The sequence below is a fragment of the Pseudoduganella sp. UC29_106 genome, assembly GCF_044055365.1.
GTDB lineage: Bacteria > Pseudomonadota > Gammaproteobacteria > Burkholderiales > Burkholderiaceae_D > Rugamonas.
Map to the genome: position 1 here is coordinate 4765560 of NZ_CP171977.1, position 112437 is coordinate 4877996.

At 60.4% G+C, this 112437-nt stretch carries 105 protein-coding genes, 2 tRNA genes and 11 pseudogenes (2 of these 118 running past the window's edge); 55 read left to right on the top strand and 63 right to left on the bottom strand.

Going from position 1 to position 112437, the window contains the following annotated elements:
* Together ACHMW6_RS23850 and ACHMW6_RS23855 are read left to right on the top strand one after the other, a co-directional pair.
* On the top strand, window positions 1–371 hold the 3' portion of the coding sequence (locus tag ACHMW6_RS23850) for a TonB-dependent receptor plug domain-containing protein (RefSeq protein ID WP_395400482.1). The gene continues 253 nt to the left of window position 1, outside the view; 371 of the gene's 624 nt are visible here — the last part of the coding sequence; its start codon lies off the left edge, out of view; the stop codon is at window positions 369–371.
* Complete coding sequence (locus ACHMW6_RS23855) at window positions 301–1194, top strand: hypothetical protein (protein WP_395400484.1); 894 nt, start codon at window positions 301–303, stop codon at window positions 1192–1194. The genes ACHMW6_RS23850 and ACHMW6_RS23855 overlap by 71 nt, the downstream gene beginning before the upstream one ends.
* On the opposite strand, the gene ACHMW6_RS23860 is transcribed toward ACHMW6_RS23855, so the two are convergent.
* Window positions 1169–1525, bottom strand: coding sequence for a hypothetical protein (locus tag ACHMW6_RS23860; RefSeq protein ID WP_395400486.1), 357 nt, complete (start codon window positions 1523–1525; stop codon window positions 1169–1171). The genes ACHMW6_RS23855 and ACHMW6_RS23860 overlap by 26 nt on opposite strands.
* Here ACHMW6_RS23860 and ACHMW6_RS23865 point away from each other — a divergent pair.
* On the top strand, window positions 1482–2693 hold the full coding sequence (locus tag ACHMW6_RS23865; protein WP_395400488.1) for a TonB-dependent receptor domain-containing protein: 1212 nt from the start codon (window positions 1482–1484) through the stop codon (window positions 2691–2693). The genes ACHMW6_RS23860 and ACHMW6_RS23865 overlap by 44 nt on opposite strands.
* Before the next feature lie 76 nt (window positions 2694–2769).
* Here ACHMW6_RS23865 and ACHMW6_RS23870 read toward each other — a convergent pair whose 3' ends face one another.
* The 4 genes from ACHMW6_RS23870 to ACHMW6_RS23885 form a co-directional block, all read right to left on the bottom strand.
* Window positions 2770–2970, bottom strand: a complete 201-nt coding sequence (locus ACHMW6_RS23870) for a hypothetical protein (protein ID WP_395400490.1) — start codon at window positions 2968–2970, stop codon at window positions 2770–2772.
* A 67-nt stretch (window positions 2971–3037) separates the two neighbouring features.
* A tRNA-Asn gene (locus ACHMW6_RS23875) sits at window positions 3038–3113 on the bottom strand.
* 66 nt (window positions 3114–3179) lie between these two features.
* Entirely contained in the window at window positions 3180–5129 is a 1950-nt protein-coding gene (locus ACHMW6_RS23880; RefSeq protein ID WP_395400492.1) for a DUF6351 family protein, read from the bottom strand.
* Between the two features lie 38 nt (window positions 5130–5167).
* Window positions 5168–5908: a hypothetical protein gene (locus ACHMW6_RS23885; protein WP_395400494.1), complete on the bottom strand. Its 741-nt coding sequence runs from the start codon at window positions 5906–5908 to the stop codon at window positions 5168–5170.
* A gap of 135 nt (window positions 5909–6043) precedes the next feature.
* Here ACHMW6_RS23885 and ACHMW6_RS23890 point away from each other — a divergent pair, with 135 nt between their 5' ends.
* Window positions 6044–6391, top strand: a complete 348-nt coding sequence (locus ACHMW6_RS23890) for a hypothetical protein (RefSeq protein ID WP_395400496.1) — start codon at window positions 6044–6046, stop codon at window positions 6389–6391.
* Window positions 6392–6394: 3 nt separating this feature from the next.
* Here ACHMW6_RS23890 and ACHMW6_RS23895 read toward each other — a convergent pair whose 3' ends face one another.
* A complete protein-coding gene (locus tag ACHMW6_RS23895; RefSeq protein WP_395400498.1) occupies window positions 6395–8779 on the bottom strand; it encodes an EAL domain-containing protein in 2385 nt (794 codons plus the stop codon).
* A 338-nt stretch (window positions 8780–9117) separates the two neighbouring features.
* Here ACHMW6_RS23895 and ACHMW6_RS23900 point away from each other — a divergent pair, with 338 nt between their 5' ends.
* From ACHMW6_RS23900 to ACHMW6_RS23910, 3 genes are all read left to right on the top strand, one after another.
* Window positions 9118–9591 (top strand): putative molybdenum carrier protein, encoded by a 474-nt coding sequence (locus tag ACHMW6_RS23900; RefSeq protein ID WP_395400500.1) that lies wholly within the window; start codon window positions 9118–9120, stop codon window positions 9589–9591.
* Window positions 9592–9668: 77 nt separating this feature from the next.
* Window positions 9669–9881 (top strand): hypothetical protein, encoded by a 213-nt coding sequence (locus tag ACHMW6_RS23905; protein ID WP_395400502.1) that lies wholly within the window; start codon window positions 9669–9671, stop codon window positions 9879–9881.
* A gap of 590 nt (window positions 9882–10471) precedes the next feature.
* Complete coding sequence (locus ACHMW6_RS23910) at window positions 10472–11473, top strand: IS110 family transposase (protein ID WP_395400504.1); 1002 nt, start codon at window positions 10472–10474, stop codon at window positions 11471–11473.
* 23 nt (window positions 11474–11496) lie between these two features.
* On the opposite strand, the gene ACHMW6_RS23915 is transcribed toward ACHMW6_RS23910, so the two are convergent.
* On the bottom strand, window positions 11497–12693 hold the full coding sequence (locus tag ACHMW6_RS23915; RefSeq protein WP_395398832.1) for an IS256 family transposase: 1197 nt from the start codon (window positions 12691–12693) through the stop codon (window positions 11497–11499).
* 651 nt (window positions 12694–13344) lie between these two features.
* On the opposite strand from ACHMW6_RS23915, the gene ACHMW6_RS23920 reads away from it, so the two are divergent.
* Window positions 13345–13656, top strand: coding sequence for a hypothetical protein (locus ACHMW6_RS23920; RefSeq protein ID WP_395400506.1), 312 nt, complete (start codon window positions 13345–13347; stop codon window positions 13654–13656).
* 79 nt (window positions 13657–13735) lie between these two features.
* Here the strand turns inward: ACHMW6_RS23920 and ACHMW6_RS23925 are convergent, their stop codons facing one another.
* Entirely contained in the window at window positions 13736–14122 is a 387-nt protein-coding gene (locus ACHMW6_RS23925; RefSeq protein ID WP_395400508.1) for a bacteriohemerythrin, read from the bottom strand.
* 1207 nt (window positions 14123–15329) lie between these two features.
* Here ACHMW6_RS23925 and ACHMW6_RS23930 point away from each other — a divergent pair.
* The 3 genes from ACHMW6_RS23930 to ACHMW6_RS23940 all read left to right on the top strand — a co-directional run bounded on the left by ACHMW6_RS23930 (window position 15330) and on the right by ACHMW6_RS23940 (window position 16907).
* Window positions 15330–15872, top strand: a complete 543-nt coding sequence (locus ACHMW6_RS23930) for a demethoxyubiquinone hydroxylase family protein (RefSeq protein ID WP_395400510.1) — start codon at window positions 15330–15332, stop codon at window positions 15870–15872.
* A gap of 72 nt (window positions 15873–15944) precedes the next feature.
* Window positions 15945–16169, top strand: coding sequence for a DUF6429 family protein (locus ACHMW6_RS23935; RefSeq protein ID WP_395400512.1), 225 nt, complete (start codon window positions 15945–15947; stop codon window positions 16167–16169).
* Between the two features lie 357 nt (window positions 16170–16526).
* Entirely contained in the window at window positions 16527–16907 is a 381-nt protein-coding gene (locus ACHMW6_RS23940) for a hypothetical protein (RefSeq protein ID WP_395400514.1), read from the top strand.
* Window positions 16908–16967: 60 nt separating this feature from the next.
* Here the strand turns inward: ACHMW6_RS23940 and ACHMW6_RS23945 are convergent, their stop codons facing one another.
* On the bottom strand, window positions 16968–17435 hold the full coding sequence (locus ACHMW6_RS23945) for a hypothetical protein (protein ID WP_395400516.1): 468 nt from the start codon (window positions 17433–17435) through the stop codon (window positions 16968–16970).
* A 409-nt stretch (window positions 17436–17844) separates the two neighbouring features.
* Here ACHMW6_RS23945 and ACHMW6_RS23950 point away from each other — a divergent pair, with 409 nt between their 5' ends.
* From ACHMW6_RS23950 to ACHMW6_RS23970, 5 genes are all read left to right on the top strand, one after another.
* Complete coding sequence (locus ACHMW6_RS23950) at window positions 17845–19218, top strand: ATP-binding protein (protein ID WP_395400518.1); 1374 nt, start codon at window positions 17845–17847, stop codon at window positions 19216–19218.
* Between the two features lie 64 nt (window positions 19219–19282).
* Complete coding sequence (locus tag ACHMW6_RS23955; protein WP_395400520.1) at window positions 19283–19696, top strand: hypothetical protein; 414 nt, start codon at window positions 19283–19285, stop codon at window positions 19694–19696.
* Window positions 19693–20037 carry an RAD55 family ATPase gene (locus ACHMW6_RS23960; protein ID WP_395400522.1) on the top strand — a complete coding sequence of 115 codons (345 nt, stop codon included), beginning with the start codon at window positions 19693–19695 and terminating at the stop codon, window positions 20035–20037. The genes ACHMW6_RS23955 and ACHMW6_RS23960 overlap by 4 nt, the downstream gene beginning before the upstream one ends.
* Window positions 19974–21026, top strand: coding sequence for an RAD55 family ATPase (locus ACHMW6_RS23965; protein ID WP_395400524.1), 1053 nt, complete (start codon window positions 19974–19976; stop codon window positions 21024–21026). Before ACHMW6_RS23960 ends, ACHMW6_RS23965 begins: the two co-directional genes overlap by 64 nt.
* The gene (locus tag ACHMW6_RS23970; RefSeq protein ID WP_395400526.1) at window positions 20959–21141 is read left to right on the top strand and encodes an ATPase domain-containing protein; all 183 of its coding nucleotides are present in this window, start codon (window positions 20959–20961) and stop codon (window positions 21139–21141) included. Before ACHMW6_RS23965 ends, ACHMW6_RS23970 begins: the two co-directional genes overlap by 68 nt.
* A gap of 571 nt (window positions 21142–21712) precedes the next feature.
* On the opposite strand, the pseudogene ACHMW6_RS23975 reads toward ACHMW6_RS23970, so the two are convergent.
* A pseudogene (locus ACHMW6_RS23975) lies at window positions 21713–22039 on the bottom strand (tyrosine-type recombinase/integrase); the annotation flags it as partial.
* A gap of 71 nt (window positions 22040–22110) precedes the next feature.
* Between ACHMW6_RS23975 and tnpA (ACHMW6_RS23980) the strand changes: the two are divergent.
* The 3 genes and pseudogenes from tnpA (ACHMW6_RS23980) to ACHMW6_RS23990 all read left to right on the top strand — a co-directional run.
* Window positions 22111–22497, top strand: a complete 387-nt coding sequence (gene tnpA, locus ACHMW6_RS23980) for an IS66-like element accessory protein TnpA (RefSeq protein ID WP_395400528.1) — start codon at window positions 22111–22113, stop codon at window positions 22495–22497.
* Window positions 22494–22841: an IS66 family insertion sequence element accessory protein TnpB gene (gene tnpB, locus ACHMW6_RS23985; protein WP_395400530.1), complete on the top strand. Its 348-nt coding sequence runs from the start codon at window positions 22494–22496 to the stop codon at window positions 22839–22841. Before tnpA (ACHMW6_RS23980) ends, tnpB (ACHMW6_RS23985) begins: the two co-directional genes overlap by 4 nt.
* A 30-nt stretch (window positions 22842–22871) precedes the next feature.
* Window positions 22872–23441, top strand: a pseudogene (locus tag ACHMW6_RS23990) (IS66 family transposase zinc-finger binding domain-containing protein); the annotation flags it as partial.
* 80 nt (window positions 23442–23521) lie between these two features.
* Here ACHMW6_RS23990 and tnpC read toward each other — a convergent pair.
* The 4 genes and pseudogenes from tnpC to ACHMW6_RS24010 all read right to left on the bottom strand — a co-directional run.
* Window positions 23522–25063, bottom strand: a complete 1542-nt coding sequence (tnpC, locus tag ACHMW6_RS23995) for an IS66 family transposase (RefSeq protein ID WP_395400532.1) — start codon at window positions 25061–25063, stop codon at window positions 23522–23524.
* 30 nt (window positions 25064–25093) lie between these two features.
* Window positions 25094–25441 carry an IS66 family insertion sequence element accessory protein TnpB gene (gene tnpB / locus ACHMW6_RS24000; RefSeq protein WP_395400534.1) on the bottom strand — a complete coding sequence of 116 codons (348 nt, stop codon included), beginning with the start codon at window positions 25439–25441 and terminating at the stop codon, window positions 25094–25096.
* A complete protein-coding gene (tnpA, locus tag ACHMW6_RS24005) occupies window positions 25438–25824 on the bottom strand; it encodes an IS66-like element accessory protein TnpA (RefSeq protein ID WP_395400528.1) in 387 nt (128 codons plus the stop codon). Before tnpA (ACHMW6_RS24005) ends, tnpB (ACHMW6_RS24000) begins: the two co-directional genes overlap by 4 nt.
* Window positions 25825–25921: 97 nt before the next feature.
* Window positions 25922–26245 (bottom strand): annotated as a pseudogene (locus ACHMW6_RS24010) (integrase); the annotation flags it as partial.
* Window positions 26246–26416: 171 nt separating this feature from the next.
* On the opposite strand from ACHMW6_RS24010, the gene ACHMW6_RS24015 reads away from it, so the two are divergent.
* The 5 genes and pseudogenes from ACHMW6_RS24015 (at window position 26417) to ACHMW6_RS24035 (ending at window position 30218) form a co-directional block, all read left to right on the top strand.
* Entirely contained in the window at window positions 26417–26737 is a 321-nt protein-coding gene (locus ACHMW6_RS24015; protein WP_395400536.1) for a DUF6678 family protein, read from the top strand.
* 49 nt (window positions 26738–26786) lie between these two features.
* A complete protein-coding gene (locus ACHMW6_RS24020) occupies window positions 26787–27113 on the top strand; it encodes a hypothetical protein (protein WP_395400538.1) in 327 nt (108 codons plus the stop codon).
* Window positions 27114–27748: 635 nt separating this feature from the next.
* Window positions 27749–27961, top strand: a complete 213-nt coding sequence (locus tag ACHMW6_RS24025) for a hypothetical protein (protein ID WP_395400540.1) — start codon at window positions 27749–27751, stop codon at window positions 27959–27961.
* A gap of 489 nt (window positions 27962–28450) precedes the next feature.
* Window positions 28451–29609, top strand: a pseudogene (locus ACHMW6_RS24030) (IS30 family transposase).
* An 81-nt stretch (window positions 29610–29690) separates the two neighbouring features.
* Window positions 29691–30218, top strand: coding sequence for a DUF3806 domain-containing protein (locus ACHMW6_RS24035; RefSeq protein ID WP_395400542.1), 528 nt, complete (start codon window positions 29691–29693; stop codon window positions 30216–30218).
* Here ACHMW6_RS24035 and ACHMW6_RS24040 read toward each other — a convergent pair.
* A pseudogene (locus ACHMW6_RS24040) lies at window positions 30194–31269 on the bottom strand (IS30 family transposase). The gene ACHMW6_RS24035 and the pseudogene ACHMW6_RS24040 sit on opposite strands and share 25 nt — an antisense overlap.
* 103 nt (window positions 31270–31372) lie before the next feature.
* Here ACHMW6_RS24040 and istA point away from each other — a divergent pair.
* Both istA and istB read left to right on the top strand, forming a co-directional pair.
* Window positions 31373–32986: an IS21 family transposase gene (gene istA / locus ACHMW6_RS24045; protein ID WP_395400544.1), complete on the top strand. Its 1614-nt coding sequence runs from the start codon at window positions 31373–31375 to the stop codon at window positions 32984–32986.
* A 2-nt stretch (window positions 32987–32988) separates the two neighbouring features.
* Entirely contained in the window at window positions 32989–33765 is a 777-nt protein-coding gene (gene istB, locus ACHMW6_RS24050) for an IS21-like element helper ATPase IstB (RefSeq protein ID WP_395408548.1), read from the top strand.
* On the opposite strand, the gene ACHMW6_RS24055 is transcribed toward istB, so the two are convergent.
* Entirely contained in the window at window positions 33752–34006 is a 255-nt protein-coding gene (locus ACHMW6_RS24055) for a hypothetical protein (protein ID WP_395400546.1), read from the bottom strand. The genes istB and ACHMW6_RS24055 overlap by 14 nt on opposite strands.
* Window positions 34007–34844: 838 nt before the next feature.
* Between ACHMW6_RS24055 and ACHMW6_RS24060 the strand changes: the two genes are divergently transcribed.
* The 15 genes from ACHMW6_RS24060 to ACHMW6_RS24130 all read left to right on the top strand — a co-directional run bounded on the left by ACHMW6_RS24060 (window position 34845) and on the right by ACHMW6_RS24130 (window position 45687).
* Complete coding sequence (locus ACHMW6_RS24060; RefSeq protein ID WP_395400548.1) at window positions 34845–34970, top strand: hypothetical protein; 126 nt, start codon at window positions 34845–34847, stop codon at window positions 34968–34970.
* A gap of 25 nt (window positions 34971–34995) precedes the next feature.
* On the top strand, window positions 34996–35541 hold the full coding sequence (locus ACHMW6_RS24065) for a hypothetical protein (protein WP_395400550.1): 546 nt from the start codon (window positions 34996–34998) through the stop codon (window positions 35539–35541).
* Window positions 35542–36162: 621 nt separating this feature from the next.
* A complete protein-coding gene (locus ACHMW6_RS24070) occupies window positions 36163–36531 on the top strand; it encodes a hypothetical protein (protein ID WP_395400552.1) in 369 nt (122 codons plus the stop codon).
* 4 nt (window positions 36532–36535) lie between these two features.
* The gene (locus tag ACHMW6_RS24075) at window positions 36536–36910 is read left to right on the top strand and encodes a hypothetical protein (RefSeq protein ID WP_395400554.1); all 375 of its coding nucleotides are present in this window, start codon (window positions 36536–36538) and stop codon (window positions 36908–36910) included.
* 185 nt (window positions 36911–37095) lie between these two features.
* Window positions 37096–37386, top strand: coding sequence for an H-NS family nucleoid-associated regulatory protein (locus tag ACHMW6_RS24080; protein WP_395400556.1), 291 nt, complete (start codon window positions 37096–37098; stop codon window positions 37384–37386).
* 312 nt (window positions 37387–37698) lie between these two features.
* The gene (locus tag ACHMW6_RS24085; protein WP_395400558.1) at window positions 37699–38856 is read left to right on the top strand and encodes a serine hydrolase domain-containing protein; all 1158 of its coding nucleotides are present in this window, start codon (window positions 37699–37701) and stop codon (window positions 38854–38856) included.
* Between the two features lie 184 nt (window positions 38857–39040).
* Entirely contained in the window at window positions 39041–39880 is an 840-nt protein-coding gene (locus ACHMW6_RS24090; protein WP_395400560.1) for a hypothetical protein, read from the top strand.
* 225 nt (window positions 39881–40105) lie between these two features.
* Window positions 40106–40801: a hypothetical protein gene (locus ACHMW6_RS24095; protein ID WP_395400562.1), complete on the top strand. Its 696-nt coding sequence runs from the start codon at window positions 40106–40108 to the stop codon at window positions 40799–40801.
* Between the two features lie 129 nt (window positions 40802–40930).
* Window positions 40931–41521 (top strand): hypothetical protein, encoded by a 591-nt coding sequence (locus ACHMW6_RS24100; RefSeq protein WP_395400564.1) that lies wholly within the window; start codon window positions 40931–40933, stop codon window positions 41519–41521.
* Between the two features lie 32 nt (window positions 41522–41553).
* Window positions 41554–41757, top strand: coding sequence for a hypothetical protein (locus tag ACHMW6_RS24105; RefSeq protein ID WP_395400566.1), 204 nt, complete (start codon window positions 41554–41556; stop codon window positions 41755–41757).
* A gap of 42 nt (window positions 41758–41799) precedes the next feature.
* On the top strand, window positions 41800–42204 hold the full coding sequence (locus ACHMW6_RS24110; protein ID WP_395400568.1) for a lysozyme inhibitor LprI family protein: 405 nt from the start codon (window positions 41800–41802) through the stop codon (window positions 42202–42204).
* A 109-nt stretch (window positions 42205–42313) separates the two neighbouring features.
* Complete coding sequence (locus ACHMW6_RS24115; protein WP_395400570.1) at window positions 42314–42682, top strand: hypothetical protein; 369 nt, start codon at window positions 42314–42316, stop codon at window positions 42680–42682.
* 80 nt (window positions 42683–42762) lie between these two features.
* Complete coding sequence (locus tag ACHMW6_RS24120) at window positions 42763–43188, top strand: hypothetical protein (protein WP_395400572.1); 426 nt, start codon at window positions 42763–42765, stop codon at window positions 43186–43188.
* A gap of 986 nt (window positions 43189–44174) precedes the next feature.
* Window positions 44175–44453 carry a hypothetical protein gene (locus tag ACHMW6_RS24125; protein ID WP_395400574.1) on the top strand — a complete coding sequence of 93 codons (279 nt, stop codon included), beginning with the start codon at window positions 44175–44177 and terminating at the stop codon, window positions 44451–44453.
* 514 nt (window positions 44454–44967) lie between these two features.
* Entirely contained in the window at window positions 44968–45687 is a 720-nt protein-coding gene (locus ACHMW6_RS24130) for a hypothetical protein (RefSeq protein WP_395400576.1), read from the top strand.
* A 150-nt stretch (window positions 45688–45837) separates the two neighbouring features.
* Here ACHMW6_RS24130 and ACHMW6_RS24135 read toward each other — a convergent pair.
* Together ACHMW6_RS24135 and ACHMW6_RS24140 are read right to left on the bottom strand one after the other, a co-directional pair.
* Window positions 45838–45913, bottom strand: a tRNA-Asn gene (locus tag ACHMW6_RS24135).
* 102 nt (window positions 45914–46015) lie between these two features.
* A pseudogene (locus ACHMW6_RS24140) lies at window positions 46016–47216 on the bottom strand (amino acid aminotransferase).
* A gap of 110 nt (window positions 47217–47326) precedes the next feature.
* On the opposite strand from ACHMW6_RS24140, the pseudogene uvrB reads away from it, so the two are divergent.
* The 3 genes and pseudogenes from uvrB (at window position 47327) to ACHMW6_RS24155 (ending at window position 50627) form a co-directional block, all read left to right on the top strand.
* Window positions 47327–49400: pseudogene (uvrB, locus tag ACHMW6_RS24145) on the top strand (excinuclease ABC subunit UvrB).
* Complete coding sequence (locus ACHMW6_RS24150; RefSeq protein WP_395400578.1) at window positions 49348–50121, top strand: RNA polymerase sigma factor; 774 nt, start codon at window positions 49348–49350, stop codon at window positions 50119–50121. The pseudogene uvrB and the gene ACHMW6_RS24150 overlap by 53 nt, the downstream one beginning before the upstream one ends.
* Window positions 50118–50627, top strand: coding sequence for a DUF4142 domain-containing protein (locus ACHMW6_RS24155; protein ID WP_395400580.1), 510 nt, complete (start codon window positions 50118–50120; stop codon window positions 50625–50627). Before ACHMW6_RS24150 ends, ACHMW6_RS24155 begins: the two co-directional genes overlap by 4 nt.
* Before the next feature lie 86 nt (window positions 50628–50713).
* Here the strand turns inward: ACHMW6_RS24155 and ACHMW6_RS24160 are convergent, their stop codons facing one another.
* The 3 genes from ACHMW6_RS24160 to ACHMW6_RS24170 all read right to left on the bottom strand — a co-directional run bounded on the left by ACHMW6_RS24160 (window position 50714) and on the right by ACHMW6_RS24170 (window position 52860).
* Window positions 50714–51373, bottom strand: a complete 660-nt coding sequence (locus tag ACHMW6_RS24160) for a peroxiredoxin (protein WP_395400582.1) — start codon at window positions 51371–51373, stop codon at window positions 50714–50716.
* Window positions 51374–51462: 89 nt separating this feature from the next.
* Window positions 51463–51903 carry a hypothetical protein gene (locus tag ACHMW6_RS24165; RefSeq protein WP_395400584.1) on the bottom strand — a complete coding sequence of 147 codons (441 nt, stop codon included), beginning with the start codon at window positions 51901–51903 and terminating at the stop codon, window positions 51463–51465.
* A 63-nt stretch (window positions 51904–51966) separates the two neighbouring features.
* Window positions 51967–52860: a LysR substrate-binding domain-containing protein gene (locus ACHMW6_RS24170; protein ID WP_395400586.1), complete on the bottom strand. Its 894-nt coding sequence runs from the start codon at window positions 52858–52860 to the stop codon at window positions 51967–51969.
* 142 nt (window positions 52861–53002) lie between these two features.
* Here ACHMW6_RS24170 and ACHMW6_RS24175 point away from each other — a divergent pair, with 142 nt between their 5' ends.
* Both ACHMW6_RS24175 and ACHMW6_RS24180 read left to right on the top strand, forming a co-directional pair.
* On the top strand, window positions 53003–53683 hold the full coding sequence (locus ACHMW6_RS24175) for a hydrolase (protein ID WP_395408699.1): 681 nt from the start codon (window positions 53003–53005) through the stop codon (window positions 53681–53683).
* A 129-nt stretch (window positions 53684–53812) separates the two neighbouring features.
* Window positions 53813–54145, top strand: coding sequence for a c-type cytochrome (locus ACHMW6_RS24180; RefSeq protein ID WP_395400588.1), 333 nt, complete (start codon window positions 53813–53815; stop codon window positions 54143–54145).
* Here ACHMW6_RS24180 and ACHMW6_RS24185 read toward each other — a convergent pair.
* The 22 genes and pseudogenes from ACHMW6_RS24185 to ndk form a co-directional block, all read right to left on the bottom strand.
* Entirely contained in the window at window positions 54130–54594 is a 465-nt protein-coding gene (locus ACHMW6_RS24185; RefSeq protein ID WP_395400590.1) for a hypothetical protein, read from the bottom strand. The genes ACHMW6_RS24180 and ACHMW6_RS24185 overlap by 16 nt on opposite strands.
* 17 nt (window positions 54595–54611) lie before the next feature.
* Entirely contained in the window at window positions 54612–54893 is a 282-nt protein-coding gene (locus tag ACHMW6_RS24190; RefSeq protein ID WP_395400592.1) for a hypothetical protein, read from the bottom strand.
* Window positions 54890–55318 (bottom strand): hypothetical protein, encoded by a 429-nt coding sequence (locus ACHMW6_RS24195; RefSeq protein ID WP_395400594.1) that lies wholly within the window; start codon window positions 55316–55318, stop codon window positions 54890–54892. Before ACHMW6_RS24195 ends, ACHMW6_RS24190 begins: the two co-directional genes overlap by 4 nt.
* Complete coding sequence (locus ACHMW6_RS24200; protein ID WP_395400596.1) at window positions 55261–56172, bottom strand: hypothetical protein; 912 nt, start codon at window positions 56170–56172, stop codon at window positions 55261–55263. Before ACHMW6_RS24200 ends, ACHMW6_RS24195 begins: the two co-directional genes overlap by 58 nt.
* A gap of 67 nt (window positions 56173–56239) precedes the next feature.
* A complete protein-coding gene (locus ACHMW6_RS24205; RefSeq protein ID WP_395400598.1) occupies window positions 56240–56836 on the bottom strand; it encodes a MarC family protein in 597 nt (198 codons plus the stop codon).
* Window positions 56837–56856: 20 nt separating this feature from the next.
* Window positions 56857–57813 carry a hypothetical protein gene (locus ACHMW6_RS24210; RefSeq protein WP_395400600.1) on the bottom strand — a complete coding sequence of 319 codons (957 nt, stop codon included), beginning with the start codon at window positions 57811–57813 and terminating at the stop codon, window positions 56857–56859.
* A 108-nt stretch (window positions 57814–57921) separates the two neighbouring features.
* Window positions 57922–58467 (bottom strand): phosphoribosyltransferase, encoded by a 546-nt coding sequence (locus tag ACHMW6_RS24215; protein WP_395400601.1) that lies wholly within the window; start codon window positions 58465–58467, stop codon window positions 57922–57924.
* Window positions 58468–58587: 120 nt separating this feature from the next.
* Window positions 58588–59899: pseudogene (locus ACHMW6_RS24220) on the bottom strand (adenylosuccinate synthase).
* Between the two features lie 5 nt (window positions 59900–59904).
* On the bottom strand, window positions 59905–61065 hold the full coding sequence (locus ACHMW6_RS24225; protein ID WP_395400603.1) for an ATP phosphoribosyltransferase regulatory subunit: 1161 nt from the start codon (window positions 61063–61065) through the stop codon (window positions 59905–59907).
* A gap of 202 nt (window positions 61066–61267) precedes the next feature.
* Window positions 61268–62143, bottom strand: a complete 876-nt coding sequence (gene hflC, locus ACHMW6_RS24230; RefSeq protein ID WP_395400605.1) for a protease modulator HflC — start codon at window positions 62141–62143, stop codon at window positions 61268–61270.
* Window positions 62143–63433: pseudogene (gene hflK / locus ACHMW6_RS24235) on the bottom strand (FtsH protease activity modulator HflK). Before hflK ends, hflC begins: the two are co-directional and overlap by 1 nt.
* Window positions 63434–63440: 7 nt before the next feature.
* Entirely contained in the window at window positions 63441–64586 is a 1146-nt protein-coding gene (gene hflX, locus ACHMW6_RS24240; protein WP_395400607.1) for a GTPase HflX, read from the bottom strand.
* A 10-nt stretch (window positions 64587–64596) separates the two neighbouring features.
* Window positions 64597–64842, bottom strand: coding sequence for an RNA chaperone Hfq (gene hfq, locus ACHMW6_RS24245; RefSeq protein WP_395400609.1), 246 nt, complete (start codon window positions 64840–64842; stop codon window positions 64597–64599).
* Window positions 64843–64962: 120 nt separating this feature from the next.
* Window positions 64963–66305, bottom strand: a pseudogene (gene der / locus ACHMW6_RS24250) (ribosome biogenesis GTPase Der).
* Between the two features lie 9 nt (window positions 66306–66314).
* On the bottom strand, window positions 66315–67472 hold the full coding sequence (bamB, locus tag ACHMW6_RS24255; protein ID WP_395400611.1) for an outer membrane protein assembly factor BamB: 1158 nt from the start codon (window positions 67470–67472) through the stop codon (window positions 66315–66317).
* 3 nt (window positions 67473–67475) lie between these two features.
* On the bottom strand, window positions 67476–68120 hold the full coding sequence (locus tag ACHMW6_RS24260; protein ID WP_395400613.1) for a YfgM family protein: 645 nt from the start codon (window positions 68118–68120) through the stop codon (window positions 67476–67478).
* Window positions 68121–68146: 26 nt separating this feature from the next.
* Complete coding sequence (gene hisS / locus ACHMW6_RS24265) at window positions 68147–69496, bottom strand: histidine--tRNA ligase (RefSeq protein ID WP_395400615.1); 1350 nt, start codon at window positions 69494–69496, stop codon at window positions 68147–68149.
* Window positions 69497–69503: 7 nt separating this feature from the next.
* The gene (gene ispG, locus ACHMW6_RS24270) at window positions 69504–70763 is read right to left on the bottom strand and encodes a flavodoxin-dependent (E)-4-hydroxy-3-methylbut-2-enyl-diphosphate synthase (protein ID WP_395400617.1); all 1260 of its coding nucleotides are present in this window, start codon (window positions 70761–70763) and stop codon (window positions 69504–69506) included.
* A gap of 12 nt (window positions 70764–70775) precedes the next feature.
* Window positions 70776–71858: a helix-turn-helix domain-containing protein gene (locus tag ACHMW6_RS24275; protein WP_395400619.1), complete on the bottom strand. Its 1083-nt coding sequence runs from the start codon at window positions 71856–71858 to the stop codon at window positions 70776–70778.
* A gap of 13 nt (window positions 71859–71871) precedes the next feature.
* Entirely contained in the window at window positions 71872–72693 is an 822-nt protein-coding gene (gene pilW / locus ACHMW6_RS24280) for a type IV pilus biogenesis/stability protein PilW (protein ID WP_395400621.1), read from the bottom strand.
* Window positions 72693–73868 carry a 23S rRNA (adenine(2503)-C(2))-methyltransferase RlmN gene (gene rlmN, locus ACHMW6_RS24285; protein WP_395400623.1) on the bottom strand — a complete coding sequence of 392 codons (1176 nt, stop codon included), beginning with the start codon at window positions 73866–73868 and terminating at the stop codon, window positions 72693–72695. Before rlmN ends, pilW begins: the two co-directional genes overlap by 1 nt.
* Before the next feature lie 92 nt (window positions 73869–73960).
* Complete coding sequence (ndk, locus tag ACHMW6_RS24290) at window positions 73961–74386, bottom strand: nucleoside-diphosphate kinase (protein ID WP_395400625.1); 426 nt, start codon at window positions 74384–74386, stop codon at window positions 73961–73963.
* Window positions 74387–74594: 208 nt separating this feature from the next.
* On the opposite strand from ndk, the gene ACHMW6_RS24295 reads away from it, so the two are divergent.
* Window positions 74595–75281, top strand: coding sequence for a Bax inhibitor-1/YccA family protein (locus tag ACHMW6_RS24295; RefSeq protein WP_395400627.1), 687 nt, complete (start codon window positions 74595–74597; stop codon window positions 75279–75281).
* A gap of 46 nt (window positions 75282–75327) precedes the next feature.
* Here ACHMW6_RS24295 and pbpC read toward each other — a convergent pair whose 3' ends face one another.
* From pbpC to ACHMW6_RS24310, 3 genes are read right to left on the bottom strand one after another with little or no spacing between them, the layout of a single operon-like run.
* Window positions 75328–77409 carry a penicillin-binding protein 1C gene (gene pbpC / locus ACHMW6_RS24300; protein ID WP_395400629.1) on the bottom strand — a complete coding sequence of 694 codons (2082 nt, stop codon included), beginning with the start codon at window positions 77407–77409 and terminating at the stop codon, window positions 75328–75330.
* Window positions 77406–82001 carry an alpha-2-macroglobulin family protein gene (locus ACHMW6_RS24305; RefSeq protein WP_395400631.1) on the bottom strand — a complete coding sequence of 1532 codons (4596 nt, stop codon included), beginning with the start codon at window positions 81999–82001 and terminating at the stop codon, window positions 77406–77408. Before ACHMW6_RS24305 ends, pbpC begins: the two co-directional genes overlap by 4 nt.
* Window positions 81890–83245 (bottom strand): hypothetical protein, encoded by a 1356-nt coding sequence (locus tag ACHMW6_RS24310; RefSeq protein WP_395400633.1) that lies wholly within the window; start codon window positions 83243–83245, stop codon window positions 81890–81892. The genes ACHMW6_RS24305 and ACHMW6_RS24310 overlap by 112 nt, the downstream gene beginning before the upstream one ends.
* A gap of 112 nt (window positions 83246–83357) precedes the next feature.
* Between ACHMW6_RS24310 and ACHMW6_RS24315 the strand changes: the two genes are divergently transcribed.
* Window positions 83358–84326, top strand: coding sequence for an alpha/beta hydrolase family esterase (locus ACHMW6_RS24315; protein WP_395400635.1), 969 nt, complete (start codon window positions 83358–83360; stop codon window positions 84324–84326).
* Here ACHMW6_RS24315 and rlmD read toward each other — a convergent pair whose 3' ends face one another.
* The 7 genes from rlmD to ACHMW6_RS24350 form a co-directional block, all read right to left on the bottom strand.
* The gene (gene rlmD, locus ACHMW6_RS24320; RefSeq protein WP_395400637.1) at window positions 84327–85667 is read right to left on the bottom strand and encodes a 23S rRNA (uracil(1939)-C(5))-methyltransferase RlmD; all 1341 of its coding nucleotides are present in this window, start codon (window positions 85665–85667) and stop codon (window positions 84327–84329) included.
* A gap of 176 nt (window positions 85668–85843) precedes the next feature.
* Complete coding sequence (gene rpoS, locus ACHMW6_RS24325) at window positions 85844–86857, bottom strand: RNA polymerase sigma factor RpoS (RefSeq protein WP_395400639.1); 1014 nt, start codon at window positions 86855–86857, stop codon at window positions 85844–85846.
* A 9-nt stretch (window positions 86858–86866) separates the two neighbouring features.
* Window positions 86867–87763: a peptidoglycan DD-metalloendopeptidase family protein gene (locus ACHMW6_RS24330; protein WP_395400641.1), complete on the bottom strand. Its 897-nt coding sequence runs from the start codon at window positions 87761–87763 to the stop codon at window positions 86867–86869.
* 17 nt (window positions 87764–87780) lie between these two features.
* Window positions 87781–88653 carry a protein-L-isoaspartate(D-aspartate) O-methyltransferase gene (locus tag ACHMW6_RS24335; protein WP_395400643.1) on the bottom strand — a complete coding sequence of 291 codons (873 nt, stop codon included), beginning with the start codon at window positions 88651–88653 and terminating at the stop codon, window positions 87781–87783.
* Window positions 88650–89387, bottom strand: coding sequence for a 5'/3'-nucleotidase SurE (gene surE, locus ACHMW6_RS24340; RefSeq protein ID WP_395400645.1), 738 nt, complete (start codon window positions 89385–89387; stop codon window positions 88650–88652). The genes ACHMW6_RS24335 and surE overlap by 4 nt, the downstream gene beginning before the upstream one ends.
* Window positions 89388–89444: 57 nt before the next feature.
* A complete protein-coding gene (locus ACHMW6_RS24345; RefSeq protein WP_395400647.1) occupies window positions 89445–90614 on the bottom strand; it encodes a KGGVGR-motif variant AAA ATPase in 1170 nt (389 codons plus the stop codon).
* Between the two features lie 8 nt (window positions 90615–90622).
* Window positions 90623–91228, bottom strand: coding sequence for a toll/interleukin-1 receptor domain-containing protein (locus tag ACHMW6_RS24350; RefSeq protein ID WP_395400649.1), 606 nt, complete (start codon window positions 91226–91228; stop codon window positions 90623–90625).
* Between the two features lie 121 nt (window positions 91229–91349).
* On the opposite strand from ACHMW6_RS24350, the gene ACHMW6_RS24355 reads away from it, so the two are divergent.
* Together ACHMW6_RS24355 and ACHMW6_RS24360 are read left to right on the top strand one after the other, a co-directional pair.
* Window positions 91350–92330 carry an NADPH:quinone oxidoreductase family protein gene (locus ACHMW6_RS24355; RefSeq protein WP_395400651.1) on the top strand — a complete coding sequence of 327 codons (981 nt, stop codon included), beginning with the start codon at window positions 91350–91352 and terminating at the stop codon, window positions 92328–92330.
* Between the two features lie 133 nt (window positions 92331–92463).
* Window positions 92464–93240, top strand: coding sequence for an alpha/beta fold hydrolase (locus tag ACHMW6_RS24360; protein ID WP_395400653.1), 777 nt, complete (start codon window positions 92464–92466; stop codon window positions 93238–93240).
* A gap of 64 nt (window positions 93241–93304) precedes the next feature.
* Here the strand turns inward: ACHMW6_RS24360 and ACHMW6_RS24365 are convergent, their stop codons facing one another.
* Entirely contained in the window at window positions 93305–95305 is a 2001-nt protein-coding gene (locus ACHMW6_RS24365; protein WP_395400655.1) for an ATP-dependent DNA helicase, read from the bottom strand.
* 40 nt (window positions 95306–95345) lie between these two features.
* Window positions 95346–95546 (bottom strand): YdcH family protein, encoded by a 201-nt coding sequence (locus ACHMW6_RS24370; protein ID WP_395400657.1) that lies wholly within the window; start codon window positions 95544–95546, stop codon window positions 95346–95348.
* Window positions 95547–95654: 108 nt separating this feature from the next.
* Between ACHMW6_RS24370 and ACHMW6_RS24375 the strand changes: the two genes are divergently transcribed.
* A complete protein-coding gene (locus ACHMW6_RS24375) occupies window positions 95655–96461 on the top strand; it encodes a PP2C family protein-serine/threonine phosphatase (protein WP_395400659.1) in 807 nt (268 codons plus the stop codon).
* 103 nt (window positions 96462–96564) lie between these two features.
* Here ACHMW6_RS24375 and ACHMW6_RS24380 read toward each other — a convergent pair whose 3' ends face one another.
* The 6 genes from ACHMW6_RS24380 to ACHMW6_RS24405 all read right to left on the bottom strand — a co-directional run bounded on the left by ACHMW6_RS24380 (window position 96565) and on the right by ACHMW6_RS24405 (window position 104529).
* The gene (locus ACHMW6_RS24380) at window positions 96565–97242 is read right to left on the bottom strand and encodes a hypothetical protein (RefSeq protein ID WP_395400661.1); all 678 of its coding nucleotides are present in this window, start codon (window positions 97240–97242) and stop codon (window positions 96565–96567) included.
* A 13-nt stretch (window positions 97243–97255) separates the two neighbouring features.
* Window positions 97256–98353 carry a cell division protein ZapE gene (gene zapE / locus ACHMW6_RS24385; RefSeq protein WP_395400663.1) on the bottom strand — a complete coding sequence of 366 codons (1098 nt, stop codon included), beginning with the start codon at window positions 98351–98353 and terminating at the stop codon, window positions 97256–97258.
* Between the two features lie 74 nt (window positions 98354–98427).
* Window positions 98428–99858 carry a dihydrolipoyl dehydrogenase gene (lpdA, locus tag ACHMW6_RS24390; RefSeq protein ID WP_395400665.1) on the bottom strand — a complete coding sequence of 477 codons (1431 nt, stop codon included), beginning with the start codon at window positions 99856–99858 and terminating at the stop codon, window positions 98428–98430.
* A 4-nt stretch (window positions 99859–99862) separates the two neighbouring features.
* Window positions 99863–100195: a PspC domain-containing protein gene (locus ACHMW6_RS24395; protein ID WP_395400667.1), complete on the bottom strand. Its 333-nt coding sequence runs from the start codon at window positions 100193–100195 to the stop codon at window positions 99863–99865.
* Window positions 100196–100300: 105 nt separating this feature from the next.
* Entirely contained in the window at window positions 100301–101551 is a 1251-nt protein-coding gene (odhB, locus tag ACHMW6_RS24400) for a 2-oxoglutarate dehydrogenase complex dihydrolipoyllysine-residue succinyltransferase (protein ID WP_395400669.1), read from the bottom strand.
* Window positions 101552–101673: 122 nt separating this feature from the next.
* On the bottom strand, window positions 101674–104529 hold the full coding sequence (locus tag ACHMW6_RS24405; RefSeq protein WP_395400671.1) for a 2-oxoglutarate dehydrogenase E1 component: 2856 nt from the start codon (window positions 104527–104529) through the stop codon (window positions 101674–101676).
* A 254-nt stretch (window positions 104530–104783) separates the two neighbouring features.
* Between ACHMW6_RS24405 and ACHMW6_RS24410 the strand changes: the two genes are divergently transcribed.
* Both ACHMW6_RS24410 and ACHMW6_RS24415 read left to right on the top strand, forming a co-directional pair.
* Window positions 104784–106055: a leucine-rich repeat-containing protein kinase family protein gene (locus ACHMW6_RS24410; RefSeq protein WP_395400673.1), complete on the top strand. Its 1272-nt coding sequence runs from the start codon at window positions 104784–104786 to the stop codon at window positions 106053–106055.
* Between the two features lie 18 nt (window positions 106056–106073).
* Window positions 106074–106463 carry a BlaI/MecI/CopY family transcriptional regulator gene (locus tag ACHMW6_RS24415; RefSeq protein WP_395400675.1) on the top strand — a complete coding sequence of 130 codons (390 nt, stop codon included), beginning with the start codon at window positions 106074–106076 and terminating at the stop codon, window positions 106461–106463.
* Window positions 106464–106523: 60 nt separating this feature from the next.
* Here the strand turns inward: ACHMW6_RS24415 and ACHMW6_RS24420 are convergent, their stop codons facing one another.
* Window positions 106524–109853 (bottom strand): PDZ domain-containing protein, encoded by a 3330-nt coding sequence (locus ACHMW6_RS24420; protein WP_395400677.1) that lies wholly within the window; start codon window positions 109851–109853, stop codon window positions 106524–106526.
* Window positions 109854–110082: 229 nt separating this feature from the next.
* Here ACHMW6_RS24420 and ACHMW6_RS24425 point away from each other — a divergent pair.
* Together ACHMW6_RS24425 and ACHMW6_RS24430 are read left to right on the top strand one after the other, a co-directional pair.
* Window positions 110083–110577 (top strand): annotated as a pseudogene (locus ACHMW6_RS24425) (PAS domain S-box protein); the annotation flags it as partial.
* Window positions 110578–110653: 76 nt separating this feature from the next.
* Window positions 110654–112060, top strand: a complete 1407-nt coding sequence (locus tag ACHMW6_RS24430; RefSeq protein ID WP_395400679.1) for a putative bifunctional diguanylate cyclase/phosphodiesterase — start codon at window positions 110654–110656, stop codon at window positions 112058–112060.
* Between the two features lie 121 nt (window positions 112061–112181).
* On the opposite strand, the gene gltA is transcribed toward ACHMW6_RS24430, so the two are convergent.
* A protein-coding gene (gltA, locus tag ACHMW6_RS24435) for a citrate synthase (RefSeq protein WP_395400681.1) crosses the window boundary here: on the bottom strand, window positions 112182–112437 show its end. It continues 1049 nt past the right edge of the window; the window shows 256 of its 1305 coding nt (coding positions 1050–1305); its start codon lies beyond the right edge, outside the window; the stop codon is at window positions 112182–112184.

Here is a 112437-nt window from a genome sequence, read left to right on the forward strand (position 1 = left end):
CGGCCACCGTCCAGGAACTGATGAAACTGATCCCGGCAATGGGCAGCGACGGCAATTTCGACACCACCGACGGCGGCTTCGCCCGCGGCGCTTCCACGGCATCGCTGCGCGGCCTGACCTCCACTTCCACCCTCGTCCTGCTGAACGGCCGCCGCATGACCCCGGGCGCCTACGCCGACCCGAACGACGGCAACTCCACGATGTACGATCTGAACAGCATTCCCGTTTCAGCCATCGACCGCGTGGAAGTCGCTGAAGGAAGGCGCGTCCGCCATTTACGGTTCCGACGCCATCGCCGGCGTGATCAACTTCATTACCAAGTCCAGCTACAAGGGCGTGGAAATTGCCGCCCGCTTCGGCGCCAACGATGATGGCGAGTTCGCGCGCAAAGGCGTGAGCGTTCTGTGGGGCAAAGGCGATGTGGAAGAAGATGGCTACAGCCTGTTCGCCACCCTGGACGTTGCCAAGCGCGAGCGCACCGCCCTGCGCGATGCCAAGGATGTGGAATTCGAGCTGTACCAGAAACTGAACGGCCGCTTCGCCACGCCATACGGCAGCACCGTTTCCGCCTCGCCGGTGTTCTACCGTGAAAGCGGCAACGGCACGAAAAACTTTGGCGTGACCCAGACCACCCGCGACCAGCGCCTGCGCATCACCCTGAACTGCGATCCGTCGCAGCAGCTGACCGGCAGCCGTGCCATGGGACTGTCCGCCGCGTCCGTATTCATCGACCGCAAGTTCTGTAACTACGACCTGCCTTCCACGCTGGAAGCGCAGAGCGCCGGCAAGGATTACAACTTCCTGTCGCATGGCGAACTGAAGCTGGGCGGCGACTTCCGCGCCTATTCCGAAATCTCGTTCAACCGCAGCGAGCGCGAATATACCGGCGCACCGCGTACGCTGGGCCAGACCTCGGTCACCAACTTCACCTCTACCGGCGTCGCCGATCCCTTCCAGGTGATCCTGCCGATCGGCCATCCGGACAACCCGTTCACCGATGCCCGCGCGTCGGTCGGCTACCGCTTCGAGAACCTGCGGGCGGCACGAAGAACGTCAACGATAACCTGCGCGCCCTGGCTGGCATCCGCGGCAACCTGGGTGGCTGGGACGTCGACAGCGCCCTGCTGTGGAACGAAGCGCGCCGCAAGGACACCACCAACGGCCAGCTCTACCTGCCGACCCTGCGCAAGCTGAACAGCGGCACCACGCTGGCCCAGCTGGCAGCCGACCCGACGCTGGGCCGCGACGTCACCTCGAATAACAAGGCATCGATCACCCAGCTGGATTTCAAGGCCAACCGCCAGTTCGGCCAGTTGCCGGGCGGCGCCATGGGCGTTGCCCTCGGCGGCGAAGTGCGCCAGGAGAAATCGACCTGGTGCCGGATGAGCTGGTCGCCAGCGGCAACATCCTGGGCCTGGCCAACACCATCCTGCACGGCCAGCGCACGGTGAAGTCCGCCTTCGCCGAATTCGAGCGCCCCCGTGCTGAAGACGGTCGAGCTGTCCGCCGCCGGCCGCGCCGACAAGTACACCGGCCTCGACACCAACTACGTGCCGCAGCTGGGCGCGAAGTGGACGCCGGTCGAATCCTTCGCCGTTCGTGCGTCCTACAGCCGCGGCTTCCGCGCTCCGGCACTGAACCAGACCACGCCGGGCGGCGCGCAGTTCTTCCTGTCCAACCTGTACGATCCGAAGCGTTGCCAGACCGACGAGGAAACCCCGAAGCCGGGTGCGACCGAGCAGGATTGCAACAAGTCCGCAGCCGGCACCGGCGGCGCCAATCCGGACCTGAAGCCTGAGAAATCCCGCAGCTACTCCTTCGGCTTCGTGCTCGCGCCCGCATCCAACATCGGCGTAACGGTCGACTGGTACCGCATCCGCAAGGAAGGCGAAGTGATCCTGGGCTCGGCCTTCGACGCGCTGAAGAACGAAGACAAGAACCCGGGCAACGTGGTGCGCGACACCAATCCGGACAACTTCGTGACCGATGCGAACGGCAACAAGATCCCGGGCACCGGCCCGCTGCTGATGGTGCGTGAGCCATGGCTGAACCAGGGCGCCACTGAAACCAGCGGCATCGACCTGGACGCAAGCTTCCGCAACAAGCTGGGTGCTTACGGCGCGCTGACCACCAAGCTGTCGGCCACCTATGTGATCAGCTACAAGATCGCGCAGAACGCAGGCGACATCGAGCACAACACGGTTGGCCACGATCCGGGCCTGTGGGACTGGAACCTGTCCAACAACACCCGCATTCCACGCTTCAAGTTCAACATCGCTTCCAGCTGGAGCTTCGGCGACCACGCTGTGAACGCGTCGGTGAACTACGTGGGTCCGATCTCGCTGATGCGCGGTTATAACGCCGATGTGAAGTACGATCAGCCGTTCTGTCACTATGGCAAGCGCCAATCCACGGACGCGGAAGCGAACCGCGACACCACCGTGCCGCTGTACGAGGACTACTTCCCTGAGTGCGAAGTGAAGAGCTGGACCACGGTGGGCCTGGGCTACACCTACACCGGCTTCAGGAACGTTACGCTGAACCTGAACATCCGCAACCTGTTCGACAAAGCCGCCCCGTACTACCCAGGCGCCGGCGTCAACAGCGCAGCCACCCCGCAGAGCGGTTATCTGCAGGGCCTGCACAACAACCAGGGGCGCTACTTCACCCTGAACGCACGCTACGTGTTCTAAGCGTCACTTTTCCAGCGGGCGCCCGGCCCGCTGGCGGCCGCATCCTGTCCGCATTGCCGGGGTAGGACGCGCCTGTTCAGGCCAACGCTTCCTTGGCCGCTTCCTCTGGCGTCAAGCCCTCGTAGAACAGGTCCGTGAACCATTCCACCTGCTCTTCGATATGCTCCTGCGCCTCTTCCTGCGTGGCGCCGCCTTTTACCAGCCAGCCTTCCACTTCGATGCACCACTGGATGAGTTCCAGGGTTTCCGGATCGAGTTCTTCCTTCTTCTTTGCCATAGCAAACCTCTTCAATACGCACAAAGCAAAAAAGCCCAACCGGGGATGGCTGGGCTTTTTCTAATTCTGGCTCCCCGACCTGGACTCGAACCAGGGACCTGCGGATTAACAGTCCGTCGCTCTACCGACTGAGCTATCGGGGAAAGGAGGCCGAATTATATACAGGGTTTCGGGATCTGCAAACCCCTTTTTTCGACTTGTCTATTTTATCAGTTTCCAGGCCTGCCCTGGTCGCGCTGGCTGTAATCGCATACGCCTTGAGGGAATATTCTTTCCAGCCAGGCCCGCTGTACGGGCGTGAAACCGGCCTTGTAGGTGCCGTCCGCCAGCGCGACGGACACCGGCTTCAGCGCGCACTTGAACATATCGCCGCGGATCGAGTCCCCTGCCACGATGCGGGGGCTGCTGTAGATCGGAAAAGCGCGCGTGCAGGCGCCCGCAGGCCTCGCGTTCAGCACGCCATCCCACACATCCGCGCCGGACGCGATCACCGCGCCAGTGGCAGCGAAGCACCTGTCCACGAAGCCTGCAGCCCCCGCCGCCCCGCCCGCCCCGCCCGTCACACTCTGCCCGCCAATCCCGCCCGGCGCCGCCAGCACCTGATCCAGCACGCCCAGCGCCTCCATAACCGCATCAGCCAGCTTCGCCTCATCCGCCGTAAACCAGATCACCTGCCGCGCCGCCTCGCCAGGCGCCAGCCGCGCGCGCACCGAAAACGACTGCCGCGCATTATGCATATTCAGCTCCGGCTCCAGATAAGGACGCAAGTCAATCATCGGAATGCCCAGCCGCTGCCCGGTGAACACATGCCCCGACAAATACGCCCTGCGCATCGCCTCCACACTACCCTGCCGCCGTGGCGCCGGCGCGCCTTCCGGCGAGCGGCAGGAAGCGCTGCGCCGCATATTCCGCGCATCGAAAGGATCTGCCTTATCATCCCACGCCACGAATTCCGCCTGTTCCTTCCAACTCCCCACGCAGGCATTAATACGCAAAAATTCGTCCGCATCAATCCGCCCATCAACCAACGCCGACAGGCCGTACTGCACGCCCACATTATCAAGCGGGATCGGCGCGAAGCCGGCGCCGTCCGTGCCATAGATATCGGCCAGGTCATTCCAGTGCGTCCACTTCACCTTGGTGAACACGCTTTCCGGATAACCGTAGAACCTTACTGCCTTGTCGAAACGCGAATCTTTGTAGAAGGGATTCAACACATTGGGCATCGCCATGCGCCAGCCGCTGATGCACTCGGTCGAGCCGGGCGCGTTCGTGAGCGGATTCCGCGCCGTATCGCTCGCGTTCATGCCCTCGATCCAGGCCTGCCTGCTCCATTGCGCCCACGGCGAGGACGGATCGCGCGCCACCTCCTCGCGGAAGTATTGTCCGAGCAAGGGACAGTCGGAGATTGGGATGGTCTGCGTGACCATGTCCGGATATGACTGAATTGGGATGCCCGCATCGAGCAGCCCAGGACGGTTCTGCGCGAACATGTACTGCTGCACCGCACCGCCCGAGCCGCCAATGCCGACCGTGTACAGCGGCTTGCCATACTTGTCGATGAAATGCTGCTTGGTCTGCGCGGCAGTTTCCTCGGCCAGGCGCATATTGTAGTGAACGCCCGTCTCGTTGCCGGACGATGTGACCACGGCATAGCCCTGCCCCAGCAGGCGCGGCATCAAGCGCCGCTCGGCGCTGCCCAGCGCTTCGTTGAACCACATGGCCGTGCCCTGCTGATGTCCAATGCCGACGCCGCCGCGCAGCCAGTACACGAGCTTCTTGTTCCATGCCGCCGGCTCCAGCATGGCGATCGTGTACAGGAAGCGGTTGATGGTGCCGACTTCCACTTTCACCACGAACGGCACGGTCGCGCCGTTCCATGTGGTCGTCTTCATGTCCGGCGGCGGGCTGGCCGGGTCGTAGGCTTTGAAGGTAGTGCCGTTGTAGTAGAACAGCCTGGACTGCGTCGCGATGGCGCAGTTGCGGCTGTAGCCGATGGTCTTGTGGTCGCCGTCGAATACCGGATGGCCGACTCCATCCTGATTATCGACCTGAGGCTGTCCCAGCCCGGATTCCTGCGTCCTGCAAACAAAAGGTTGCTGCTGCGCGTACACCGGGCCGCAAATCAGGGCGGCCGCCAACAAGACCCATGGTTTCATCGCATGTCCCTCCCGCCACCAGTGTAGCCTGAAACGGCTCAGGTACCGGTGCCGTGGCTAGGATAGCCGAACAGCTTGAAGATTTTTTTGCGAACACGCCACAACACGGCGACGGAGATGATGCCAGCCACCCCACCCACAACCTCAAGAACCCGCTTCCACACAATTTCGCCTGCCTCACCCGCCTTTTCCCGCGCCAGATTGCCCGGGCTGACGACCACCTTCACGGTGACCGACTTGGCCGTCTTCGGCACGGGCGCACCGCTGCAGTCCGGCGTGCCGAACAGCTCCACGTTGGCGCCGACGGTGAAGGTGCCGAGCTTGCTCGGCTTCAGCGCAAAGCGCACTTCGGAGCCAGTCGGCGTGATCTTTTCACAGACGCTTTCCCTGGGCTCGACCTCCAGGCCCAGCGCAAACGGTTTGACCCGCGCGGTCTCTCCCCTGGATTCCAGCGCCAAAGTCTGGGTGTTCATGCCCGGCTGCACCCGCGGCGCCAGACGCTCGTCCCCGATCCACACGCGCAGCTCGCCCGGCGGGCCGGGCATCGGCAGGGTTTCATTGGCCGAGACAGTCACGCTGTACTTTTCCAGTTCGAGCGTCCGCGTGGCCGGTTTGCCCGGCTTGCCACCGCCGGCCTGTGTGAAGACGTCGATGCGCGCCTCAGCGCGCCGCTCCGCCACCGGCCCCTCCGGCTGTGCCGGCCGCGGCGACGGCGCGATTGACCGCCGCTCGCACCCGGCGAGCAAGACCAGCAGCAAAAGCACGCAGCGCAGCTTCATTACGCCTCCCAGATCCACTTTTCACTATAGCGGCCCAGCGTTCGTGCAAAAACGCATTTCTGCGCCGCTGATGCAGATCAAAGCCGTCGCCTGCGGACGGGCTAAATTGAAGCCATCACACTCGCCGGAGCGGCTATGGAGCCCAGCTCGCTTGACAAGATGCGCGTCCAGCAGGAGCATGAACTCGAAGCGCGCACGCGCGTGCTGGAGGTCAAGGTGAGCGTGCAGGAACAAAAGATGGAAGACGGATTCGTTTTGCTGCGCACCGAAATGAACGACGGATTCGCCTTGGTGCGCGCTGAGATGGCCAAAGGCTTCGCGGAGCAGGCGCTTGCGCGGGCCGAGCTGGAACTGCGGCTAAACGCGAGGATCCAGGAAACAGCGGACCGGCTGGAGCGAAAAATTGACGCGCTGTACCGATTACAGGTGACGACGATTGTGCTGATCATCGGTCTGGCCGCAAAAGTATTCTGGCCGCAATAGCCCTTACTCAAACTGCCTGGCGCCACTGCAGACCAGATCCTGCAACACCTCCCGCGGCAGCGCGGGACTGAAGTAAAAGCCCTGCACCTCGTCGCAACTGAGATCGCGCAGGAAAGCGAGCTGTTCCGCGGTTTCAACGCCTTCCGCGATCACCTTGAGCTTCAGGTTATGGCCCAGCGCAACAATGGCGCGAGTAATGACCGCATCGCCTTCGCCGATTTCACGCAGGAAGGACCTGTCAATCTTGATATGGTCCACGGGGAATTTCTGCAGATGGCTCAGGCTCGAATAACCTGTGCCGAAATCGTCGATGGACAAGCGCACACCCAGCGCTTTCAGCTGCGTCAGGGCTTCCCCCGCCTCAGTTGGATTGTCCATCAGCTGGCTCTCGGTCACTTCCAGTTCCAGCATGTGCGGCGGCACCCCGTGACGTTGCAAGGTGTCCGCCAGGCGTGCTGCGAAGTGGCGATGCCGAAGCTGACGCGCCGAGAGATTTACGGAAATCACGAAATCCTGCATCCCTACCGCTTTCAGCGTCTTGAGCGCCCCGCACGCCTCGTTCAGTACCCACTCGCCGAGCGGCACAATCAAGCCCGTCTCCTCCGCAATCGGGATGAACTGGTCAGGCGAAATCATGCGCTTCTCAGGATGATTCCAGCGTACCAGCGCCTCGGCGCCAACTACCAGCGCGGTCCGCATATCGATCTTGGGCTGGTAGGCCAGCACGAGCTGATTGTGCTGGATCGCGTTGCTGAGACTAGCCTCCAGCTGCAGACGCTGGCGCACCGCCTGGTTCAGGGCCGGCGAATAAAACTGGCAATTGTTCTTGCCCAAGGTCTTGGCGTGATACATGGCCGCGTCGGCAGCCCGCATGATGCGATCAACATTGTCCCCATCCCGCGGGAACAGGCTGACGCCTATACTCGCGCTGGTCAGGATTTCATGTCCAGCAGCGACGACCGGCGCGCCAATGCTGCTGCGTATCCGAGCCACCAGATCGGCCACGTGTTCGCAGCTCGGTTGCTCCGTGATCACAACCACGAATTCATCGCCGCCCACTCTTGCCACCGTATCGTCGCCGCGCATGTTTTCGCGCACGCGACGCGAGATTTCTAGCAGCACCGCGTCGCCGGCGTCGTGGCCAAAACTGTCGTTGACGTGCTTGAAATTATCGAGATCGATGAATGCAAGCGCCCCGTTTACCTTGTTGCGCACCGCGTAGCTGATCGCGGACTTCAAGCGCTCATTCAACAGCGTCCGGTTCGCCAGTCCCGTCAGCGGATCGTGGTGCGCCAGGTGGTGCAGACGTCGTTCGTAATGCCTGGCCGCCGTGACGTCGTTGATCACGGCAACGAAATGGGTCACCTCGCCATCAAGATTCGTGACCGGATCGATTCGCAAGTCGTTCCAGAAAATATCACCATTCTTCTTCGCGTTGCGCAGGATCGCGCGCACGCTCTGCTTGCGCTTGAGCGCCTCGCGGATGCGCTGGTGTTCCTCGACATCACAGTCTTCGACACGCATGAAGCGCGGGTCGCGGCCCTTGATTTCTGCCAGCGCATAGCCGGTAAGCTGCTCGAACGCCGGGTTGACGTACTCGATCCGATGTTCCCCTTCGTCACAGCAAGTGATCACGATCGCGTTCACGCTGGAATAAATCGCACGCTCGCGGATACGCAAGGACTGCTCCGCGGACTTCCTGGCAGATATATCGAGCCCGGTTCCGAACACAACGGGAACGCCGGCGAGACTGGTTCGCGCGCAATTGAACAGGCACGTCGTGCGCTTGCCGCGCTTGCCGATGAGTTCAGCCTCATGCGAGGACATGCCCTGCTCGAAAGCCTCCCGGATCTTTTGCTGAATGTTGGGCCACGTGCTGTCCTGAAAGAACTTGTCGACACTGCTTTCGGCGGCCAGTTCCTCGCTCGTCATTTCCAGCGTATCTTCCAACTGGTGATTCCATAACAGCAGCCGGCTGGACTGGTCGATAACGTAAAACACGCACGGCAGCCCCTCGATCACATCCGCGACTGGCAAGTCCTGGATCACGCCGTAGCGCGACGGGGACTGGCTCGCGCGCGGGACGATGATGATGCTGAAGCGTCCGGGCTGGGCGGGATCGAACGAGTGCGACGTGACAGTGATTCGCACTGACACAAGCCGGCCGTCGGCGCATTTGAGCTGCCCCGGCGCATCGGCATTGTTGTGCTCACTGAGCAGAGCCGCCCGGCTTTCCGCATCGTCCAGTTCAACGAAATCGTCCAGCGTCCTGCCCCGCAAAGCCTCCGGTCGAAACCCGGTCAGCTCTTCACAAGCGCGATTCCATCCTACGATGGCGCCGGCCGCATCCACAACGAACACCGCCAGCGGGAGTGGTCCAAGCTTCACCTGGTCTCCTTTGATTGTTGAGCCAGCGTGCCGTTCAGTGCACGCCAGCGCCCCGATCAATCATAGCGCAAGGTAAATTGTGTAGCATTCATCATTGAACCGTGCCAGCCCGAAACGCAAAAAGCCCTGCCTGTGAACGCTGGGCCATTCTGAATTCTGGCTCTCTGACTTGGGTTCGTCACGCACAGTAGAGCGCTCTTTCGGTTGAAGCATACTTAACGAGACACAGTGTGAAAATTTCCAATTGGCAAGAATGCTATTCTGCATAGAGTACGCGCTACAGCACGTGTCGGGCTCAATGCTATGCTGAGCTCGCTTCGACCAGCAGGGAGAGAAAAATGGAGGAGAGGTATCAGGCCGCACCCGGCTTTACGGTGGTATCGGGCGGCCAGACTGGAGCCGACCGTGCGGGTCTGGATTGGGCCATTGCCCATGGTTTGCGTCATGGCGGCTGGTGCCCGAGTGGACGCACGTGTGAAGACGGTGTCGTTCCTGACAAGTATGCGCTGCAGGAGACGCCTGGTTCGGGCTATTTGCAGCGCACAAAATGGAATGTGCGGGATAGTGACGCGACCTTGATCTTTACATTGGATGAGCAGCTTGATGGTGGTTCTGCGCGCACGGCGAAGATTGCTGTGAAACTGGGCCAACCTTGGCTGCACGTCCGGCCCGGGGTTAATCCGAAATACGTCGCTAGCTTTCTGGCGCTCCACCATGTAAAGACCTTGAATGTGGCCGGCAAGCGTGCTTCGGTGGCGCCGGGCATTGAAGAACTGGTACATGTAGTGCTTTCGCAGTCCGTGCATGTATAGATGCTTCTGTTGTCTAACGCCTTTGCCGACGGCGCCAAGAGGCAGCGGCCACCTGGAACACGCTGGAGGACAAGGCTATGAGTAATGAAGATCAGGGCGAAAGCTTGCCACCCAAGTTGCCAGTCGTAGCAATCCTCCTCGGGTCTATCGCTGCCTTCATCACAGCCGGTGCGGTGTCGTGGTCCACGCCAGATGGCAACCTCGTCGTGACTTTGGTGCCAGCACTGGCAATTGGTCTGACTGTCTTCGGCCTTGCATTGCGGCGCTTCCGTCGTGGCGGGTCAAAGTGACTAAACCAGGGCGCTTGAGGGAGACCCGAGCCTGTTCAGGCCGCATTTCTGACCGACAAAATTCGGCCAGGAGCCGACGTTGCGATTCTTCAATTGCAACGGTATACAACGAGACAAATTTTGATAAGAATCTTCCTCACAATAATCGTCTTACTCATCTCGGCATCGGCTGCTGCAGGCCATGAGACTTACGTTCTGGCCTGGAAGAATAAGTCAGAACAACTCACCTATAGGTCTTGCGGTTGCGCTGACAGTTGTTGGGTTGCGGAGCTGCGCGAACGCAAAACGAAAAAACTTAGAGCGACGTTGCGATCCGACTGCTCAAAGTTGTATGCAGCCTATCCAGAAAATTCGCCGGTGAGGGAGTTATTAAAAAGCCCCTCAGAAATCAACGACAGAGCTGATAAGATGGAAGCGATTTCTCGAGAAATGAAGAGTCTAGTGGATGGCAACCCTTCTTGAAAACAGATGAAGTCCTCAGCTCCGAAAGAATTCGGCCAAAAGCAATGGGATGGACTCCTCCTCTCTAGTAAGCGCCTCGGCACCTAAACTGGAGTTTCCACACAACCAGTTTGGAAAAGGAGTCCACCATGAAGATTATCCGCGTCGGCGTTGACCTCGCCAAGAACGTCTTTCAGGTCCACGGTGTCGACCGTAGCGAAAAGGTGGTCTGGCGTAAGAAGCTGGGCCGGGCAGAATGGCTGATGGCTCTCCTGAAGAAGATTGAGCCAGGATGCGAGATTGGAATGGAGGCTTGTGGCGGTGCGCATCACTGGGCACGCGAGTTGCAGAAGCGCGGCTTTGACGTCAAGTTAATCGCGCCGCAGTTTGTGAAGCCTTACGTGAAGAGCAACAAGAACGATGCGAACGATGCCGAGGCAATTTGCGAAGCGATGAGCCGCCCGAACATGCGTTTTGTGGCTGTCAAAACGGTTGAGCAGCAGGACCTGCAAGCAATACACCGTATCAGGGCAGAGCTGTGTAACCAGCGCAGGGCAAAGGGAAATCAGATTCGCGGCCTGTGCACTGAGTACGGCCTGGTGGCGCCAAGGGAACTGCTGCACTTGAGGATCGCCATTCCGTGTTGGTTGGAGGATCTCGACAATGGATTAACAAGTCGCTTCCGTCGGTTGCTACGGGGTTTGTGGCTTGATCTACTTGGGCTTGATCTACTTGGGCTTGATCTGCGGGTTAAAGAGCTGGATCAGGATATACAGGTGGCAGCCGATACCGATCCGGTTGCTTGCCGGCTGCAGCAAATGCGCGGCGTGGGACCTGTCATTGCAACGGCGATCGTGGCGAACGTAGGTGATGCAAAGCAGTTCTGCAATGGTCGGCAAATGGCGGCCTCGCTTGGGCTGACACCACGACAAAACAGCTCGGGTGGCAAGACGCGATTGCTAGGCATTACCAAGCGGGGCGACTCGCAGTTGCGAACGTTACTGATCCACGGTGCACGTTCGGTGTTACGAACGGCGGCGAGCAAGGATGATCGATTGAGTCGTTGGGTGACACACTTGGCGCAGACGAGGCATCACAACATTGCAGCAGTCGCGTTGATGGTGTCCCCAGGAGTGGTGTACGAGAAGTGATTCTCAAGGGGCTGGGTCCCCGATCAGTTGATCACGGCAGAGAGCCGTGCGGACTGATTGTCGCTCAAGGACTGCAATCCTTCAAGCTGCATGTATCGGCGTTGCAGTGACCACTCGTCATTTTGCTCCAGCATCAAGGCGCCCACGAGCCGGATGATGGCGCGGTCATTGGGGAAGATGCCAATAACGTTAGTGCGGCGTTTGACCTCGGCGTTCAGGCGTTCCAACGGATTGGTGCTGTGAATCTGGGTTCGGTGCGCCTTGGGAAAGCTCATGAAGGATAGAACCTCATATTCGGCGTCATCCATCATGGCAGCCAGCTTGGAGAATTTGGCCCGCAGCTGGTCGGCCACTGTTCGCCACTGCCCGCTGGCTGCCTCGGCGCTTTCCTGCACAAAGATGGTATTGATCATGGCCAGTACGGCCTGGCGCTGGCCTTTACCAACATGCGCCAGGGCGTTACGGATAAAGTGCACACGGCAACGCTGCCAAGTTGTCTTCAACACCTTGCTGGTGGCCGCCTTCAGCCCTTCATGGGCATCCGAGATAACCAGCTTAACGCCACGCAGCCCTCGCCGCGTCAGGCCGCGCAGAAACTCGGTCCAGAAAGGCTCAGCCTCGGAAGGGCCGGTCGCCACGCCAAGGATTTCGCGCACGCCGTCAGTGTTGACGGCCACCGCGATTATCACGGCCACTGACACAACTCGGCCGGCCTGACGCGATTTAACGTAGGTGGCATCGATCCACAGGTAAGGCCAATCGCCTTCGATAGGCCGACCAAGGAAAGCTTGTACCCGCTCATCGATCTCTTCGCACAGCCGCGAGACCTGGCTCTTGGAGACGCCGGTCATGCCCATAGCCTTGACCAGTTCATCGACTGAGCGGGTGGAGATGCCCTGAATATAGGCCTCCTGAATCACCGCTGTTAGCGCCTTTTCGGCTGTGCGCCGTGGCTCCAGGAAGCCGGGGAAATAACTGCCGCTGCGCAGCTTGGGTATTTTGAGATCGACTTTGCCGGCCCGGGTTTCATAAGCGCGGTCGCGATAGCCGTTGCGGCTGTTGATGCGTTCATCACTGCGCTCGCCATAGGCGGCCTGGCAAAGCGCTTCCACGTCCATTTCCATGAGCCGCTGCAAGGCATGTTGCAAGGTCTGACGGATGAAATCTGCATCCGCCCCCTTTTCGGCGAGCTCGGATAGTGCGATAGTGGCGTTGGTCATTGTGTTTCCCTTAGGTTGAGTTAAGGTCTTCGCAAACCCAACATTACCTTAAGAATCACAATGGCCGCCCTCAAGCAGCCTTCCTAAACGCCGACTCCGGCGACCTCTTCATACACCACACCCTGGGGCACCATCGTCGCGTTGGCAAACAAGATGGCGCGCATCGCCTGGGCGATGATGACCAAAGGCACTGATTACCACCCTGGCACGTTGCCAGCTTGAACCGCAACACACTGAATAGAAAAAGAGGAGCTTCCAACCGCGATTGCAAAACATGACGTTGATGGCCAACAGGTCGAACCGGCGCTGGCAGACCCCGGCAATGTCTGCGGCCCACGAGCCCGAAACAGCAATAGGGAGCTGGCGCGCGAATAGCCCATTATGGTCCTTGCCTCAGGAGAGGCAACGCAGTTGAGACCGGATATACGTGAGCAGTCGCACCTCAAAGTCAAAGACGGAACGTTTGCAAACGAGGAGGAGTCCATATACGAATAGCCCATTATGGTCCTTGCCTCAGGAGAGGCAACGCAGTTAGAGACCGGATATACGTGAGCAGTCGCACCTCAAAGTCAAAGACGGAACGTTTGCAAACGAGGAGGAGTCCATATACTGACGCTCGTAAACTTGAGAGATATATTTTTTGAGGCAAGGATGGAATATCAACTTGTTTTGCAAATGAGAGGTCATTCTTTGATAAACTTTGACGAACTGATAAGTCTAGAAGATGAGTTGAACCTCGCGCTCAGTGATATGGCTGGGGTGGATGGCCACGACATGGGGCGCGATGAAGCGAACATTTTCATAATCACGTCAAACCCTTTAGTCGCCTTCTCACGTGCCAAGCCGATTCTCGAGCGGCGCAACTTGCTTCCAACCATCAATGCCGCTTTCAGATCGCTGACGGACGAAACTTACTCCAATATCTGGCCCGAAGACTCGAAAGTTGAATTCTCGGTTGCATAGGGCGCATGCGGCCAAAACCGGACGCACAACTTAATTAAGCATTGAGGCATGAAGAAGAAGACAGCGCTGGCTGCTTTTTTCATTTGGTCAGTGTGACCGCAATGGCCAAAGCTAGGTCCATGGTGTTTATGTGGGCCTCTACCCAGTCAGGCAGCGAGCGGATAATCTCGCGCGAGCCGGTTTCATCGCCGATGGCCAGCAGGCATTGTGCTCGGTCGATTTCGGCGAGCAGGCTGTTATGTGCAGCTTGGTGGACAACAGCTGGCGCGTAGTTGATGTCTCGCATTAGCCGGTTTTCCTCGGTCAAGTCTCCGGCGAGTTCGGTTGCCAGCCGCCGGCACGCGTCATCAAAGGCGGGGCGGGGCAGACCCTGCATGGATTGAAGCAGGTCGAAGACAATACGGTGAGACTGGTCCAATACAGGGATGCCGAGTGCCAGGTCCGGACCAAAAATGATGGAATCCATGGACTTCTCCGAAGATGTGGTTCACGAATTGTGCTGTACGGAAAGTCGACGGCACATGATCTAGGTCAAATTTGCTGCCCGCGACGCAGGTCGTGCACGGTGCAACGTAGGTTGGCGAGCTGTCCAATCCTCGGGCGTGGAAAAGTGTGAATCTTCCCTGGCGGCAAGGTGTTATCCTGAGCGAAGTCGGCCGAGTACGGCCAGGAACCGCCTTTCAATCAAAACATGACATCTAATACCAATACATGGCGTACTCATCCACTTGTCCGGGGAGTGGAATATGCGGTTTCTGCTCCCATCAACAGACAAGCTGGAAGTTTTTCACCCGAGCGAAGTTATCGCCTTGTTGATGTCGCGTACAGTCGGTACGATTCATCCACCGTCTTTACATTCACGGCGGACCGTGCCGAGACGGCAATTCAATGGTGGTGGCATGATGATGAGCCAGACTCGCTTCCATCGGAGCTGTTTCGTCGGATAAATTGATAAGACGCGATTCAGCCAGAAGCTGCCGCTGAAAGAGCATACAGGATTCAAAATGTTTCGTTCAATGAGGTCCTTTAGATTCTGGTCAATGGGGATAGGACTAATCTCCCTGGTACCGCTCGGCTACTTCATGTATCAAAATTGGCTATTTTCTCAATGGGCACGGGAGCGCGTTAGAAACGGAGAGTTTGTTTGCGGAACTGGGATGTTTGCGCTGCTCGTGCTTTGTGTTGTGACTGCCGGTACTCTTTCAGGTGTCGCCACTTTACTCGGTTTAGCCGGATACGTCAGAATGGAACGGCCGAGACCCAAAAAACGACTACTGGAAATAATTCTGATTTCGAGTGTTGCGGCTCTTGCCTTTGTGGCAGGGCTCTTCTTTGTCTGACCCATACCAGCCAAGAGCGGCCCCTATTTACGGGAAAATGTCCATGGATACAGTCGATGCACAGATATTAAGGGTAGCAGAAGAACTAGTGTCCGGAGCCTCGAAAGCTGTTGCAGACGAGCTAGCTCGGATGACGCCTGTCAGCCCCAAGTATATGAGGTTGGCGCACTTTCTCTTTCACTATCTTGCGGACGAAGATATTCGAGAGCGGGACGACGAATACGCTAGACTCCAACTTGCGCAGCTACGTCAACTGATTACCGAAGCGACTTACTAAAACGGCCAAGAGCGGACCACCGAAACGTTTGCTAAGCTCACCAGACTAATTTCGCTATGAAATCAGCAACCTCTATTAACGAAGCAGACGAATTCGCGTCGCGAGTGCTAAAGGTCAATCATGCGGGGGAAAATGGGGCCGTAAACATATATGCAGCACAAATAATCCTCGCCCGAATCACCGCGCCCAAGATCGTGGGCGAGCTAAGCGAGTTCAAGTCTCATGAAGAAAGGCACCGAGCTGTATTCTGGGCGGAACTTCAACGCCGAAATCGTCCACGTTGCCGTAGCTACTGGCTTTGCGGTATTGGTGGCTTCATACTTGGGCTAGTGACCGGGGCTTTCGGGCGTGGCGCCATCACTGCAACCACTGTGGCGGTAGAGCGAGTAGTGCTTCGCCATCTTGAGCAACAGCTCAACTTATTGGACGGGTGCGACGAAACTGCGGTAAGGGCTATTGAGTCAATCGTTGCCGAAGAGCGGCAGCATTATGACCGGTCAGCTTCCGATATCGATGGCGGTAATTTCTGGTCCAGGGTGCTGTCGCCCATCGTCTCAGCCTCCACAGAGGCAGTGATTTGGATTGGTATGCGAGTATGAGCCGTCGTACAGCGATCAACAGGCCCGCAGCCGGCCAAAAGCGGAAGTGCAAACCAACTTGCGGAGGTCATTATGACACTCGACCCGAATAAAATCGACAATGCAGTGCTTGCGCTCTTACAGTTGGGCCTGCACGATGGAAACCGTACTTGGAAATCGTTTGATTGGGACGCGATGAATCGCCTCCACGCAAAGGGTTTAATCTCAGATCCAGTTGGGAAGGCGAAGTCAGTCGAGTTGACTGAACGGGGCATGGTCGAATCGCGTCGGCTACTTGCTGACCTTTTTGGGTCGTGATGTAAGGTAACGAGAGCGAGAACGGCCAAGAGTGGACCGCGGCACCGGCTGTCAATCTGACGTTGCGTTGAAATTTCTTTCATTTCAGCATGCAATTCCGTTCAAGTGACGAATATCTGGAGTACATGATGACCACGTATATCCCAGCTTTAATTTGGTTACTCTCAGGCGTGGTTTGCCTTATTATTGCCAAGCGGCGCCATGTAAAACGGACCACCCTCCGAGCGATGCTCGTAGCCCTGCTTGGCCCAATTGCGATTCCTTGGGTGTTGTTAACAGCGCCAGAGAAATTTCGCCAAACCTGATTTCACTACCGGCCAGAAGCCGACACATAGCGATAACAAGCACAGGAATTTGATGAACAAAGAGCTGTTTTTCCAGACTCTCGAAAGCTATCTCGCAAGGGTTCCGGCGGTAGTGCCGCCTTTTGGAACTGGTCTTGAAGATGATGGGAGTTGGTGGATAAAATTTGCGATTGACATTGATAATCCGCTAGCTTGGAACGTCGTTCAGGAGTTGGGACACGTGCTGAATTACCTATCCATAAGCGAGCGTCTTCCAACGTCGTTTAAGCCGGTATCTCCGCCGCCCTACATGAACGGTGGGCCACGAGACTTTTTATCTTGGGTTATTGAGTGTTCAGATAAAGAGTTTAGGCCAGGGACGGCTGCGAAGTGGCTTGAAGGACGACTTCCGTTGCCGGTTGATGACCTGGCGCAATGGAACGTTGATGAGTAGTGGCTCAAAACGGCCAACAGCAGTCTGTCGCCTATGTCGCGACAATTCGTGCTGGAAGAATTAGCTATGCGATCTCCACGGCCAATTCCATGTCATGTAGATGCCGGCGGCAACCATGGCCAGCAATATCGCCAACCAGAAAAGTGTGCTCCAATAGTCGTAATGCATATCCTGCGGAGCGGTGCGGCGATACCGCACTCTCACTATATCGCCGACGTCCAGTCTAGTCAGAGTAGCGGCTTCCACGGAGACATGCACGCAGCTTGCGAGCATGAGCTGGAACGTCGCGTAATACGTCCAGTTACTATAGCCATCCGAATCCGGCCGCTCGACAGCTCTTACCTGAATGACCTTGGCGTGTGCGGGCTCACTTATAAAGTAGAAGCACAGAGTTCGCAGCATTGCGTAAATGAGAACTGCAAGAATAGTCAGCAGGACTAGACTGATTGCCAGTCGTGCGCTGTAAAAGATCCATACCGATGACAGGAGTAGCAAAGCCAAGCAGATTATTTTCTTTTGATTGCTCATGATGTCTCAATCTTAATCGAGAAGCTGACTTTTTTGGCAATAGGGAGCGAAACTGCGGTGAGCACGGAGTGTCGTGAGCAACTAGATGAACTTTCACCGCTCACGCTGCTGAAAGCGGCCAAAAGCTGCCCTCTAAATCATGCTGTGCATGCATGACATCTCCTGGCTTTTGACGTTGCACTAGTGCATGCAACTACAGAGCCGCTTGCTTGGGTGCCATGCTACATAGACTCCTCACGGAAAAGGCGAATCCTGCGCTCTGCATAGGAAGTGCAACTAGCGTCTGCGAGAGAAGTCCACCGTATTCGCTACTATGCAGTCCTGCCGAAGCGTACAATGGGTCAATGCCATGTAACTTGATACCGGTCGTCGGTTAGCTGAACTCGCTTGAGGAGGCAAATGAACGGCAATGGACAATGCAAATAAGCGGCAAGCAGATTCAAACAAGGGGCAAGCAGACTTGCCAGCTGCGTCCACCCTCAGGGCGCTTGAGGAATTGCATGCTCATGAAATAGCCCGCATGCAACAGGCGATTCAGCGGTTACAGTCGCGGAGATTGGTCGAAACAGAAATAAACAAAGATCAGCTTGCATACTTATCACGCCAAATTGAAGAGTTACGGGAAGCGAATGAGCACCTGTTGATAGCTACGCTTAATGCCAACGAGATGCAGTCGGCCGCAGAGAGCGTTAGTAGGCGTCATGCGGAGTTTCTGTCGATTTTGGCCCACGAGTTGCGTGGACCCATGCAGCCCATTCAGCTGGCGACAACCATGCTGAACAACATCCATTCCTTACATCCCGACTTGGAGCGCATTGGCGGTGTTATTGGTCGTCAGCTTGCCACTTTGGATCGCTTGGTTGCTGACCTGTTGGATGCTGCGCGCATCAATACAGGCAAGATTCGGCTCCAAGTGGCTGCGGTGAGGCTACAGGACGTGCTTGATGCGGCGGTTGAAATCACCACCCCCCAGTTCTTTGCGCGCAATCAACAGTTGACGCTCAACCCCTTGCCGGAAGGGGAGCTCGTTGGTGACGCGGTTCGCTTGTCCCAGATTTTTTCGAATCTCTTGTCGAATGCCAGCAAATTCACTCAACAGGGGGGCACAGTTGTTGTCTCGGCTTTCGCGTCGGACTGCACAGTCCAGGTTACTGTGGCCGACAACGGCATCGGTGTCGCCAAGGAGCACCAGTTAGACATCTTCGACATGTTCACGCAATGCGGCCAACCTGAAGAGCAAGCCCGGCGTGGACTGGGAATTGGTCTTTCCCTTGTAAAATCCATCTGTGAGATGCATGGTGGTGCAATTACGATGAATAGTGCGGGCACGGGTGCAGGTAGCGAGTTTATGGTGACATTACCATTCAAAGCGAAATTGGCCGACCAGCCGTTTGCACCACCCAATGTTGCGATGAACACCGTAATACCACGCAAGATTTTGCTTATTGAAGATAACGAGGATGCCAATGAGTGTATGGCTCTGCTATTGCGGCAGGAAGGCCACTCCGTGACGACGTGTACTGATGGAACGTCAGGGGTCCGCGCAGCCCAGGACGCACAATTTGACGTAGTTATTTCTGACGTGAATTTACCGGGAATGAGCGGTCACGAGGTCGTTCGAGAACTGCGTCGCATTTTGTTTGATCATCTACCATGCTTTATCGCAACCTCCGGGTATAATGCCGATCGGTCAACAGCCAAATCTTTCGATTTTTATCTGGTGAAGCCGACATCAATGGTCCAGCTACTCGATATTATCGGCAATTGCGTGCTGCCCGCCTAAGCCGATTCAGGTCACTGCAATTATCGAGAATAATTTCCCTACCCGACCTATGCCAACGAGAGCCATGACCGAAGAAGAACGGCATTGCATTGCGGTGCGGGCCATCCGCGGTAGTGAAGGCGGCGTGCCTGTGGCAAGCGTCGCGCTTTGGGAATGCCTTAGATCTGAATTGAGCAAAATCGTAGGGGACAAGGGCTTCCAGTCCCTATATGCGAGGTGTCTTCATCAGGCAAGTTCCCGTTTTCCCTGGTTAGAAAATCAGTCATCGCCATCTGCTGATTCTGACTTCCTACAGCTGCTATTGCGGAGCCTGCAAAGCCAGAGTAACGACGAGGCAGAAGCGGCTAGCGCTGATTTTTTCAATACGTTTATTGATACCCTGATTCTATTGATTGGGGAGCACTTGGCAATGAACATTCTAGGCAAGGCGTGGGGCGAACATATTGCCAATTACCAAGGAACGGAGTGCCGAAAGTGAAGAAAGTAGAAATTGAACTTCTTGCCACGGGAGTTCCTGGCCTGGATACGTTGCTTGGCGGCGGAGTGCCCGAGTTTTCCTTCAATCTGTTAGCTGGGACGCCAGGTAGCGGGAAGACTACGCTGGCGCATCAGATTATGTTCTCGTTGGCTAATCCAAATCGTCGTGCTTTGTTCTTTACAGTGCTAGGCGAGCCGCCGTTGAAGATGTTGCGTTACCAGCAGCAATTCTCTTCTTCGATTTCGACAAGGTCAACGATTCAATTAAGTTTGTCAATTTGGCGGCCGATCTGTTGCAGGGAGACTTTGAACGGGTACTTGCGCGCATTGACGAGGAAGTGAAGGCCTTTGAACCGAGCCTCGTGTTCGTGGATTCTTTCCGCTCAGTGGTGCAGACGGCACGTGCCATGGACTCCGGAGTGACCGGACTGCAGCACTTCGTCCAGCACCTTGGTATGCAGATGACCAGCTGGCTCGCGACGACGTTCCTCATTGGGGAATACCTTGCCCCAGAGTCCGAGTCGAGTCCGGTGTTTACAGTTGCTGATGGCATCTTGTGGATGTCGCAGCTGATACATCGAGACGCCTTAGTGCGCAAGATTCAGGTCGTCAAAATGCGCGGCCAGGCGCAACGTCTCGGCGTTCACACATTTCGAATTAACTCCGATGGAGTGGAAATTTTCCCACGGATGGTAGTAAACCCAATGGAAGATGCTGTACCCGCTTCGGAACACTTGCCTCGTCTCCCTCTCGGGAATGCAACGCTTGATGAAATGATGGGTGGTGGGCTACCGACGGGGTATTCCCTGCTTGTAGTCGGACCGTCCGGTTCTGGCAAGACTGTCCTGGCAAGTGCTTTTCTTGCGGAGGGGGTACAACATGGTGAAACCGGAGTGATCGCTGCTTTCGAGAAGAGCTCTCGGCAGTTGCGTGACCAGCGGCTCAGCAAACTAGTAGCCGATGGCCATATCGGCGTGATTAATACGCGCACCCTGGATCTTTCTCTGGACGAGATTCTGCACGAACTGGTAGCAATGATTGTGCGGATGGATGCTAAGCGAGTAGTGATCGATTCGATCTCTGGGCTCGAGATGGCATTAGCGCCGATGTTCCGCGAAGACTTCAAAGAATCCCTGTATAGATTGATCGCAACTTTAAGTGCAATGGGAGTGACCGTACTGATGACCGTTGAACTGGAGGACTGCAATAATGCCTTAAGCTTTAACTCTCATGGGTATGCCTTCCTGGGGGGATGCGATTGTCATGCAACGGTATGTGGAAACGGCAGGCGAACTGAAGCGCGCGTTGTCCGTGATAAAAGTGCGCGGTAGTGGACATAGCAAGGAAATTCGCGCCTACGAAATCTCGGATGCAGGCATTTCTATAGGAGCGGTTATGACTGATCACGAAGGGGTGATGTCAGGACGACCGGTTAGGCTGCCGTAAAGGGCGAAATCAGCGTGCCCTGTTCGGCAGAGTTAATTTCCGTGGCAGCACATAGTCCGGTCGGCGGCCAGAAAGTGAAGTTACTTGGGAGTGAGTTCGGCAGATTTGATGAGTTGCAGTTGCTAGAAGTTATCACACCCGGGTCTAGGCTGAATGCGGCGGTCGCGCGTCTGGGCTATCCCCGGGCTTGACACGCGAATGCCGGCGACCGTTCTACTAAAGATTGCGCGTACCAAGTCAATAGGAATACCGGAGCGTAGGGCGACGCTCAATCCGGCCTCATCGCCCAATGCACTCCGGATGAGCAACGCGATCGACACTTTTTCAGCAGTGATATGGTCTGTGCGCCATGTCATGGATTCATGGTACTCGTCCTGAAATGCAGCGCCGTTCTGTATGACTTCCTATCCAGTGGCCGACTTCACTTCTGCGAGTAGCCAACGCCAGTAGTGCGGAAGTCTACCTGCATCGGATCAGCCAAGGCGTGCCATGTCCAGAACGCGTCTATTTGACCGTAGATCGAAGGACCTGAAGTACCGCTTTGGGGCGGCTACAGCGCCGCCCACGTGAATTAGGCGTCGGTCTGCTCGGCCAATTCGAGCGCGTCATCAACTTCGATGCCCAGGTAACGCACGGTGCTTTCAAGCTTGGTGTGCCCCAGAAGCAGTTGGACGGCTCGCAGGTTTTTCGTTCGTCGGTAGATCAGCGTCGGCTTTGTCCGACGCATGGTGTGCGTGCTATATGCGGTGGGGTCGAGCCCTATCTCATCAAACCACTGATGGACGATGCGCGCATACTGCCTGGTCGAGATGTGCGGCGAGTCGCTGATCCGGCTCGGGAACAGGTAGTCAGAGCTTCGTAGATTTGCTGTTGCAATGTAAGCGTCAACTGAGTACCGTCTAGACGTCGACTCACCGCCTGGCTGATCATCGGTCGTCGGCACAACAAATTTGTGTCCACAAATTATTTATGGACACAAATATTGGATCGAAAGGCGAGCGGCCCATGCGTGGGCCTTACCGCCATCACAGCGAGGAATTCAAGCGCTCCGTTGTGAGGCAGTCGTACCAACCTGGCGTTTCGGTTGCACGGCTGGCGCGCGAAAACGGCATCAACTCGAATCAGATATTCAATTGGCGCAAGCGATACTTCGTCGACCAGCATACAGCGGGGCAGCCTGATACTCCGGCATTATTGTCAGTGACCATTGCCGAAGAGCCGCCATCGTCATGTGCCGATGGCGATGATCGCCGCGACGGCGCGCTCGAATTGACCGTCGGTCATGCCAAGCTACGCATTGAAGGAAATGTCGATCCTGGTCTGTTGGCGCAAGTCCTGGATAGGTGGCTGCGATGATCGGCCTACCTGCGGGAACCAAAGTCTGGTTAGCCGCCGGCGTTACCGATATGCGCAGTGGCTTCGACGGTCTCGCGGCCAAGGTGCAAAGTGCGCTGGCAGAAGATCCGTTCAGCGGCCATGCGTTCGTATTCCGAGGCAAGCGTGGTGATCTAATCAAAGTGTTGTGGTGGACCGGCGACGGCCTATGTTTGCTGGCCAAACGCCTGGAGCGTGGACGCTTCGTCTGGCCGCAGGCCAATAGCGGCAGCGTGGCGCTGACGCAAGCGCAATTATCGATGCTGTTGGAAGGAATCGACTGGCGCCGCCCAGAGCGAACCTGGCGACCTTCATCAGCCTTGTAAACTTGATATGACCTGCGTAAACTGGGCTGCATGCTCAACGCCGCCGACCTACCCAATGACATCGAAGCCTTGAAGGCCATGCTGCTAGCCAGTGAGGCCAGGGTAGCACACCTGAACGCTGAGCTGTCCACGCGCACTGCGGAAATCGAGCACCTCAAACTGGTGCTGGCGAAACTGAAGCGCATGCAGTTTGGCCGCTCTTCGGAGAAGCTCGACCAGCAGATCGAACAACTGGAACTGCAGCTCGAAGATCTGGAAGCGGAAGAGGCAGTGGCGGAGGCACGAGCGACAATGGAGGTGGCGCCACGCAAGAAGGCTGAACGCAAGCCGCTGCCACCGCACCTGCCACGAGATGAGCGTGTGCTGCGTCCGGCGAACGAGTCCTGCCCGGACTGTGGCGGTAAGCTCAAACACCTTGGCGAAGACGTTTCGGAGCAACTGGAATACGTACCGGCGAGCTTCCGCGTCATCCGCCATGTGCGACCGAAGTTGGCTTGTACCTGCTGCGATGCCATCGTGCAGGCGCCGGCAGCAAGCCGGCCCATTGCACGCGGCCTGCCTGGCCCCGGTTTGCTGGCGCATGTGCTGGTGGCGAAATTTGGTAAGCGTATTCTCCGTACCGTATTGAGCCAGGCAGCGGAAAGCGCGATGATTTGGATTACACCGCTGGGAGGCGGAGTTCAGACGCCGGAGAGTTGGTCGGCGCAGTTCCAGGGCAGGAAGTCGTCGACCCGGTTCACGGGATGATCGGCGATGTGCGCCAGCACATGGCGCAACCAGGCTTCGGGGTCGACACCATTCAGCCTGGCCGTTCCGATTAGCCCATACATGGCGGCAGCGCGTTCGCCGCCGCTGTCGGCACCAGCAAAGAGGAAGTTGCGTCGGCCAAGCGCCACGCCGCGTAGCGCGCGTTCGGCAGCTGAGTTATCGATCTCGATGCGCCCGTCATCGACATAGCGCGTCAGCGCCGGCCACAGCTTGAGCGAGTAGAGGATCGCCGCCGCCGTATCGGACTTGCGTGATAGTGTGCCGAGCATAGTGTTCAGCCAGCGTTCCAGGTCATCGAGTAGCGGCCGTGATTGTTGTCGCCGCACTGTGCAGCGCTCAGCCGGTGGTTTGCCGCGGATGTTTTCTTCGATGGCATACAGTTCGCCGATGCGGCGCAGTGCCTCGGTAGTGAGTGGCGACGGCCGCGCTGCATGTAGGTCATAAAACTTGCGACGGGCATGCGCCCAACAGGCAGCTTCAGCTACACGACCTCTTTCGTAAACTGCGTTGAAGCCGGCATATGCGTCGGCCTGCAGCACACCAGAGAAGTTAGCCAGATGGCCCTGTGGGTGTTCGCCTTTGCGGTCGGGCGAATACGCAAACCAGACTGCCGGTGGCGCACCATCGCCACTGGCGCGGTCATCGCGCACATAGGTCCAAAGCCGCGCGGTGCGCGTCTTGCCGTTGCCGGGCGCCAGTACCGGCAGTGGTGTGTCGTCGGCATGCAATTTGGTGGCAGCAAATACATGGCGCTGCAGCGCATCGACCAATGGCCGCAATAGCGTGCTGCTGGCGCCAACCCAGCTGGCCAGCAGACTGCGCTCCAGTTCCACGCCCTCGCGAGCGTAGATAGTGCTCTGCCGATACAGCGGCAGATGATCCGCAAATTTCGCCACCAGCACATGCGCCAGCAAACCGGGGCCAGGCAGGCCGCGTGCAATGGGCCGGCTTGCTGCCGGCGCCTGCACGATGGCATCGCAGCAGGTACAAGCCAACTTCGGTCGCACATGGCGGATGACGCGGAAGCTCGCCGGTACGTATTCCAGTTGCTCCGAAACGTCTTCGCCAAGGTGTTTGAGCTTACCGCCACAGTCCGGGCAGGACTCGTTCGCCGGACGCAGCACACGCTCATCTCGTGGCAGGTGCGGTGGCAGCGGCTTGCGTTCAGCCTTCTTGCGTGGCGCCACCTCCATTGTCGCTCGTGCCTCCGCCACTGCCTCTTCCGCTTCCAGATCTTCGAGCTGCAGTTCCAGTTGTTCGATCTGCTGGTCGAGCTTCTCCGAAGAGCGGCCAAACTGCATGCGCTTCAGTTTCGCCAGCACCAGTTTGAGGTGCTCGATTTCCGCAGTGCGCGTGGACAGCTCAGCGTTCAGGTGTGCTACCCTGGCCTCACTGGCTAGCAGCATGGCCTTCAAGGCTTCGATGTCATTGGGTAGGTCGGCGGCGTTGAGCATGCAGCCCAGTTTACGCAGGTCATATCAAGTTTACAAGGCTGATGAAGGTCGCCAGGTTCGCTCTGGGCGGCGCCAGTCGATTCCTTCCAACAGCATCGATAATTGCGCTTGCGTCAGCGCCACGCTGCCGCTATTGGCCTGCGGCCAGACGAAGCGTCCACGCTCCAGGCGTTTGGCCAGCAAACATAGGCCGTCGCCGGTCCACCACAACACTTTGATTAGATCACCACGCTTGCCTCGGAATACGAACACATGGCCGCTGAACGGATCTTCTGCCAGCGCACTTTGCACCTTGGCCGCGAGACCGTCGAAGCCACTGCGCATATCGGTAACGCCGGCGGCTAACCAGACTTTGGTTCCCGCAGGTAGGCCGATCATCGCAGCCACCTATCCAGGACTTGCGCCAACAGACCAGGATCGACATTTCCTTCAATGCGTAGCTTGGCATGACCGACGGTCAATTCGAGCGCGCCGTCGCGGCGATCATCGCCATCGGCACATGACGATGGCGGCTCTTCGGCAATGGTCACTGACAATAATGCCGGAGTATCAGGCTGCCCCGCTGTATGCTGGTCGACGAAGTATCGCTTGCGCCAATTGAATATCTGATTCGAGTTGATGCCGTTTTCGCGCGCCAGCCGTGCAACCGAAACGCCAGGTTGGTACGACTGCCTCACAACGGAGCGCTTGAATTCCTCGCTGTGATGGCGGTAAGGCCCACGCATGGGCCGCTCGCCTTTCGATCCAATATTTGTGTCCATAAATAATTTGTGGACACAAATTTGTTGTGCCGACGACCGATGATCAGCCAGGCGGTGAGTCGACGTCTAGACGGTACTCAGTTGACGCTTACGTTGCAATCCAGGTGATGATACTTTGCCTGGTACCTTCAGTGAGTTCGAATTGCACAGGCTGCTTGGTCTTCTGCTGAATCACGCTCGCTCGATGCGCCACGTGCGAGCCATGACAGATGTCGAGCACGCGCAGTTTGACGAGGTCGCAACCGCGCAGCTTGCTGTCGATGGCCAGGTTGAACAAGGCCAAGTCCCGCAATCGGCCGAAAATTTCCAGGCGGACGCGAATGGCCCAGATCTCGCTGATCCGGAGCGGCGCCTTTTGGCCTACCAGTTTGCCCTTGTTCCAAGGTATGTGTGCGACCGCTGCTGAAGTTTGAGTATCCATGGTGTATCTCCTTTTCATAAGGTGTTTCACTATGCGCCGTCAATATGGCCGGCATTGGCGCGGGTCGGCCAGACCTAGTGAGAATTTGCGTATTTTTCGTTCGAGCAAGCTGGTATGCTGCGATTGCCGACAACGGCCAGAAGCGGACCTTGTCATAGAAAGAACAGTCGTATGCTGTCATTGATGAACGATACGAAGTGGGATGAGTTGAGGCTGGCGATGTATGAGCTTGGGCCACTCTCACCCAAATGGCGTACATTGGACGTGGAAAATGGACACCTCTCAGAGTGGGATGGAGAATGGTTTTACCACTTCCGGAATGGCGGATATAAATTCATTAAATGGGTAGAAATCGCTATCGAATCTCCCGCGCAACGGCAGGCGGTATTGACCGAGCTGGTCAAGGTCCACGTTCCAGGAGAGTCCACTGAAACCGGGTTTCGAGTTCTTGGGTACGCCGACTTGGGCGTCGAGGTCGATTACTTGGCTTGACGTGTAACGGCCATCACCGGCCATAAACAGACATTGAATTGGAATTCGCATGCAAACGACAAACGGGAAGATTGCTGGCTTCATGGCAGGCGTCGCCGTTGTCAGAGGGATTTCGCTGTTAGGGTTTATTATCGTATTCCTCCAACTGACAGCGGCGCTCGATGCGGGAAATCCGCAAAACGGCGACGCGATTGGTCTGGCGATAATGTCGGTATTAGCCTACGGTCTGGCGTTGCTGAGCCTGCTTGCCGCGCTCGTGTATTTTATGTATAAGCGAGTGAGACATCAGCAGCGCCCTAAATCTTGGCACTTGATCGCAATGAGCTGGACTGCGGTTGAGGTTGTCGCTCCTGTGTTGTACTTCGTGCTCCATTGAGCTCGACAACAATCGGCCAGTAGCAGTCAGTCTCGTAACCATGACGGTCAACGAGGTTCGTAGCTGACTTTTATTTTTTGAATTTATTGTCGTTAAAATGTTTAGAAATTCCCTGATAAAAGTTCTGCGCGTATTGGCCGTGCTAGGGGCTTGCCTTCAACCCGTGCAGGTTTTCGCAAACGACTTGGTGCAGCCTGGTAAGTGCATTGGACGAGTTTGCATTGGTCAATCGAGGACAGATATCATTTCGGCCCTCGGTTCCCCTCCAATTAGCCATAGACTGACAACTGGGCCTGCTGACCTAGCTGACCTTTGGATTGGTGGCGTGAAAGGGGGAAGTCAGTTTCTCTTCGTGGCATATGCGAAGGGCAACGTCGTCGAGGTCCACGCGACTTCGCCAGCTTTCCGAACTGAGGATGGGATATCGACTTCCTGTGGCTTGGGTGAAGTGAAAAAACGATACCCTTCTGGCACAGAGTACGAATACACGTTGTCCTTCAACGGTAAGAATCGCTACGACTGGAGCGTCAAGGAGAAGGGTATAACCTTCACGTTGGCTGGAGATGAAAGTGGTCCGATGCTTGTGTTGGCAATTCATACACCTGGCCAGGAGAAGGCGTTCGGATATTCTGCGGATGAATGGTATTGGTATCCAAAGCGAAACGGCAAATATGTCCCGTTCGAGCGCCTACAAGAGGGCGATTGTCCAAGCGCAAAGCATGGTTGAGCAAATTGATTTCGACTTTCTGGTCCGCTTGCGTCCATCATGGGGAGTCGGCGAACGGCGACAAGCGGTCATAGAGCAATTTTTGAATACTCAATTCCTTCCGAACTACGATGCCATCTAACCGAATCAATGAGGTGACTCAGCGCGAATGGCGTGAGCTTGGATTTTTCTACGAGAGAGACGATGAAATTAGAGAATGGCGTCTTCAAGGTTCGAAAGCAGGACTCCGACGGTTTCCCGAGGCCATGCGTGCGTATGCAGCGAATCCTCGAAATGACTTGGCATCGGAGCACCAACACTTCGGACCGTACAAGTATTTAGAGCTCGGAACTTGCGAACATTCAGTAATCACAGAACACTGGATTGCTGGGCCGTTGAGGGAAATAGTTAGGCTCGCTGATGCCATGGATCTACGTTTGAATGCGGCGGCTGTCGGTGATGTCATTCGGCTGCGAGCTGCATTTGCGCCATCGTCATCATATGAGTTAGCGTTAGAAGTCTGTGAAACCACGTTCGACCCAGCAATGGCCGACAGGCATTGCTGGTAATGGCTGCGGATTCAACCGGTCGACGCAACACTATAAACTGCTTAGGCAGGAGGAGTGTTGCCATGAAACGCAAGCCACGAATCTATTACACTGACGATCAAAAGGCATTGATGTGGGAACGCTGGCGTCAAGGTGAATCTCTGCAGCATATTGCCCAACTTTTCGGCCGAAGTCACGGCGCAATCCAGGGAATTCTTATTCGTAACGGTGGGATTAGTCCTGCTCAGCGTTCCCGATCCAGGTTGGCTTTAACCATTGCCGAGCGCGAAGATATCTCGCGTTCGCTGGTAGGCGGCGCATCGATTCGGAAGATTGCCGCTTCGCTGGGTCGAGCCCATCCACCATCAGCCGGGAAATCAAGCGTAATGGTGGGGAGGCGCTATACCGGGCAAACCAGGCCGACAAGCGCGCCTGGGATCGAGCACGGCGCCCTAAGCGCTGTAGACTGGCAGAGAACCCTGCGCTGGCTGAAACGGTGGCTGCGAAGCTTCAACTGCAATGGTCACCTGAGCAAATTGCTGGATGGCTCAAGCGCGCTTACCTTGGCGATAAGGCTCATCAAGTGTCTCACGAAACGATTTATCGCAGCCTATACATTCAGGCTCGTGGCGCTCTGAAAAAGGAGCTTACCGAGCACTTGCGCCGTACTCGAGTAATGCGTCGCTCGCGCCACCACACGCAGAAGACTGAAGATCACGGCCGAATCGTCGATGCGATTTCGATTAGCGAACGGCCCGCCACGGCTGAAGATCGGGCAGTTCCTGGGCATTGGGAAGGTGATCTCTTATGTGGCAGTCACAACAGCCAGATCATCACGCTGGTTGAGCGGCAGACGCGCTATGTGATGCTAGTGAAGGTGGCGCACAAGGATAGCGAAACAGTCGTGAATGCGTTACTCCAGCATGCGATGAAGCTGCCCCGAGAACTCTACAAGTCGCTCACTTGGGATAGAGGTTCAGAGCTGGCAGACCACAAGCGTTTCAAGCTGGCGACCGATATCCAGGTCTTCTTTTGCGATCCAAGAAAACCTTGGCAACGCGGGTCGAATGAGAACACCAATGGCTTGCTGAGACAGTATTTGCCAAAGGGGCTGGATTTATCTAGTTACTCGCAAGGTCAGCTCGACGCCATCGCCATCGGCTGAATGAACGACCTAGAAAAACGTTAGACTATGAAACGCCGGCTCAACGGTTTTATCAATGTGTTGCGTCGACCGGTTGAATCCGCAGCCAAGAGCAGACCTACCGGAAGTCTACTGATTCACCATTAACTGCTAAATAAAATCATATGATGCGTCGAAGGATGCTTTTATCGCTGTTGCTTTCACCTTTCATCGCTAAGGCTGAGCAGCAAGAATCCAAGACAATTAGTACGCCTGGGGGGACTGTCTCGATGACTTCGAAAACAGTTACCCCAGTTCGACAGCAAATCGTCCCTGTGGGCCCACACAAGCTGAGGCAAATTCATGAACTTGATAAAGCGGCCAAGCAATTTTTGGCAGTTTATCAGCCAGGCGCTACCCCATCACTCAAAGCATACGATGAAGCGTTTCGGTTTTGGCAGCGAGACAAAGCTAGTCGGTTTTCTGTAGATGATGTAGTAGAAAGGCTAGGGGCTTACTTAGGAAGTAGGCTAGCAGAAGACTTTGATATGGAATGGGTTGAGGTCACCGACGAGTATGGAACAGACTTAGCTGTTCGAGCTAGAAAGTATGAAGTCGTTTCATTTCCATTGTCGTCCGTGGCGAAACGCGTTCAAAACAATCAATATGATTTTATGGCTGGAGTCTACTATGCTGTGCGGATTCAACCGGTCGACGCAACACATTGATAAAACCGTTGAGCCGGCGTTTCATAGTCTAACGTTTTTCTAGGTCGTTCATTCAGCCGATTGGCGATGGCGTCGAGCTGACCTTGCGAGTAACTAGATAAATCCAGCCCCTTTGGCAAATACTGTCTCAGCAAGCCATTGGTGTTCTCATTCGACCCGCGTTGCCAAGGTTTTCTTGGATCGCAAAAGAAGACCTGGATATCGGTCGCCAGCTTGAAACGCTTGTGGTCTGCCAGCTCTGAACCTCTATCCCAAGTGAGCGACTTGTAGAGTTCTGGGGCAGCTTCATCGCATGCTGGAGTAACGCATTCACGACTGTTTCGCTATCCTTGTGCGCCACCTTCACTAGCATCACATAGCGCGTCTGCCGCTCAACCAGCGTGATGATCTGGCTGTTGTGACTGCCACATAAGAGATCACCTTCCCAATGCCCAGGAACTGCCCGATCTTCAGCCGTGGCGGGCCGTTCGCTAATCGAAATCGCATCGACGATTCGGCCGTGATCTTCAGTCTTCTGCGTGTGGTGGCGCGAGCGACGCATTACTCGAGTACGGCGCAAGTGCTCGGTAAGCTCCTTTTTCAGAGCGCCACGAGCCTGAATGTATAGGCTGCGATAAATCGTTTCGTGAGACACTTGATGAGCCTTATCGCCAAGGTAAGCGCGCTTGAGCCATCCAGCAATTTGCTCAGGTGACCATTGCAGTTGAAGCTTCGCAGCCACCGTTTCAGCCAGCGCAGGGTTCTCTGCCAGTCTACAGCGCTTAGGGCGCCGTGCTCGATCCCAGGCGCGCTTGTCGGCCTGGTTTGCCCGGTATAGCGCCTCCCCACCATTACGCTTGATTTCCCGGCTGATGGTGGATGGGGCTCGACCCAGCGAAGCGGCAATCTTCCGAATCGATGCGCCGCCTACCAGCGAACGCGAGATATCTTCGCGCTCGGCAATGGTTAAAGCCAACCTGGATCGGGAACGCTGAGCAGGACTAATCCCACCGTTACGAACCCCGTTGGCCGGGCAAAATCCCCCACCCCTGGCCGGGTCAAAATCCCCCACCTCCTGACCGAGTAGCGCTGCTGTAGGCTGGCGGTCCCCGGAGAGCAATCCCGCTGGCAGGACGTAACCTTACCCCTTCGACCATCGAAGGGGAGCATGGAGGGTGAACGTCTTGAAACCAAACAAACGCACCACAGTCGCCACGCTGCTGGCAACCGGCACCAGCCAGCGCGAGATAGCGCGGCTGACCGGGGTGGACCGAAAAACCATCCGCCGCCTGGCGCTGGGCACGACCGGGCCGGAACCAAATTCCCCCACCCTGGCCGCCGGATCAGCGACAGCAAATTCCTCCACCCCGGCCACCGGCGCCCCGCTTGAAATTCCCCCACCCCGGCCACCGGCTCCAGATACCGGCCCGCAGTCCCTGTGCGAACCACACCGTGCCTTCATCGAGGCCCAGCTGCGCCTTCGCCGCAACTACACGGCGATCTATCAGGACCTGGTCGACCAATTCGGCTTCACGGGCCGCTACAACAGCGTCAAGCGCTTCGCCGGCCGTCTGGTGCAGCGCGATCCGGAGCAGTTCGACCGCCTTGAGTTCGCGCCCGGCGAGGAAGCCCAGGTCGACTACGGCGAGGGCGCGCTGACGCGCATCGCCGGCAGCGACCGATACCGGCGGCCACGCCTGTTCGTCATGACCCTGCGTTACTCGCGGCGCTGCTTCCGGCGTGTGGTCTGGAAATCATCGAAGGAAACGTGGGCCCAACTGCACGAGCAGGCCTTCCGGTACTTCGGCGGCACCACGGCCTACGTCGTGCTCGACAACCTCAAGGAAGGCGTCATCAAGCCCGACCTGTACGAACCGGAGCTGAACCCCGTCTACAGGGACGTGCTGGCCCACTACGGCGTCGTCGCCGACCCGGCCAGGGTGCGTGACCCAAACCGCAAGGGTACGGTCGAAAACGCGATCCAGCACACCCAGAGCACCGCGCTCAAGGGACGCCGCTTCGAGACCATCGAGGAGCAGAACGCCTTCCTCGAACAATGGGAAATCAAGTGGGCGGCGCCGCGCATCCACGGCAGCGCAAAGCGCCAGGTCGAGGCCATGTTTCAGGAGGAACGCGCCCACCTCGGCGCGTTGCCGCAGCAGGGCTTCGGCTATTACACCGAGTGCGAGCGCACCGTCGCCGACGACACCTGCATCCGCATCGACCATAGCAGCTACGCGGCGCGCCCGGCGAAGATCGGCAGCCGGGTGCTAGTGCGCCTGTTCGAGCGCCACGTCGAGATCCGCGACCGCTTCACGCTGGCCCTATTGCGCACGCATCCGCGCGCCCAGCGCCCCGGCAGCGTGCTGCTGCCCGACGATGAGCGGCCCTTCAACCCCTCACGCGAAACGCGCCGCATCCTGGCCCAGGCCGGCGACATCGGCGACGCCGCGCTGGCCCTGTGCCAGCAATGGTTCGAGCATGAAGGGCGAGTGGGCCAGCGCAAGCTGCGCGGCGTGGTGGGTCTGGCCAAGCGCTTTCCGCGCCGTCTGATCGACCAGGCTTGCGCCCAGGCTTTGCAGGAGAACGTGCGCAACTACAAGTCGATCAAGGTCCTGACCGAACGCTTGCTGGCGCAGGCGCTGGCCAAGATCGACGCGCCGCTCCAGGCCGAACTGGACCTGCAGCAGCACCATCCACTGATCCGCGAAGGCGAGGACTACGCCGACCTGTTCACGCGCGCGGCGAACGCCAGCGCCGCCATTACACCGACCACGGAGGCACCATGAGCATGAGCATGAACGAAATCGAGCGCGCCCTGCGCGAGCTGCGTCTGTCGGGCATCCGCGCCACTCTCGACACCCGCATCTTGCAGGCCCAAGCCAACCAGGAGCCCTTCCTCGACACCTTCTCGCTGATCCTGCAGGATGAACTGGACCGGCGCCGTTCGCGCCTGATGGAACGGCGCTTCCAGCAAAGCGGACTGGATGAACGGATGTCGCTGGCCGACTTCGACTGGCGTTTCAACCCCAAGCTGCCACGGGCCGCCTGCTTCGAGCTGCACACCCTCAAGTTCGTCGCCGAGGGGCAGAACGCCCTGATCATCGGCAGGCCAGGGACCGGCAAGAGCCACATCGCCAAGGCGGTGGCCTACCAGGCCACGCTGCAGGGGCACAACGTGCGCTACCTGGAGGCCGACGGCGCGTTCGCGGCCTATGCGCTGGGTGGCGATGCCGAACAACGGCAGCAGCTACGTACCTTGATCGACGCCGATCTTCTGGTCCTCGACGATCTGTTCCTGGCGCGCCGTATCGGCGACAAGGCCGGTGAGCTGCTGCAGACGCTAGTGCACCAGCGTTACAAACTCAAGCGCAGCATCGTGGTGACCTCCAACCGGGTCGTGCAGGACTGGGGCAAGTACCTTGGCGACAACACGATGGCGACCACCATCTTGGATCGGCTCATGCACAGGGCGCAGATCCTGGAGTTCGAGGGAAAAAGCTACCGACTGAAGGAGGCAGCGTCGCGGCTTACGCGCTTGACGTCTGCCGACGTCAAGCAGGACTGACAAGGCCGGCGGCAGGAACATGAACTACAATCCGGACTGTCCTGCCTGGGGGAATTTGACCTGGCCAAAGGTGGAGGAATTTAACCTGGCCAACGGGGTTACGAATAAGAATTCCCTGGATTGCGCCGTGACTTCGGCCGAAAAGTTGGGCAATATGCTGCAGAGATTCACCTTGACGCCAGCGTTCCCACATCAATGCCTTTTGATCGTCAGTGTAATAGATTCGTGGCTTGCGTTTCATGGCAACACTCCTCCTGCCTAAGCAGTTTATAGTGTTGCGTCGACCGGTTGAATCCGCATGTCAAAGATGCCATCGCTAGCGGACCGAAGGAGCGGTAGCACCCTAACTTCCGTGTTAGATGGTCAAATGGCTAGAACGGCGTTAAACGGCCACAAGCGGCCGGTCGCTTTTCCGCGTTGCTCATTAATGGAATTACTATGGAAATTATGTCGGTATCACCCCAAAAGAACTTTGAGGTGCGGACAGAAGTGTGGGAAGCTCGGAACTCGCTATGGGTGTATAGCCCATCGGTATGGGACGTCAAGCGTGACCACTGCATATTTTCATTTAAAGACGAAAACTGGTCAGCCGACGCGAGCGTTTGGGAAGATGAAGCAACTGTTCGACTGTGTCTGCGCAAGTTTCCGGGCAATCACCGACCAGACAGTTTGAAGGTTGAGATAGACTGTTTAGGTTTAAAAGCGAGGATGATTGGCCCCGCTACAGACCTGGTCCTTGAAGACCTTGAAAGCGCACTAGATAAAGCGTTGAAGTTTGACCGATGACTCTTGAGGTCCATACAGCCGCGTTCGGCCATAAGCCGCCATTCTATACGCTCGAACTTTGTCAGGTCTTATGCAATTCCTTTTAAACGGCGCGATTATTGATTTGAACCACTTTGATAAAGTTGTTCATTTACTGGTTCATGATGACCAGATTGGCGTGGTTAAACGTAACGGTGATACATTGAGACTGTTCGTATGCAAACGAGTGTCAGACCCTCAGTGGTCAAACCCATGGTGGTCTGATTATGCGCAATGCCTGGTTGAGAGCGAGGAACAAGCAAAGGAGCTCTTCCATGAGTACGCGCGCAATGCCTAACCTTGCCATCACGCAGGCCGTAACCGGCCAGATTCGGACCTTCGCCATCGAAATGGGCAACAAGGTTTTACAGAAGATTTGCAATAAATTTGAATTGCAATAATATTCAAAAATAAATCCCGCCATTTATGCTCGCTTCCCTTATTTTGATTGTTCTTATTATTACATTTGCAATTGTAATTTCGATTAAATTTTTGGAGCAACGGGAATCAGATATTAGGTGGAAAAAACTCAAAGCCGTATTCCCCTCCGACTTACATGAGGCAAAAAAACTTGCCTTTGACCGTCAGCAATCTTGGAAGATCACTGCGTTGGAGAAACTTAGTAATCACGGCAACATGACAGGAACACAAAAAGCGCTTGTCGATTGGTTGGTGGCTGGTGAGTGGATTGTAGAGCAGCAGGAAAACTTGAAAGTCCCTGAGCCCGTAATTAACGCGTTAGAGGCGTTTCTCATTGACGACCATGCAAACATAGAAGAGCTTGATCTGTATCAAGAGGTTCTTTCGACGTTCTTCCGTTTCTACAAGAGCTCGGCTTTTACCCATAAGGTGCTATTAAGTGATGCATTGATAAAACTCGGAACTTTTTCTAAAGCACATTTTTGGCGTCCAGCTATTCAATTTTTAAGCATGTCGCCGAGCGACGGCAAGGTGCTATTCGCATCTGGGTAAAGGTTCTAAATCTAAGCATTGAGGAAGAGCATGAGTTGAGGACTGAGCTATTCCATGCTTTTCGGTAGTCGTCATAGTTTGCAAGCAGTCAGATTGGTACAAGAGTTAGCAATCGGCGACATCAGCTGGAGTGACAAAGTGTAAACCTTTCAGGCGAGCATGATGCTACGCTCTCTCACGTCGGCCGGGTACGGCCAAAAGCTGACAAGTTGGAGTGCGCATGACAAAAACAAAAATAGGTTTGCTAATCTTCGTCACATTCATACTGTCGGCGTGCCTCGGTTGGGCAGCAAGCGAGTATAGGCAGCTGCAGCTACGCAAGGCGCAAAGCATAATGTCTCTAGTAACAGCCTATGATGCCGCAGAGAATGGAAATTATGATATGGCCTTGGAGTACGCATCATATGCATTTGCGTACGATAAGGACTCGCCACTTGCCGCAATTCAGATCCGAGAATTTACTTCCGAGCGCGTAAAACGACGGTGCGTTGAATTTCAATCTGGTTCAAAAGAATCAGACAGATAGGATGAGACATGTTAATGCGAACCAACGAATGCCGCTGACACTTACCGGCAAAAAGCTGACTAGATGCAGTTGAACAACTTGAATGGCAGATGACGATGAGCACACCAGAAATAGATAAAGGTGATTGGCGTCTACAAACCACGTCACACTTGGCAGAGAATTGGGATAACCCATGGACTGGAGTGACTGTCCCAATAGGTACGCGCATCACGGTAGTATCAGTAATCCAGCTAACTAAGAAGAAACAGCTCACTGTCCCGATACCTAATGCAACGGCTTCGATGCTCAACGCGTCTGCAAGAGCATTCAAAAGTGCTAAGATTTTGAGAGAATCAAGTCAGATTGATAAATCCCTGAAGAAGGAATTATCGTTTTCATCTGAGGCCGAGGCAATCGACTACATCGAAAGAATGATGGAGGCGATTGTTCTCGCTTATTCCGCTATAGAAGCGTTCGCAAAATGAATCCGTGCCTGACGACTTTATATACGCGCGGCACAAAAACAGTGAGGTGGTGCTCGAAGCATCTAACAAAGGGACAATTGAGCGTTACTCATCTACCGATGAAAAACTTACCGTAATCCTGCCTGAAGTACTGGGTTGCAAGTCCCCTAAAGGCACTCACTGCTGGCAAAACTACAAGCAGCTCAAGGAGTCACGCGACAGAATCATCCATATGAAGACGCTTGATAGGAAATCTTCGGGGCCGGAGATAGACACGGTTTGGAAAGCCATCGTATTAACTCCTGCCCCACACCTGGCTGCAAAGGCGATGATAGACCATTTCATTAAAAGCATGAACATTAAACCTCAATGGCATTCGAGATTTCTTGAAAGCGCTTAAGGGGATTATGGCTTTTTGATTCGCTGGGGTCTCAAGACAAGGCTCACCATTCACGATTTGAAAATTTATGACTGGCGGCTTAGGGGCGACAGAGGCTGCAAGTCCTTAGCTCAGCACACGCTAGTAATTGAATTCCTGAAGTGATAGATTGGGAACCCGATCGGCAAATCTAGGAGTATGGCCTCATGACTACCTACGCAGAAATTAAGGCACAAATCGCAGAGCTGGAGAACAAAGCTAAAGAAGCACGTGCTGCTGAATTGACGTCCGCCAAAGCAAAAATTGCTGAAATCATGACGACCTATGGTCTTACGCTGGATGACCTCAGGGGCGGCCGCAGCACAAAATCCTCCAAGGTTCGTCAACCGGTTCCGGCCAAGTACCGAAATGCTCAGACCGGCGAAACCTGGACTGGCCGAGGCCGGGCTCCCTTGTGGTTGGCCGGGAAGAGTAAGGATGACTTCCTGATTAAGTAAGTCGTTGGCCTCAACGGGCCAATAGCCGTCCGTCAGTTCGCGGATGTTGACTATGGAACAAATAGCTTCTGATTCTGTCTTTGAATGTGAATTCCGGCACAGCGCGCTACACAAATTGGGTGTAGGTTCAATGCAAAGACTACCGACTCATGTCTGGTATAGAAGGAGCTCTACCTCCACACGCCAAACCTTTAAAATCCCGCTGGGATTCTTGAGACTTTGCCCATCTTCGGTTTGGCCCGCATTCGCGGGCCTCTTTCTGACTGGACTTGGGGCTTTCGGCCAAAAGCGGTCCAAACATAAAGAAAAAGAATGAGTTTAAAATTGAAAATGCAAAGGGCCGTCCTGGCGTTTAGTCTCCTAGGCTCCCTTGCCGGTCCTGTATTATGTGCGCCCGCATCCCGCGACAGCTTTGAAGCCTTCGAACGCGATGTCGATACGATGATGCGAGGGTATGTTTCCAAAAGCGGTTGGGCCGCCAACCTAGCTATTGTATATGCCGGCAGGAAAATAGTGCGTGGCTCGTACGGCATCGGTGATCGAGTTTGGCAAATTCCTACTCGTCCTGACGCCGTGTATCGCGTTGGCTCAACTACCAAAATGTTCACTGCCGTGGCGATCTTGCAGTTGATCCAGTCGGGTAAGTTGGCTATCGATGCATCCGTTCGGAACTATCTTCCAGACTCGCCGCAATCATGGCAGCCGATTACGATCCAAAACCTTCTAAGCCAAAGCAGCGGGCTCGCAGAATACTCGGCCAGCACGAATTCCTTCCGTGCTCTCATGCGAGTCGATCGCACGCCGGACGCTATTTTGGCCTTGGTAAAAGATCAGCCATTACGGTTCATACCTGGTAGCAAATTCGAATATTCGAATACCAATTATGTCGCGCTCGGCATGATCATTGAGAAGGTAACAGGCAAAACTTACGCCGACTATATCGGTGAGCAGGTGCTCCGACCAGCGGGAATGACGCACTCGGGCTATTTTGATGATACTCAGATCCTGCCATCTTTCGTTCCCGGTTACCTGCTCACTGATGGCGGACTTCAGAACATGTTCCATATTTCCCCAAACATGCTCTACGCCGCGGGAAATCTATATTCGACCATCGACGACCTAATCCTCTGGGATCGTGCTTTGCATGATACAGATGCGCTCGGACTGAACGCAACGCTCCGGACACGTATGTTTCAGGATCAGGGCTTCGGTTATGGGTTTGGTGCCTTCGTCGACAAGATCGACGGCGAAATTGCGGTCGGCCATGGCGGCACACTACCAGGATATCAAGTTGGATACGAACGCTTCACGCGAGTTCCGCTGACGATCATTCTGATGGCGAACGTATATCCAGTCGATGTCGATAAAATAGCCGGCGATCTCGCTCGACTGTTTTTTAAACATTGTGGAAAAATAGACCCCGCCAGACAATGTGACCTAACAAGTCTTTCATTTGCCGTAGCTCAATGAGTCGAGATGCGCTGTGTTCGAGATGTGCGAAACAAAGCTATCTGGGAACGTTCACGAGTGGGCGCGAGTGGGCGGCAGACGGCTGCGGACGTTGATGCAACAGAGAAGGTTATCTAACGAGACTGGTTGATGAGTTGTTCCTACCAGATGCTGTTTAATTCTTGTATTTTGAGGAGTGCCTGAATTGAGAACAAACCGCCTGATATTCTCTTTCATTCTTGCGATCATGGCATTGGGCTCCCTCCCCGCACAGGCCATAACCGTTCCGCCTGGTATAAACTGCTCAGGAATCCTTGGAATGGCTGATTATTTGCACGGCCACCGGATTGTAATGTTTGGCGAAGGCCATGGCACGAACGAAATGCCCGCAACTTTCTTACGCATTGTTTGCACAGCCCTCCAACAAGGTGCTGAGGTCTCCGTCGGCCTTGAACAACCTGCCGACCAAGAGCAGCCTCTCGCCATGTACTTGACATCAGATGGTGGCCTCGCTGCTCGTGAGGCCCTGTTGCAGACTGACTTCTGGATTACAGGTAAGGACGGCAGGGCCAGCGTTGCGATGCTGGACATGATCGAGGGCTTGCGTCGACTTCGTCAGGCTGGGTATCGGCTAACGGTATTCCCGATGCAAGGTCGCAGCACGGATTGGCATCTTCGCAACGATGAGAAAATGGCAGACAGGATACGCGCAGAATTTAGCGCTCGCCCGGCGTCACTAATTCTGACGTTGAGCGGCAATATCCACAATATGAAAACGAAGCCGGCGTGGCTTCCTGCTGAAGTACCCGCAGCGGTACCTACCTACTTAAAGGACCTTGGTACGGATACCTTCAACTTGACCTCGACCGGAGGCGGCGCATGGGACTGCCAAAAAGAGTGCGGTGTACATTTTCGTACCGTTCAAGCAGGGCCCCAAGAATTTGCCGTTATCGTATCCGACGCTAAGGATGCCTACACTGGAGACATCAATGTCGGCCCGACGACGGCTTCACTTCCTGCAGTGGAGTCTTTGCGGCCACGTTAAACGACGACAAATAGACAGACACCGCGCCCGCAGTGGTTGTGCCTTGCTAGTCGAGCCCGTTACCGGCCAGAAGCCGTCATTCAGCTGCTAGGAAGTGAAACAGTAATAGTCCGTGGAATTGCCCAGTCCAAGTACCAATTTCCAGACTTGGCACTTCCATTCCAATTGCAACATAGATTCGCAAAAACGCACCGATAAATTCGAACAGTGAGCTCGCCAAGAACTATGGATCGACTATTTACCGTTATTGGCAGAATCAACAGCGTCTTGCTGCTCGTCGTTCTTCTTGGCGCTGGCATATCCGTCGGCTGGATGATGGTAGCCAGCAATCGATGGGAGCGTCGAGGTGCCGTGGAAGTTCCTGAGGCAGCTTCATCTTCGAAGCAATCGGTCATGTTGACATTTAGTCAGCTTGAAAGCATCACAGGCGCAAATGCACAAATGCTGCGGCTGACCACTCACGAAAAATCTCAGGGGTTCTCGTCCGGCAGCAGCGGAAGTGAAATCCGAAATGTTTTGTTCCTTACTGGGACCGCAAAAACCGCGCGATGGCTGTTTAAGGACCACAAGAACATCATTCTCAACGTATCGCAACTTCATCGTGAGCCAACCGACCGGAATGAGCGAGTAGAACAGCCGACCAAAGCACTGTACTTCGAATATGTCACAGACGACACAAATGGAGACGGCAAGCTTTCCTCTGAAGATCACTCAAACGTTGCTCTAACAACGCAGGATGGCACTGGCTTTACGGAGGTTTTGCACAACGCGGATCGCATATTCTCGTTTGAAGTGCTTGACCAAATGCATCTCTCGGTCGTATATCAAAAGGGGGCAACAGTAAGGCATGCCAAGTATTTGCTAACATCCTTGAAGCTGGAAGTTGATCAGGAAATCATAACAGTCCCGAAAAAAATCTAGCCCTATAGCTGAGGGACGGATGAGCTCAAAAATACATACGCGGACTAAATAATGCGGCGTTTCCAGGAGTCGTGGGTCTGCAATAATATCTTTCGCCTGCGCTAGTTCGTAGCATTGCCCGGCCCGCGTGTGGCTTTCGAACCTGAGACGGCACTCGGTCAAGAGCGACCTGTCAAAAACGATAAATGGATAAATGAACATATGTTGAGCCTTGACGATGTTATTTGGAAGGAGCTCCATGGCGGCTATAGAATTCCTTATGACGTCTCGATAGCCTTGAGGTCAATGAGAGATGGGATCGACGTATGGGATGAGCTTTGGAATGAGCTCCATCATCAGGGCGATGTCGGTGTCGCTTCTTACGCAGCAGTTCCACAAATCGTTAGCATCGCAGCCGCTGCAACTACTCGTGATTGGAATTTTTACGGGTTATTGGCAACCATCGAGGTTGAGCGTCATCGCAAAAGTAATCCTGCTTTGCCCGCATGGCTGAAGGCAGATTACGATAGCGCCTGGGTGCGAACTTCTGCGTTGGCTTTGACTGATCTCGGATTGGAAACCGACAGCACGACCATCCAAGCCATTCTCGGCGTGGTGGCCTTAGCAAAGGGCGAGTTGAAGTTGGGCGCCATGCTTTCGAATCTTGATGCATCGGAGCTGGACGAAATGCTTGAAGAGCAGTTTGCTTGGAGCGAAACCTACGATGAACAGGGTCGATAGCGGCCAGCAGCGGCCAATGCAAAAAGTGAATAATGAACAGCGATAAAATGGTCACAACGTGGCAAGACCAGATTCTGGTCGAATGTGAACGGATTATGCAGCGCCCCTTGACTAAGGCAGAAACATCTTTTGTGCGTAATCGGAAGGGCTTTCTGGCACTTGAAATGATGGAGGACTCTGTGGCAACAATGGCACGAAGTGAACTGCTGGCCTATCTAAATTCTGACCGTGGCTGAAGCGGCCAGAAACAGCCGTTCACCAATGCTTTTTAGAGAGACATGGATAACAAATTTCTGATTGGGTTGATCTGTCTTTCAGTAACCATTCCAGCAATGGGCCAGGCTAGCCGAGAGATTATCGAAGGTTGCTGGGCTGAAGGTGCCCATCCTGTAATGGCTGTTTGCGTTGAACGTTATGCCCGAGCAACTGAACTTGTCCTTGCAAAGACCGAAAACGCCACCTTAGCAAAATTTTCGATGAGTGCTGATAACAGTGCTTCTCGTGCAAAAGTAAAGAAGGCGTTACTGTCGAGTAGTCAGACCTTTCGTGCCTATCGCCTCGCTGAATGCAGATTCCGCGACGTGGTTGCCAGCAGTGGTAATGCGTCGGAATCATTGAAACTAGCATGCGAGGCAGAGTTAAACGAAGCCAGAATAGCAAGGCTCAATGAACTGAGTCAGTAACTAAAAGACTGTTGGCCTTGATGCCGATGTGAGTGAACCCAGGATTATAATGGGCTGACTACGGCCAGCAGCTGACATTGGTGCCAATTTAAAGAACGAATCAGAAATTATGTACCGCTTTGCATCTGACCTAAATCTAGACGACCTTGTCGGTACCGAGCTTCAGCAAATTTGTCTCGGACCAACCGACGTGCAATTTAGGTTTGGTTCTGGAACCTGCATCGCGTTACAGAGTCGGGCGACTCTGGTCACCGCCGGATTGGCGCAATCTGAGTGGACGGCGTCTGATGGGTGGTCGAACCACAAATTTCAGCTCATGCTTCATTCGCCTGTCAGAGAATATGTGGTGCTAAGTGAACGCCTTCTCGAGATCAGATTCACGAACGACTTAGCCCTACAGCTGCATGATGACTTTGATCAATTTGAGTCGTTGCAGATCTATCCCGGTGGCGATGTCGTTGATCAAATTGTTGTTTGAGACCTTTTGAGCTGGACTAGTAATCGGGGTTCCGTATTCGGCCAAGAGCGGATCACGACTGCTCTCAAGAAGATATGACGATGGATATTCTTGAATTTCCTGCCCACTTTCCACCAACAGACAAATGGAAGAAGTTTTTCATCGGCGTCCGATGGTTGGGGCCGGACCTATCCTTTTTTAAAACGCTAAAAGAATTCCAGGCAAACCGAACGGAAACTGATATGTCTCTGTGGGGCAGCGGCGAGCGTCAGATTTTAGCGGGGAAGATATCCCAGATTTTGCACGAGCAGCTCGGTTGGGGTTCTGCCGTGTTCATTCCTCGGGATGTCGCACGCGTAGCCTTTCATGGCCCCCGTTTCGACTTCAATGACTCGGATGCTGCCTTTGATGATATTGTTGAAATGCTAGACAGAGATTACTCGTTGAATCCTCCAAGTTCATTTTGGGAGTCCATGCGGGATGCAGAGCTCGGACAATTGGTAGATGGCTTGCTTGCGCTTCGGTGACGGAATGCGGCCAGAAGCGGCTTGAGATGGGTTACCGAACACCTGATTTTATTGGCTAGAGACCTTCCTGATGAACCGAAGTATATTGTTAGCCATCGTAACGCTACTCACGTTGAACAGTTCAGCGAGCGAACCCAAAGCAGTCTCGAAGCCGAAGCAACCTGAGACTAAGCAGCAATGCATTGAACGAGGTGGAAAATGGATTCTTTTCCCAATGGGCCAATTCTACTTTTGTACAATTAATACGACTGATGCGGGCAAGGCATGTTCTGATGATAGCGAGTGTCAAGGAGACTGCTCTCCTGTGAAAAACAAGGCTGCGAAGCCAGGCATCTGCGCGCCGACACTGCCTATGCCTGGCGGATGTCCCGAACACTTAATTGGCGGTAGGCTAATCTCAGAACCTTGCATCTAAGCGGGGCCGAAACCGGCCATTTGCGGACTATTCAATTCAAGAATTTTGAAGAGGTAGCTTTTGACTTCATCCAGTGGCCAGTTGGACCACCAAGAGATTCAGGACTACACACATTGCATATTAGGGCGCTTTTTCGTTACCTTTGCCCGTGTCGAGTTTACTGTCACTGCTTGTTGGGGACGCCGGGAAGTTCCAGGATAAGCTTGAACGCTTCCTTGAAACTGGTATTGCTCTGCACCCCGACAACAGTGCGCATTGTTGTGAAGTCTTCGCCTGGTATATGGCCGCTGACTCATTGCGCGAAGTGAGAAACCGGTTCGCGCATGGCCGTTGGGGATTTCATACGCAGACACAGATTGTCATACATGTTTCAGGGTACCCGCCGGCGGATCAGGATGAACGACGCTTCTCGTTGGCGGAACTTGACTCGATAGTCATGGATGTTGAATTGCTTAATAATGAACTATCGAAGATTATGTGATGCGCCGGACCCATATCGGCCAGAAGGGGACGCTCGCAATAAGTAGCTCAGGCTCGTCCACAGTACAGCGGACGACCGTAAGGAAAGGTGATGATGCCCAACGAACCGACACACCTCAGAATGAATTTGGTACAAGAAATTCAGCTTTTATACCCGACAGAGCCTGACTGGTCCAAAGTTGATAACGAGACGCTCGCTGCGCTTGTGGAGGACTTCGTGTCTGAACCTTCCAGCGCAACAATGGCGCTGGGATTGTTGGCAACGCGGCAGGATGCGCGTACAAACGAATTGGCGCACTGGTTGCGGGTTCACGAGCTAGCAGACCAATGGCTTAAAGCGGCAGCGCAGGACGTGCTTGAGGGCAAGTGAGGCACGCGGATTTGAATTCGAATCAGTCATAAGGTCCGCTTAAAGTGGCGACTTCTGCCTGAATGTGACAATTATCAACTTTGCATGTGGGCAACATGCTATCCTGACCTGCCGGACGGCACCCGGCCACCAACGGAGGGGCATTCCATGGACATAATCGTCGAGACTTTCCTAAACATAGGTGAACCGTCATCGGCCTCTTTTCGTGTTCGCCCCATTCCGGGGCAAGCGGTTCCTACGACAATGCGGGTTCAATGTTCAAAGGCCATGCGGCATGCGCACCCGCTAGGCACGAAGTTCAAACTTTCCGTTGACGTTGTACAACGAGAAGATGGTGGTCGCTTTCTTCGTGAGGTCGGTAAGGGGACCTGGGAAGTCGTTATTTAGGTGCTAGGGGTTGATATAGACGTCAATTACGCCGCATTCTTTACATTTCTAATTGGGGGGCCACGTGTCGTCTTGTTGGGCTGAAAGTATAGGAGGATGTAATGGCGGAATGTCACGAGAACACGTCGTGTCAAAGTCGCTTTTTCAGAGTAACGCGATTCATGTGAAGGGATTTCCTTGGTGCAAAGATGCGTTTCGTACTGTTGGAATCGAATCGCTCACAGCTAAAATTCTTTGCCAAAATCACAATAATAGCCTTTCTCGCCTTGACGCCGAAGCTAGCGCTGTATTTGACGCGATTCGGGAATTCTGCAGATGGGACAATATTCGCATCAACACAACGCCACTCGCTCGAATCAGCCGACCACCCACAATGATTAATGCGAGGTTATTGGAACGATGGTTTTTAAAAACTTTGCTGAATCTCTCTCTGTCTCACGATTATTACATTGGGCCACATGAAACAATAAGGAAGAAAGTTCCGCTAGACATCGTAGAAATCTGCTATGGACACAAAACCTTTGAGTCCGCTGCCGGAATGTACGCTGCTGCACGTCCTGGAATGATAATAGAATCGAGTGACACACTTCATTTTGCTCCACTTTTAAGTGTTGACCGCCTCTTGGGCGGTTTCTTCGAGTTTCGTGGGTTCCGATTTTTTCTGAATCTTATGCCTGATGATTTGCCAAACATGGCGAACTTTCAATCGTTAGACCCAAGCTGGCAAAACGCAAGCCTTCTTCGTCCGATAGAGAAAATTCAGATGCAGATTTCAAATTTCATTTTCGTTCCGTTATTTCTATTTGATTGGAATGCGGCAAGCTCACCGTATGAGCGACTACTCTGATTCCAAATTATGGAAATCGCCACGGTCAGCTTCGGGGCGAAAACGGAACTTCGCAATAACCTATTCGAGAAATAAGTAATCAACGAGCGAATAAGTGGAACTCTAAAAAGCAAAAAGCCCAACCTGTGAAGGCTGGGCTTTTCTGTATTTTGGCTCCCCGACCTGGACTCGAACCAGGGACCTGCGGATTAACAGTCCGTCGCTCTACCGACTGAGCTATCAGGGATTAGAGGCAACATTATATACTGTTAAAGCAACACTCACAAGGCATCACTTCCGGTACTTTCTGCTGCCGTTCGCGCCGCCGTAACGACGCGAGACCGAGATATTAAAGCACCTTGGCGACTGCGTCAACAACGGTGTCGATGTTGCGCGAATTCAACGCGGCGACGCAGATACGGCCGGTGTCCACGGCGTAGATCGACTGCTCGCGCAGCTTGCCTACCTGCTCCTTGGTCAGGCCGGAGTAGGAGAACATGCCAATCTGCTCACGCACGAATTCGAAGTTGTGGCCAGGGGCCTTCTCGGCCAGCTTGCGGACGAAGGTGTCGCGCATTTCCTTGATACGCACGCGCATGCCGGCCAGTTCGTCTTCCCACAGCTGGCGCAGTTCCGGGGTGGACAGCACGGTTGCCACCACCTTGCCGCCGTGCACAGGCGGGTTGGAGTAGTTGGTGCGCACCACGCGCTTCAGCTGGGACAGCAGGCGGGAAGCTTCGTCGGCGGACGCAGCGACCACGCTCAGCGCGCCCACGCGCTCGCCGTACAGCGAGAAGGACTTGGAGAAGGAGTTCGACACCAGCAGCGGCACGCCGGTGGCGGCGAAGCGGCGCACCACGGCGCCGTCTTCGGCGATGCCAGCGCCGAAGCCCTGGTAAGCCATGTCCAGGAACGGGATCAGGCCGCCGGCGACAACCGCGGCGATCACTTCATCCCACTGGCCCTGGGTCAGGTCGGCGCCGGTCGGGTTGTGGCAGCAGGCGTGCAGCACGACGATGGAGCCCTTCGGCATATCTTTCAGCGCGGCGATCATGCCGGCGAAGTTCACGCCCTTGGTGGCGGATCGTAGTAAGCGTAGTTGTTGACCTTGAAACCGGCGCTTTCGAACAGCGCGCGGTGGTTTTCCCAGCTCGGATCGCTGATGTACACGTCCGACGAAGCCGAGAAACGCTTCAGGAAGTCGGCGCCGATCTTCAGCGCGCCCGTGCCGCCCAGTGCCTGCACGGTCACGGCACGCTTCTCTTGAATAATGGCGCTGTCGGCACCAAATACCAGCTCTTGCACAGCCTTGTCTAAGCTGCCAGGCCTTCGATCGGCAGGTAAGTACGTGGGGCGTGCTGGGCAATGAGAATAGTTTCCGCTTTATCAACGCACGAGAGCAGCGGCACTTTGCCGTTGTCGTCATAATAAACACCGACGCCCAGGTTGATTTTGGCTGGGTTGGTGTCGGCATTAAAGGCTTCGGTGATACCAAGAATTGGGTCGCGCGGGGCCATCTCGATGGCGCTGAAAACGGAAGGATTCGTCATGATAAGATTGGATTCGATTGGAGGCGGTTCAGCAGCGTAGCATGCCGGCGTCCGAACAAAATCCGGTTTAGGCCGCCGACAAGCGCATATTCTACCAAAGGTCTGACCTCATGTCTGATTCGCAAAACAACGGCTCGCCACAAGCGACCGTAATCACCTTTCCCGATTCACCGTTCCGACTGCACCAGCCCTTCCCTCCGTCCGGCGACCAGCCCACGGCTATCGAAAGTTTGTGCGAAGGGATTGAGGACGGTTTGTCCTTCCAGACCCTGCTCGGTGTAACGGGTTCGGGCAAGACCTATACGATGGCCAACGTGATCGCCCGCATGGGCCGTCCCGCCATCGTGTTCGCGCCCAACAAGACGCTGGCGGCCCAGCTGTATTCGGAGTTCCGCGAGTTCTTCCCGGAGAATGCGGTCGAGTACTTCGTGTCCTGACTACGATTACTACCAGCCGGAAGCCTATGTGCCGCAGCGCGACCTGTTCATCGAGAAGGACTCGTCGATCAACGAGCACATCGAGCAGATGCGCCTGTCCTGCACCAAGTCGCTGATGGAGCGGCGCGACGTGGTCATCGTGGCGACCGTGTCCGCGATCTACGGTATCGGTAACCCGAACGAATACCACCAGATGATCCTCACGCTGCGCCAGAAAGACAAAGTGGCCCAGCGCGACGTGATCGCGCGCCTGATCCAGATGCAGTACACGCGCAATGAAATGGACTTCGGCCGCGGCACCTTCCGCGTGCGCGGCGATACCATCGATATCTTCCCGGCCGAACACGCCGAACTGGCTGTGCGCCTGGAAATGTTCGACGATGAAGTGGAATCGATCCAGCTGTTCGACCCGCTCACCGGCCGCGTGAAGCAGAAGATCCCGCGTTTCACCGTCTACCCGGGCTCGCATTATGTGACGCCGCGTTCGACGGTGCTGCGCGCCATCGAGACCATCAAGGCCGAGCTGCGCGACCGCCTGGAGTTCTTCCGCAAGGAAGGCAAGCTGCTGGAAGAGCAGCGCCTGGAACAGCGCACCCGCTTCGACCTGGAAATGATGGCGGAGATCGGCTTCACCAAGGGCATCGAGAACTACTCGCGCCACCTGTCCGGCGCCATGCCGGGCGAGCCGCCGCCAACACTGGTCGATTACCTGCCCAAGGATGCGCTGATGTTCCTGGACGAGTCCCACGTACTGATCGGCCAGCTCTCGGCCATGTACAACGGCGACCGTTCGCGCAAGACCAACTTGGTGGACTATGGCTTCCGCCTGCCGTCCGCGCTGGACAACCGCCCGCTGAAGTTCCAGGAATTTGAATCGAAGATGCGCCAGACCATCTTCGTCTCCGCCACGCCCGCTGACTACGAGCAGAAGAACGCCGGCCAGGTGGTCGAGCAGGTGGTGCGCCCTACCGGCCTGGTGGACCCGCAGGTGATCGTGCGCCCTGCCCGCACCCAGGTGGACGATCTGATGTCCGAGATCCAGGACCGCATCGAGAAGAACGAGCGCGTGCTGGTGACCACGCTGACCAAGCGCATGGCCGAGCAGCTCACCGAATACCTGGGCGACCACGGCATCAAGGTGCGCTACCTGCACAGCGATATCGAAACCGTGGAGCGTGTGGAAATCCTGCGCGACCTGCGTATCGGTACCTTCGATGTGCTGGTCGGCATCAACCTGCTGCGCGAGGGCCTGGACTTGCCGGAAGTGTCGCTGGTCGCGATCCTCGATGCGGACAAGGAAGGCTTCCTGCGTTCCGAGCGCTCGCTGATCCAGACCATCGGCCGCGCGGCGCGTAACCTGAACGGCGTGGCCCTGCTGTATGCGGACCACATGACCGATTCGATGGAGCGCGCCATTGGCGAGACGGAGCGCCGCCGCGCCAAGCAGGTCGCCTACAACGAGAAGATGGGCATCATTCCGCGCGGCGTGCACAAGGTCATCAAGGACATGATCGACGGCGTCTACAGCCCGAACGCGGCGAAGGAAGAGATGGCCGTGGCCGAGTCGGCGGCGAAGTACGAGTCGATGAGCGAGAAGCAGATCAGCAAGGAAATCAAGCGCCTGGAAAAGCTGATGATCGATCACGCCAAGAACCTGGAGTTCGAAAAAGCCGCCCAGGTACGCGACCAGCTGCATGCGCTCAAGGAGCAGCTCTTCGGCGCACCGGGGGCCGACGTTATTTCTTGAGGATCCGGGAACGCGGCGGGAACACGCGGCATCTAATGTTCGTAATCAATCGAAACTGAACCCAGATGCCAGCCCTAGCCGCTACCGAAGCCGAACTGCTCGAGCCGCCGCCCAAGGCGGTTTCGAGCCCATCATCCGGCGCCACAACCGCCTGCTCTACCGCACGGCGCGCAGCATCGTCCGCGACGATGCCGAGGCCGAGGACATCCTGCAGGATGCTTACCTGCAGGCTTTCCGCTCCCTTCCCAGCTTCCGTGGTGAATCCAGCCTGTCCACCTGGCTGACGCGCATCGTCATCAATATCGCGATGGCGCGCGTTCGCAAGAGCGCGCGCAGGGCCGAGATCATTCCACTGGAGGGCGCCATGCCGGATGAAAACTGGCCGACCGAGGCCGATGCGCCGGACACGTCCGCCATGCGGGCCGACGTGCGCCGCCTGCTGGAGCAGCAGATCGATGCCCTGCCCGATGCGTTCCGCACCGTCTTCATGTTGCGGGCGCTGGAGGAGATGAGCGTGGAGGAGACCAGCGCGGCGCTGGGCATCCCCGAAGCGACCGTGCGCAGCCGCCACTTCCGTGCCCGCAGCATGCTGCGGGAGGCGCTGTGCCGCGAGCTGGACATAGGGCTGGAGGAGGCATTCAGTTTCGATGGCGAGCGTTGCGACCGTATCACGGCGCGCGTGCTGGCCGCCCTCGACCAACCACAAGGAGAGCAACCATGAAGAAACTGATCCTCGCAACCATCCTCGCGGCTTCCGGCACCCTGGCGTACGCCCAGGCGCCGGACGATGCCCAGATCGCGGGCATTGTCGTCGCGGCGAATACCGTCGATATCGATGCGGGCAAGCTGGCTGAGAAGATGTCGGCCAACAAGGATGTGCAGGCGTTTGCGCGCATGATGGTCAACGACCACACCAGCGTGAACGAGAAGGCGACCGCCCTGGTGAAGAAGCTGAAGGTCACGCCGAAGGATAGCGATACCGCCCAAAGCCTGAAGTCCGGCGGCGATGCGAATATCGCCAGGCTGAAGGGACTGAAGGGCAAGGAGTTCGACAAAGCCTATGTGGACAATGAAGTCACCTACCACCAGGCAGTGATCGATGCGCTCGACAAGACTTTGATCCCCAACGCGAAGAATGCGGAATTGAAGCAGACGCTGGTCAATGTGCGACCTGCTTTCGTAGCCCACCTGGAGCATGCCAAACATATCCAGGCCGAGCTCAAATAAAAAACCCGAGGCCAAAAGCAGGTGGCTGCCACGATGTGGCAGCCACCAGTTTTACGCCTTGGGTTTTAATGAGCGTCAGCGGCCCGCTACTTAGGCTGCGGCACAATCCGCAGATAAGGCTTCGGCGCCTTCCACCCATTCGGGAACAGGCCCTTGGCATCATCATCGCTGACCGAACCGGCGATGATCACATCCTCGCCATGCTTCCAGTTCACCGGCGTCGCCACCTTATGCTTGGCCGTCAGCTGGATCGAATCGATCACGCGCAGGATTTCGTCGAAGTTGCGGCCCGAGGTCATCGGGTAAGTCATCATCATCTTGATCTTCTTGTCCGGGCCGATGACGAAGACCGAGCGCACGGTCGCATTGGTGGCGGCGGTGCGGCCTTCGGACGTGCCCGGCTCCTCGGCCGGCAGCATGTTGTACAGCTTGGCCACAGCCAGATCGGTATCGCCGATCATCGGATACTTGACGGCGGCGCCCTGGGTTTCCTCGATGTCCGCCGCCCACTTGCTGTGGTTCTCAACGGGGTCGATCGAGAGACCGATGATCTTGGTATTCCGCTTGGTGAATTCGGGTTCGATCTTGGCCATGTAGCCAAGTTCGGTAGTGCACACGGGGGTGAAGTCCTTCGGGTGCGAGAACAGCACGGCCCATTTATCCCCTATCCATTCATGAAAATCGATAGTGCCCTGGGTGGTCTGTGCCTTGAAGTTTGGTGCGGTATCGTTGATACGGAGGGACATGGCAACTCCTTTAGTGGTGGGACACGACGAGAACAGCCGGACTACTATGTTCGCACCGCGGCCTTACCAAAGCAACAAGTAAATCGAGCTCAGGCGAGCTCTGTGCTCATGCGGTCGAAGAAGGGCAAGCCCACCATTTGCAGTCGTTCGACCAGGAAGGCCGAGACTTCGTGGCAGGAGGTCATGGAGACTTCGATCAGATCGAAACTGCCGCCATCGATGCGGCCGAGGCGGACGATCCATTCGGACTCGAGGTGCACGTCATCGAGCTGGGCTTGCGAGATCAGCGAGGGACGCTGGGCCAGGTCCGGGAAGCGGCCGTGCTCGGAATACGCCAGCTCCAGCGTCACCGCATCGCGCAGCCCGCGCGAGTCCGGCGTGAGGATGACCAGGCAGTTCCCGCGCTTCCACACCACGTCGTTACCGGACAGGCAGGGCGCCGTGGCGTTCCACAGTTTGAAGTCGGGCAGCGCAACGCGCAGGTGGTCGGCAAACGTGCTTGCCAGCGTCAGTCTCAGTTTCCGGTCCATGGAAATCTCTCGCGGAGTCGAATGTCTCGCGATTATAGATTCGTTTCCACGAGGAAAAACTATCTAATTGTCACAATTCGTCCCAAAAGACTGGCGCAGGAAGTCGATGAACAGGCGCTGGCGCGCGGGCGTGAACTGGCGCGACAGGCGCACCGCGTACAGGCCGAAGGCCGGCGGCTCGTAGCCTTGCAGCACGCGGACCAGCCGACCATCGGCCAGCGCCGCCTCCAGTGCGAATTCCGGCAGCTGCACGATGCCCAGGCCCTGGACCGCCGCTTCCGTCAGCGCTTCGGCGTTATTGGCAGCGAAGGGGGTGTCCAGCTGCACGCCCTCGCCCACCAACACGCCCCACTCCTCGCGCATGCTGAGCAGACTGTAGTGGAGGCAGGCGTGGCCTTCCAGCTCCGCTGGCGTATGCGGCACGCCCCGCTCGCGCAGATAGGCCGGCGACGCGGCAAACAGCCGCGCCACGCTGCCGATCGGCGTTGCCACCAGCGATGAATCGCGCAGTGTGCCGATGCGGATGGCCACGTCGATCGCTTCAGCTTGCAGGTCCGTGGTGCGGTCTTCCAGCAGCAACTGCACTTTCAGCCCGGGATGGCGGCGCATGAAGCCCGGCAGCAGCGGCGCCACTTTCTGGATACCGAAGCTGAGCGCCGTCGCCACACGCAAGGTGCCGACGGCGCTTTCCACGCCTTCGCGGGCACGCTCCTGGGCTTCGTCCAACAGATGGAACACGGCCTGGGCATCTTCGTAGAAGCGGCGGCCTGCGTCCGTGATATCGATGCGGCGCGTGGTGCGCGTGATCAGCTGCGTGCCCAGCGCGTGTTCCAGCGCGCTGATACGGCGGCTGATGGCGGCTGTGCTCACGTCCAGCTGCTCGGCGGCGCGCACGAAGCTCTCGCACTCGACCACGGCGATGTAGCTGCGCAAATCGGTTAGGTCATATTGTTGCATTCAGCGTAAGGATGTTTTGATGGATGAGCTATTTATTGCGCCAGTCTAACCAATTAAAGTTCTCCCATCAACTAACCACATCCGAAAGGAAAGAGACATCATGAACTTCAAATCCCTGATCAAAGCCTCCCTGCCCCTGTTCATGGCCTTCGCCGCGCTGGCCCCGTCCGCGCAAGCCCAGACCGCCAAGCCTTCGGAAAAACTGCTGACCCCGACCAACCACACCCTGCTGCTGATCGACCACCAGCCGCAGATGGCCTTCGCCACCCGCTCCATCGACGTCGCCGAACTGCGCAACAATGTGACCGGCCTGGCCAAGGCTGCGAATACCTTCAAGGTGCCGACCATCCTGACCACGGTCGCGGCCAAGTCCTTCAGCGGCCCTTTGTTCCCCGAACTGCAGGCAGTATTCCCCGACCAGAAGCCGATCGACCGCACTACGATGAACACCTGGGAAGACCAGCGCGTAGTGGATGCGGTGAAGAAGACCGGCAAGAAGAAAATCGTAATGGCTGCGCTGTGGACGGAAGTCTGCCTGATCGAGCCGGCGCTCTCCGCGATCGACCAGGGCTATGACGTCTACATCGTCACCGATGCCTCCGGCGGCGTGACCAAGGAAGCGCACGACATGGCCGTGCAGCGCATGATCCAGGCCGGCGCGCACCCGATCACCTGGCTGCAGTACATGCTCGAACTGCAGCGCGACTGGGCCCGCGGCGAGACCTACAACGCCGTAACCAAGATCGCAGCCGACCACGCCGGCGGCTATGGCCTGGGCCTCATCTACGCCAAGGACATGTTCCACGCCCAGGAAGGCAAGTAACCCTTAACCCCGAGTTTGCCGGCGCCCGAAAAGGCGCCGGCTTTTTTTTAAACCCGAGACCAGGAGCAGGTGTCAGGCACGATGTGCCTGACACCAGGGTTACGCCTTTGGTTTTAGCGGAGACCTGCAATGAAACTGCATTTCACAGGGGCGCTGCTTGTCATTGCCGCGGCAGCTCACGCCAGCGCGGCCGATGGCGGGCGCGATGTTTATCAGGCGGTTTGCATGGCCTGCCACGCGGCCGAGAATGTGATGGTCAGCTCGCCGAAGCAGGGGGACGTGAGGGAATGGCAGCGCCGCCTGGCGCGCGCGGGCAGCCTGGACGCGCTGGCGGATAACGCGGTGAATGGCTATGAAGCGATGCCGCCGAAGGGCGGCCGTCCGGACCTGACGCGCGGCCAGATCGAAGCGGCCATCCGCTTCATGATGCAGCCGGCGCCGCGCAATCAGCCGGCGGAGTAGACGGCGATGGTGCTGCGCTCGTGCGTCATCTTGACGCTGAGGACGCAGCCACCCGGGTTCGCGGTGAGGAACTGCTGCAGTTCGTCCCTGGCGGTTGCGTGAAGGCCTTCCAGCGGGTCGGCGGGATGCAGCGATTCGTGCTCGGGCTTGCGCCAGTCGAACGGCACCTTGCCCCAAGTGACGTAAAAGCACATCAGGTTGTCGTAGGCGGGCGGAATGAAGGCCTCGCCGCGTGCATGCGCCGCTGCGCGCGTGGCGTCGGCGATGAAGGCCAGCGATTTGGCGTCCTTGGCGAAGGCGAAGTGGCGCGCCGTGTCGGCGTACAGGCGCACGCTGTCGGCGGCGTCGAATACGTGGGCCAGCGCGGCCAGTTGCTCCGGTTGCTGCGCGACCCGCGCGTCGCCGGACAGGCCAGCCGGGGCCAGTTCGATATGCATTGATTGCGTCACTTTGTAGTCCTTTCTTCTTAGTCGAGCAGGTCGCCGATGATGCTGATGCCGTCGGCGATCGTGCCGGCGATGTCGATGGCATCGACAACGCCGTCAACGACGCCGCTTTTGCTGGATTCCGCCAGGGACTGCGGCGCTACGGCGCGCGTCGGCGCGGCACGTGATACTTCGGGCGGCAGGTCGGCGCCGCAGTACAGGCAGCGCGGGAAATCGCCGTTCAGCACCGCGCGGTCACAGGCTGCGCAATGGAAGCGCGGGGATGGCGCAGCCGATGCTGGAGAAGGCGCCTGGCCGCTCATACGGCCCCCGTGAAATCGTGAACGAGGATATCGCCGACCAGGCTATCCTGTGTCAACAGCGCGGGGCCGGAAGCGCCGGCAGCGAACAGTCCGCGGCCATTGCTGTAGACGACCTGCCCTTTCGGGCTGATGTCGAACGAGGCCACATTCGGAGCGACCACCGTCTCGACACCAGCACGATTGCGGCACACCAGCTGCCACGAAGAAGGCACGAGCGACGGCACGCCGGCAATACTGGCCTCCTTGCGCAAAGCCTTCTGCGCGTCGATCACCTTCCCCTGCAAGACGATGTTGCGGATATCGGCCTGCATCGCCGGCCCCGACGCGCCCGTCAGCGGCTTGCGCGAGTACATCAGCGAGAAGAAGTTCAGGTAGTGGAAGACTGCGCGCAGCAGGCGGAATGGGAAGAACAGCGTGTCGAGCACGAAGTTGTCGCGCCGTAGCGGTGCGGCTCATAGGGACGGCGAATAAAGTACAGGCAACCATCCGGCGCCACGCGCGGCGACAGGAAATCGTAGCCCGGATCTTCCAGCACCGGCGTCACACGCCCGGTCTGCGTATTCAGTTCCTGGATCGTGGCATTGCCGGTAGCGACCCACACGCCCTGCTGGTTGCGCGCAATGCCGGCGGACTGGTACAGCAGCACGTGCTCCTGCCCTGCCGCCGGCGTGGGGCACGAGTCGAGCGAATCACCGCCCGTCAGCTCGCGCAGATCATCGCCATCGATGCTCATGGTGCCGATATGGCTGCCGCCGTCGCGGCCCTTGATGGTGCAATAAATGGCCTGCCCTGAAGACGACAGGCACAAATCCTCCAGCGACAGATTCTGCCGGTGCAGCAGGCGCGTTTCGGCGCCGGTGACGGGGTCATAGGCAAACAGCCCGCCCATCCCCGTGTCGTGCTGGAAGTACAGCAGCTGGCCGTCCACGGCAAAGCGCGCCGACGAAATGCGGATCGGCGTCACTTCCCGGTCGAAGGAGCGCATGCCGCCCTGGGCGGACACGCCGAAGGCCGTCTCCTTCTTCCACGCATGCTTCTCGCGGCTGCGCTCAGCGCGGTCGATCGCTTCCTGCGCATAGGGACTGTGGATCTGCTGCACGCCGCCATAGCCGGACTGGTAGAACAGCTTGCCTTCCGACACCCACGCCAGCTTCAGCTGCGGCACGCTCCCCGCCGGCGCAGCAGGAGCAGCGGCAGGCTGCTGCACATAGACATTGGTCGCGCGATAGAACCAGACAACCAGGACGAGCAGGATCAGTAAGGCGAACAGGATATGCATGGCGTGCCTTTGTCGGGAGAGCCTCCTGATTATAGGAGACTTTCCCGTTAGAAAGACTCACCAAATATCACAAAGTCTTGACGAATTCCCGTATACCGCCAAGCAGCATTTCGATCGACATCGCCGCCAGGATCAGGCCCATCAGGCGCTCGAAGGCCGTCATCACCTGCGGCCCCAGCACCTTCTGCAGGCGCTCGGCGCCAAGGAACACGGCCAGCCACACCACGACCACGGCGCCCAGCGCCGCTACGTGGGTGATCACCTCGCCCGTGCTCTCGCGCGAGAACAGCAGCACCGTCGCCAGCGCCGAAGGACCGGCCAGCGCGGGAATCGCCAACGGCACAATGAAAGGCTCGCCGCCCTCGCTCCGGCCCAGCACCCCGTCCGGATGCGGGAACACCATGCGGATCGCAATCAGCAGCAGGATCACGCTGCCCGCAATGCGCAGCGATGCTTCGGACAGGCTGAGCGCCTTCAGGAAGTGCGAGCCGAAGAACATGAACACCAGTAGCACGACAAAGGCGATCAGGCATTCGCGCACCACGATCTGGCGGCGCCGCTTGATGGGCACCGGCGCCAGGGCCGTCGCGAAGAGTGGAACGTTACCGAAAGGGTCGGTAACCAGCAGCAGGAGGATGAAAGTCTGGAAAAAGTCTTGAGTCATTGCCGGATCTTACAGGCTCATTAACCACGCTTCAACAGCTTGCGGTCGCAGGCTTCGACCGGCCAGCTGTCGGGCCATTGCTCGGCGATGATGCGCTCGCCCAGTTGCGTACGCAGCCTGCCATAGGTGTCGCCGTCATTGGCGCGGCAGGCGAAGGACGCGAACTTGTTGCGCGCGGCCGCGTCGGACGGGTAGCGCTGCAGCAGGTCCTCGAAGCCCGTCTTCACCAGCTGCCATTCCGGCAGGCTGCGGCGGTCGGCAAAGGTGATGGCTTCGCTGCCATTGCTGTCCTCACGCCAGTACAGCCGCGCATACATGCCGCCGCCTTCGGTGGGACGCGTGAAGAACACGGCGCGCCGTGCAAACTGGTCGAACTGTACTACGCTGCCGCCGCCACGCGGGCTGTAGGCGCGGCCCATCGCGTAGTGGATCTGCGGGTCCTGCGGGAAGACTTGCACGGCGTCCAGGTAGGCGCTCGCGACGGCACGCCGATGCGCCCCGCCCTCCAGCAGCAGGCTGATATTCAGGCTGTGCCACAGCGGGCAGCTGCCGGCCTGTGACCTTACCTGCTGCAGACGCACCGTGCCATTGCCGACCTGCTCGTGGTACAGGTCCAGCGCTTCGCGCGGCAGTGCGGCCACGCTGCCTACGCGCAGCTGGGACGCATAGGCACGCCAGTAGATCGCTTCGACCAGCGCCTGGGCAAGGGAATCGGGCTGCGCGCCGCGCCACTGGACCAGCACGGCGCGGTCGGCTTCCCAGCTCTGCGCAGTGCGGAACTGGTTGTCGAAGGCGGCTTCGAAGCCTTGCAGTTCGGGCTGGCCGTCGGCGTTGCGGGCACCGCCGCAGGCTTCGCGCAGCGCACGCTCGACGGCGTCGAATCTGCGTTCGGTCCACAGCTTCTGCAGCGGCGGCGCAGCGCCGGCGGATGCGGCAACCGCCAGCAGGGGAACAATCAGGAACAGCCGTCGCAGCATGCGCATCTCCGAAAACGATATCGAAGATTATACGCAAATTGCTGGGCGGCAATAATAAAAATGGCGGCCAGGCTGTGTGCCTGCCGCCACTTTTTGGGAAAACCGGGTTTACTCGCCGGTTTCGCCTTTCTTGATCCATGCCGCCAGCTGGTGCGGACGCAGGCCGTCGTAGTCTTCGAACGGCTGGTGAATCCACGGGTTGTGCGGCAGTTCCTGGATCTGGTAGTCAGGACGGAAGGCCGAGGAGCCCTTGGTCCAGATCACGGCGGAACGTACTTCGGTCACGCCTTCGAAGTTTTCCTTCAGGTGAGCCATCACCTTGGTCAGGGTCACGCCGGAGTCGGCCAGGTCATCCACCAGCAGGATCTTGCCTTTCAGCGGGCCCTTGGTCATCGTCATGTACTTGGCGATATCCAGGTCGCCGCGCACGGTGCCCGCTTCTTCGCGGTAGGAGCTGGTCGACAGGATGGCCAGCGGCACGTCGAAGATGCGCGAGAACACGTCGCCGGGACGCACGCCGCCGCGCGCCAGGCACAGCACCATGTCGAACTTCCAGCCGGATTCATGCACCTTCAGCGCCAGGCGCTCGATCAGGCGGTGGTACTCATCCCAGGACACCCACAGGTGCTTTTCGTTGGATTGTGGAGTGCTCATTTTTTGGTTTTCCTTGTGAAAAAACGGCGGATCAATGATCCGCCCTACAGCTACGGCCCTTGTAAGGCCCATGCGCCGAGTTACAGCGTAGGGCGGATCATTCGATCCGCCGTGCGTGCGTCACTCGAACGGATGACGCAGAACGATGGTCTCTTCGCGGTCCGGGCCGGTCGAAACCATATCCACCGGCACGCCAACCAGCTCTTCGATACGCTTGATGTAAGCGCGGGCGGTGGCCGGCAGCGCAGCCAGCGACTTGGCGCCGACGGTGCTCTCGGTCCAGCCAGGCATCTCTTCGTAGATCGGCTCGCAGCGCGCGGCTTCTTCGGCGCCGACCGGGAAGATGTCCACGTGCTTGCCGTCCACCAGGTAGCCGGTGCACAGCTTCAGGGTTTCCAGGCCGTCCAGCACGTCCAGCTTGGTCAGGCACATGCCGGACACGCCATTGATCTGCACCGAGCGGCGCAGCAGTGCGGCATCGAACCAGCCGCAGCGACGGGCGCGGCCGGTCACGGTGCCGAATTCATGGCCCACGGCGGACAGGTGGTGGCCCACGCCGGCATCGGTCGGCAGTTCGGACGGGAACGGACCCGAACCCACGCGGGTGGTGTATGCCTTGGTGATGCCCAGGATGTAGTGCAGCATGCCCGGACCCACGCCGGCGCCGGCCGCGGCATTGCCGGCCACGCAGTTCGACGAAGTCACGAACGGATACGTGCCGTGGTCCACGTCCAGCAGCGAGCCTTGCGCGCCTTCGAACAGCAGGGAGCCGCCGGCCTTGTGGGTCGCGTACAGCGCGGAGGACACGTCGGTCACCATCGGACGCAGGCGCGGCACGTAGGCCAGCGCGTCGTCCAGGGTTTTCTGGTAATCGATCTTCGGCGCCTTCAGATAGTTTTCCAGCACGAAGTTGTGGTAGTCCAGGTTCTCTTTCAGCTTCTCGGCGAAACGCTCGGCGTTCAGCAGGTCGGCCACGCGGATGGCGCGGCGCGCCACCTTGTCTTCATAGGTCGGGGCCGATGCCCTTGCCGGTGGTGCCGATCTTGGCGGCGCCGCGGGCGGCTTCACGGGCTGCGTCCAGCGCGGTGTGGTAAGGCAGGATGACCGGGCAAGCCTCGGAAATCTTCAGGCGCGAAGCGACTTCCACGCCGGCCGCTTCCAGCTTGTCGATTTCGCGCAGCACGTCCGGCACGGACAGCACCACGCCGTTGCCGATGTAGCAGGCCACGCCCGGGCGCATGATGCCCGAAGGGATCAGTTGCAGCGCAGTCTTCACGCCGCCGATAACGAGGGTGTGGCCCGCGTTGTGGCCGCCCTGGAAGCGAACCACGCCCTGGGCGTGTTCGGTCAGCCAGTCGACGATCTTGCCCTTGCCTTCATCGCCCCACTGGGTACCGATGACGACGACGTTCTTTGCAGTTTTCTTTGACATCACACTTAACCTAAGTTTTTAAGAATCCAGTTACTACCACTCTCGTCGAGCACCAGCGCGCGGTCGCACTCGAACTCGTCCTGTTCATCGCTGTGACCCGGCAGGGACTGGATCACAACTTCGCCGGACTTGCGCAGCTCGGCGATTTTATCTTTCAGCTCCGGCGCATTGCCCCACGGCGCGCGGATCGAATGCTTGCGCTCGGCCGTCGGCAGCAGGCGCGCCAGCTCGCGCAGGTCGAGCGAGAAGCCGGTGGCCGGACGGGCGCGGCCGAAAGCCTCGCCCACATGGTCATAGCGGCCGCCGCGCGCCACGGCGTTCGGCAGGCCCGGCACGTAGAGCGCGAACATGGCGCCGCTCTCGTACTGGTAGCCGCGCAGGTCGGACAGGTCGATCGCCACATCGGCGCGGCCGATGGCGGAGGCGGCCAGGGCGGCCAGTTCGGCCAGCGCCTTGCTGATGCCCGGCAGTTCAGGCAGCGCGGCGCGGGCGCGCTTCAGCACTTCCACGTCGCCGTACAGGTTTGGCAGGGCCAGCAGGGCATCGCGCGTGGCCGGCGCGTAAGCCGCCGCCAGGGCGCGCAGGCCCGGCACATCCTTGCCGCGCAACAGGGCCACGATCTGGTCATGGTCCTTCTGGGCGGTTTTGTCCTGTTCCAGGATGGCGCGCAGCACGCCGACGTGGGTCAGGTCCAGGCGCACTTCGGTGAAGCCGGCCAGGGCCAGGGAGCCCAGCGCCAGTTCCTGGATCTCGGCGTCCGCTTCCAGGCCGGCATGGCCGTAGATCTCGGCGCCGATCTGGATCGGTTCGCGCGTGGCGTGCAGGCCGGAGGGCAGGGTGTGCAGCACCGAGCCGGCGTAGCACAGGCGGGTGACGGTGGCGCGGTTGAGCAGGTGGGCGTCGATACGGGCGACCTGGGTCGTCATGTCGGCGCGCAGGCCCAGCATGCGGCCGGAAATCTGGTCCACCAGCTTGAAGGTGCGCAGGTTGGTGTCCTCGCCGGCGCCGGTCATCAGCGACTCGACGTATTCCAGCAGCGGGGGCATGACCAGTTCGTAGCCGTACAGCCGGAAATTATCCAGCATCAGGCGGCGCAACTCCTCAATCTTGCGCGCTTCGGAGGGCAAGACGTCGGCAATATGTTCAGGCAAGAGCCAATTTGGCATTGGAAGAATCTATTGAAGTATAAACAATGCGGACGCACGAGCGTCGCCCGGAAAATGGGCAGCCAAACCGCGTATTCTACGCGAAAACGTGGCTCAACTGGTAAAAACGTTTAAACCAGAGGCGTAACCCAGGTGTCTGCCACGATGTGGCAGACACCAGTTTCAGCCTTGGGTTTGAAAGGAATTTAGCGGCCGGCAGGGATTATTTGCCCGAACCCGGCGCCTTGAAGTACTTGAAGAAATCGCTGTTCGGATCGACCAGCATCACGTCCGCCTTGGACTTGAAGGAACCCCGGTAGGCTTCCAGGCTCCGGTAGAACTTGTAGAACTCCGGATTGCGGCCAAACGCTTCGGCATAGATGGCGGATGCTTTCGCATCGCCCTCGCCCTTGATCTTCTCGGCTTCGCGGTAGGCTTCGGCCAGGATCACGGTGCGCTGCTTTTCAGCGTCGGCACGGATCTTCTCGGATTCGGCGAAACCGGTGGAACGCAGCTCGTTGGCCACGCGCTGGCGCTCGGCCTTCATGCGGTCATATACGGAGTTGTTGATCTGCTCCACGTAGTCCACGCGTTTCAGGCGCACGTCGATGATCTCGACGCCGATCTGCTTCGCTTCATTGACCACCTTGCCGCGCAGTTCTTCCATGACTTTGCCGCGCTGGCCCGAAATCACTTCGCGCACGGTGCGCTTGGTAATGGCGTCGTTCAGCGCCGCCTTCACGATCTGCGACATGCGGTCACGCGCCCTGCCCTCGTCGCCGCCAAAGGAGACGAAGTACAGGCGCGGATCGGTGATGCGCCATTTGACGAAGGAATCGACCAGGATGTTCATCTTCTCGGCCGTGATGAAGCGGTCCGCGTCCTGCGAATCCAGGGTCAGGATGCGCTTGTCCAGGTACAGCACGTTCTGGAATGGCGGCGGCAGCTTGAAGTGCAGGCCAGGCTCGTTGATCACCTGCTTGACTTCACCGAGGGCGAACACGATCGCAAACTTGCGCTGGTCCACCACAAATACGGTGGAGGACAGCAGCATCAGGGCGATGAAGCCCGCGATCAGGATGGATACGAGACGGTTCATTAGCGGCTCTCCCGTTCACGGGAAGTGTCGCGCGAGCGGCCATCGCGGCGGCTTGCGTCGTAGTTCTGCATGCTGTTATCGGGCAGCAGCACGGCGGTCGGCGGCGGCGGCGTCTGGTTGACGCGCGCGGTATCGGCGGCGGCCACCTGGGCGATCAGCTTGTCCAGCGGCAGGTACAGCAGGTTATTGCCATTGCGCGAATCGGCGATGACCTTGGTCGTGCTGGCGAAGATCTGCTGCATGGTTTCCAGGTACATGCGGTCGCGCGTGACGGCCGGCGCCTTCTGGTACTCGGTCAGCACGGACTTGAAGCGGTCGGCGTTACCGGTCGCATTCTCGACGGTTTGCGAGCGGTAGGCTTCGGCCTGCTGCAGCAGCGAGAAGGCGGTACCGCGGGCCTTCGGCACCACGTCGTTGGCATACGCCTGGCCTTCGTTCTTCTGGCGCTCGCGGTCCTGGCTGGCCTTGACGGCGTCGTCAAACGCAGCCTGCACCTGCTCCGGCGGCTGCACGCCCTGCATCGTCACATTGGTGACCTGGGCGCCGGACGCGTAGCGGTCCAGGATGGTCTGCATCAGCAGCTGGGTATCGGTCGCCACTTTCTCGCGGCCCTCGTACAGCACGAAGTCCATCTTGCTGCGGCCCACCACTTCGCGGATCGACGTCTCGGCCACCTGGCGCACGGTTTCTTCCGCGTCGCGGTTGTTGTACAGCCAGGCCACCGGGTCCTTCAGCTTGTACTGCACGGCGAACTGGATGTCGATGATGTTCTCGTCGTCGGTCAGCATCAGCGATTCGCGCGCCTGCTTGGACTTGACGTTGCCGCGGTAGCCCACTTCCACCGTGCGCACCTGCGATACATTGACCGTTTCATCGGCCTGGAACGGATATGGCCAGCGCCAGTTGAAACCGGCCGGCGTCGTGTGGCTGAATTTGCCGAAGGTGGTGACCACGCCGGTCTGGCCTTCCTGCACGATGAAGGCGCCGGAAGCGAGCCACACCAGCACGGCGATCGAAGCGACGGCGCCAAAGGTGAAGCCGGCGCCCTTCAGGTCGCTGCCGTTGCCGCCGCCACCGCCGCCGTTGCCGGAGTTGCGGTTGCGATTGCCCCCCGAACAGGCCGTTCAGGCGCTGGTTGAAGTCACGCCACAGCTGGTCGAGGTCGGGAGGTCCGTCACCGGGCTTCTTGCCCTCCTGGGCCTGCTTGTTGCCATCCTTGTCATTGCCCCAGCGCGGGTCATTCAGCGACAGCTTCAAGCCTAGTCTTTTCTTGAGAGAGGAAAAAGGCATGTTCTTATTAGTGTGATCCAGCATGGATAAAGTTGGAAATACTGTCCGGCGCCATCGGCTCTTCCCGATTGGCCAACGCCTCCTGCTCGTCCCTGGCCGCTTCACTGATCGCATCGCGCAGCAGGTTCAGGCCTGCGCCCGTGCGTGCGCTAATGAATACGCGGGAAATCTTATCATACTCATCACGCTCGACTGCCGGCTCAAGCTCTGCGGCATCGATCTTGTTCCATACCAGGATCTGGGGAATATGGTCGGCGCCGATTTCCCTCAGCACCTCATTGACCTGTTCGATCTGCTCCATGCGCACCGGGCTGGCGCCATCGACCACATGCAGCAGCAGGTCGGCATGGATGGTTTCCTCCAGGGTCGCACGGAATGCGGCCACCAGCTGGTGCGGCAACTCGCGCACGAAGCCGACCGTATCGGACAGCACGATGCTGCCGATTTCCTCGCCCAGGTAGACACGGCGCGAGGTGGTGTCCAGCGTGGCGAACAGCTGGTCCGCCACGTAGACGCCGGCCTTGGTCATGGTATTGAACAGGGTCGATTTGCCGGCGTTGGTATAGCCGACGAGGGAAACGGAAAACGTATGGCTGCGCCCGCGCGCGCGGCGCTGGGTTTCATGCTGCTTACGCAGCTTGGCCAGGCGCGTGCGCAGCATCTTGACGCGCTCGCCGATCAGCCGGCGGTCGGTCTCGAGCTGGGTTTCACCGGGACCGCGCAAGCCGATACCACCCTTCTGTCGTTCCAGGTGGGTCCAGCCGCGGATCAGGCGGGTGGACAGGTGCTGCAGCTGGGCCAGTTCCACCTGCAGCTTACCCTCGTGGCTCTTGGCGCGCTGGGCGAAGATATCGAGGATGAGACTGGTGCGGTCCAGCACGCGGACGTTGAGGCGCTTTTCCAGGTTGCGCTGCTGGGCGGGGGACAGCGCATGATTGAAGATGACGATTTCGAGCTTGTGATCCTGCACGGCAAGGCCGATCTCATCCGCCTTGCCGCTGCCGACAAAGTAAGCGGCGTCGGGTGACGACCGCTTGCCGGTAATGGTCGTAACCGGCTCTGCTCCCGCGGAGCGCGCGAGCAGCGTCAGCTCCTCGATACTGGCAGCAAAGTCGCCTTGTCCGAAATCTACCCCGACTAATGCTGCACGCATAGGAACGGCTTTACTCCGCCGCCTCGGAAGACGATTCGATGTTCAGGTTGACGGCGCGTGCAGGCACGACCGTGGAAATCGCATGCTTGTACACCATCTGGGTCACGGTGTTGCGCAGCAGGACCACATACTGGTCAAACGACTCGATATGGCCTTGCAGCTTGATGCCGTTGACCAGATAGATCGAGACGGGAACGTGCTCTTTACGCAGCGCGTTCAGGAATGGGTCTTGTAACAATTGCCCTTTATTGCTCATAACAGCTCCAGTTTATGTTGTTTTGTAGAATTGGAGGCGAAACGCTTGAATTCAAGTGCCGGGGGATGCTCCAAAGCTACTGTACCTTGTTTTTTCGAATCCTGCAGGGGTGCACGACTATTATTTCTCGGTTTTTGCAAACGGATTCTTGCCCGTGCGCAATTCAATGCGCAGCGGCGTTCCTACCAAATTGAAAGTATCACGGAAATGCTTTTCCAGGTAGCGTTTGTACGGCTCGGCAATGGCATCCAGTGAGTTGCCGTGGATGACGATGACCGGCGGATTCTGGCCGCCCTGGTGGGCATAACGCATCTTGGGACGCGTACCGCCCTTGCGCTTCGGTTCCTGCTTCTCGATCGCTTCCTGCAAGGCGCGGGTCAGCTTCGGCGTCGGCAGGTTGGCGGTGGCCGCAGCGTAGGCCTGGTCCACCGATTTCATCAGCGGTCCGATATTGGTGCCCTTCAGCGCCGAGATGAAGTGACTCTTGGCCCAGCCCAGGAAGTCCAGCTTGCGGTCCAGGTCATTCTTCACCTGGTCACGCTGGTGCGACTGCAGGCCATCCCACTTGTTCACGGCCAGCACCAGGGCGCGGCCGGATTCGAGGATGAAGCCGGCGATGTGGGCATCCTGCTCAGAGATGTCCTGCTGGGCGTCCAGCATCAGGATGACCACGTTCGCTTCCGAGATCGATTGCAGCGTCTTCACCACCGAGAACTTCTCGATGGCTTCGAACACCTTGCCGCGGCGGCGGATGCCGGCCGTGTCGATCAGGGTGTAATGCCTGCCGTCGCGCTCGAACGGGATTTCGATCGAGTCGCGCGTGGTGCCCGGCATGTCGAAGGCGATCACGCGCTCTTCGCCCACCAGCGTATTGATGAGCGTGGACTTGCCCACATTCGGGCGGCCCACCAGCGCAATCTTTACGCCGCGCTCGGACGGCAGCAGCCATCCTCATCGGCCGGGCGGGAGGCGAATGCCTTGTCCAGCGCTTCGGTGACCAGGTCGTGCACGCCGTCGCCGTGGGCGCCGGAAATCGCATACGGATCGCCCAAGCCCAGCTCATAGAAGTCGGACACGGCGGCCGTGTAGCGCATGCCTTCCGCCTTGTTCACCACCAGCAGCACGGGGCGGCCGGACTTGCGCAGGAAGTCGGTGATGGTCTTGTCGTGCGGGGTCATGCCCTGGCGGCCATCCACCAGGAACACCACCACGTCCGCTTCGGCGACGGCCTGCTTGGTCTGCAGCGCCATCTGGTACATGATGCCTTCCTTCGCAACCGGCTCGAAGCCGCCGGTATCGATGACCAGGAACGGGCGGTCGCCGACGCGGCCCTCGCCATAGTGACGGTCACGCGTCAGCCCAGGCAGGTCCGCCACCAGCGCGTCGCGCGAGCGGGTCAGACGATTGAATAAGGTCGATTTCCCGACGTTCGGGCGACCTACGAGTGCGATTACCGGCTTCATTTTTTCTTGTTACTCGGCCGCGATGGCGGCCACTGTACCTGCTTGAGTTTGAACAATCATATTCGAGCCGGCCAGCAGCGGCACCGATTTGATCGGGCTGCTGTCGAGCGAGACCCGACCTAACATCGTGCCATCCTCACGCGAGAGGAAGTGCACATATCCTTCGAAATCGCCCACGGCCACGGTGCGGCCGAAGGACAATGGGGTCGACAGGCGGCGATAGGACAGCGCGTCCGACTTCCAGGCGCTGGCGCCACCGTCGCGGCTGAAGGCGATCACGCTGCCCTTGTCGTCGGCCACGAAGACGAAGCGCGGATCGACGGACACGCCCACGTCGGACGAAGCATCCTTGGTCCATTTCGCGGCGCCGGTGTTGGCGTCGAAGCAGCCCACCTTGCCCTGGTAAGTCACGGTGCACAGGTCCTGCTCGAACACCACCGGGGTGCCGCCGATGTCGGACACACGCTCCAGCTCCGTGGCGCCGCGCGGCTCGGCCACCGGTACTTCAAAGCGCGGCACGCCGTTGGACAGGGCCAGGCCCAGCATGCGGCCGGCCGGCTGCGCCACCACCACATTGGTGCCGGCGACGACCATGCCCGGCGCATTGCGCAGGGTCAGGGCCGGCGTCGGGCGCTGCAGAAACCAGCGCTTCTCGCCCGTCTTTTCATCATAAGCGGTAATGCGGTTGTCCACGCTGCGCACGATCACGGCGTCGCCGCCGATCACGGGGGCCGACAGGATCTCGCTGGTGGCCTGGGCCGTCCACAATTCCTTGCCGGTGGCTGCATCGAAGGCAATGACCTTGCCCTTGGTGCCGCCCACCACGACCACCTTGCCGTCGCTGCCCACGCCGGCCGTCAGGTCGGTGCCGGCCTTGGCGCGCCACAGCTGCTTGCCGCTGGCGGCATCCAGGCGCTCCACATTGCCGTCGGCATCGGCCACGAACAGGCTATTGTCCGCCAGCGCGGGCGTGAACACGTTCACGCCGGCCTTGCCGACGGAATGCTTCCACACCACCTTGACCGGGGACGGCGACTTGATGTCCACCAGCTTGGCCGGCGGCGTCTTGTCTTCCTTCTTGAACGGGTTCAGGGAGCTGAGGGTGCTGCAGCCTGCAACGGCCAGCGCCATCGCGCTCATTGCGATAACTTTTCCAGTTGCGCGCATGGATTACGCCTTCTCTTCCGGTACGGTGCCGCCGATCGATTCGAGCTTCAGCTGGATCAGCTGGCGGCCCGGGTTCTTTTTGTCGCTCGCTTCCAGCGCGGCCTTGTAGGCGGCGCGCGCCTCTTCCAGCTTGTTCTGCGCGGCCAGGATGTCGCCCTTGCGGTCGGCAGCGGCGGCCTTGAACTGCGGCAGCGGCTCGGCGGAAACCAGTTTCAGCGCTTCGTCATAAGCTTTTTCGTCCAGCAGCACGCCGGCCAGGCGGATTTGCGCGATGGCCTTGTATTCTTCGTTGCCATGCTCGATCACCCACTGCAGTTGTGCCTTGGCGGACTTCAGGTCCTTGGTGTCGAAGGAAGACTTGGCGGCGGCCATCGCAGCCATCTGGGCGTAGGCGGTGCTGCCGAACTTCGATTCGATGTCGCCGGCGGCGCGCAGCACCTTGGCGTTGTCCTTGCCGACGGCGCTTTGCATTTCCTCGAACAGCACGGAAGCGTTGGCAGCCTGGCTGCGCTGGTAGTAATTCCAGCCGGTCCAGCCCGAATAGGCGGCCAGGCCCGCGATCACCACCCAGGTGCTCATATTGCCGTATTTCGCCCACCACGCCTTGAGAGTAGCAAGCTGTTCTTGTTCTTCGAGATCGTATGCCATGTTTCAGTCTTTATCGGTTAATGCGATTAGTGATAGTGGGTGTGGTGATGGTGGTTCGGATCATCGCAGTCGTCTCCACAACCTGCGATCTGATCCACGATGTAATCCACCACGCCTTCGAACGGCACGGTGGTTTGCTGCGCTTCGCCTTCCTCGCCGCGCAGCGACTTCACGTTCGCTGCATTGGCGGCGATTTCGTCGTCGCCGATGATCACGGCGTAGGAAGCGCCGCTGCCATCCGCCTTCTTCATCTGCGACTTGAAGCTGCCCGGGCCGCTGGTGGCGGCGCAGTGCAGGATCACGTCCAGGCCCGCGTCGCGCAGGCGCTCGGCCAGCACGAAGGATTGCATCTGGGCTGCTTCGCCCTGGTGCACCATGTACACGTCGCACTGGCGCGGCACGGCGGTGTCGCCCAGGCCTTTCATCAGTTCGATCAGGCGCTCGATGCCCATGGCGAAGCCCACCGCCGGCGTCGGCTTGCCGCCGAACATTTCGATCAGCGGGTCATAGCGGCCGCCGGCGCACACGGTGCCCTGCGCGCCCAGTTCGTCCGTCACCCATTCGAACACGGTGCGGTTGTAGTAGTCGATGCCGCGCACCAGGCGGGGGTTGATGGTGTACTGGATCGCGTTGGCGTCCAGGATCTTCTTCACGCCGTCGAAGTGGGCCAGCGATTCGGCGCCCAGGTAGTCCAGCAGCTTCGGTGCACTGTTCACGATGGACTGCAGGTCCGGGTTCTTGGTGTCCAGGATGCGCAGCGGGTTGGTGTGCAGGCGGCGCTTGGCGTCCGCGTCCAGATGTTCCTCGTGCTGCTGCAGGTAGGCGATCAGGTCCACGCGGTGGCGTGCGCGCTCCTCGGCGTCGCCGATGGAGTTCAGTTCCAGGCGGATGTTCTGCAGGCCCAGGTCATCCCACAGGCGGCGGCACATCATGATCATTTCGGCGTCCACGTCCGGGCCGGTGAAGCCCACGGCTTCCGCGCCGAACTGGTGGAACTGGCGGTAGCGGCCGCGCTGCGGACGCTCGTGGCGGAACATCTGGCCCTTGTACCACAGGCGCTTCGGGCCGTCGTACACCAGGTTATGTTCCAGCACGGCGCGCACCACGCCGGCCGTGCCTTCCGGGCGCAGCGTCAGCTGGTCGCCGTTCATCGAATCCTCGAAGGAGTACATCTCCTTTTCCACGATGTCCGTCACGGCGCCGATGGCGCGCGAGAACAGGCGGGTCTCTTCCACGATAGGCGTGCGGATCTGCTGGAAGCCATAGCTTTGCACAACGGATTGCGCGGTGTTCTCAAACAGTTCCCACAGGTGGGCTTCGGACGGCAGGAGATCGTTCATCCCCTTGATAGCTGTGATCTTTTCGGCTTTGGACATGTCGGTTTTAAGCTTTGCTGTAATTTTTCTGCACGTAGTCGAGCACAATGGCCTGGAACTCCTGCACGATGCCTTCGCCGCGCAGGGTCGCCACTTTCTGGCCGTCGACAAACACCGGCGCGGCGGGCGATTCGCCGGTGCCGGGCAGGCTGATGCCGATATTGGCGTGCTTCGACTCGCCCGGTCCGTTGACGATGCAGCCCATCACGGCCACATTCATCGCTTCCACGCCGGGGTAGAGTTTTTTCCACTCGGGCATCTGCTCGCGCAGATAGCTCTGGATATCGTCCGCCAGCTCCTGGAACACGGTGGACGTGGTGCGGCCGCAGCCCGGGCAGGCAATCACCATCGGGGTGAACTTGCGCAGGCCCATGGTCTGCAGGATTTCCTGGCCCACCACCACTTCTTTCGTACGGTCGCCGCCCGGTTCCGGGGTCAGCGAAATGCGGATGGTGTCGCCGATGCCCTCTTGCAGCAGCACCGACAGCGCGGCGGTCGAAGCCACGATGCCCTTGCTGCCCATGCCCGCTTCGGTCAGGCCCAGGTGCAGCGGATAGTCGCAGCGCCTGGACAGTTCGCGGTAAACGGCAATCAGGTCCTGCACGCCGGAGACCTTGCAGGACAGGATGATCTTGTCGCGGCCCAGGCCCAGTTCTTCGGCGCGCTGCGCGTTCTCGATGGCCGAGGTGATCAGCGCCTCGTACATCACGGCTTGCGCGCTCCACGGATTTTCGCGCGACGCATTTTCGTCCATGATGCGCGCCAGCAGCGCCTGGTCCAGCGAACCCCAGTTGACGCCGATGCGCACCGGCTTGTCATGCTTGGCCGCCACTTCAATCATCTGGGCGAACTGGGTGTCGCGCTTGGCGCCCTTGCCCACATTGCCCGGATTGATGCGGTACTTCGACAGCGCGGCGGCGCAGTCCGGATAGTCGGTCAGCAGCGTGTGGCCGTTGTAGTGGAAGTCGCCCACCAGCGGCACATCGATGCCCATCTTGTCCAGCTGGTCGCGGATGTATGGCACGGCGGCTGCCGCTTCCGGACGGTCCACCGTCAGGCGCACCAGTTCCGAGCCGGCGCGCGCCAGTTCCTTGATCTGGATCGCGGTCGCCACGGCGTCCGCGGTGTCGGTATTGGTCATCGACTGCACGACCACAGGCGCATCGCCGCCGACCCAGATCTTGCGCTCACCATACTGCACCAGCACGCGGCGGCTGGCGCGGCGTGCCTGCGGTCCCGATGGGATGGGATTGTTCGAATCGGACATGTGCTTCACTCTTTACTTGATGTTCACGCGAGAGATGGTGCCGCCCGCGATTGGCGGCAGCTCCATCGGTGCACCCTGCAGCGTCGCCTGCACGCCGGTCGGCTTGCCGACGATGACCAGGTCCTTCGGACGCACATCAAAGGTCTCGGTGCTGCCCGCCTTCACGAGGCGCGCGATCAGCGAGTTCGCGCCCGGACGGCGGATCTCGACCCACGAATCTTCCTTCACATTCAGCACCAGCTTGCCGCCGCCGGCAGGCGCGGCAGCCGCTGGCGCAGGCGCTGCAGCGGCAGGCGCCGCTGCGGGCTGGGTTGCGGCAGGCGCCGGTGCGGCAGGTTGCGCTGCGGCCGGCGCCGGCGCCACGCCCGGTGCGGCCGGCGCGCCCGGCGCTGCCACCGGGCCTGCCGGTGCGGCCGGATTGATGCCGGCGCCCGGCATGGTGGCCGGCGCGGTCGCCGCGCTGCCAGGCTGCGGCGGCACGGAAATCAGCGGCACATTCGGCGACTGCAGCGGCGCCTGCCCGGCAGCCGGTGCAGCTGGCTGGGCGGCCGGCTGCGCAGCCGGCGCGCCGCCGTTCAGCGGCGTGGTCGTCACGCCGGTAGCGCCCTCGCCGGTCACCGCGGGATTTTTCGCACCGAAGCTGGCCGGCGAAATCAGGCCCGCCTTCCAGGCGCCGGCCGCGGCCAGCAGGGCCAGCACGGCGATACCGCCGATGATGGCGCCCATCGGCTTGCCCTGGCGCTCGGTCAGCGTCGGGAAGCGCGATTCGTTGAACGAAGCCGTTACCCTGGTCGGACGCACGGTCGCCGTGGCGTGGCCCAGCGTGCTTTCCACTTCAATCATCGCCACCAGCGGCGCTGGATCGAGGCGCACGGCCTTGGCGTAGGCGCGGATGAAGCCGCGCGTCACCGCCATATTCGGCAGCGCATCGTAATCCGCCTGCTCGATCGCAAGCACCTGGCGCGGCGCCAGCTTCAGCTGGTCCGCGATCTGGTCCACCGTCAGGCCCAGCGATTCACGCGCCGTCGCCAGTTCTGCTCCGGGCGAGGAAGCATGACGCTGGTTTTTCGGCTCTTCCTGCCATTCAGAATCCATTTGTACCCCTGTATCACTCATCAAACGCCCCACGTTGATATGCAGCGTATTCGGGCGAGTTCGCATGATGGCGGCGCAGCTGAGTGGCCCAGCCCTGCTCCGCACCCTGGTCACCCATCTTGTGCTGCACCTTAATCGCCAGCCACAGCACATCGGCTGACAGGCTGTCCGTCTTGGCTACTTTACCCAGCCGGGTGATGAAGAAACTGGCGCGCGGATAATCGCGGCGCTGGTAATACACCCGTGCCATATTGGCGTTCGTAACCGGCAGATCCGGCGTGATCTGCAAGGCCTGCAGCAGATACTTCTCCGCCAGGCCATAGTCCCTGATCTTCAGCGCGCAATCGCCCGCATTGTTCATCGCACTCGCGGGCGACTGGTACATGCGGTTGCCCAGCGCCGCGTCGAAATACTTGAACGACTCCGGCACGCGGCCCTTCTGGCACAGATAGGAACCGTAGTTGTTGTTCAGTTCCGGATTGTTCGGCGCCAGCTTCAGCGCGTGCATGAAGTTATCGTTCGCCAGCTCGTTCTCGCCCATGCGCATATAGATCACGGCGCGCATGCCGTAGGCGTCCGCATAGGTCGGATCGGCGGCGATCGCTTTCTTGATCTCGTCCAGCGCGACCTGCACCTGGCCCTGCTCGAAATAACCGACCGCCAGCTGCATGCGGATCTCGGCGCGCTTCTGGGCGGAGGTCTGGTCGGAGGCGGTGGCCAGTTCGGCCTTGCCGCTCGGGCCAGTGGTGCTGCCGCTGCCCGCGCAACCGGCCAGCACACCAGCCAGCGCAAGGGCGGCCAGGCGGGTGCTGCGGCGCTGGGCGAAGTCGGTCATCAGGAACGGATCTCCACAATCTTGCCGAAATCGGCGCCGTATTTCTGCTGGTACTCGGTCATCTTGCCCATGCGCTCCTGCACGCGGGTACGGTCCTTCACCTCGCCTGCCAGCTGGCCGCAGGCCGCGTCGATATCGTCGCCGCGGGTCTTGCGGATGGTGGTCACGATGCCCGCGTCCATCAGAATCTGGGCGAAAGCCTTGATGCGCGGATTCTTGGAGCGCAGCAGGCCCGATTCCGGGAAGGGGTTGAAAGGAATCAGGTTGAACTTGCAGTTCACGCCATATTGCGGATGGTTCACCAGGGCGATCAGTTCGCGCGCATGCTCGTCGGTGTCGTTATAACCGTCCAGCATGCAGTACTCGAAGGTGATGAAATCGCGCGGTGCAAATTCCAGATAGCGCTTGCAGGCCGACAGCAGCTCGGCCAACGGGTACTTCCTGTTCAGCGGGACCAGCTCGTCGCGCAGCGCATCGTTCGAGGCGTGCAGCGACACGGCCAGCGCCACCGGCACATCCTGCGACAGCTTGTCGATCATCGGCACCACGCCCGAAGTGGACAGGGTCACGCGGCGGCGCGACAGGCCGTAGGCGTTATCGTCCAGCATCAGCTTGAGCGCGGTGGCGGTCGGGCCGTAGTTCAGCAGCGGCTCGCCCATGCCCATCATGACCACGTTGGTGATCTGGCGCTCGCCCTTCGGGCCCGGCTCGATGCCGTGCGTCTGGCGCAGCGCGAATTCGGCCATCCACAGCTGGCCGATGATTTCGCCCACGGTCAGGTTGCGGTTGAAGCCCTGCTTGCCGGTCGAGCAGAAGCGGCAGTTCACGGCGCAGCCGGCCTGGGTCGAGATGCACAGCGTGCCACGGTTCTCTTCCGGGATGAACACGGTTTCCACGGCATTGCCATTGCCCACGTCCACCAGCCATTTGCGGGTGCCGTCGGCGGAGGTATGGTCGCTGATGACGGCCGGCGCCGTGATGTGGGCGCGCGTCTTCAGCTTCTCGCGCAGCGATTTGGCGAGGTCGGTCATGCTGTCAAAGTCGGACGCACCGAACTGGTGGATCCAGCGTTGCAGCTGTTTTGCGCGGAAAGGCTTCTCACCCAACTCGGCGCAGTAGGCTACTAATTGCTCCGGATCCAGATCCAGCAGGTTAGTGAGAGTCGATTCCGTCATTTCTTGCTCAATATTCAAAAAAGCCTTTGCCCGGACCATGGGACCGGGGCAAGCGCAATACTACTTTACTACAGTACAACCGTTAAAAAAAATTAACGGGAGTAAACGTTCAGTGCCGGGAAGAAGTAAGCGATTTCCACAGCAGCGGTTTCGGCTGCGTCGGAACCGTGCACGGCGTTCGCATCGATGGAGTCAGCGAAATCGGCGCGGATGGTGCCTTTTTCGGCTTTCTTCGGATCCGTGGCGCCCATCAGGTCGCGGTTCTTGCCGATCGCGCCTTCACCTTCCAGAACCTGGATCATCACAGGACCGGAAATCATGAAGTCCACCAGGTCCTTGAAGAAAGGACGGGCGGCGTGAACAGCGTAGAAGCCTTCGGCTTCAGCGCGGGACAGTTGGGTCATGCGGGCAGCTACCACCTTCAGGCCTGCGCCTTCGAAACGGCTGTAGATCTGGCCGATCACGTTCTTGGCTACTGCGTCCGGTTTGATGATCGACAGGGTGCGTTCGATTGCCATTATGAAAAACTCCAATAAAAAGAAAGGTTTAAAACAAAATTGATATCTGGATCAACCGGCGATTTTACCATAGAACCCCCTGCATATTCGATAGCACGGCAGGGGAAATCCGTTTTAAGCCGGGTCTAAGCCAGGAATTTTCATTTTCCGCCCCCTGCATGCTATGCTTTTAGCAAGAGGTACACCGTACCGCAATGGAGGCATTTCAATGGAACACAATCTGCAATCTGTCTATGACCTGTCGGGCAGCACCACCGTTGCCACCCGCAACAAGGTACTGCGCAATACTTACTGGCTGCTGGCCCTGTCGATGATCCCGACTGTGCTGGGCGCCGCCATCGGCGTCGCGTTCGGCGTGCCGGTCCCGCGCGGTTTCCTGGGCTTCCTGCTGTTCATGGGTATCGCGTTCGGCTTCATCTGGGGTATCGAGAAGAACAAGGATAGCGGCCTGGGCGTCGCCCTCCTGCTCGGCTTCACCTTCTTCATGGGCCTGCTGCTCACGCCCCTGCTGCAGCGCACGCTGGGCTACAGCAACGGCGGCCAGCTGATCATGACGGCCTTCGGCGGCACTTCGGTCATCTTCCTGGCCCTGGCCAGCTACGCGACCGTGACCAAGCGCGACTTCTCGATGATGGGCAAGTGGCTGTTCGCCGGCGTGATCGTGCTGATCCTGGCGTCGGTGGCGAACATCTTCCTGGGCATGGGCGCCCTGGCGATCACGATCTCCGTGCTGGCGATCGCGATCTTCTCGGCCTACATCATTTTTGACGTGCAGCAGATCGTCAACGGCGGCGAGACCAACTACATCCGCGCCACCCTGGCCCTGTACCTGGACCTGTACAACATCTTCACCAACCTGCTGGCCCTGCTGGGCCTGGGCGGCAGCCGCGAATAAGCGCTCCCCTGCCCCTCAGAAAAAGCCGGCCCTGCGCCGGCTTTTTTTATTGCGCGCCGCGCACGTGAAAAGTAGCGCGGGCGATGACGGTGGCGCCGTTGGTGAGAACCAGTTCATGCGCGCCCGGCGTGGGCTGCCAGCTGTAAGGGCGGTCGGCGGGGCCGAGGGGCTGGCCGTTCAGTTGCCATTGCAGGCCCTGGGCCGCCTGGGCTTCGAACAGCACGCGCTGGCGGTCGGGCGGAATGCCCGGATCGAGGGCGAGGATGCTGGAGTCGGCCGGATAGAGAATGCGCGGACTGCGCTGGGCGCCGGCCACCAGCGCCACTTCCGAAGTCTCGGTGCCGGCCAGGAACCACTCCTCGCGCGGCGGTTCGACCGCGGGGTGGAAGCGCACCTGCCTGCGCAGCACGCCGCGCGGCGCTTGCGGCGGCTGTGCGGGCGCATTGCGGTGCAGGTAGTCCATCACGTCGCGCCACACAGGGGCGGCGCCGGTGACGCCGGAAACATCCCACATCGGCTCGCCGGCAAAATTGCCGACCCAGACGGCCACCGTGTAGCGGGCGCTGTAGCCGATGCACCAGTTGTCGCGCATGTCCTTGCTGGTGCCGGTCTTGACGGCGGCCCAGTAGGTCGCGGCAAGTTCGTTCTTCAGCCCGAAGGTGATGGCGCGCGCGCCGCGGTCGGAGAGGATGTCGCTGACGATCCAGGCAGCGGCAGGATCGAGCACGGCGCGTGGCGCAGACGGCGCACGCAGGCGCAGCGTGAGCGGGCCATGGCCCCCGCCGTTGGCGAGCGTGCGGTAGGCATTGGCCAGCTCCAGCAGCGAGACTTCGGCGGAACCCAGCGCCAGCGAGTAGCCGTAGTACTCCGGCGCCTCGGTCAGGCTGTCGAAGCCCAGCGCACGCAGGCGTTCGTGGAAGCGGTCCAGGCCCACCAGCACCAGCGTGCGCACGGCGGGCACGTTGAGCGAGCTGGCAAGGCTGGTGCGGGCGCTGACATAGCCCCTGAATTCGCGGTCGTAGTTCTGCGGGATGTACAGGCCGGAAGTGGTGGAGATATCCACCGGTGAATCGTCCATCAGCGAGGCGGCCGTGATCAGGCGGCGCTCCAGCGCCAGCTCATACAGGAATGGCTTGAGCGTGGACCCGGCCTGGCGCAGCGCCGCCACGCCATCGACTTCGCTGCCGCCCGCGTTGCCGACATAGGCCAGGATCTCGCCGCTGGCATTGTCCACCACCAGCACCGCGCCATCGTTCACATTCCGCTCGCGCAGGGACATGATCTGCTGCCGCAGCACTTCCTGCACCTGGCGCTGCAGCGGTCCATCCAGCGTGCTGCGCTCCTGCTGGCCGGGCGCCTTCAGCAGCAGGCGCGCAGCATGCGGCGCGGCCGGCAGCGCCGGCATCGTGGGCGGCCGATTGAAAGCCAGCAAGGCGTCCGTCTCGATATCGCGGCAACTGGCCGTGGCCTTCAGCTCCGCCGCCAATGCACAGGCCCGCCGCGCAACCACGTTCGGCGCCGCGGAGGGGCCGCGCAGCAGCGCCGCCAGGATGGCCGATTCGCTGACGGTGAGGCCCGATGGATCTTTGCCGAACAAGCCGTGGGCGGCCGCATTCACACCCTGCAATTCGCCGCGGAAGCCGGCCAGGTTCAGGTAGGCCTCCAGGATCTGCTGCTTGGTCCAGGCGGCATCGAGTTCGCGCGCAGCCTTCATCTGGTCCCACTTCTGGCCCAGGCTGCGGCCGCCGGCGCTCTTTGGCTGCAGCGCCGGGTCGAGCAGGCCCGCCAGCTGCATGGTGATGGTGGACGCGCCGCGCGGGCGCTCACGGAACAGATTGTCCCACGCCGCCTGCCCCATGGCCTTCAGGTCTACGCCGCCGTGCTGCATGAAACGCTGGTCTTCGGCTTGCAGCACCGCCAGCGGCAGCGCGGGCGAGATGTCCGTCAGCGCCGTCCACTGCTGGCGGCGCGCATGCAGCCCGATGCGCAGCGACTGCAGCGCATCGCCATGCCGGTCCAGCAGCACGGCGTCGGACGAGCGCCAGGCCGCCCTCACCTGCTCATACGTTGGCGCCGCGGCAGCAGATGCCGCGCCGGCCGCGAAGATCAATGCAAGCGCCAGCTTCATTTCACCGTGACGGGCGCATTGGGCAGCTCGCCAAACATTTCGGGACTGTACATCGCTTCCACGCGCGTCGGCGGCAAGAGGAACTGGCCGGCATTATTCAGGCGAACCGTGTACTCGACCGTCCATTTGCCTTTCGGGACGTACTCGAAATAGCTGCGGAAGGCATCGAAAGTACGCTCCTGGAAGGCCGGCCACACCCAGCCGCCCTTTTGCTTCTCGTCCTGGGTCAGGATCTTTGAATCGCCGCCCAGGCCCGTGCCGAGCACACTGGCGCTGGCTGGAATCGGATCATCGACCACGACCCACGTCATATCGCTCTGCGCTTCCAGTTCCAGGCGCACGCGGTAAACGTCGCCGCGCGACCACGCGCCCTTCGCCGCCTGGTCCACCGGTGTGATCGTCTTGCGGATGGCGTAGCCGCTGGACAGCGGCGCCTTCAGCGGAATGGCGGCGCGGCTTTGCACTGTCGCCCACGGCTTGCCGCTGCCCTCATGCTTCAGTTGCAGTTCCGCTGCGGCGCCGGGCCACGGCAGCTGCACACTGGCTTTCGGCGCAGCCGGCGCCAGCGCGGCGCTCTTGGTGACGCCGCCCAGCGCCGCGCTGCTGTTGCCATTGACCGGCGTGGATTCAAACCTATTCGAGAACTTTTCTAACGCCAGCACGCCCCAGGCATTGGCGACGGTCGTATTCCAGCGGCCTTTCTTCTGCCGGCCCAGCGCGCCGGTGGCAATGCGGCCCATGTCCGCCTGCCAACCCGGCTGCTCCAGCATGGCCAGCAGCAGGCGGTTGGCGTTTGCGTCGGTGGACGCCATCAGCCACCACCAGTCATCCTTGCGCTCGGTGGAGAACGTCATCGTCGTGCCTTGCAGGTTCAGGCGCGCGCGCAGGATCTGCTCGGCCTCTTTCAGCCGCGCCGCGCGCTGCGGCAACGCGGGCGTACGCTGCAGGATCAGGTACCAGTCGATGACCGCGGAAGTCGGCCACAGGTTGGGCGCGATCGCAAAGGACTCCAGCATGTCCGGCTTCACGCGCTGGGCGCGCGACAGCGCCTCCAGTGCCGCCACCTTGCGCACCGCCAGGTCGGCGGTTGCCAGCGGCGAGCCGCGTATGATGCGGCCATAGATGAAGCCTTCCAGCGCATCGAGCATGCGCTGCCGCTGCAGGTCCGGCACGGCGTAGCCGGCTTCGTGGGCGACCGACAGCACATAGGCTGTCAGCACATCGCTGCCCTGCTCCATGATCGGGAAGTATTTCAGCAGGCCGTCGCCGTCCAGATGGCTGGCCAGCCGGTCGGCCGTTCGCTGCCAGCCTTCAGCATCGCGCAGCGCGATCGAGCGCGACACTTGCTGCTCCATGCAGGTGTAAGGGTAAGCGCTCATGTACTCGCGCACGCCTGGCAACTCGCTGCCAAGGCGCGAAGCGAACAGCACCTGCACGCCGCCCCGCCCCGGCAGCGCGTCCCCAGGTACGGCCACCTGCATGCTGCGCGGCGCATCCAGTTGCAGCAGCGTGGCCTGCAGCGTGCGCACCGGCACTGCCGGCTTGACGGCCTGCTTCACGCGCAGCTTGTCGGTCGCGCCTCCTGCATCGGCGACGGCCGCGCTGACATCCCACACCAGCTCCGGCGCTCCCACCGGCACCGTGTAATCCCAGCCGATCTCGCGCGCCTCTCCGGCCGCGATGGTCGCGCTCTGCGCCGCCAGCGGCTTGCCGGATACGCTGGCCGCCAGGCCAACGCGCAGCGGCGCGTCGGTTGTATTGCGCAGCGTGAAGCCGGCGCGGAAGCGGTCGCCCTCGCGCATCAGCGGCGGCAGGCCGCTGAGCAGCATCACGTCCTGCGTACTGCGGATATCGGCGCGACCGGTGCCGAACATCTCGACGCCGCCGGTGGCGATAGCGACGATGCGGAAGGCCGTCAGCGAATCGTTCAGCGGCACCTGGGCAGTGGCCTCGCCGTTGGCGTCCAGCGTGATGCGGGCGTTCCAGAACAGCAGCGTGTCGAAAAGTTCGCGCCCCGCGCCCTTGCCGCCGCCACCGCCGTGCGTCACGGCCTTGCGGCCGAAGTGGCGCTTGCCCATCACCTGCATTTGCGCAGTCGCCGTGTGCACCTGCAGGCTGCGCTGCTGCATCATCGCTTCCAGCAAGTCCCAGCTGGCATTGGGCATCAGCTCCAGCAGGCCGACATCGACGGCGGCCAGCGCGATTTCGGTGCCGGCGGGCGGCGTGCTGCCGTCCGCGCGTCGCACGCTGACTTTCACGGCGGCCTTGTCGCGCACCTTGTAGACCTGCTTGTCCGCCGTGACCTGGACTTTCAGTTCGTTGGCGGACCAGCCGACGCGCAAGGGCGTGATGCCGAGCTTGTATGCGGGCTTGCCGAGATCGACCAGCGCAGTGGGCGCGACTCCGCTTACGCGTCCCCGCACGACCAGGGCGGAAACGTAGACATTCGGTGCGTAAGTGGGCTTCACGGGGATCGTAAACACGGGCGCTTTGCCGCTCAGTTGACGCACATAAGTGTCGATCACGCCTTCGCGTTCGACCGTGATCAGCGCGGTCGCTTCGCGGAAGGGCATGCGCACCTGGAAGCTGGCTTCCTGCCCCGGCTCGTAGCGCTTCTGTTCGGGCAGCAGGTCGATGCGGTCGCTGTCGGTGGCGCCGAACCACCAGTCTTCACTGTCGGCCACCCAGGTTTCGCGGTTGGTGACGGCGCGGCGGCCTTCGCTGTCCTGGGTCGCGGCGCGCAGGATGATGTTGCCCGAGGCGGGCGCTTTCACTTCGCAGATCAGCAGGCCTTTGGCGTCTGTCCTGCCGCTGCAGGCAGGGCCAAGCGCCTTGACTTCGGCGCTGTTTTCGTAGGCGTAGAAGCCGCCGATCAGGCGCCGGCGGTGCGAGTAGTGCTGGCGGCGGAAGTAGTCGACCGCCACCTGGGCATCCGCCACCGGCTTACCGTTCACGTCGAGCACCACGACCGTGAATTTGAGCTTGTCCTTGCTGGCCACCCAGCCATCGGGCTGTAGGCCGATCACCACGCCGGAGGGCCACAGCGGCACGTGGGTGGACGAAGTCAGGGTTTCACCGTTCGCGTCCTGCCAGGACATTTCGGCCAGCAGTTCCTGCGGCCTGGCGACAGGCGGCAGTTGGTCGATGCTGATGCGGGCGCCGCCGGCATTGTCCAGCGTGAGGCTGCGCGTGGCTGGGGCGCCGGGGCGCTCGCCCTCCTCGCCTTCCTCGAACTCGCCTTCGTCTTCATCGAAGGCCGGGCCGGCGTGTTCGACGCCTTCCTTCACATCGCCGGCGGCGAAGGAGAAGCCTTCGTAATCGGGGAAGCTGACGGCGCGCGGCTCGACCTGCGTGCGCAGCTTGACCGGCGCGCCGGCTGCCGCGCCGCCGGAAAGGTACATGAGCTGCGCGTCCAGCGTGACCGATTGTGGCTGCACGGCCGGGGCTTTCGGCCCTTGCAGCGTGGCTTTCATGGTCGGCACGCGGAACTGTTCGACGCGGAAGCGCCCCGCAGTGCGGCCGCCGAGCAGAATTTCATACCAGCCTTGCTTGGCGTCGGCAGGGATCTTCCATTCGTTGCCGGCGCTGCCATTGGCGGCCCAGCTGACGGGCAGTTCGTATTTCTGGTCGCTGCCCTCGTGCAGGATGAACATCTTCGCGGGCAGCGGCGCGTTGTCGCTCACGCCGCGCGAGCGGGCGTACCAGTTGCGTTCATCGTCGCCGGGTTTGTCGCCGGCCTTGACCAGCGCGAAGCCTTGCTGCGTGTGGCGGCGCAGGATGTGCTTCATGTGCACCGTTTCACCGGCGCGCAGCAGGGTGCGGTCGAAGACGGTGCTGGTGATGACGTTGTCCGCGCGCGGGCCGTCCGTCGGCAGGTTGAAGCGCCAGCTTTCGATGCCGCGGTTCCAGTCGGACAGGGTGAACGTGAAGTCGCCGCCGCTGCGGGCGCTGACGAAGTAGGCGGCGTTGTAGCCGCATTTGACGGTTGGCAGTTCTTCGTTGATGCGCGCGATGCCGTTGCTGTCGGTGGCGCCCTGCCACAACTGCCTACCGTCGCAGGCGCGGATCGTGACCTGGGCTTTGCCGACTGGCCGGGCCTTGTCCAGTGTTGTGACCCACACGATCGATGAATGCGCGCCGTGCTTGAAGTGGGCGGCCAGATTGGTGACCAGGGCGGCGCTGTTCACATACGCGGTGCCGCCATGGGGCGTGACGCCGGCGCCCAGCTTGGGGCTGGCCAGTTCGACCACGTAAAAACCCGGCTGCTTGAGCGGGATGCCGATGACTTCGAACGCGGCGCGTCCGTTGGGTTTGGGCAGCGTGAACTGTTCGCCGGCTTTGTCCAGCAGCGGCTTGGCGAGGCTTTCCTGATACTGCTCGGAGGTTTGCCAGCCCTCGCTTTCTCCGCCGCCGCTCAGACGTTTCATCCACTTGATGACTTCGAGGTCCTGGTTGTCGGCGATGCGCAGCACACGGCCACTTACCGTCGGGCCGCCAGATCGTCCCGCGCCGCCCGCTTCGCCCGACGCAGCGGACGGCCCTGCGACCGCCGCGCGCGCAGGGGTCGACGCGTCCGTGGCGCCAGCGGGCACAGGCGCGGGGGCGGCCGGGGGGACGCATTGGCGGCGGGACGGGAGGCGCTGGGGGCTTCGATGTTGCGAACGGTGACGGGCAGCAGGCGGTCGCCGCGCGCTTCGATGATGCCGAAGCGGGCGGGGAACTTCACCAGCGGCGGCTGCTCGTCGGTCAGTACGGTCAAGGGGAAGCGCGACTGGTTGATCAGCGTGCGGCCGGCGTCATCGCGCAGCTGCGGTGGCAATGCGAGCTTCAGCGTCGCCTTCTCCGGAAACGGGCCAACGAAAGAAACGGAGTCCACATGGCTGGCCTTCGCCTGCTCGGCGCCGAATTGCGGCGTCCAGGAAGCGCCGCGCGGACCGGTCAACCTGATCGCCCCCGCATCGGCCATGCTGACCGGCGCGCTGAAGGACAAAGTCATCGGCAGGATAGGAATGCAGTGCCCGCCCCGCCGCATGCGCTCGCAGCTGAAGCGCGCGCTGAAATCGGGACGGACCTGGAACGGCAGCTCCTGGTCCTGGGTATTGGCGATGCCGGTCTCGGTCGCGATGCCCGCGCCCCACACCAGCGCCATCTTCGCCCCGGCCGGCAGCGTGCGCGCACACCGCAGCAAGGCCACGGGCAGCTTCTCCTTGCCCGAATTGCGGACGCGCGTGGCGGCGCGCCACACCACGCCGCGCGCGGCGAAATAGACGTGCAACTGGCGGTCGAGGAAGTTCTTGCGCGCGTCCAGCACCTGCTGGCGTTCAGCGCCCTCAAGCAACCGAACCGGAATGCGCTCGTTGACGCCGTCCGCGCGGCACCAGGCGTGCGGCACGATAGTGCGCTCGTCCGGCACCGCATCCAGCGCCAGCACGAAGACCTGGTTCTCGTCGATATCCCCGCGCGGCAACTGCTCGACCACCACCGGCCCGCCGGTATTGAAAGTGTAGTCGCCCTGCCCTTTCAGCGCCGCGCCGGCCAGGTCGCGCAGGCCGGGCTTCAGCGTGAAGCGGCAGGCAATACCCGCCGGCAGGTCGCGCACGAAGTCGTAGCTCCAGCTGCTGCCGTCGATCCAGCGCCCTTTGCCCTTCTCGGGGCAATCGATGTCCATCGGATCGGGCAGGCGCAAATCGCCAAACGCCACCATCTGCGTCTCGAAGCGCACCTGCACCTGGCGCACGCCCTTGACGGTGCCGTCGGGCGAGAAGGAAGTGATGGATTGGGCGCCTGCCGCAAGCGGCAGGGAAAGGAGGCACAGTACTGCGGACAGGAAGCGCATCGTAGCTCCGGTTACGAACGGTCGTAGAGCTACGAGTGTTGCAACATCCACAACGGCTGTCAAGGCATCGGCGCAAGCCGCCGGCGCCAGGCATGCGTGTTACCATTTTTGAATGAAAGCCATCGCCACGTTCGCCGCCTTTGCGGCCCTCCTGCCCTGCGCACCGCAGGCCGCAACCATCACGTCCGGCGAGCTGACTCGCCCGGAAGGACCGCGCCACTACCTGCTGGCGACGCCGCAGCAGCCGGCGGCAGGCAAGCGGCCGCTGGTCATTGTGCTGCACGGACACGCGGGCTCCGCCAGCCTGGTCTTCGGCAAGGAGCGCCTGAATGCGCCAATGCAGCAGTGGCTTAATATCGCAGACCGCGAACAACTGCTGGTCATCGCTCCGGACGGCGCCAGGGGCAGCGACGACAAGCGCGGCTGGAACGATTGCCGCGCCGATGCCGAGACCAATCCAAAAACCGACGATGTGGGCTTTATCAGCGCCCTGATCGACAAGGCGATCGCCGAACACGGCGCCGATCCGGCGCGCGTGTACGCGATCGGCACGTCGAACGGCGGTGGCATGGTCTACCGCCTCGGCGTCGAACTGGCGCCCCGGCTGGCAGGCATTGCAGCCATCGCCGCGCTATGGCCCGCCAGGAGCTTGTGCACCGAGCCGGCACAGGCGCTGCCCGTGATGGCGGTGCACGGCACGGCCGACAAGATCACGCCTTTTGACGGCGGAGAAGTCGGGCATTTCCTGCTGCGCGGCCGCGGCTCGGCCATCAGCGTGGAACGGACACTCGCCATCTGGCGCAAGGTGGACCAGCTGCCGGACGCAGCGCAGGAAGGCGCCCTGCCGCGCCGCCGTGAGTCAGGCGATACGTCGGCACGGCGCTACGTGTGGGGTGCGGACCCGCAAGGCATGCAGGTCGAGTTCATCAAGGTGGAGAAAGGCGGGCATACGGAGCCGAGCATCGGACACCGCATGCAATGGTATGTGAACGCCCTGCTGGGCGCGCAAAATGCGGACTTTGAAACTGCGGAAGAGGCCTGGGCCTTCTTCCGCAACAAGAAGCGCGAGCCGCGGCCCTGATCAGGCCAGGTCGAACACCGCCATCGATTCGACGTGCGACGTGTGCGGGAACATGTTCACCACACCGGCATTGGTGAGGCGATAGCCGGCGCGGTGCACCAGCACGCCCGCGTCGCGCGCCAGCGTGGACGGCGAGCAGGAGACGTAGACAATACGCTTCGGCAGCATCTCCGGATGCGATTCCTTCAGATCGGCCAGCGCCAGCGACAGGGCCATCGCGCCGTCGCGCGGCGGGTCGATCAGCATGCGGTCGAATTTGCCGAGGGCGATCAGATCGTCCTTGGTGATCTCGAACAGGTTACGGCACTGGAAGGTGGTGTGGCCGTCCACGCCATTGAATTTGGCGTTGGACAGCGCGCGCTCGGTCAGCGCGGTCGAACCTTCGATGCCCACCACTTCGCGCGCCTGCGTCGCCAGCGGCAGCGTGAAGTTGCCCAGGCCGCAGAACAGGTCGGCCACGCGGTCTTCCTTCTCCACCTTCAGCAGGTTCAGCGCCTTGTGCACCAGCACGCGGTTGATGTGGTGGTTCACCTGGGTGAAGTCGGTCGGCTTGAACGGCATCTTGATGCCGAATTCCGGCAGCGTGTAGTACAGCTCCTTGTCCGCCGGGTAGAAGGGATAGGCGGTATCCGGGCCTTTCGGCTGCAGCCACCACTGGATCTTGTATTCGTCGGCAAAGGCCTTCAGCTTCGCCTCATCGTCAGCCGCCAGCGGCACCATATTGCGCATCACCAGCACGGTGTTGTCTTCGCCGATGGCCAGTTCGATCTGCGGCACCTTGTCGAAGATGGACAGGGAATGAATCAGCGCGCGCAGCGGCATCATCATGTCCGACACGTGCTTGGGCAGGATCTGGCAGCTCTGGATGTCGGCCACGAAGACGGACTTCTTCTCGTGGAAGCCCACCAGCACCGTGCCCTTCTTCGCCACGTAGCGCGAAGACAGGCGCGCACGGTAGCGGTAGCCCCAGGTCGGACCGTACATCGGACGCATCATGGTCTCGGCCTTGACCTTGGACAGGTGCCACAGGTTGTCTTCCAGCACGCGCTGCTTGATCGCCACCTGGGCGCTCGGCTCCAGGTGCTGCATGGAGCAGCCGCCGCAATAGTCGAAGTGCTCACACTTGGGCTTCACGCGCATCGAAGATTCCTTGTGCAGCTCCGTCATGCGGCCCTGCTCCCAGTTCTTCTTCTTGCGCAGCATCTCGAAGCTGACCCTCTCTCCCGGCAGCGCGCCTTCGATGAACACCACCTTGCCCGGCGTTCCGTCTTCGTTTTCAATGTGGCCAACGCCACGGGCATCCATGTCCAGGGATTTGATTTCGATGATGGGGTTTTGCATAGCGATCAATGTTGCGGCGCCCAGGCGCGGGGCGAAGTCAAAAGCCCGCCATGATACCAGAGAACCCGAACCAATTTCTGGTGGCAGGCACGATGTGCCAGCCACTTGTTCAAAGTCCGTGGCCTTAAACAGGTGGCGGGCACATCGTGCCTGCCACCAGGGGTACGCGGTGGGTTCTAGAGCAGCGAATCGCGGACCACGCCGCGTGCCGCCATGGCGCGTTTGAGTTTGACCAGCGCCTCCTGCTGGATCTGGCGCACGCGTTCGCGGGTGACGCCCATTTCCTCGGCCAGGGTCTCGAGGGTGGCGGGATCGTCGTTATCCAGCCCGAAGCGGCGCATGATGACAATGCGCTGCTTGTCCGGCAGCTTGGTGAGCCAGTCGCGCACCAGCACCGTCATTTCGTGGTGCTCGGCTTTCGCATCGGGGCTTTCGTCCGAATCGCCGGGCAGCATGTCCATCAGCGAAGACTGGGGATCGTTGTCCAGCGGCGCATCGAGCGAAGTCGCATGCTCGGACAGCGCCAGGATATCCTGCACTTCCTCGACCGGACGCCCCACCAGGTCGGCGATATCCTCGGCCGTGGCATCCTTGCCGTTGTGGTGCTGGGCTTCCAGGTGGTATTTGCCGCGCAGAATCTGGTTCAGTTCGCGCACCATGTGCACCGGCAGGCGCACCGTGCGCGCCTGGTTCATGATGGCGCGCTCGATGCTCTGGCGGATCCACCAGGTGGCGTAGGTCGAGAAACGGAAACCGCGCTCGGGCTCGAACTTGTCGATGGCGCGCATCAGGCCGATATTGCCCTCTTCGATCATGTCGAGCAGGACCACGCCGCGGTTGATGTAGTGTTTGGCGATCGACACCACCAGACGCAGATTGTGCTCGATCATGGTCTGGCGCGCCGAGAAATCGCCCTGCTTGGCAAGGGTGGCGTAGTGCACTTCCTGCGGCGCCGTCAGCAGCGGCCGGGTGCCGATCTGGTTCAGGTAGTGCTGGGTGGTGTCGGTGGAGAGCTCCGCCGCGAGCACCTTCTTCAGCTCGTCAACGGTTTCCAGCACCGCCCCTACTTCGACCGCCGCGCCGCCGCCTTCCTCATCGATGGAATCGATCGCTGCATCTTCGCCCGCTTCTTCCGGAAACTCCTCCGGCAGCGAGTCATCTTCCATCTGGTCGTGCGGCGAGCGTGTCATGGGTGGTATCTAGCGGTTAGGCAGGAATTTCGATGGATCCACCGGCTTGCCCTGCTGCCTTATCTCAAAGTGCAGCTTGACCGAGTCGGTATCGGAGTCCCCCATTTCAGCAATTGTCTGCCCCTTGCTCACACTCTGGCCCTCCTTCACGAGAATGGCCCGGTTATGGGCATAAGCCGACAACAGGCTGTTACTGTGCTTCACAATGACGAGATTACCATATCCGCGGATGCCGCTACCGGCATACATCACTTTTCCTGCACCGGCAGCCAACACTTGTTGTCCCGGACGGCCGGCGATGTCGATGCCCTTGTTCTTGCCCTCGTCGAAGCCGGCGATCACTTTGCCGTCGGAAGGCCACATCCAGCTCAGTTCACGGTCTTCCGCGCTGAGGGCCGGCGCAGGGCTCGGCACAGGCGCAGGAGCCGGGTTGATGCTGGCGACCTGGGTCGGCTTCTCGGTCGGCTTGCCTTCGCCTTCAGGCTTCTGCATGTCGGCCAGGTTGTTGTCCGAGTACGGCTTCTTGTCGCCTTTTGGCGTCACCTTCTTCGGCGGGGCCACCAGCGGTGGCGGCGGCGCTACAGCGGCCGTGGTCACGCCTTCCGGCGCGGTCAGGCGCAGCACCTGGCCGACCTTGATGTCATCGGCGCTGGCCAGGTTGTTCCAGGCCGACAGGTCGCGGTAATTCAGGCCGTGCTCCAGGGCGATGCGGATCAGGGTATCGCCTTTACGGACGGTGTAGCTGCCTTCCTTATCTTTCGGTTCTTCGACCGGCGCGGGCTTCGCCACGGGCGCCGGCGGCAAGGGGGTGCGATCGACGACCGGCGCCTGGATTGGCACGCTGGTACAAGCGCTCAAAAAGGCGAGCGAAATCGTCATCAACAGGAGGGAACTTTTATTCGTCATTCTCATCTTCAGTGGTTTCATACTGTGCCGGGCCGCAGCGGCACGAAATGGCAGTCTTCCAGCGTCTGGCTGACCCATTCAGCCTTGCCGACGCGTGTGACCAGCTCTAAATGTTGGGTGCGGCCCCCTACCGGGGCGACCAGGCGGCCGCCGATGCTAAGTTGATCCAGCAGGGCTTGCGGCACTTCCAGACCGGCTGCGGCCAGAATTATGCCATCGAAGGGGGCGGCTTGCGGCAAGCCTAGCATACCATCCCCGTAATGCAACCGCAGGTTCGCTACACGCATCGGCCGCAGGTTCGCCTTGGCCAGTTCATGTAACGGTTTAATACGCTCAATGGAATACACCTCTTGCGCAATACAGGCCAAAACAGCTGCCTGGTAGCCGCAGCCGGTGCCGATTTCCAGCACCCGCTGCAGCGGCGCGCCATTGCGCATCACCTCGATCATGCGCGCCACGATATAGGGCTGCGAAATCGTCTGGTGGTGGCCGATAGGCAGCGATGCGTCAATATAAGCCTGCGGCGCCAGGCCTTCGTCCATGAAGGCGTGGCGCGGCACGCGGGCCAGGGCATCGAGCACCGCCTGGTCCTTCACGCCCTGCCTGGCGACGCGCTGCACCATGGCGTGACGCACCGCGTCCGACACCAGGGCGTGCTGGCGCGGCGCCGGCGAAGGCAGGGGCTGGGCGCGTTCCATCGCGTAGGCGTGCGAGCGCGAGGGCGAGGCGACTGTGGCCGGCGGGCGCCAGGGATTGCTGGCGGCCGTGCGGGCCGCGTTCTGGGTGGCGGTTTGCGGCGTCGCCACGGAGGAAAAGACCGGCTGTTTCTTCTGGGCCTTGTCCGTGATGGATGACAGGGGCAGCGGGAACTTGCGGGTCTTTTCGCTCATGCGAGGGCCTTTGCCAAGGTTGCGAGTTGAGTCTTGTGCGTCAGGTCAATCTGCAGCGGCGTCACGGACACCCGCCCGCTGCTCACGGCATGGAAATCGGTGCCCTCGCCCGCATCCTTGCAGGCGCCGGGCGGGCCAATCCAGAAGATTTCACGGCCGCGCGGGTCCTGCGCGCGGATTACCGGCTCCGCCTGATGGCGGCGGCCCAGGCGGGTCGGCGTCAGCGGCCCCAGTTGCTCATACGGCAGGCAGGGGATGTTCACGTTCAGCAGGTAGGGGCTTTCCAGCGCATCCAGGTAGCGCTCCACGATCTCGCGCGCGACCCTGGCGGCGGCATCGACGTGGGTCCAGCCATAGCTGCCCTGCGAGAAGGCGATGGCTGGAATGCCGAACAGATAACCTTCGGTGGCTGCGGCCACGGTGCCCGAGTACAGCGTATCGTCGCCCATATTCGGGCCATTGTTGATGCCGGAGACGACCAGGTCGGGCAGCTCGGGCAGCATGCCGGTCAGCGCCACGTGGACGCAGTCGGTCGGCGTGCCGTTGACAAAATAGAAACCATTGGCGGCTTGCTGGACGGACAGGGGCCGGTCCAGCGTCAGGGAATTCGAGGCGCCCGAGCGGTTGCTGTCGGGAGCCACGACCACGATGTCCGCAATCGGCTGCAGGGCCTCGGCCAGCGCGTTGATGCCGGGTGCCAGGTAGCCGTCGTCGTTGCTGATAAGGATTCTCATAACGGAGAATTTTACCTGAAGCAACGGCGGCAAAGCGCATGCGGCACCTCCGTTTAACTAAGAATTTTGCAAGTTTTTTGACCGTCTATCCCGGCTCAGCGCGCTCGGCCCGCACTGCGCCCGGGGGGCCGCCACGATCGAGCCTGGGACGCCAGTAAGGCGCCCTCGCCTGTTCCGCCAGCAGCTTGTGTTGCTTGTTCGCATCGCGTGCCGGACGCAGCACGGGGACTCCTGCGGCGGCGCCGGCGCGAGAGTTCCCTCCCATGGACACAAGCCGTCGCGGAACCAGGCCAGGAAAGCGCGATAGCTGTGCGCCAGCGCCAGGCGCTCGCCCGCTTCCTCGTCCAGCGCGGGCAGCGGTTCGCCGCAGGCATGCCCGCCGCATTGCGGTAGCTGCACCTGGTCGAAGTAGTCCTCCAGCGACAGGCGCGAAAATCCGTAAGCCTCGGCCAGGGCGCGCTCGAACAGCGGCTGGTAGCCGGGAATGCGGCGCGCCACGTCGCCGCGCCGCCACAGCGCGCGCTGTCCGGCGTCGCCGGCCTCGATGCGCGAGGGCAGCGGATAGACCAGCAGTGGACGCTGCTCGTCCTCCTGGCAACTGCGGTAGGCGGTGGCGCGCGCCACCAGCGCTTCCATGCCCTCGAGCTGGGGACGGGTGGGCGTGAACAGCAGCACCAGCTGGGTGGGCAGCAGCGTGGTGCAGATGCCGGCGCTGTCCGCCCGGCCGCTGCGCGCATCGACCAGCACATGGCTGAAGCGGGCCGTGAGCCGCGCGGCCAGGGTGCGGAACAGTGCCGGACAGGCCTCGAACAGCGCCTGCCAGTCGAAGCGCGCGGCGCGCTCCGCGTAATCGGCATCGAAGCGGCCGGCGCGCATCAGGTAGATCGGGCGCATATCATCCACCCGCGACACATACTGGTCCCAGCCGACGGCGTCCAGCAACGTGCCGGCCAGGTCCGGATCGGGTGCCGCGCCGTGCCGGTGCCGCAGGCGCTCGCGGCAGGCCTCGAACAATTCCAGCACGCCGGGGCGTTCCGCGCCGCCCGGGAAAAAATAGTGCAGGCTGGGCGCATCGAGGTCCCAGTCCACCATCAGCACCGGCGTGGCGGGACGCGCCAGCAGCACGGCCAGGTTGGCCAGCGCCATCGTGCGGCCTACGCCGCCTTTATAGGAATAGAAGGTGGCAAGCGCTCCGGGCGCAGCGAGGGTGTGGCGGACGAGTTCCATGGCGATCCTTAACGTGGGAAGTGGGGCGCGGGAGCGGCACGCCACTCCGGCGGAATGGGCGGCAGCACGAAGCGGCTGCAATCGTGATCGGACGGCATGTTGTAGCGCAGGCAGTGGTAGTGCATGGTGATGCGGTCCACGATGCGGCGGATATCGGGCAGGAAGTCCGGATTGGTCTTCAGGTCGCCGGTGGCCAGCGTGTAGCGCGAGAAGTCGACGTAGAAGCCGGGTTTGCAGATCTGCGGCGGCAGGCTGACCGGGTGGCGCGTCATGATGACGGGGATGATCAGGTGGCTGGGCAACTCGTACCACTGGCTGCGCTCGGCCTCGATCAGCTGCATGGCCGCGAACTCGCGCCGGGTGTAAGGGTGGGCTTCATACTTCGGCGTATAGATCACGATCATGCAGACGCTCTGGCACAGGGCCAGCGCGATGCGGCGGTCCAGGTCGTCGCCGCCGCCCAGTTGTTCGCTGTCCACGAACAGCTCCTTTTCATTGTCGAAATGCGGCTCCAGGTAGCACTTCAGGGCGTCGATCAGATCGTCCCTGAACTTGCTCATGTACGCGTGCTGGCCGTGCGCATAACTGAAGAAACAGCCGTAACGGATCGCCATGGCGCTTACCTCATCTCTCTGGCTGGCCTAGCCACTGTAACAAGCCGGCCCGCCAGGTCTTTGCGCATTCGCAAACCATTCTGGGGCATAATAGAACGATCGTTCGCCAACTGGAGGGGAAATGAAAGCTATCGTGTGCAATGACTGGGGCCTGCCGGACACGCTGCGCGTGGAGGAGGTGCCCGATCCCGTGGCCGCGCCCGGCCACGTGGTGCTGGACGTGAAAGCGGCCGGCGTCAATTTTCCGGATGTGCTAATCATCCAGGGCAAGTACCAGTACAAACCCGCCCTGCCCTTCACGCCCGGTAACGAGGTGGCGGGCGTGGTGCGTGCCGTCGGCGACGATGTGCGCGGCTTCAAGCCGGGCGACCGCGTGATCGCCTTCTCCGCCCACGGCGGTTTCGCCGAACAGCTGCTGGCGCCGGCCGCGGCGCTGATGCCCATGCCGGAAGGGATGGACTTCGATACCGCCGCTTCGATCACTCTCACCTACGGCACCTCGCACCACGCGGTGGTGGACCGCGCCGCGCTGAAGCATGGCGAGACCATGCTGGTGCTGGGCGCAGCCGGCGGCGTGGGACTGGCGGCGATCGAGATCGGCAAGGCGCTGGGCGCGCGCGTGATCGCGGCAGCGTCGAGCGACGGCAAGCTCCAGGTCTGCAAGGCGCACGGCGCGGACGTGGTGATCAACTATGCGAAAGAAGACCTGCGCGAAGCGATCAAGGCCGCCACTGGCGGCAAGGGCCCGGACGTGATCTACGATCCGGTCGGCGGCGACTATTCGGAGCCGGCCTTCCGCTCCATCGCCTGGCGCGGTCGTTATCTGGTGGTCGGCTTCGCCAACGGCCAAATCCCCGAGCTGCCGCTGAACCTGGCCCTGCTTAAGGGAGCGTCCATCGTCGGCGTGTTCTGGGGCGAATTCACCAAGCGCGAGCCGAAGGCCAGCCTGGCGGGTATGCAGCAGCTGCTTGGCTGGCTGGGCGAAGGCAAGATCCGGCCGCACATCTCGGCGCGCTATGCGCTGGCCGATACGCCGCATGCGCTGAACGATATGGCAGCACGCAAGGTCACCGGCAAGATCGTCATCCATCCCCACGCCTGAACATCCATGCGGCGGAGCCTTCTCGGCGCCGCTGCTTTTTTCCCTAAATTAATTAGTACACAAAATACTTGCGCAATAATTTTTATCGCGCTAATATTCGCCCATCCAATCACTAACCCAAAGGAAAAAAATCATGAAAGCCAAATTCTTCGCCGCTACCGCCCTCGCCGCCGCCACCCTGTTTGGCAATGCCGCCTTCGCCGCCGAACGCCCGACCATCGTGCTGGTGCATGGCGCCTTCGCCGACTCCTCCAGCTGGGATGGCGTTTCGCAAAAACTGATCAAGGATGGCTACAAGGTCGTCGGCGCCGCCAACCCGCTGCGCAGCGTGAAAGGCGACGGCGCTTATGTGTCAAGCATCGTGAAGGGCATCCAGGGTCCGGTGGTGCTGGTCGGCCACTCCTACGGCGGTTCCGTGATCACCGCGGCTGCCAGCGGCAACCAGAATGTGAAGGCGATGGTGTATGTGGCGGCCTTCGCACCTGAGGTGGGCGAGTCGGCGCTGGAATTGTCCGGTAAATTCCCCGGCAGCACCCTGGGTCCGACCCTGGCAGCGCCGGTAGCGCTGGCCGACGGCAACAAGGACCTCTACATCCAGCAGGACAAGTTCCCGTCCCAGTTCGCCGCCGACGTGCCGGCCGCGAAAGCGAAGCTGATGGCGGCAGGCCAGCGTCCGATCGCGGAAGCGGCGCTGACCGAAAAGACGGAAGAAGCGACGTGGAAGAACATCCCGTCCTGGTTCGTGTACGGCAAGGCCGACAAGAACATCCCTGCCGCCGCCCTGCAATTCATGGCCGACCGCGCCAGCTCGCGCCAGACCGTCGTCATCAACGGCGCTTCCCACGTGGTGATGACTTCGCACCCGAAGGAAGTGGCAGACCTGATCGAGAAAGCCGCCAGCGCGCAATAAAACCCAAGGCGTGAACCTGGTGTCAGCCACATCGTGGCTGACACCTGCTTTATGCCGTTGGTTTCTATTCGCCCTTGAAGAACGCAACCACTTCCGCCGCTTCCCGCGTCCGCTTAAACGGCGGCAAGCTTTGCCAGATCCGTCGCCCGTAAGGCTTGCTGATCACGCGCGGGTCGCACAGCATCAGCACGCCGCGGTCGCTCTCGTCGCGGATCAAACGTCCGGCGCCCTGCTTCAGGTTAATGATCGCCTCCGGCAGCGTGTGGTGCATGAAGCCATTCAAACCCTGGCGTTCCATCACTTCGATGCGGGCGGCCAGCACGGGATCATCGGGCGGCGCGAAGGGCAGCTTGTCGATGATCACCAAGGACAGTGCCTCGCCCCGCACGTCCACGCCTTCCCAGAAACTCTGCGAGCCAATCAGCACGCCGTTGCCGGCCTTGCGGAACTGATCCAGCAATTCGGTGCGGCCGCGATCGCCCTGCACGAACAGCGGGTAATTCAGGCCGCGCTTTTCGAATTCATCGCGCAGGCGTTCGGCAGCGCGCTTCACGGCGCGCAGCGTGGTGCACAGCAGGAAAGTGCGTCCGCCGGCCGCTTCGATAATGGGCAGGGCCGCATCGAGGACAGCGTCCGTATAGCCCATCGAATTCGGGTCCGGCAGGCCGGTCGGCACATACAGGATGCCCTGCTGTTCGTAGTTGAAGGGGCTGGGCCAGCTGCGTGCCACTTCATTTTCCAGGCCAAGCTGCTGGGCAAAATGCTGGAAGTCGTTCTTCACCGCCAGCGTGGCGGAGGTGAAGATCCAGCTGCGCGGCACGCCTTCGCGCTGGCCGTTGAAGATGGGCGCGATGGACAGCGGCGTCTTGTGCAGCTGCAGTGAGCTCTGGAAGCACTCCACCCAGTAGACGGCTTCCTCGCCCTTCGCCACTTTCGCTTTCGGATCGAGCTTCCACGCTTCCAGGCGCTGCGAGAGTTCGGCGCCGCGCACGCGGCACTGTTCGATCGTTTCGGCGCGTTCGGCATTGCGCTCCAGGACGGCGACCATGTCGATCAGTTCATCCTTCAGCGTTTGCAGCGCCGGGAAGAAGTCGGACGATGGCACGATCTGCGGCAGCGACATGCGCACGATATCCTGCGGGAAGGTCAGGCGCAGGTCGCGCGCGGCCTTCTCCACCGGTGACACGACCTTGGCCCACTCGGCGCCATCGCGCGCATGCGCCAGGCCCTCGGCCAGCACATCGCGGCACAGTTCCAGGATCTGCGAGGTGGATACGGTCTCGCCAAAGAACAGCGTGGCGGTATCGGGCAACTGGTGCGCCTCGTCGAAGATCACGGTGTTCGCGGACGGCAGCAGTTCGGCCACGCCGGTATCCTTCAGCGCCACGTCGGCAAAGAACAGGTGGTGATTGACCACGACCACGTCCGCCTGCTGAGCCTCGCGGCGCGCTTTCATCACGAAGCAGTCCTGGTAGTACTGGCACTCCTGGCCCATGCAGTTTTCGCGCGTGGACGTTACCAGGTTCCACACCAGCGCGTTTTCCGGCACGCGCGCCAGTTCGGCCTTGTCGCCCGTGCTGGTCATTTTCAGGAAGCGCGAGATCTCGCGCAGATAGCCCACGTCCTCGCGCGAAGTCATGCGGCCGTTCTGCAGCGTGCGCTCCAGGTGGTAGTGGCAGACGTAGTTCGCCCTGCCCTTCAGCAGCGCGACCGATACCGGCGCCTGCAATGCGCCGCGCACGGTCGGGATGTCGCGCAGGAAGAGCTGGTCCTGCAGGTTCTTGGTGCCGGTGGAGACGATGGTCTTGCCGCCCCACATCAGGGCCGGCACCAGGTAGGCGAACGTCTTGCCGGTGCCGGTGCCCGCTTCAGCGATCAGGGTTTGCTGCTGGTCGATGGCGCCGGCGATGGCCTTGGCCATCTCGGTCTGCGATTTACGCGGACGAAATCCCCGAACTGCAGGCCCCAGCGGGCCGCCGGTGCCGAACAGACGTTCGATCTCTGAATCATGCTTACCGGGCGGCTCCAATGGCAGCTCGGGCTCGCCGGGAACGGCGGGCGTCAACTGTTGTTCGGTCAAGGGGAAATAAAGTTAATGGCCCTGCTCAGGCCGGTACATCGGGCACCAATTGCATTTTCAGCAGGGTGATATAGTCTTTCAGTTGCAATTTACGCTTCTTGAGGCGGCGCAACTGTAGTTGATCGTGGTGACCATCCAGTGTCAGCATTTCGATCACGGCATCCAGGTCGCGATGCTCGACATCGAGTTCGATAATGCGGCGCTGGATTTCTTCTACGTTGGTCATGGGGTGGTATTTCGCTCAGGAAACAAACTATACTTGCAACAAAACTGCGGTCCGGTGCATAGTTTAACTCAGGTAAGCATCGGAAAAAAGCAGTCACAAGAAGGACTTATGAGCGCATACAAGATCGAGGCAGGCACCGCCCAGCATATTGGCAGCCGGCCCCAGCAAAACGACCGTACCGCCCTGTTCACGGCCCCCAAGGCGCCGGGCTATGTGCTCGCCGTGCTGGCGGACGGCGTGGGCGCCGGCGCGGTCGGCGCCGATCAGTTGCTGCACACGGCCAAGCAGCTTTTCGATGAATACCGTGCGGCGGAAGTCGCCAACCTCCCCCGCATCCAGGAATTGATGCGCGAAATCGCGCACGACACCCATCATATTCTGGCCATGAATCCGCTGGCCGGCAGTGGCGAGGCCCAGACCACGATGGTCCTGCTGATGCTTACGCCGCAGCGCCAGGCCGTGTGGGCGACGGTCGGTGATTCGCGTCTGTATCGTTTTTCCAACAAGGAATTTGTTGCTAGAAGTAACGATGCGGACTACATCGCGCACCTGATGCAGCACGATGGTTTGCCCGAAGAAGCCGCGCGCAAACACCGCAACTCTAAGCTTCTTGCCAATGTACTTGGCAATCGGGAAAAGGAACCGTTTGTGACTGTTGGTGTGCAGGAGGGGTTGAAGGCTGGTGATGCGTTTTTGCTTTGTTCGGATGGGCTGTGGGGGTATTTCACGGACGCGGAACTGGCGAATGTGGTGTCGCGCAAGTCGCCGCGCGAGGCTTCGGAAATGCTGATCAATAAGGCCCGCGAACGGGCCCAGGGCAAGGGCGATAATGCTTCGATGGCGATCGTTAAATTGGTCGCGTTGCCGAAGGAAGAGCCGAATTATACGGTGCAGAAATTGCGCAAGGCGGTTTGACGACGCGGTAAATTGACGCGGCGCGGGCGCGGTGACACGGCGGATCAATGATCCGCCCTACGCGTCGTTGGTGTATTACGTGCGTGCGCCCGCGCGGCGCGAGTTATTGGGCGGCGGGTTGCGGGGCGGGCGTGGGCTTCGCGGATTCGGCGCGCTTGCGGCGCTTTTCTTCTTTTTCCGCTTTCTTTTTCGCGACTTCGGCCTGGCGGCGTTCGGCTTCGGCTTTCTTGCGCTCGTATTCAACTACATTGGCGGTGCGCTTCGGGGCGTCGGCGGCTTCCCTGGCCTGGCGCTCGCGTTCCCTGGCTGCGTGCTCGGCCGCGCGCTGTTCCAGCGAAACGGGGGCCGGCTCGGGTGGCGGACGGTCGGCCGGATTGGCCTTCACAGGCGCCGGATTGGCGGCGCGGTAGGCGGCTTCGGCGGCGTCCTTCTGGTTGCGGTCTTCCAGCTCGCGGTCACGCATTTCCACAGCGTGGCGGCGCTTGAAGTAATTGGCTTCGTTCTCGATCGCGCGCAGGCCGGCCAGGCTCGCGTGGCGCTTTTCCTTGGCCTTGTCCAGGCAGTGGTTGACGAAAAACATCTTGTAGCACACCTGCTCGGCGGCGGCATATTCCGCCTCCGCCACATCGCGGTCCTGCTTCACCTTGCGCAGCTTGTCGTCGGCCTGTTCGACCGAATGGGTTTGCGGCACGGCGGGTGCGCCGATGGTCGCCGGGCGGCCAATGTCCTGCGCCAGCGCCAGGGCCGGCAGGAACAGCACAAGCGGCATCCAGTTCTTCAAATTTCTCTCCTTGTCAGGACAGCGCAGCGGCAACGCCGCGCTGCTCCTTTTCCATATACTCGCGCGATTGCATCTCGACGATGCGCGACACGGTGCGGTGGAATTCGTTGGCCAGCATGCCGGTCGTATACAGTTCATCCGGCGCCACCTCGGCCGACATGATGAGCTTGACTTTCTGGTCGTAGAACACGTCGATCAGCCAGGTGAAGCGGCGCGCCTCCGACGACTGGCCGGCCGACATCATCGGTATCCCGGACAATATCACGGTATGGAAGCGGCTGGCGATTTCCAGGTAATCGTTCTGCGAACGGGGACCGCCGCACAGCGTGGCGAAGTCGAACCAGATAATGGTGCCGGCCTTGCGCAGCGCCTTCAGTTCGCGGCCTTCGACCTGGATGCGCGGGTCTTCGTCCGCCGTTTCGGCGATGCGGGTGAACGCTTCACGCAGGCTCGCATCGGTTTGAGCGTTCAGCGGCGTGTAGTAGGCGTCCACCTGCTCCAGCGCGCGGCCGCGGTAATCGACGCCGGCGTCCACATTCAGCACGTCCATCTTTTCCTGCAGCAGGGCGATGGTGGGCAGGATGCGGTCGCGGTGCAGGCCGTCCGGATACAGCGTGGACGGCTCGTAATTCGAGGTCATGATGAAGGACACGCCATTGTCGTACAGCGCCTTCATCAGGTTATACAGGATCATGGCGTCCGCCACGTCCGACACGTGGAATTCGTCGAAGCAGATCAGGCGGTATTTCTTCGCCACGCGCTTGGCCACTTCGTCCAGCGGGTCTTCCACGCCGCGCAGCTCGTCCAGCTGCATGTGGATGTCGCGCATGAATTCGTGGAAGTGCAGGCGCGTCTTGCGCACCAGCGGCACCACCGAATAGAAGGAATCCATCAGGAAGGATTTGCCCCGGCCAACGCCACCCCACATGTACACGCCGCGCGGCGGTGTGGGACGGTTGATCAGGCGCTTGAAGCTGTTCGAGCGCTGGGACTTGTACCCCACCCACTCGTCGTAGCATTGCTGCAGGCGGTCGACCGCACGCTTCTGCGCAGCGTCGGCCTTGAAGTCGCGCTGGGTCAGCGCGTGTTCGTAGAACTCTTGGACGTTCATTGTTTAGAACCAACGGCGCAAACCTGGTGTCTGCCACGATGTGGCAGACACCTGTTTTGTGCCGCGGGTTTTTATCAGAAGTTCAGCGTGCGCTTGTCAATCGCCAGCGCCGCTTCCTTGGTCGCTTCGGACAGCGACGGGTGAGCGTGGCAGATGCGTGCGATGTCTTCGGACGATGCCTTGAACTCCATCGCCACCACGGCCTCGGAGATCAGTTCGGAAGCCATCGGGCCCACGATGTGCACGCCCAGGATTTCGTCGGTGGTCGCATCGGCCAGGAACTTCACCATGCCGCTGGTGTCGCCCAGCGCGCGTGCGCGGCCGTTGGCCAGGAACGGGAAGGTACCGGCTTTGTACTGTACGCCTTCAGCCTTCAGCTGCTGCTCGGTCTTGCCCACGGAAGCGATTTCCGGGTGGGTGTAGATGACGGACGGCAGGGTGTTGAAGTTGGTGTGGCCATGCTGGCCGGCGATACGCTCGGCAACGGCAACGCCCTCTTCTTCCGCCTTGTGTGCCAGCATCGGGCCGCGCACCACGTCGCCAATCGCCCATACGTTCGGCAGGTTGGTCTTGCAGTCTTCGTCCACGGTTATCATGCCGCGTTCGTCGGTCGCCAGGCCCACTTTGTCGGCGCCCAGGCCGATGGTGTTGGCAACACGGCCGATAGAAACGATCAGCTTGTCGAAGGTGACTTTCTGCTCGGCGCCGGCGGCGTCGGTGTACTCGACGTTCACGTTGTTGGAGCCCGCTTCCACCTTGGTGATCTTGCAGCCCAGGCTGATGGACAGGCCCTGCTTGGTCAGCAGCTTGTGCGCTTCCTTGGCGATCTGCTCGTCCACGGCGCCCAGGAAAGTCGGCAGGCCTTCCAGCACGGTGACCTTGGAGCCCAGGCGGCGCCATACGGAGCCCAGTTCCAGGCCGATCACGCCGGCGCCGATCACGCCCAGGTTGGCCGGTACTTCTTCGATGGCCAGCGCGCCGGTGTTCGACAGGATCAGTTTCTCGTCGAACGGTGCGCCCGGCAGTGCGCGCGGGTTGGAGCCGGTGGCGACGATCACCTGCTTGGCGGTGATGGTGTCGGTGGTCTGGCCGGTGATGGCGATCGGGTAGCCTTCAGCGCCAGCGGCGCCGGCGAATGCGCCGCGGCCGTGGAAGAAGGTCACCTTGTTCTTCTTGAACAGGAACAGGATGCCGTCGTTATTTTGCTTCACAACGGTGTTCTTGCGCTTCAGCATCTGGCCCACGTCGAAGGACAGGCCTTCCACGTTGATGCCGTGTTCCTTGAAGCCGTGCGATGCATGGTCGTAGTGCTCGGACGATTGCAGCAGGGCCTTGGACGGGATGCAGCCGACGTTGGTGCAGGTGCCGCCCGGTGCAGGGCCGCCCTTTTCGTTCACCCATTCGTCGATGCAGGCCACGGAGAAGCCCAGTTGCGCCGCGCGGATGGCAGCGATATAGCCGCCGGGACCGGCGCCGATAACTACTACGTCAAATTGTTTGCTCATGTTCTTAGATTCCAGTCATCTCGTCCTCTGGGACGAATATCCACAATAGCAGGTAGATCACCACCCCGAAGCCGAAGGTCAGCGTGAAGAGAGCGAACACGAGGCGCCAGATCCAGGAATCGACGCCCGACGCTTTTGCAATGCCGCCGCAGACGCCGCCCAGCCAGCGGTCCGTTCTGGACCGGCGCAGGCTGGAGAACTCGGACGCGAAGTCGCCGTCGCCGGCAGGCTTGCCGCCATTCAGCAGGCGCTCCTTGGCGCGGGCAAATTCTTCATCGGTCAGCGCGCCGGCCTGGTGCAGCTCGTGCAGGCGCTTGATTTCTTCAGAGACGCTCATGAAACCCCTCTTCTGTTAAAGGGCCGGTGGTCTACGCCAAAAACCAGAAGCGTAAAGCTGGTGTCTGCCACATCGTGGCAGACACCTGTTTTATGCCGTTGGTTCTTACAGGTCCAGCAGCAGGCGGGAAGGATCTTCCAGCGCCTCCTTCATGGCCACCAGGCCCAGGACGGCTTCGCGGCCGTCGATGATGCGGTGGTCGTAGGACATGGCCAGGTAATTCATCGGACGGATGACGATCTGACCATCCACCACCACAGCGCGGTCCTTGGTCGCGTGCACGCCCAGGATGGCCGATTGCGGCGGGTTGATGATCGGGGTCGACAGCATGGAGCCGAAGGTGCCGCCGTTCGAGATGGAGAAGGTACCGCCGGTCAGGTCTTCCAGGGTCAGCTTGCCTTCCTTGGCTTTCTGGCCGAATTCGCCGATCTTCTTCTCGATGTCGGCAATGCTCATCTGGTCTGCGTTGCGCAGGATAGGCACCACCAGGCCGCGTGGGGAACCCACGGCGATACCGATGTCGAAGTAGCCGTGGTAGACGATGTCGTTGCCGTCAACCGAAGCGTTCAGGATCGGGTACTTCTTCAGTGCGTGCACGGCGGCCTTCACGAAGAAGGACATGAAGCCCAGCTTCACGCCGTGCTCTTTCTCGAACTTGTCCTTGTACTTGTTACGCAGGTCCATCACCGGCTTCATGTCCACTTCGTTGAAGGTGGTCAGGATGGCGTTGGTGGACTGGGACTCGACCAGGCGCTCGGCGATACGTGCGCGCAGGCGGCTCATCGGCACGCGCTCTTCCGGACGGTCGCCCAGGTTCATCGGTGCGGCTGGAGCAGCCACTTTCTGCAGCTGTGCCTTCGGCGCCGGAGCAGCCAGAGGAGCAGGAGCGGCAGGCTTCGGTGCAGCGGCAGCGGCCAGGGCGTCGCCCTTGGTCACGCGGCCATCGCGGCCGGTGCCGGCAACGTCGGAAGCGGACAGGCCGGCTTCGGACAGGATCTTGGCGGCGGCAGGCATTGCCACGTCGCCTTTGGCGCCACCAGCGGCGGCGGCAGGAGCTGCAGCAGGTGCGGCTGCAGGTGCAGCAGCGGCGGCCGGGGCGGATGCGCCGGCGGTAGCTTCGGTATCGATGATGGCGATAGTTTCACCAGCAACCACGGTAGCGCCGTTGTCCTTGATGATCTGGACAACCACGCCAGCAGCAGGGGCTGGCAGTTCCAGGACGACCTTGTCGGTTTCGATGTCGATCATGTTTTCGTCGCGCGCCACGGCTTCGCCGGCTTTCTTGTGCCAGGTCAGCAGGGTCGCTTCAGCGACGGATTCCGACAGTTGAGGAACTTTAACTTCGATTTGTGCCATGTTTAATAAACTCCGTGTCTTTTTGTTTGTGTGCGCCGCCCGCGGATCGTTACGATCCCGCGGCGCGGCGCGCCCGCGATTACTTGGTCAGGAGCCGCACGACTCGTGCGGCGCCCTTCAGATCATTTCGTAAGAATGAAGCCCTTCAGCTTCGAGAAGGCCGTTTCCAGCAGTTCTTTCTGCTGTGCGTAGTGCTTGTCGTAGTAACCCACGGCAGGCGACGCGGAGGCAGGACGGCCGGCATATGCCAGGCGCTGGCCCGCTTCCATGGACTCGAAGATGTTGTGCTGGATCTGGAACCACGGACCCTGGTTTTGCGGCTCGTCCTGCGCCCACACCACTTCGGCCAGGTTCGGGAACTTCTTCAGTTCAGCAGCGAAGGCCTTGTGCGGGAACGGGTACAGCTGTTCGACACGGATGATGGCCGTATCGGTCTGGCCGCGGGTCTTGCGGGCATTGGCCAGGTCGTAATACACCTTGCCGGAGCAGGCGATCACGCGCTTGACCTTCTTGGCATCGATCTTGTCATCGACTTCGCCGATCACGGTCTGGAACGCGCCCTTGGCCAGTTCGGTCAGCGGCGAACCTGCATCCTTGTTACGCAGCAGCGATTTCGGGGTCATGATGACCAGCGGCTTGCGGAACTGGCGCACCATCTGGCGGCGCAGCAGGTGGAAGATCTGCGATGCGGTGGTCGGCTGCACCACTTGCATATTGTTGTCAGCGCACAGTTGCAGGAAACGCTCAGGACGGGCGGAGGAGTGCTCCGGACCCTGGCCTTCGTAACCGTGCGGCAGCATCATGACCAGGCCGGAAGCGCGGCCCCACTTCACTTCGCCGGAGCTGATGAACTGGTCGATCACAACCTGGGCGCCGTTGACGAAGTCGCCGAACTGGGCTTCCCAGATGGTCAGGGTGTTCGGTTCGGCGGTCGAGTAGCCGTATTCGAAGCCCAGCACCGCCTCTTCGGACAGCACGGAGTCGATCACGGTGAACGGCGCCTGGCCTTCAGCGATGTTCTGCAGCGGGATGTAGGTGCCGGCGTCCCAACGCTCGCGGTTCTGGTCGTGCAGCACGGCGTGGCGGTGGGTGAAGGTGCCGCGGCCTGCGTCCTGGCCGGTCAGGCGGACAGCGTAGCCGGAGGACACCAGGGAAGCGTAGGCCAGGTGTTCGCCCATGCCCCAGTCCAGGTTCACTTCGCCGCGGCCCATGGCAGCGCGGTCGGCCAGCACTTTTTCCACCAGCGAGTGCACCTTGAAGTCTTCCGGCACGGTGGTGATGCGGGTCGCCAGGCGCTTCAGTTCAGTCATCGGCACGGCGGTATCGGCCGCGTCGGTCCACTTGCGGTTCAGGAACGGCAGCCAGTCGACGGCGTACTTGTTCTTGAAGTTTGAGATGACCGGATCCACGGTGTGCTTGCCGGCGTCCATGGCAGCGCGGTAGGCGGCCACCATGGAGTCGCCGCCTTCGGCCGGGATCACGCCCTGGGCAGCCAGCTTGTCCGCGTACAGCTTGCGGGTGCCTGGGTGCTTGGCGATCTTCTTGTACATCAGCGGCTGGGTCAGGGCTGGGGTGTCCTGCTCGTTGTGGCCCAGTTTGCGGTAGCAGATGATGTCGACCACGATGTCCTTGCCGAACTGCAGGCGGTAGTCCAGGGCGATCTGGGAGGCCAGGACCACGGCTTCAGGATCGTCGGCGTTCACGTGCAGCACCGGCGCTTCGATCATCTTCACGACGTCGGAGCAGTAGATGGTGGAGCGTGCGTCGCGCGGATCGGAGGTGGTGAAGCCGATCTGGTTGTTGATCACGATGTGAACGGTGCCGCCCGTGCCGTAGCCGCGGGTCTGCGCCAGGTTCAGGGTTTCCATCACAACGCCCTGGCCTGCGAACGCGGCGTCGCCGTGCACCAGGATAGGCAGCACTTGCGCGCCTTCCTTGTCGCCGCGGCGATCCATGCGCGCCTTGACCGAACCTTCAACCACCGGGTTGACGATTTCCAGGTGGGACGGGTTGAACGCCAGCGACAGGTGCACAGGGCCGCCCGCGGTGGAGATGTCGGACGAGAAGCCCTGGTGGTATTTCACGTCGCCGGCCGGCAGGTCTTCGGCGTGCTTGCCTTCGAATTCTTCGAACAGGTCTTTCGGCGCCTTGCCCAGGGTGTTGACCAGGACGTTCAGGCGGCCGCGGTGGGCCATGCCGATCACGATTTCCTGCACGCCTTTTTCGCCGGCGCGCTGGATGATTTCATCGATGGAAGCGATGAAGGTTTCGCCGCCTTCCAGCGAGAAGCGCTTCTGGCCGACGTACTTGGTGTGGAGGTAGCGCTCCAGGCCTTCAGCGGCGGTCAGGCGCTCCAGGATGTGCTTTTTCTTGTCAGCGGTGAAATTCGGGGTCGAGCGGATCGATTCCAGGCGCTCCTGCAGCCAGCGCTTTTCGGCCGGGTCGGAGATGTACATGTACTCCGCGCCGATGGAGCGGGTGTAGGTATCCTTCAGGAAGTTGGTCAGGTCGCGCAGGGACGCGGTCTCAGGACCGAAGTAGGTGTTGCTGATGTTGAATACGGTATCCTGGTCGGCGTCGGCGAAGCCGTAGAAGCTCGGTTCCAGTTCAGGGATGTTCGGACGCTCCTGGCGCTGCAGCGGGTCCAGGTTGGCCCAGCGAGAGCCCAGGTAACGGTAGGCTGCGATCAGCTGGGTGGCGGCCACGCGCTTGCGGCCCATTTCGGCGTCGGCGGATGCGACAACGGTGCGCATCGGGCCGGATTTCGCGCGCTCGGCGAAGGAGGCGATGACGGAGGAGTGGACGACGTCCGGCTTGTTGGAACCATCGACGGCTGGCACGTGCTGCATGGCGTCGAAGTACGCGCGCCAGTTGTCAGGCACGGAGCCCGGGTTTTCGAGGTACGCTTCGTAGAGTTCCTCTACGTACGGCGCATTCCCACCAAACAGGTAGGAAGTGGACGACTGCTGTTGCATCATTTTTTGCTCACCTTTCTTCGCGCTTCGCGAGGAATTAGCGGGTTTATCAAACCTTCCGCGACACGGCCTGACCGGTTAGCGGATTGCACATCAAGTTGTGGGGGGAAGGGCTCTGTAGTTTCCAGAATTTCCAAAAACGGTCGCCTAGCATAGCACTTTTCATTGAGGTGCAACAACCTTCACAATGCGAAATACCGTATGCTGATTGCCTTCCGCGCAATCATACAATTTTGCCAATTGACATTCTGCTTCCCATGCACACACTTGAAGAGCTCCGCGCCGGACGGCTGGCAGGCACAAAAACCATGCGCCTGTCCTGCGGCCTGACGGAATTCCCATCCGAGATCTTTTCGCTGGCCGATTCGCTCGAAGTTCTCGATTTGTCGGGCAATGCTTTGACGTCGCTGCCGGACGACCTGCCGCGTCTCCATCGCCTGCGCATTATTTTCTGCTCAAACAATCCCTTCACGCATCTGCCGGAAGTAATGGATTCGTGCCCTTCTTTGACCATGGTCGGTTTTAAATCTTGCCAGATTCGCCATGTTTCGCCGCGCGCTCTGCCGCCCCGGTTGCGCTGGCTGGTGCTGACCGATAACCGGATCGAGTCGCTGCCGGACGAAATCGGCGCGCTGCCGCTGCAGAAGCTGATGCTGGCGGGGAACCGCCTGCACGCCCTGCCCGCTTCGCTGGCTGCCTGCGCCACTCTCGAACTCCTGCGCATCTCGGCCAACCAGCTGCCCGCCCTGCCGGACTGGCTGGGCGAGCTGCCACGCCTGTCCTGGCTGGCCTTCGCCGGCAATCCATTCTCCCCGGCCCCCGCCGCTGCCGCCGTCCCGTCCATCCCCTGGTCTACCCTGACGCTCGGCCGCCAGCTCGGCGAAGGCGCCTCCGGCGTCATCTACGAAGCGATGCACGCCGGCCAGCCGGTCGCCGTGAAGCTGTTCAAAGGCGCCGTGACCAGCGACGGCCTGCCCGATTCCGAAATGGACGCCTGCATCGCCGCCGCGCCGCACCCCAACCTGATCCCCGTGCTCGGCCGCGTCGAAGGCCATCCGTCCGGCGCCCACGGCCTGGTGCTGGCCCTGATCGATCCCGACTACCACGTGCTGGCCGGACCGCCGTCGCTGGACAGCTGCACCCGCGACGTCTACCCCGCCGACCAGCGCTTCGACCTGCCGACCGTCCTGCGCATCGCCCTCGGCATCGCCTCCGCCGCCCGCCACCTGCACGAGCGCGGCATCCTGCACGGCGACCTGTACGCCCACAACATCCTGCACTGCCCCCAGCGCGGTCCTCTGCTCGGCGACTTCGGCGCCGCCGCCTTCGCGCCCCCGGAACACGCCGGCTGGCTAGAACGCCTCGAAGTCCGCGCCTTCGGCCACCTCCTCAGCGAACTCGCTACCCGCTGCGACGCCCGTGCCGCTGCCGCGCTCGCCGCATTGGCGTCGGAGTGCCTCGGCGCCCCGGCGCAGCGCCCGCTGTTCGCCGAAATAGAATCCCGTCTCGGAGTAGACATTCCGATCTAGATAATTTATTCTAGATTCATGACTACGAAAGCCCCACCCAAGCCCACCGCCTCCGAGCTGGAGATGCTGCGGCTGCTGTTCGAGCTGGGCCCGTCCACGGCCCGGCAAGTGCATGATGCGGCGGCCGAGACTCGGCCGGATTTGCAGTATGCCAACGTGCTGCGCACCTTGCAGGTGATGCACACCAAGGGTCTGCTGACGCGCGATGAGAGCCTGAAGGCGCATGTTTACGCGCCGGCGCAGGAGAAGGATTCGCTGCAAACCAGCCTGCTGAAGGATTTGATCCATAAGGCGTTTGCCGGGTCGGGCAAGGCGTTGATCCTGGCCGCGCTGCGCGGGGGACACGTCACGGCGAAGGAGCGGGCGGAGATTCAGCAGCTGCTCGACGATGAAAAACCAGAGGCGTGAACCTGGTGTCAGGCACGATGTGCCTGACACCTGCTTTGGGCCGTGGGTTCTAATCGAGAGTTAGCGGCTCTTGTCGGGATAGGCCGGCCGCGGCGGCCGGGCGGGCGGCGTTTTCGCCAGCTCGGCCTTGATCACCTCGATCGCCTTTTCCAGCTGAGGATCGCGTCCCGCGATCACCTCGGCCGGCGTCTGTTCGACCTCGATATCCGGCGGCACGCCCTCGTTCTCGACGCCCCAGCCGCCATCGCGGGTCCAGAACGCGAGATTAGGCGCGGTGATCGTGCCCCCGTCGAGCAGCACGGGGAAGCCGAGAATGCCCACCAGTCCGCCCCAGGTGCGCTTGCCAATCAGCGGACCCAGTTTGTTCTTGCGGAACATCCACGGCAGCAAATCCCCGCCCGAACCGGCCGTCTCGTCGATCAGCATGGCGCGCGGGCCCTGGATCGAGGCGGACGGCGTCTTCATGTCCGCGCCATAGCGCATCGCCCACCACGCAATCTCCTGCTTTTGCAGGATCTCGATGTAGTAATCGGCCAGGCTGCCGCCGCCGTTGAAGCGCTCGTCGATGATCACCGCATCCTTGTACGACTGCGGGAAGAAGTAGCGTTTGAAATACGTATGCCCCAGCGAAGCCGTATTCGGCACGTACACATAAGCCACCCGTCCATTGGTCGCTTCATTGACCTTGCGGATATTCCCCTCCACCCAGTCGCGGTTGCGCAGCGCATCCTCGCTGGCGACCGGCACCACGGTGATCGTGCGCGAGCCCTTGCCATCGGCCGACGGGCCGACCGTAATGTCGATCGCGCGGTTGGCCGTGTTCTCGAACGCCGAATACAGATTGACCGGCGGCGCCAGCGGACGCCCCTCGACCGCCAGCAGGTACTCGCCCGCCTTGACATTCAGCCCCGGCTCCGTCAGCGGCGCGCGCAGGGTCGGGTTCCAGTTCAGGCCACCGTAGACCTTGCGGAAGCGGTAATGGCCATTGGCGATTTCATAGTCCGCGCCCAGCAGGCCGCCCGGCACGGGGCGCGCATCGATGAAATTGTCCCCTCCCCCGCCGCGATGGTGCCCAACCGACAGCTCACTGCACAACCACTGCACTACGCGGTTGAGATCCGAGCGCGACGCCAGGTCCGGCAGGAACTGCGCGTACTTTTCGCGCATGGCCTTCCAGTCCACGCCATGCATATTCGGATCATAGAAATAATCGCGGTTGATGCGCCACGCTTCGTTAAAGATCTGCGGCCATTCGGCGCGCGGACTCGCCTTCACTTCCAACGCGTCGATGCGCAGCTTGCCCTCGGTGGCGCTGAGCAGCTTGCCCGTGGCCGAGCCCATCGCCCAGTTCTCCTTCTGCCGGTAGAGCAGCTTCTTGCCGTCCGCGCTGACCTCGAACTCGTCCGCTTCGGCGACCAGGGTTTCAGCCTTGCGCTCTTTCAGGTCGTAGCGCTGCACCTGCTTCTTGCCGTCGCTCTCGCGCAGATAGAAGATCTGGTTTTCCGCGCCCGCCTCCAGGTCGAAGTATTCGGATGCCGGCAGCGGGATATCGACCATACGCGTCGAGATGCCATCGAAATCGATGCGTATCGGCGCAACTGGCTTCAGCTTGACCTTGGGGTCGTCGCGGCCGGTGACGGGATCGACGGCCGGCTTTTCATCCTTCGCCGGCTCCTTTTTGTCCTGCGCGGCGGACGGCGGCTCGGGCTCCTTCGGCTGGGCCGCGCCCTTCTCTTCATCGCTTTCCTTAATCAGCGGCGACGGCAGGTCCTTGCGCAGCACGGTCAGCCAGATGGTGCGCGTGACGCGGTTGTCCTCGTTCTGCAGGGAGAACCAGTTGTTGCTGGGGCCCGCGTCCGTGGAGGCAAAGTAGTAGAGGTATTTGCCGCCCTTGTCGAACACCGGGTTGGCGACGTCGGACAGGCCGTCAGTCACGGCATAGGATTTGTTCTCGTCCAGCGAGTAGATATAAGCGGTGCGCGTATAGCTCAGGGAGTTGAGCGTGTAGGCGATCCAGCGCGAGTCCGGCGCCCAGGCGGCGGCCAGGGACTTGTTCACGCCATATAGCGGCTCGGTGGCGATTTTCCTGGTGACGCCGCTGGCCAGGTCGATCACGTACAGCGTCCAGGAGTTGTCGATGAAGGCGATCTTCTTGCAGTCGGGCGACCAGGCGATGCGCTCGTAGAAGCCGGCGCCCTGCAGCTTGTATTTGCGCGGCTCGCCCTTGCCGTCCTGCTGGCGCACATGCAGCGCGTATTCGCCGGATTCGTCGGAGAAGTAGGCGACCTGGCGGCCGTCCGGCGACCAGGACGGGCCGCGTTCGTGCACGCCCGGCGTTTGCGTCAGCCGGCGCACATCGCCCTTATCGGCGGGCAGCGTGAGGATGTCGCCGCGGAACTCGAAGGCGACGCGCGCGCCGGATGGCGACAGTGAGCTGTGGCGGATGTACTTCGCCCCGCGCACCCAGCGCTCGCGCGACAGGCCCAGATCCGCGCTCACGCCAATCACCAGCCGCCGCGCGCCCGCCCCGCCCGGTCCGGCCCCGTCGAGGTCCAGCATGTGCAGATAGCCCGCTTGCTCATAAATGATCCGGTTGCCGTACGCCGCCGCGTTCAGCACGGGGAAGTCGGCATGCCGCGTCACCTGGCTGACGGCGCGGGTGCGCGTGTCATACACCCACAGATTGAACTCGCCCACCCGATCGGAGCGGAAGTAGATCCGGTCGCCGATCCACATCGGATCGACATCGTTGACGCGCGTCTCAGGCTGGGGAATCTTCTCCACAGACCGGTCAGAAGAATTGAACAACCAGATGACCGAAGTGAGCCCGCCGCGGTAGCGCTTCCATTGCAGGAAGGCTGGCGAAGTCGGGTTATAGGCGATGCGCCGCCCGTCCGGCGAATAGGTGGCACGGGATGCGTTGGGAATTTCCAGCTCAGTTTCCACGCCGCCCGACACGGGCACGGTGAACAGCTTGCGAAAACGGTTATTGAAGGCCGCGCGCGTGGACGTGAACATCACATTTCGCGAGTCCGGCGTGAAAGCCTGCACCAGGTCCGGTCCCGGATGCCAGGTGAGACGCTGCGGCACGCCGCCGCTGACGGGCAGCACATACACATCGGTATTGCCATCCACCTGGGCGCTGTAGGCAATCAGCCTGCCGTCCGGCGAGAACTGGGGATTGGATTTCTCGCCGACGTCGGACGTCAGGCGCCGAACGCCGCCACCATCATGGTTGGCCAGCCATAAATCGCCTCCGTAGATAAAGGCGATATGCTCGCGCGAGATAGCGGGTTCGGCCAGCAGGCGGGTATCGGAAGTATTGGGAACGGCCCAGGAAGCCAGCGGCAGCAGGGCCAGTGCAAGGCTGAGAACTCGGGTGAACAGCAAAGCGTGCCTCCTCAACAGGTAAGAAGATTGCCCGGCGCCGCGCGAGCCCAAGCGGGCGTCGCACGTTGCCGAATTGGATCACACTAGCAAGCAGAAAATAAGCGGACAGGCAAGCCGGCAGCCGCCGCCATTATTTCGCCGGCAACAACAATAGCACACCACTGTCGGGGAGATCATGGACACTCCAGGCGACCAGGCTCGGGTCGGCGCTGTCCCGCTCGCGGACATCATGAATCTGCTCGCCGGTACTTTCTATGTGCTCGATGAAGCGGGCCACTTCATCCTGTGGAACCGGCGACTGGAACAAACCACCGGACTCGATGCCGCCCAGCTGAGCACCGTGCACATGCTGGACATGGTCGATCCGTCCGACCGCCCCAAAGTCGCCAACGCCTTCTGCGAAGCCCTGCAGCAGCAGGAACAGGTGCAGCTGGAAGCCAATCTCAACCTGCGCGGACAGCGCCTGCCCTACCTGCTGTTCGGCTCCCGCCTGCAAACGGACGGCCGCAACTACCTGTGCGGCATGGGCGTGGACCTCAGCCACAGCCACCGGCAGCAGGAAGCGCTGCGGCTGCGCGAGCGCGCGCTGCATGCGGCCAGCAACGGCATCGTCATCACCCGCTGCGACGGCGACGACAATCCCATCGAATACGTCAACCCGGCCTTTGAACGCATCACCGGCTACCCGGCCGCAGAGGTGGTGGGCCGCGATTCGCGGCTGATGGCGGCGCCGGGGCTGGACTGGGCGCAACGCGCCCGCACTGCAGGAGGCGGTAGCAGCGCGCCGTCCCTGCTCGGTCGTGCTGCGCAACCAGCGCAAGGACGGCCAGCTGTTCTGGAATCAGCTCTCCGTCACGCCGGTGGGCGATGGCGGCGGCAACATCACCCACTTCATCGGCATCCTGGAAGACATCACGGCGCTCCGGGAGCGCACGGCCCAGCTGGAGCACCAGGTCACCCACGATCCGCTGACCGGCGTGGCCAACCGCACCCTGCTGCGCGACCGCATGGAGCATGCCATCCACGCCGCCCACCGCACGGGCGGCAATGTGGCCGTCGCCCTGCTGGACCTGAACAAGTTCAAGGAAATCAATGACACCATGGGCCATGATGCGGGCGACCAGGTGTTGCGGCAGGTTGCGCACCGCCTGCTGTGCGCCGTGCGCGACACTGATACCGTGGCACGCCTGGGCGGCGATGAATTCGTGCTGGTCCTGGCCGAACAACCCAACCTGCGCTTCACGCTGCGCATGATCGACCGTGTGCGTCAGGCGCTGGCCCAGGACCTGCGCATCGATGGGCGCGACATCTCCATCGGCGCCAGCATGGGCGTGGCGATCTACCCGCAGGATGGCGACAATTTCTCGGCCTTGCTGAAGGCCGCCGATGCAGCCATGTACACCGGCAAGGGCGGCGGCCCGGGCGCAGTCCACTTCTATTCGCCGGACATGGCCACCAGTTCCGAGAGCCGCCAGCGCATGGAAACGGCGCTGCGCGAGGCGCTCTCCGGCGACCAGCTGTATCTCAAATATCAGCCGCACGTGTGCGTCGCCACCGGCGAGCTGCAGGGGCTGGAAGCCTTGCTGCGCTGGCGCCATCCCGAACGCGGCGAACTGCTGCCGGCGGATTTCCTGCCCGACGCGGAGGAGAATGGCCTGATCATCCCCCTCGGGCGGCGCGTGCTGGAAGACGTGTGCGCCACGCTCAGCCATTTATCGGCCACCGGCCATGGCGGGGTGCCGATCTCGATCAATGCCTCCAGCCGCGAATACATCCAGCGCGACTACCTTCCGCACATCGAGCGGCGCATGAAGCATTACGCCATTCCGCTTGAGCGGCTGGAAATCGATTTGAAGGAATCGCAGCTGATGAACAACCCGGAACGCGCGCAGCGCCTGGCGCACAGCATGCAGCACCTGGGCGTAGGACTGAATATCGACGAATTCGGCGCCGGCGCCTCCAACCTCGCCTGCCTGGGCGGCATGGCGGTGCGCCGGCTGAAAATGCATGGCGGCCCCCATGGCGCACTCACCAAGATCATGCTGGAGATCGGGCACAACCTGAACGTGAAGGTGGTCGCCACCTGCGTGGAAACCGAGTCGCAGTTCGCCTACCTGGCCGCCAACGGCTGCAGCAGCATGCAGGGCTATTACGTCAGCCAGCCGCTGGCGCAGCCTGAGCTCGAACATTGGCTGGCGCGCCGCTGACGCCAGCAAAAACCAGGGGCGTGAACCTGGTGTCAGGCACATCGTGCCTGACACCTGCTTTGGGCCATGGGTTTAAAAAAAGCCAGCGCGAAGGCTGGCTTTTTTACTGAATCAGCAAGGATTACTTGCGTGCCTTCAGCGGCGGCACATCGCGCACGGCGGCGCCGACGAACAGCTGGCGCGGACGGCCGATCTTCTGTTCCGGATCGGCGATCATTTCGTTCCACTGAGCGATCCAGCCGATGGTGCGGGCCATGGCGAAGATACCGGTGAACAGCGAGACCGGGATGCCCAGGGCCGACTGCACGATGCCCGAGTAGAAGTCCACGTTCGGGTACAGCTTGCGGGACACGAAGTACTCGTCGTTCAGCGCAATC

Coding starts and splice junctions, on each gene's coding strand:
- ACHMW6_RS23870 (WP_395400490.1), bottom strand. CDS start 2,970: ATGGCAAAGAAGAAGGAAGAACTCGATCCGGAAACCCTGGAACTCATC.
- ACHMW6_RS23880 (WP_395400492.1), bottom strand. CDS start 5,129: ATGAAACCATGGGTCTTGTTGGCGGCCGCCCTGATTTGCGGCCCGGTG.
- ACHMW6_RS23885 (WP_395400494.1), bottom strand. CDS start 5,908: ATGAAGCTGCGCTGCGTGCTTTTGCTGCTGGTCTTGCTCGCCGGGTGC.
- ACHMW6_RS23890 (WP_395400496.1), top strand. CDS start 6,044: ATGGAGCCCAGCTCGCTTGACAAGATGCGCGTCCAGCAGGAGCATGAA.
- ACHMW6_RS23900 (WP_395400500.1), top strand. CDS start 9,118: ATGGAGGAGAGGTATCAGGCCGCACCCGGCTTTACGGTGGTATCGGGC.
- ACHMW6_RS23905 (WP_395400502.1), top strand. CDS start 9,669: ATGAGTAATGAAGATCAGGGCGAAAGCTTGCCACCCAAGTTGCCAGTC.
- ACHMW6_RS23910 (WP_395400504.1), top strand. CDS start 10,472: ATGAAGATTATCCGCGTCGGCGTTGACCTCGCCAAGAACGTCTTTCAG.
- ACHMW6_RS23915 (WP_395398832.1), bottom strand. CDS start 12,693: ATGACCAACGCCACTATCGCACTATCCGAGCTCGCCGAAAAGGGGGCG.
- ACHMW6_RS23920 (WP_395400506.1), top strand. CDS start 13,345: ATGGAATATCAACTTGTTTTGCAAATGAGAGGTCATTCTTTGATAAAC.
- ACHMW6_RS23925 (WP_395400508.1), bottom strand. CDS start 14,122: ATGGATTCCATCATTTTTGGTCCGGACCTGGCACTCGGCATCCCTGTA.
- ACHMW6_RS23930 (WP_395400510.1), top strand. CDS start 15,330: ATGAAATCAGCAACCTCTATTAACGAAGCAGACGAATTCGCGTCGCGA.
- ACHMW6_RS23935 (WP_395400512.1), top strand. CDS start 15,945: ATGACACTCGACCCGAATAAAATCGACAATGCAGTGCTTGCGCTCTTA.
- ACHMW6_RS23940 (WP_395400514.1), top strand. CDS start 16,527: ATGAACAAAGAGCTGTTTTTCCAGACTCTCGAAAGCTATCTCGCAAGG.
- ACHMW6_RS23945 (WP_395400516.1), bottom strand. CDS start 17,435: ATGAGCAATCAAAAGAAAATAATCTGCTTGGCTTTGCTACTCCTGTCA.
- ACHMW6_RS23950 (WP_395400518.1), top strand. CDS start 17,845: ATGGACAATGCAAATAAGCGGCAAGCAGATTCAAACAAGGGGCAAGCA.
- ACHMW6_RS23955 (WP_395400520.1), top strand. CDS start 19,283: ATGACCGAAGAAGAACGGCATTGCATTGCGGTGCGGGCCATCCGCGGT.
- ACHMW6_RS23970 (WP_395400526.1), top strand. CDS start 20,959: ATGCAACGGTATGTGGAAACGGCAGGCGAACTGAAGCGCGCGTTGTCC.
- tnpA (WP_395400528.1), top strand. CDS start 22,111: ATGGACACAAATATTGGATCGAAAGGCGAGCGGCCCATGCGTGGGCCT.
- tnpB (WP_395400530.1), top strand. CDS start 22,494: ATGATCGGCCTACCTGCGGGAACCAAAGTCTGGTTAGCCGCCGGCGTT.
- tnpC (WP_395400532.1), bottom strand. CDS start 25,063: ATGCTCAACGCCGCCGACCTACCCAATGACATCGAAGCCTTGAAGGCC.
- tnpB (WP_395400534.1), bottom strand. CDS start 25,441: ATGATCGGCCTACCTGCGGGAACCAAAGTCTGGTTAGCCGCCGGCGTT.
- tnpA (WP_395400528.1), bottom strand. CDS start 25,824: ATGGACACAAATATTGGATCGAAAGGCGAGCGGCCCATGCGTGGGCCT.
- ACHMW6_RS24015 (WP_395400536.1), top strand. CDS start 26,417: ATGCTGTCATTGATGAACGATACGAAGTGGGATGAGTTGAGGCTGGCG.
- ACHMW6_RS24020 (WP_395400538.1), top strand. CDS start 26,787: ATGCAAACGACAAACGGGAAGATTGCTGGCTTCATGGCAGGCGTCGCC.
- ACHMW6_RS24025 (WP_395400540.1), top strand. CDS start 27,749: ATGAATGGTATTGGTATCCAAAGCGAAACGGCAAATATGTCCCGTTCG.
- ACHMW6_RS24035 (WP_395400542.1), top strand. CDS start 29,691: ATGCTTTTATCGCTGTTGCTTTCACCTTTCATCGCTAAGGCTGAGCAG.
- istB (WP_395408548.1), top strand. CDS start 32,989: ATGAGCATGAACGAAATCGAGCGCGCCCTGCGCGAGCTGCGTCTGTCG.
- ACHMW6_RS24055 (WP_395400546.1), bottom strand. CDS start 34,006: ATGAAACGCAAGCCACGAATCTATTACACTGACGATCAAAAGGCATTG.
- ACHMW6_RS24060 (WP_395400548.1), top strand. CDS start 34,845: ATGAGTACGCGCGCAATGCCTAACCTTGCCATCACGCAGGCCGTAACC.
- ACHMW6_RS24065 (WP_395400550.1), top strand. CDS start 34,996: ATGCTCGCTTCCCTTATTTTGATTGTTCTTATTATTACATTTGCAATT.
- ACHMW6_RS24070 (WP_395400552.1), top strand. CDS start 36,163: ATGAGCACACCAGAAATAGATAAAGGTGATTGGCGTCTACAAACCACG.
- ACHMW6_RS24080 (WP_395400556.1), top strand. CDS start 37,096: ATGACTACCTACGCAGAAATTAAGGCACAAATCGCAGAGCTGGAGAAC.
- ACHMW6_RS24085 (WP_395400558.1), top strand. CDS start 37,699: ATGAGTTTAAAATTGAAAATGCAAAGGGCCGTCCTGGCGTTTAGTCTC.
- ACHMW6_RS24095 (WP_395400562.1), top strand. CDS start 40,106: ATGGATCGACTATTTACCGTTATTGGCAGAATCAACAGCGTCTTGCTG.
- ACHMW6_RS24105 (WP_395400566.1), top strand. CDS start 41,554: ATGAACAGCGATAAAATGGTCACAACGTGGCAAGACCAGATTCTGGTC.
- ACHMW6_RS24110 (WP_395400568.1), top strand. CDS start 41,800: ATGGATAACAAATTTCTGATTGGGTTGATCTGTCTTTCAGTAACCATT.
- ACHMW6_RS24115 (WP_395400570.1), top strand. CDS start 42,314: ATGTACCGCTTTGCATCTGACCTAAATCTAGACGACCTTGTCGGTACC.
- ACHMW6_RS24120 (WP_395400572.1), top strand. CDS start 42,763: ATGGATATTCTTGAATTTCCTGCCCACTTTCCACCAACAGACAAATGG.
- ACHMW6_RS24125 (WP_395400574.1), top strand. CDS start 44,175: ATGATGCCCAACGAACCGACACACCTCAGAATGAATTTGGTACAAGAA.
- ACHMW6_RS24150 (WP_395400578.1), top strand. CDS start 49,348: ATGCGCTCAAGGAGCAGCTCTTCGGCGCACCGGGGGCCGACGTTATTT.
- ACHMW6_RS24155 (WP_395400580.1), top strand. CDS start 50,118: ATGAAGAAACTGATCCTCGCAACCATCCTCGCGGCTTCCGGCACCCTG.
- ACHMW6_RS24160 (WP_395400582.1), bottom strand. CDS start 51,373: ATGTCCCTCCGTATCAACGATACCGCACCAAACTTCAAGGCACAGACC.
- ACHMW6_RS24165 (WP_395400584.1), bottom strand. CDS start 51,903: ATGGACCGGAAACTGAGACTGACGCTGGCAAGCACGTTTGCCGACCAC.
- ACHMW6_RS24170 (WP_395400586.1), bottom strand. CDS start 52,860: ATGCAACAATATGACCTAACCGATTTGCGCAGCTACATCGCCGTGGTC.
- ACHMW6_RS24175 (WP_395408699.1), top strand. CDS start 53,003: ATGGCCTTCGCCGCGCTGGCCCCGTCCGCGCAAGCCCAGACCGCCAAG.
- ACHMW6_RS24180 (WP_395400588.1), top strand. CDS start 53,813: ATGAAACTGCATTTCACAGGGGCGCTGCTTGTCATTGCCGCGGCAGCT.
- ACHMW6_RS24190 (WP_395400592.1), bottom strand. CDS start 54,893: ATGAGCGGCCAGGCGCCTTCTCCAGCATCGGCTGCGCCATCCCCGCGC.
- ACHMW6_RS24200 (WP_395400596.1), bottom strand. CDS start 56,172: ATGCATATCCTGTTCGCCTTACTGATCCTGCTCGTCCTGGTTGTCTGG.
- ACHMW6_RS24205 (WP_395400598.1), bottom strand. CDS start 56,836: ATGACTCAAGACTTTTTCCAGACTTTCATCCTCCTGCTGCTGGTTACC.
- ACHMW6_RS24210 (WP_395400600.1), bottom strand. CDS start 57,813: ATGCTGCGACGGCTGTTCCTGATTGTTCCCCTGCTGGCGGTTGCCGCA.
- ACHMW6_RS24215 (WP_395400601.1), bottom strand. CDS start 58,467: ATGAGCACTCCACAATCCAACGAAAAGCACCTGTGGGTGTCCTGGGAT.
- ACHMW6_RS24225 (WP_395400603.1), bottom strand. CDS start 61,065: ATGCCAAATTGGCTCTTGCCTGAACATATTGCCGACGTCTTGCCCTCC.
- hflC (WP_395400605.1), bottom strand. CDS start 62,143: ATGAACCGTCTCGTATCCATCCTGATCGCGGGCTTCATCGCCCTGATG.
- hflX (WP_395400607.1), bottom strand. CDS start 64,586: ATGCGTGCAGCATTAGTCGGGGTAGATTTCGGACAAGGCGACTTTGCT.
- hfq (WP_395400609.1), bottom strand. CDS start 64,842: ATGAGCAATAAAGGGCAATTGTTACAAGACCCATTCCTGAACGCGCTG.
- bamB (WP_395400611.1), bottom strand. CDS start 67,472: ATGCGCGCAACTGGAAAAGTTATCGCAATGAGCGCGATGGCGCTGGCC.
- ACHMW6_RS24260 (WP_395400613.1), bottom strand. CDS start 68,120: ATGGCATACGATCTCGAAGAACAAGAACAGCTTGCTACTCTCAAGGCG.
- hisS (WP_395400615.1), bottom strand. CDS start 69,496: ATGTCCAAAGCCGAAAAGATCACAGCTATCAAGGGGATGAACGATCTC.
- ispG (WP_395400617.1), bottom strand. CDS start 70,763: ATGTCCGATTCGAACAATCCCATCCCATCGGGACCGCAGGCACGCCGC.
- ACHMW6_RS24275 (WP_395400619.1), bottom strand. CDS start 71,858: ATGGATTCTGAATGGCAGGAAGAGCCGAAAAACCAGCGTCATGCTTCC.
- pilW (WP_395400621.1), bottom strand. CDS start 72,693: ATGACCGACTTCGCCCAGCGCCGCAGCACCCGCCTGGCCGCCCTTGCG.
- rlmN (WP_395400623.1), bottom strand. CDS start 73,868: ATGACGGAATCGACTCTCACTAACCTGCTGGATCTGGATCCGGAGCAA.
- ndk (WP_395400625.1), bottom strand. CDS start 74,386: ATGGCAATCGAACGCACCCTGTCGATCATCAAACCGGACGCAGTAGCC.
- ACHMW6_RS24295 (WP_395400627.1), top strand. CDS start 74,595: ATGGAACACAATCTGCAATCTGTCTATGACCTGTCGGGCAGCACCACC.
- pbpC (WP_395400629.1), bottom strand. CDS start 77,409: ATGAAGCTGGCGCTTGCATTGATCTTCGCGGCCGGCGCGGCATCTGCT.
- ACHMW6_RS24310 (WP_395400633.1), bottom strand. CDS start 83,245: ATGCGCTTCCTGTCCGCAGTACTGTGCCTCCTTTCCCTGCCGCTTGCG.
- ACHMW6_RS24315 (WP_395400635.1), top strand. CDS start 83,358: ATGAAAGCCATCGCCACGTTCGCCGCCTTTGCGGCCCTCCTGCCCTGC.
- rlmD (WP_395400637.1), bottom strand. CDS start 85,667: ATGCAAAACCCCATCATCGAAATCAAATCCCTGGACATGGATGCCCGT.
- rpoS (WP_395400639.1), bottom strand. CDS start 86,857: ATGACACGCTCGCCGCACGACCAGATGGAAGATGACTCGCTGCCGGAG.
- ACHMW6_RS24330 (WP_395400641.1), bottom strand. CDS start 87,763: ATGACGAATAAAAGTTCCCTCCTGTTGATGACGATTTCGCTCGCCTTT.
- ACHMW6_RS24335 (WP_395400643.1), bottom strand. CDS start 88,653: ATGAGCGAAAAGACCCGCAAGTTCCCGCTGCCCCTGTCATCCATCACG.
- surE (WP_395400645.1), bottom strand. CDS start 89,387: ATGAGAATCCTTATCAGCAACGACGACGGCTACCTGGCACCCGGCATC.
- ACHMW6_RS24345 (WP_395400647.1), bottom strand. CDS start 90,614: ATGGAACTCGTCCGCCACACCCTCGCTGCGCCCGGAGCGCTTGCCACC.
- ACHMW6_RS24350 (WP_395400649.1), bottom strand. CDS start 91,228: ATGGCGATCCGTTACGGCTGTTTCTTCAGTTATGCGCACGGCCAGCAC.
- ACHMW6_RS24355 (WP_395400651.1), top strand. CDS start 91,350: ATGAAAGCTATCGTGTGCAATGACTGGGGCCTGCCGGACACGCTGCGC.
- ACHMW6_RS24360 (WP_395400653.1), top strand. CDS start 92,464: ATGAAAGCCAAATTCTTCGCCGCTACCGCCCTCGCCGCCGCCACCCTG.
- ACHMW6_RS24370 (WP_395400657.1), bottom strand. CDS start 95,546: ATGACCAACGTAGAAGAAATCCAGCGCCGCATTATCGAACTCGATGTC.
- ACHMW6_RS24375 (WP_395400659.1), top strand. CDS start 95,655: ATGAGCGCATACAAGATCGAGGCAGGCACCGCCCAGCATATTGGCAGC.
- zapE (WP_395400663.1), bottom strand. CDS start 98,353: ATGAACGTCCAAGAGTTCTACGAACACGCGCTGACCCAGCGCGACTTC.
- lpdA (WP_395400665.1), bottom strand. CDS start 99,858: ATGAGCAAACAATTTGACGTAGTAGTTATCGGCGCCGGTCCCGGCGGC.
- ACHMW6_RS24395 (WP_395400667.1), bottom strand. CDS start 100,195: ATGAGCGTCTCTGAAGAAATCAAGCGCCTGCACGAGCTGCACCAGGCC.
- odhB (WP_395400669.1), bottom strand. CDS start 101,551: ATGGCACAAATCGAAGTTAAAGTTCCTCAACTGTCGGAATCCGTCGCT.
- ACHMW6_RS24405 (WP_395400671.1), bottom strand. CDS start 104,529: ATGATGCAACAGCAGTCGTCCACTTCCTACCTGTTTGGTGGGAATGCG.
- ACHMW6_RS24410 (WP_395400673.1), top strand. CDS start 104,784: ATGCACACACTTGAAGAGCTCCGCGCCGGACGGCTGGCAGGCACAAAA.
- ACHMW6_RS24415 (WP_395400675.1), top strand. CDS start 106,074: ATGACTACGAAAGCCCCACCCAAGCCCACCGCCTCCGAGCTGGAGATG.